Genomic DNA, 115,343 nt, shown 5'->3' with positions numbered 1-115,343 from the left:
GCCACACGCCGTGCAGCAGCGGCACCAGATCCGCCTCACGCGGCAGGCACACACCCACCACGCTCTCCGGACCGACACCCGCCGCCCGCAACAGGGCACCGAACCGCGCCGCCCGCTCCGCCACCTGCCCGTACGTCAGCTCCACATCACCGACCACCACCGCGACCGCGTCCGGCGACTCCACGACCCGGGCCGCGAACGCCTCCGGCGCACTGGCCGTCGACCACACCACCTCACGCCCCGGCGCGGACAACACCGCCACCTCGGCCCCGGACAACGCCACCACACGCGCGTCACCCTCCGGATCCGCCGCCATCGACTCCAACACCGACCGGTACAACCCACCCAACCGCTCCAGGCTCGCCTCGCTGAGCACCCCGGCCGAGACGTGGAAGTTCACGCTGCCGCGGGTCGGGATGACGTTGAGCGCGAACTCGTTGATGCCGTCGCTGACTCCGCCGTCCACGTCGACCGCTTCGGTGTCGACCTGGTGGAAGTCGAGGAACTCGAACAGCACCGTGAGCAGGTCGCGGGTGTTCCCGGCGGCGCGCTGGATGGCGGGCAGCGGGTAGCGGCGGTGGGACCAGATGGCGGTCTCCGTCGCGTACGTCCGCTCGACCAGCTCACGCCAGGTCCTCGCACCCCGAGTGGCCGGGAACGGCAGGGTGTTGAGGTGCATACCGAGCACCCGGTCGGCGCCCGGCGCCTCCAGACGGCCGTGGTAGACCACGCCGGTGTGGAAGGCCTCGTCCGGGGTGAGGGCGGACAGCACCTTGAGGTGCGCCGCGAGCAGCACGCTCTTGAGCGAGGTCTTCGCCCGGGCGGCCAGCGCCCGCAGGCCGTCCTCCAGGTCCGCGAACGGCACCTGGAGGTGCCGGCGGGTCGCCTCGCCCGCCTCGGCGGCCCAGCCGGCCGGGAGCGCCAGCGGCGTGTGCTCCTCGACAATCTGCTGCCAGAAGGCCTGGGTCGCCGGGTCGGCCAGCGCGGTCTGCTCGGCGGCGATGAAGTCCGCGTACCGCACCGCCGGCTGCTCGTAGGCGTCCGGCGCGCCCGCGGCGCGCAGCGCGCGGTAGCAGTCGAGCACCTCCATCAGCAGCGAGTTGTAGCTCCAGCCCTCCGAAATGGCGTGGCTGTAGGTGAAGTTGAGCCGCCAGGAGTCCTCGGACTCGACGAGCGCCGAGACCCGCAGCAGCGGCGCGACGGTGAGGTCGAAGGTCCGGGACTGCTCCCGCGTCAGGAACTCGCCCTTGAGCCGCGCCCGTTCGGCCTGGTCGAGGCCGCGCAGGTCCTCCAGGACCACCGGGTAGTCGGCGGTGGCGTGCACGATCTGCAGCGGCTCGTCGAAGCCCTCCAGGTGCATCGAGGTGCGCAGGATGTCGTGGCGGGCCGCCACGGTGTCCACGGCGCCCTGCAGCGACTCCAGCGAGAAGGGCTGCCCGTCCCGGATGAGGAAGGAGTTGACGTTGTGGTACAGGCTGCGCTGCTTCCCGGGGGCGGCGGTGGTGGCGAGCAGCTCGACGAGCATGCCGGTCTGGACCTGGGAGAGCGGGTAGGCGTCGACGGCGTCGGTGGGCAGCAGCGCCCGGTCACCGTCGCCGATCAGCGCGAACGGCCGGACGGCGGTGATCAGCGACTCGCCGCCGGTCCCGACCGTGGCGGCCAGCGCGGCGACGGTGCGGTGCTCGAAGACCGCGGGGACGGTGATGTCGAAGCCCGCCGCGCGCAGCGCGCCGACCAGCCGGACGACCCGCATCGAGTCACCGCCGAGGTCGAAGAAGCTGCTCCGCACGCCCACCTGCGACAGGCCGAGGACGTCGGCCCAGATGGCGGTGATCCGCTCCTCGGCGGGGGTGCGCGGGCCGACGTACTCCGAGGCGTCGAAGGCTTCGGCGTCGGGGGCGGGCAGCGCACGCACGTCGACCTTGCTGCTGCTGGTCAGCGGGATCCGGTCGAGCAGGACGTACCCGGCCGGGACCATGTACTCCGGCAGGCTCTCGCCGAGCCGGGCGCGCAGCCCGGTCAGGTCGAGCGGCTCGGCGGCCACCAGGTAGGCGATCAGGCGCTTGACCCCCGGGGCCGGCTCGTGGACGGTCACCACGGCGTCGCGGATGTCCGGGTGGGCGGTCAGCGCGGACTCGATCTCGCCGAGCTCGACGCGGTGGCCGCGGATCTTGACCTGGCTGTCGATCCGGCCGAGGGAGTCGAGGCTGCCGTCGGGCAGGCGACGGGCGAGGTCGCCGGTGGCGTAGAGGCGGGTTCCGGGCGCGCCGAACGGGTCGGGGACGAAGCGCTCGGCGGTGAGGGCGGGGCGGTCGAGGTAGCCGCGGGCCACGCCGGGGCCGCCGACGTGGATCTCGCCGGGAACGCCGGTGGGCACCAGGCGGCCGGCCGCGTCCAGCAGGTGGATGGTGAGGTCGCCGACCGGGCGCCCGATGACGCTGCGGCGCGGGTCGGCGAGGTCCTCGGCGCCGACCCGGTGGTAGGCGCAGTGCATGGTGGTCTCGGTCGGGCCGTACAGGTTGACCGGCTCGGGGTGGTCCAGGCCCATCCGGGCGATCCAGGGCTGGAGTTCGGCGGCCTCCAGCCGCTCACCGCCGAAGGCGACCAGGCGCAGGGCCAGCCGGTCGAGCCGCGGGTCGCCGTCCTTGGCGGCCGCCGCGAGCGCGGAGAACGCGGAGGGCGTCTGCAGCAGGACGGTGACCTGCTGCTCGACCATGAGGTCCAGGAAGTCGTGCGGCGAGCGGGCGATCGCCGAGGGGACGACGACGAGCCGGCCGCCGTGCAGCAGGGCGGCCCACATCTCCCAGACGGAGACGTCGAAGCTGTAGGCATGCGACTGGGTGACCACGTCGCCCGGCCGGAAGCCGAACTGCTTCCGGGTGGCCGCGAAGTGGCGGGCGACGTTGGCGTGGGTGAGGCTGACGCCCTTGGGCAGGCCGGTGGAGCCCGAGGTGTAGATGACGTAGATCAGGTTGTCCGGACGCACATCCGTGACCGGCGCGGTGGCCGGGCGGCCCGCGATCTCCGCCTCGTGGGTGTCGACGAACACACGGGTGCCCGTGAACTCCAGCTCTTCGAGGGCGGAGTGGGTGACGAGCAGGTCGGCCTTGGCGTCGGTGAGCATGTAGGCGAGGCGGTCGGCGGGGTTGGCCGGGTCGAGCGGGAGGTAGGCGGCGCCGGACTTCAGGATGCCCAGCAGGGCCGGGACGAGGTCCGGGCCGCGCTCCAGCGAGAGGCCGACGATCCGCTCGGGGCCGGCGCCCAGGGCGATCAGGTGGTGGGCGATGCGGTTGGCCCGCTCGTCCAGCTCCGCGTAGGTCAGGTGGGACGAGCCGCTGGTCATCGCGATGGCGTCCGGGGTGCGGGCGGCCTGGGCGGCGAACAGCTCGTGGACGCAGTCCTCGACCGGCTGCTCGACGGCGCTGTTCCAGGTGTCGAGCAGTCGGGAGAGTTCGTCGGCCGGCAGGTGGGCGCCGCGGGCGTCGCCGTCGGCGTCGGCGGCCATCGCCTCCAGTACCGACCGGTACATCGCGCCCAGCCGCTCCAGGTTGGCCGGGGTGAAGTACTCCGTCGAGCCGCTCAGGTTGAAGTACCCGTTCGAGGGGATCGCGTTGAGCGCGAACTCGGTGCCGCCGTCGTTGATCCCGCCGTCCACGTCGACGGTGTCGGTGTCGACCTGGTGGAAGTCGTGGTGGTCGAAGAGGACGGTGATCAGGTCACGGGTGTTGTCGGCGGCGCGCTGGATGGCGGGCAGCGGGTAGCGGCGGTGCGACCAGATGGCACTCTCGGTCGCGTACGTCCGCTCGACCAGCTCACGCCAGGTCTTCGCGCCCCGGGTGGCCGGGAACGGCAGGGTGTTGAGGTGCATGCCCAGCACCCGGTCGGAGCCGGGGGCCTCCAGGCGGCCGTGGTAGACCACGCCGGTGTGGAAGGCCTGCTCGGAGGTGAGGCTGCCCAGCACCTTGAGGTGCGCGGCCAGCAGCACGCTCTTGATCGACGTCCTCGCCTCGGCGGCCAGCGCCCGCAGGCCGTCCTCCAGGTCCGCGAACGGCACCTGGTGGCTCACCTGCCCGCCGCGCTCGCCGCCCCACCCGGCCGGCAGCGCGAGCGGGCTGTGCTCGTCGACGATCCGCTGCCAGAAGGCCTGGTCGGCCGGGTCGGCGAGGGAGGCCTGTTCGGCGGCGATGTAGTCGGCGTAACGGACGGCGGGCTCCTCGTGCACCGCCGGCTCACGGCCCTCGGACAGCGCCCGGTAGACGTCCAGGAGCTCCATCAGCAGCGAGTTGAGCGTCCAGCCGTCGGTCACGGTGTGGCTGTGGCTGAAGGTCAGGCGCCAGGCCCGGTCGGACTCGATGTGCGCGGCGAAGCGCAGCAGCGGGGCGGCCGTCAGGTCGAAGCCGGCCGCGCGCTCCTCCCGCAGGTAGGTGTCCGCCCGGTCCTGTGCCTGCTCCGCGGTGAGGCCGCGCAGGTCGTGCACGGCGAGCGGGAAGGTGACGGCGGCGTGCACCAGCTGGAGCGGCCGGGAGAAGTCCGCGAGGTGCAGCGAGGTGCGCAGGATCTCGTGCCGGGCGGCGACCAGGTCGAGCGCGCCGCGCAGCGCGACGGCGTCGAAGGGCACGGCGTCGGGGATCCGGAAGGAGTTGAGGTTGTGGTAGAGCCCGCGGTCGCCGGAGGTCATCAGCTCGACCAGCATGCCGGTCTGGATCTGCGAGAGCGGGTAGGCGTCGACGACATCGGCGGGCAGGGCCGCGCGGTCCTCCTCCGCGATCAGCGCGAACGGCTCGACGGCGGTGATCAGCGACGCGCCGCCGTCGCCGACCGTGGCGGCCAGGGCGGCGACGGTGCGGTGGTCGAAGACGTCGCGGATGCTCACGTCGTAGCCGGCCGCGCGCAGCGCGCCGACCAGGCGGACGGCGCGGATGGAGTCGCCGCCGAGGTCGAAGAAGCTGTCCTCGACGCCCACCTCGGACAGGCCGAGCACCTCCGCCCAGACCGCCGCGAGGCGCTCCTCGACGGGGGTGCGCGGGGCGGTGTAGCCGCCGGTGCTGAAGGCGTCCAGGTCCGGCGCGGGCAGCGCACGGCGGTCGAGCTTGCCGCTGTTGCTGAGCGGGAGGGCGTCCAGTGCGACGAACGCGGCCGGGACCATGTACTCGGGCAGGGTGACGGCCAGCGCCGCGCGCAGCGCCGCCGTGTCGACGCCCGCCCCGGCGGTCCCGGTGACGACGTAACCGACCAGGGACTTCTCCCCCGCCGCGTTCTCGCGCACGGTGACCACGGCCTGGCGCACCCCGGCGCAGGCGGCCAGTGCGGCCTCGATCTCGCCGAGCTCGACGCGGTAGCCGCGGATCTTGATCTGGCCGTCGATCCGGCCGAGGAAGTCGATGGCGCTGTCGGGCAGGCGGAGGACGAGGTCGCCGGTGCGGTAGAGGCGGGAGCCGGGCGCGCCGAAGGGGTCGGGGACGAACCGCTCGGCGGTCAGCCCGGGGCGGTCGAGGTAGCCGCGGGCCAGGCCCGGGCCGCCGATGTGCATCTCACCGGGCACGCCGACCGGCACCGGGTGGCCGGCGGTGTCCAGGAGGTGGATGCTCAGGTCCCCCAGCGCATGGCCGATGTTGCTGCGGTGGGAGGTGGCCACCTCGTCGGCGGTGATCACGTGGTGGGTCGCGTACACGGTGATCTCGGTGGGGCCGTACATGTTGACCAGGGCCGGGCGCTCGGTGCCCTTGCGGGCCGCCCAGGAGCGGAGTTCGGCCATGTCGAGACGCTCACCGGCGAAGATGACGGTGCGCAGGGCGAGTCGGTCCACCCGCGGGTCGTCCTGCTCGGCCAGGCCGGACAGCGCGCGGAAGGCGGACGGCGTCTGGCACAGCACGCTGACCCGCTCGCGGACCAGCAGGTCGATCAGGTCGTGCGGGGAGCGGCTCACGGTCGGCGGGACGACGACGAGGCGGGCGCCGTGCAGCAGGGCGCCCCACATCTCCCAGACGGAGACGTCGAAGGCGTAGGAGTGGAACAGCGCCCACACGTCGTCCGCCGAGAAGGCCAGCTGGTCGCGGGTGGTGGTGAACAGGCGCGCGACGCTGGCATGGGTGAGGCTGACGCCCTTGGGCAGGCCGGTGGAGCCCGAGGTGTAGATGACGTAGATCAGGTTGTCCGGACGCACATCCGTGACCGGCGCGGTGGCCGGACGGGCCGCGATCTCGGCGGCGTGGGCGTCGACGAACACACGGGTGCCGGTGAACTCCAGCTCGTCCAGGGCGGAGTGGGTGACGAGCAGGTCGGCCTTGGCGTCGGCCAGCATGTAGGCGAGGCGGTCGGCCGGGTTGGAGGGGTCCAGCGGCAGGTAGGCGGCGCCGGACTTCAGGACGCCGAGCAGAGTCGGGACGAGGTCGGGGCCGCGCTCCAGGCTGACGCCGACCACGGTGTCGGGACGGGCGCCGAGGGCGGTGAGGTGGTGGGCGATGCGGTTGGCGCGCTCGTCCAGCTCGGCGTAGGTGAGGTGGGCCGAGCCGCTGGTCAGGGCGACGGCGTCGGGGGTGCGGGCGGCCCGGGCGGCGAACAGCTCGTGGAGGCAGTCGGCCACGGGCAGTTCGGTGCGCCGCTGCCAGTCGGCGAGCAGCCGGCGGTCGGTCTCGGGCAGCGGGACGGCGAGGGCGTCACCGTCCGGATCGGCGGCCATCGACTCCAGGACCAGCCGGTAGAGGGCGGCCAGCCGCTCCAGGTTCGCGCTGCCGAGGGCGCCGGCTCCGGCGGCGAGGCTGAGTCGTCCGTTGCCGGCGATGGCCATCAGGGCGAACTCGTTGCCGCCCCCGTCCAGGCCGCCGTCGATGCCGATGCCGCCGCCGGCCTTCCCGCTGTCGACCTGGTGGAAGTCCTGGTAGTCGAAGAGGGTCGACAGCAGGCCGACGCCGCCCGCGGCGCGCTGGACGGCGGGCAGCGGGTAGCGGCGGTGGGACCAGATGGCGGTCTCGGTGGCGTAGGTCCGCTCGACCAGCTCGCGCCAGGTGCGGGCACCGCGGGTGGTCGGGAAGGGCAGGGTGTTGAGGTGCATGCCGAGCACCCGGTCGGCGCCCGGCGCCTCCAGACGGCCGTGGTAGACCACGCCGGTGTGGAAGGCCTCGTCCGGGGTGAGGGCGGACAGCACCTTGAGGTGCGCGGCCAGCAGCACGCTCTTGAGCGAGGTCTTCGCCCGGCCGGCGAGGACGCGCAGCCCGTCCTCCAGGTCGGTGTAGTCGACGGTCCGGTCGACCGGGGCCCGCCCCGCCTGGTCCGCCCAGCTGCCGGGCAGCACCAGCGGGCTGTGCTCGTCGACGACCTGCTGCCAGAAGGCCTGGTCGGCCGGGTCGGCGAGGGAGGCCTGTTCGGCGGCGATGTAGTCGGCGTAGCGGACGGCGGGAGCCTCGTGGACCGCCGGTTCGCGGCCCTCGCAGAGCGCCTGGTAGACGCCCAGGAGCTCCATCAGCAGCGAGTTGAGCGTCCAGCCGTCGGTCACGGTGTGGCTGTGGCTGAAGGTCAGGTGCCACGCCCGGTCGGACTCGATGTGCGCGGCGATCCGCAGCAGCGGGGCGGCGGTCAGGTCGAAGCCGGCCGCGCGCTCCTGCCGCACGTACTCGCGTGCCCGGTCCCGCGCCTGGTCGGCGGTGAGGCCGCGCAGGTCGACGGTGGTGAGCGGGATCCGCGCCGAGGCGTGCACGAGCTGCAGCGGCTGCGCGTACCCGGACAGCGCGATCGAGGTGCGCAGGATCTCGTGACGCTCCGTCAGGATGTCGACGGCGCGGCGCAGCTCCTCCGCCGCGTAGCCGATGCTCTCGGCGATCCGGAAGGAGTTGAGGTTGTGGTAGAGCGTCGAGTCCTGGGCCGCCGCCAGTTCGACGAGCATGCCGGTCTGCGCCTGGGAGAGCGGGTAGGCGTCGACGATGTCGGCCGGGAGGGCCTTGCGGTCGTCGTCGCCGATGAGGGCGAAGGGCTGGACGGCGGTGATCAGGGAGTGGCCGGTGCCGTCACCGATCCGGGCCGCGAGGGCGGCGATGGTGCGCTGCTGGAAGACGTCGGGGATGGTGACGTCGTAGCCGGCGGCGCGCAGGGCGCCGACGAGGCGGACGGCGCGGATGGAGTCGCCGCCGAGGTCGAAGAAGCTGTCCTCGACACCGACCTGGGGAAGACCCAGGACCTCGGCCCAGACCGCGGCCAGGCGCTCCTCGACCGGAGTACGCGGGGCGGTGTAGCCGCCGGTGGCGAACGCGTCCAGGTCGGGCGCGGGGAGGGCGCGGTGGTCGACCTTGCCGCTGTTGCTCAGCGGGACGGCGTCGATCGCCACGAACGCGCCCGGGACCATGTACTCGGGCAGGGTTTCGGCGAGGCGGGCCCGCAGCTCCCCCGCGTCCACCCGGCCGCCGGCGGGCACGACGTACGCGACGAGGGCCTCGTCGTGGACGGTCACGACGGCCTGGCGGACCTGCTCCAACCCGCTCAGGACCGTCTCGATCTCACCCAGCTCGATACGGTAACCGCGGATCTTGACCTGGCTGTCGATCCGGCCCAGGCACTCCAGGCTGCCGTCCGCCAGGAACCGGGCCAGGTCACCCGTCGCGTACAGCCGCGAACCCGCCGCCCCGTACGGGTTCGGCAGGAACTTCTCCGCCGTGAGGTCCGTCCGGCCGTGGTAGCCCCGGGCCACCCCGTCACCGTCGATGAACAGCTGGCCGGTCACTCCGGGGGGCAGCTGCCGCAGTCGCTCGTCCAGCACGTACAGGCCGGTGTTGGCCAGCGGGTGGCCGACGGCGATGGTCTCCGGCTCCTCGGGGACGTCCCAGAAGCTCGACCAGATGGTGGTCTCGGTCGGACCGTAGACGTTGACCACCCGCTGCGTGGTCTCGATCAGCCGGGTCGCGAGGTGCGCCGGGAGGGGCTCGCCGCCGGTCAGGGCGGTGACCGTCCAGTCGTCGAAGCCGGCCTCCAGCAGCAGTCGCCACGCCGACGGCGTCGCCTGCACATGGGTCACCCGGTGGGCCCCGATCAGGGCGATCAGCGCCGCCGGGTCCTTCGCCTCGTGGTCCCGTGCCAGCACCACCCGGCCACCCGTGACCAGCGGCAGGTGCAGCTCCAGACCCGAGATGTCGAAGGACACCGAGGTCGAGGCCAGCCACACCGTACGGCCCTGGGCCCCCAGGTCGTCCCGGATCGAGGCGAGCAGGTTGTGCAGCGCACCGTGCCCGATCATCACGCCCTTCGGACGCCCCGTCGAACCACTCGTGTACAGCACGTATGCCAACTGCTCCGGATCCGTCACCGCGCCCGAAGCGGGTACCGGCGGGACCTCGTCGAGCACCACCGTGTCCAGGTCGATCCTGGTCCCGGCGAAGTCCACCGACCGGCCGCTCACGGTGACCAGCACCGCCGCGCCCGAGTCCGCCAGCATGTAGTCGATCCGCTCACCCGGCAGGGCCGGATCGATCGGCAGATACGCGCCACCGGCCAGCCACACGCCGTGCAGCAGCGGCACCAGATCCGCCTCACGCGGCAGGCACACACCCACCACGCTCTCCGGACCGACACCCGCCGCCCGCAACAGCGCACCGAACCGCGCCGCCCGCTCCGCCACCTGCCCGTACGTCAGCTCCACATCACCGACCACCACCGCGACCGCGGTCGGAGTGGCCGCCGCCTGGGCTGCGAACAGCTCGCCGGTCAGTACGGGGTTGCTCGCATCGATCCGCGATCCTGACACTTCGACTTGCTCCACTTCGGGCGGGTAGCTGGCGGTGACATCACCGTCCGGGGCGGCCGGCGTCGCCCCCAGCGGGCGTGCGGCCTCCCCGGACGAGTCGGTGGTGGGTCAGTTGGCGGCGGCCTGGGCGGCCATCCGGGTGCGCAGGCTCAGCGGGCGCATGTCGGTCCACACCTCGCCGATGCGGGTGAGGCACTCCTGCTTGGTGCCGCCGGTGCCCTCGGCCCGCCAGCCGTCCGGCAGGGCGCGGTCCGCCCACCAGATCGAGTACTGCTCCTCGTCGTTGAGCACCACCAGGTAGGTCTGCTCGTCGACAATCTGCTCAGCCATGACGCTCCCGAGTTCACGGTGGGATGGGATTCCCGGCCAGTCTGCGCAGCCTCGCTATAACGCCCCTATACGCCGCCGGGCCGGCCGCTCCGGCACCGCCTCCGGAAACCGAAAGTGCCGGGAACTCCCGTGGAGTTCCCGGCACTTGGAGCCGCTGGCGGGGTGGTCAGGCCGAACCGGCGGCCCCGCGCAGGATGCCCTGGCCGTCCCGGTCGCGCAGCGCGAGCGCGGCCGGCAGTACCGCCGAGACGAGCGCGATGGCCGCGCAGCAGGCGGCGAGCACGCCCATCGTGCCCCAGGGCACCACCGCGGGCGTCGGGCCGACCAGGTTGGTCAGGGCCGCCCAGGAGCCGCCGATGCTGATCGCGGTACCGAGCAGGCCGAGGAACGTCCCGGCCGCCACGCACAGCATCGTCTCGACGGCGACGGTGCGCAGCACCTGGGCCTTGGTGGCGCCGGCCAGGCGCAGCAGCGACAGCTCCTTCCTGCGGTCGGCGACGGTCATCACCAGCGAGTTGGCCAGCGCGATGGCCGCGTAGCAGATCGCCAGGCCGAGGATCATCAGCAGGGCGTTCCAGGAGGCCTCCTCGTTGCTGTCGGTGGCCGCCGACCAGGTCTCCTCCGAGGTCGCGAGCTTGGCGCCCAGCCCCTGCACGGCCGTCCGCAGGGCGTCGGCGGCCTGCTGCCGGTCGGTGCCGGGCAGCACCCGCAGGTGGATCTGGCTCGCCAGGGCCTGGCCGCCGACCCCGCCCGTGACGGCGTTGTGCCCGGTCACCCAGGCCTGGACCGTCTCGGCGCCGGTGCCGAGGACGGCGGCGACCCGCAGGGTCCGGGGGGTGCCGTCGGCCAGCCAGACCGGGACCTGCTGCCCGGTCCGCGGCGAGCCGGGCCAGGTGCGGCTGAGCACGATCGAGTCGGGGCCGAGGTCGGCCAGCGAGCCCTCGACGACCGGGAGCCGGTCGACCTCGGCCAGCGCGGCGGCGTCCGCCGTCGCGGCGGGGAAGGCGACCAGGGCCTGGCCGTCCTGGTCGGCCATCACCAGGGTCGGGGTGATGACCAGGCTCCGCACGCCGGGGACGGCGCGCACGCGGTCCACCACGGTCCGGCTCAGCCCGGGCGTGCCGGCCGGTGCGACGACGAAGTCGGTGGCGGCCAGCTGGCCGCGGACCTCGGTGACCTTCGAGCGGTTGATGGTGTCGACGCTGCCGAGCAGGCAGCCGGCGAAGGCGACGACCAGCACCACCGGGGTGGTGGTGGCGGCGGTGCGCCGGAAGGCCGTCAGCGCGCTCTGCCGGGCGGTGGCCCAGACGATGCCGCCGCCGTCCTCGGCGGGGCGGCCGCGCAGCCGGGCCGAGAGCGTGGGCAGCACCGTCAGCAGCCGGATCACCGGGGTGGCCAGCACGCCCGCGAGCAGGACGCAGCCGCCGACGACGGCCAGCAGCAGTCCGAGCGAGTCGGCGGCGCTGGCCGCGGCGTCGGGCCAGGTCCGGGCCACCACCACGAGCGCCGCGATGCCGCCGCCGAGCACGAGCAGGCCGCTGATCCAGCGGACCGCCAGGGCGACCCGCGAGCGCCGCTCCACGTCGGCCTCCATCAGCGCCTCGCCGGGGCTGACCAGTCCGGCCTTGAACGAGGAGAGCACCACGCCGGTCATCGCGGTCAGCAGTCCGATCAGGGCCGCGACGAGCAGCCCCCACCAGCTGATCGGGACGGTGAAGTCGGCCGGCACCATGTCGTGGTCGATCAGCCAGCGGCCGGCCAGCGGCGCCCCGACCGCACCGAGCACGCAGCCCGTGACGGAGGCCAGCAGGCCGACCAGCAGGGCCTCCCGGTTGACCAGGGTGCGCAGCTGCTTGCGGGTGGCGCCGATCAGGCGGAGGAGGGCGAGCTCACGGCGGCGCTGGGCGATCGACAGCGCGAAGGTGCCCGCGACCACGAACACGGCGGTGCCGCCGGAGACCGCGGCGGAGAGCCCGAGCGGGGTCTGCACGTTGTCCAGCTGACCGGCGACGTCGATGTGGTGCGGGTCCAGCTGGCTGCGCTCGGCACCGGTCAGCACCCGGGCGGTGGTCGCGCCGCCGGCGCCGGCCACCGCCTGGCGGACCGCGTCGACGGGGCCGAAGGCGGCCAGCACGCCGACGGCGGGGCAGAAGCGGGCGGCCTGCGCGTCGGTGAAGAAGACGGCGTGCTCGAACGGCTCCGCCTCGGTGACGCCGGAGACGGTCGCGCTGTGCAGGCCGTCGGCGGTGACGTACTGGACGCGCCGGCCGACCTGGTCGGGGCTGCCGCCGCCGATGACGATCTGCTCGTCGGTGGTCGGCGCCGAGCCGGCGGTCAGCCGGTAGCCGCCGAGCTCCGCACTGGACCAGGCGCGTCCGACCTGGTCGTGCGGGCCGTCCGCGAGCTGGGCGTAGAAGGTGCGGTCCTCGACCGTCCGGCCGGTGGCGGCCACCGCGGCGATCAGCTCGGCCGGCAGGCCCTGCTGCTTGGCCACCGGGGTCGGGGAGACGTCGCCGTCGTCCCGCCTGAAGTCCAGGGTGTGGAAGGCGGACACCAGGACGGGGGCCTGCGAGAAGCGCTGGCGTTCCTGGTCGGGGATGTCCGAGGTGGCGGCCATGACCAGGATCGAGGTCGCCATCAGGGCGACACCGCAGGCCAGGGCGACGAAGCTGCCGACGAACGAGGCCCAGCGCAGCTTGATGGTGGCGAGGGCGAGGCTCAGCATGCCACGGCCTCCAGCGCGGTCATCCGGGCGGCGACCTGCTCGGCGGTGGGCCGCTCCAGCGAGCCGGCCAACCGGCCGTCGCGGAGGAAGACCACGCGGTCGGCGTAGGAGGCGGCGACCGGGTCGTGGGTGACCATGACCACGGCGCGGCTGGGCTCGTCGGCCATGGAGCGCAGCAGGGCCAGGACCTCGCGGCCGCTCTTGGTGTCCAGGGCGCCGGTCGGCTCGTCGGCCAGCAGCACCGCGGGGCGGGTGATCAGCGCGCGGGCGATGGCCACCCGCTGCTGCTGGCCGCCGGAGAGCTCGCCCGGCCGGTGTCCGGCCCGCTCGGCGAGGCCGACGACGGCCAGCGCGGCGGTCACCTCGGACGGCGCGGGGTGCCGGCCGGCCAGCTTGGCCGGGAGCGCCACGTTCTGCGCCGCGGTCAGGGCGGGCAGCAGGTTGAAGGACTGGAAGACGAAGCCGATCTTCTCCCGGCGCAGCACGGTCAGGTCGTTGTCGCGCAGGCCGCCCAGGGCGGTGCCGTCGACCCGTACCTCCCCCTGGTCGATCGGCTCCAGGCCCGCGGCGGACCGCAGCAGGGTCGACTTGCCGGAGCCGGAGGGGCCCATGACGGCGGTGAAGGTCCCGAAGGGGAATCCGACACTCACGTCGTCCAGGCCGACGACCGGCTCGGGTCCGCGTCGGTAGGTCCGGCAGACCGATCGGAGTTCAACGGCAAAGTCCGTGGCGTTCATAGTCTCAGCCCATCAGTCGGGGTGGGTGCGGCTCAATGGCCTGGGATTCAGTCCCGGGGTATGGCTGGCTACACCCCCGGTGGCACGGGGCGGCCGGCCCGGCCCGCGAGGACGGGGATGCGGCGGGTTGGGTTCCCCCGGGGCGCGGCACCGGCGTTCCCGCCCCGGCCGGCCGCCGACGCTCCCGACCGGGCCGAGCGCCGCCGGCCCCGGGTCCGGGTCCGGCGGCGGCCGGTGTCAGGAGAGCAGGGCGGGATCGACCCAGCCGTGCTGGAGCGCCATCATCCCGGCCTGGAACTTCGTCTTGGCGCCCAGCTGGGCGGCCAGCTCGGCGGTGCCGCGCCGTACGGTGCGGACCGAGACGCCGAGCCTGCGGGCGATCATCTCGTCGGTGGCGCCCTTGGCCAGCAGGACCAGGATGGCCTGCGATCGCGGGGACAGTTCGGGCTGTTCCCGGCCGACCGGAGCCTCCGGCTCGGAGGCGACCGGCAGGGAGCTCTGCCAGACCCGCTCGAACAGTTCGCACAGCGCGCCGACCACTCCGTGGCCGCGCAGCACGAGGGCGCCCCTGCGGGTCTCCTCGGGGTCCACCGGAACAATAGCGGTGGACCGGTCATAGATCACCATGCGCGGCGGAAGCGTCGGCGCGACGCGCACCTGGGCGCCCTGCTCCGTCAGCCAATGAGCATACGCAATGGTGTTGTTGTCGTTCTTGATGCTCTCCAGGTAGATCGAGCGCAGCCGGACCCCGCCGCGCAGCACCCGCAGGTCCAGCGGACGGCTGGCCTCGATGTTCGCCTCGGACATCACCCCCGAGGTGACGAAGCCCAGCACCTCCTCGGTACAGCCGGTCGCCAGCGACTCGATCCGCAGCCGGATCGAGTCGATCCCCTCCAGCACCTCGACGTCCGCGCTCGTGCGGGAGGACCGGGTCAGGTTGGCGTACTCGGCGACCACCTCGACGAGGTCGCGGCGGCCCTGCTCGATCTCCAGCAGGCGCCGCTGGAGCTCGGCCTCCCGGCGGTCGAGCAGATAGCGCAGCCCGACCTCCGGCTCCACCGGCTTCAGCACGCCCGGGTCCTGCCAGGACGGTCTCAGCAGCGCGAGGCGGGCGAGCTCGTCCAGGGACGACCGCACCCGGGCCTCGGTCCAGCCGAGCCGGCCGGCGATGTCGGCGGGTCCGCTCTGCGGATCCTTGAGCATTTCTTTGTAGACCGAACCGGCCTCGGCACCGAGGCCCAGCTTCTCCAGCATTGCCGTGAATCCAATTGTCCAGGGAGGGTGGTCTGATGGCCCGTCAAGAATCAGTCGACATTGGACAGTCGGAATGCGAAGAGGCTGGACACAGACGCGGTCTGATCACACGAAGCAGGTCTGACATGGTGAAACGTCCCCCGAGGAATCTCTGAACTTCTTCACACGGGGGCCTTGAATATGGCTGCCCCCCGGCTGGGCCGAGCCACGGAAATGTCACTCCCTGCACGCCCCCGGTCGAGTTTCTGTCATCGAATGACATGAAGTCAAGTAATGGACACCCAGGGTGGCGGAAGGGCATTTTTCGGCCACCGCAAACCCCTCGATATAAGCAATCGTGATTTCCACCACGCCCCGGACCGCCCCGATCCGGGGCCCGCGCACCCCTCGTGACCTGCGCCGGAAGGCACGCCGGCGGCCGGATCCGGCGGTATAGAGCGTCTATAGCGGGCCACCGCAGACTTCCCGGGCAGTCGGACGAGTGTGCGGGCAGCCGGCCCGCCCAACAGCTCGGCCGTCCCGTGCATCCAGCCGCCCATGGCGGCACCGGCCTCAACCGACCTGGGAGCGTCATGGCTGAGCAGATTGTCGACGAGCAGACCTACCTCGTGGTGCTCAACGACGAGGAGCAGTACTCGATCTGGTGGGCGGACCGCGCCCTGCCGGACGGCTGGCGGGCCGAGGGCACCGGCGGCACCAAGCAGGAGTGCCTCACCCGCATCGGCGAGGTGTGGACCGACATGCGCCCGCTGAGCCTGCGCACCCGGATGGCCGCCCAGGCCGCCGCCAACTGAACGACCCCGCTCTCCCGCGGCGGCCCCCACCGGCCGCCGCGGGAGAGCGCGCGTCGTCGTACCGCCCCCCCACCGTGACACCGAGCGAGGAGCTCTCGTGACCCCGCGGCCTTCCCTGCACGACCTGATTGCGAGCTCGACCCGCCGGGCTCCCGACGCCGTCGCCGTGTCCGACCACCAGGACCGCGCCGACTACCGCCGGCTCGACGAGCACGCCGGCCGGCTGGCGCACTTCCTCGCCGAGGCGGGCATCGCGCCCGGCGGCGTCGTCGGCGTGCGCCTCTCCCCCGGGGCGGCGTTCGCGCGGACCGCCCTCGGCATCTGGCGCGCCGGCGCGGCCGTCCTGCCCCTGCCCGCCGACCTCCCGCTCGGCTCCCTGCCCGCCCAGGTGGAGCTCGTCCTCACCCTGGACGAGGACGCGCCCGAGCGGCACGGCGCCGCCCGGGTCGTCGGCCCCCGCGCGCTGGCGCGGGACCTCGCCGACCGGCCCGCCGACCACCCCGGCCGACCCGCCGGGCCGACCGACGCCGCCTGGCTGCGCCACGACCCGGCCACCGGCCGCACCCTGGTCCTCGACCAGGCCGCCGTACTGCACCAGATCGACTGGCTGGTCGAGGAGTTCGGCCTGGAGCCGGGCGACCGGGTGCTCTGCGCCGGCGGCACCGACGGCTGGTTCGCCCCGCTGTTCGCCGCGCTGGCCGCCGGGGCCACCGCCGTCCCGGTGACCGACCCCGCCGGCCTCGCCGCCGTCGCCGCCGAGCAGCGGGCCACCGTACTGGCCGGCGCGCCCGCGCTGCTCGCCGCCGCCGACCTGCGGCCCGGCACCGCCCCCCGCCTGGTGCTCGCCGCCGGCGCCGGGCTGACCGCCGGCACCGCGCGCGCCCTGACCGCCGCCGGCGCCGAGGAAGTGTGCAGCGTCCACCTGCTCGACGGCGCCCTCGCGGTGACCGCCCACACCGTCGACCCGGACCGCACCGGCCCGAACACCCTGCTCGGCCGCCCGATCGACCGGATCCCGCTGCTCGTCCTCGACGAGTACGGCGACCTCGTCCCGCCGGGCGTCCCCGGCCGGCTGAACGCGGCCGGCCTCGGCGCCGGCGCCGGCTACCTCGACGACCCGCGCACCACCGCCGAGCGGCTGCGCCCCGCCGTCTACGGCACCGCCGGCAGCCGCATGCACGCCACCGGCGACCTGGTCCGCTGGCAGGGCGACGGCGTCCTGGAGCTGCTCGACGAGGCCGACCGCCCGCAGGCCGCGCCCGCCGACACCGCGCCCGGCCGCCCCGCCCACGTCGCCCCCGTGACCGCCGTCGAGCGGACCGTGGCCCGGATCTGGTCCGAGCTGCTGGAGGTGGCGCAGGTCGGCCTGGACGACAACTTCTTCCAGCTCGGCGGCTACTCGCTGATCATGACCGAGCTGGCCAAGCGCCTCCACGCGGCCACCGGCACCCCGATCGTGCTCGCCGACCTGTTCGGCGCGGTCACCGTCCGCGAGCAGGTCGCCCTGCTCGCGGACGCCCGGCCGACCGCCGCCGGCATCACCCCGGTGCCGCGCGACCGGCCGCTGCCGCTCTCGTACGGCCAGCGCCGGATCTGGCTGCTCGACACCATGGAGCCCAGCCCGGAGTGGACCGCCCCGCTGTTCCTGCGGCTGCCCGGGGACGTCGAGGCCGACACCGTCCGCCTGGTGCTCGACACCCTCGCCGACCGCCACGAGGCGCTGCGCACCCGCTACACCGTCGTCGACGGCGAACCGCTCCAGGAGATCGGCGAAACCCTGCCGATCGAGCTGCGGTGCGCCGAAGGCAGCCGCGAGCGGATCGTCGAGCTCTTCCGCGAGCAGTTCGAGACCGGCTTCGACCTCGCCTCCGGCCGGCTCTGGCGCGCCACCCTGGCCCGCACCCCCGCCGACGGCGACGAGCAGCTGCTGCTCGTCACCATCCACCACATCGCCTGCGACGGCTGGTCGGCCGCCGTCCTGGAGGAGGAGTTCCACCAGCTGTGCGCCGCCCTGCGGGCCGGCGTCACCCCGCGGCTGCCCGCCGTCCCGGTGCAGTACGCCGACTACGCCGGCTGGCAGCAGGAGTGGCACTCCAAGGAGCGGCTGGCCGACGAGCTCGACTACTGGCGCACCGCGCTCGACGGGCTCGTCCCGCTGGAGCTGCCCGCCGACCACCCGCGCCCCGCCAAGCGCGACCCGCACGGCGACGTCGTCACCTTCGACATCCCGCAGCGCCTGATGGCCGCGGTCACCGACCTCGGCCAGAGCCGCGAGGCCACGCCGTTCATGACGCTGCTGACCGCCTTCGGCACCGTGCTCGCCCGGCTCAGCGGCCAGTGGGACGTGGTGATCGGCACCCCGGTCGCCGGCCGCACCCGGCCCGAGGTCGACCGCACCGTCGGCTTCTTCCTCAACTCGCTGGTGCTGCGCTGCCGGCTGGCGGAGGGCCTGACCTTCACCGAGGCCCTGGAGAAGGTCAGGGTGGTCTGCCGCGAGGCCTTCGCCCACCAGAACCTCTCCTTCGAGCACATCGTGGACGAGCTGCGCCCCGAGCGCGACCAGTCCCGCACCCCGCTCTACCAGGTCGCCTTCAACCTGCACGACGGCCAGCTGATCGGCGGCATGCCCGACCGCGCCGACATCGACTACCTCCACCCGGCCCGCCAGGTCGCCAAGACCGACCTCACCCTCTACGTCCGCAGTGAGGCCGACGGCACCTGGAGCGGCGCCTTCGAGTACACCGACGCGCTGTTCGAGCGGACCACCGTCGAGCGGCTGGCCGACCACTTCCTGCGCCTGCTGGAGTCCGTCACCGCCGAGCCCGCCGTCACCCTCGCGGCCGCCGGGATCATGGCCGAGCGGGACCGCGAGCAGCTCACCGGCTGGGGCACCGGCGAGCACGCCGACTGGCCGGCCGGCACCACCCTCGACCTGTTCGAGGAGCAGGCCCGGACCACCCCCGACGCCGTCGCCGTGATCGCCGGCGAGACCCGGCTGACCTACGCCGAGGTGGACGAGCGGGCCAACCGCATCGCCCACCACCTGATCGCCCTGGGCGCCGGCCCCGACACCGTCGTCGGCCTCTGCCTGGCCCGCGGACCGGAGCTCGTCCCCGCCCTGCTCGGCATCTGGAAGGCCGACGCCGCCTACCTGCCGCTGGACCCGTCGCTGCCCGCCGAGCGGCTGCGCCACGTCCTCTCCGACTGCCGCTCGCCGCTGCTCGTCACCACCTCCGACCAGGCCTCCGCCACGGCGGGCCACCAGGGCGCCCTCGTCCTGCTGGACGCCGACCGCGCCGCCGTCGAGGCCCGCCCGGCCGAGCGGCCCGCCCGCTCCGGGGACCCGGAGCTGCTCGCCTACGCGATCTACACCTCCGGCTCCACCGGCCGCCCCAAGGGCGTCATGGTGCACCACCGCGGCCTGGCCAACCACCTGCGCTGGGCGGCCCGCGACCTGACCGGCGCCGAGGGCGGCGCCCCGCTGTTCAGCTCCATCGCCTTCGACCTGCCGGCCACCAACCTGTACGTGCCGCTGATCACCGGCCGCGCGGTGCACGTCCTGCCCGCCGACCTGGATCTCGCCACCCTCGGCGAGACGCTGCTGGCCGGTGCGCCGTACGCCTTCGTGAAGCTCACCCCCGGGCACCTCGAACTGCTCACCGACCAGCTGACCGACGACCGGATGTCGACACTGGCCCGGCTGGTGCTGGTGGCCGGCGAGGAACTGCCCGCCCGCCTCGCCAACCGCTGGCTCACGGCCCTCGGCCCCGGCCGGCTGATCAACGAGTACGGACCGACCGAGGCCTCGATCGGCTCCACCGTGCACCCCGTCGACCGGCCGCAGGCCGCCGCCGTACCGCTGGGCGGCCCGCTGCCCAACACCACCACCCTGGTGCTGGACCGGTCCGGCCGGCCCGTCCCGGTCGGCGTCGCCGGCGAACTCCACGTCGGCGGCGAGGGCCTGGCCCGCGGCTACCACGGCCGGCCCGAGCTGACCGCCGAGAAGTTCGTCCCGAACCCCTACGGCGCGCCCGGCTCCCGCCTCTACCGCACCGGCGACCTGACCCGGGTGCTGTCCGACGGCAGCATCTCCTTCCTCGGCCGCATCGACACCCAGGTCAAGCTGCGCGGATACCGCATAGAACTCGGAGAGATCGAGGCCGTACTGTCGGAGCTGGCACCGGTCCGCGACGCCGTGGTGATCGTCCGGGAGAGCACCACCGGTGAGAAGTCGCTGGTCGGCTACCTGGTCACGGACGGCACCGGGCCCGTCGACCTCGCACCGGTCAGGGCCGCGCTCGCCGAGCGCCTCCCCGACTACATGGTCCCGTCGGCCCTCACGGTGATCGACCGGATCCCGCTCACCGCCAACGGGAAGGTCGACCGCCGGGCCCTGCCCGACATCGACGCCGGGGACGACGGCTTCCAGCCGCCCACCACCCCCACCGAGGAGCGGATCGCCCAGATCTGGGGCGAGCTGCTCGGACTGCCCAGGGTCGGCGTGCAGGACAGCTTCTTCACGCTCGGCGGCCACTCGATCCTGGCCATCCGCATGACCTCCCAGCTCCAGGACGAGTTCGACATCGACCTCTCCATCGGCACCGTCTTCGCCCAGCCCACCGTCGGCCGTCTGGCCGCGGCGATCGAGGACCAGATCAGGGCCGAGATCGAGCAGCTGAGCGACTCCGAGATCGCGGAGTCGGACCTCTTCGCCCCCAGCACCGCCACGGCCGGCGCCGCCGCCACGAACTCCAAGGAGAACTAGGAATGAACACCGGCGACATGAAGTCGACCAAGCAGGACGTGGCAGCGCAGCGCGAGGAGCTGCTGCGGCGCCGGCTGGCCGGCAAGCGGGGCGGTCGCCGGTCCCTGATCACCACGGTTGATCGGGACCAGCCGCTGCCCGTCACGTTCGGTCAGCAGCAGATGTGGTTCCTCAACCGCCTGGAGCCCGACAGCGCCGAGTACCTGGTACCGCTGGCGCTGCGGCTCGACGGGACGCTGGATCGCGCCGCCCTGCGCGCGGCGTGGACGGAGATCGTCGCACGCCACGAGATCCTGCGGACCCGCTACCTGCTGGCCGGCGAGGAGCCGGTCCAGATCGTCGACGCTCCCGCGGCCCCGCCGTTCCCCGTCGTGGACCTGGCGGACGTCCCCGTCCAGGACCGCGAAGCGCGGGCCCGCGAGCTCGCCGAGCAGGAGATCGTCACCCCGTTCGACCTGGAGCGCGACTGGCCGGTCCGCGCCCGGCTGCTCGCCCTCGCCGAGGACCGGCACATCCTGGTCGTCACCTTCCACCACATCGCGTGCGACGCCTGGTCGATGGGCGTCTTCGCGGAGGAACTCGGCGCCCTGTACACCGCGTTCACCACCGGCGCGCCCTCCCCGCTCGCCCCGCTGCCGGTCCAGTTCGCCGACTTCGCCGCCTGGCAGCGCAAGGAGCTGAGCGGTGACGTGCTCGACCGCCAGCTCGACTACTGGCGCGGCCGGCTGTCCGACGTCCCGGTCATCGACCTGCCCACCGACCGCCCCCGCCCCGCCCGCCGCGAGTCCGCCGGCGACGCCGTCACCTTCACGATCCCGGCGGAACTCGCCGAGCGGGCCCAGCGGGTGGCTGCCGAGAACGACGTCACCCGGTTCGTCGTCCTGCTCACCGCCTTCCAGTCGCTGGTCTCCCGCTACACCCGCACCACCGACATCCCCGTCGGCGTCACCGTCTCCGGCCGCGCCCGCCCCGAGCTCCAGCGGCTGATCGGCTACGGCATCAACGTCGTGGTCAACCGCCTCGACTGGCAGGGCGACCCGACCTTCCGCGAGCTGCTCGCGACCGGCCGCCACACCATGCTGGACGCCTACGAGCACCAGTCCGTGCCGTTCGCCCGCCTCGTCGACGAGCTGCAGCCGAAGCGCGACCTCTCGCGCACGCCGCTGTACCAGGTCGACTTCATCCTCCGCGAGCACCAGGCGCCCGCCTTCGAGCTGCCCGGCCTGACCGTGCGTCCCGAGTCCGCCGACCGGATCGCCAAGGTCGACCTCACCCTGGACATCACCGACGGCGTGAACGGGCCGCTGGAGGCCCGGCTCTGCTTCGCCACCGCCCTCTTCGACCGCGGCACGATCGAGCGGATGGCCGCGCACTACCTGAACCTGCTGGCCGGCCTCACCGCGACGCCGGACGCCCGGCTCTCCGCGATCGACTTCCTGCCGGCCGCGGAGCGTGAGCTGCTGCTCGACACCTGGAACAGCGCCGTCGAGCAGCCGGTGGACGACTGCGTCCACGAGCTGTTCGCCGCCCAGGCCGCCCGCACCCCCGACGCCATCGCCCTGACCAGCGGCTCGTCCCACCTCACCTACGCGGAACTGGACGAGCGGGCCAACCGCATCGCCCACCACCTGATCGCCCTCGGTGCCGGCCCCGAGCGGATCGTCGGCCTCTCCCTGGAACGCGGCCCGGACCTCGTCCCCGCCCTCCTCGGCATCCTGAAGTCCGGCGCCGCCTACCTCCCGCTCGACCCGGCCAACCCCGCCGACCGCCTCGCCTACATGCTCACCGACGCCAAGGCCGACCTGCTCGTCACCCACTCCGCCCTCGACGAGCTGGAGTTCACCGGCACCCGCGTCCTCGTCGACACCCACGCGGCCGAGATCGCGGCCCGCCCGGCCACCGCACCCGTCACCGGCGTGCGTCCGGACAACCAGATCTACGTCATCTACACCTCCGGCTCCACCGGCCGGCCCAAGGGCGTCAGCCTCACCCACGCCAACGTCGCCCGCCTGTTCACCGCCACCCGCGACCAGCTGGCCCTCTCGGCGAACGACGTGTGGGCCCTGTTCCACTCCTACGCCTTCGACGTCTCCGTCTTCGAGATGTGGGGCGCCCTCCTCCACGGCGGCCGACTCGTCGTCGTCCCCGCCATGGTCGCCCGTTCCCCCCAGGACATGGCCGACCTGCTCACCACCGAGCAGATCACCATGCTCTGCCAGACCCCCTCCGCGTTCCGCACCCTCGCCACCACCCTCACCACCAGCACTGACACCGGTACCGGTACCGCCCTGCGCACCGTCGTGTTCGCCGGCGAACGCCTCGACGTCACCGAACTCACCGACTGGACCCACACGTTCGGCTGGAACAACCCGGCCCTCGTCAACATGTACGGCCCCACCGAGACCACCGTCTACGCCACGTTCCACCAGGTCACCCCCGCCGAACTCACCGGCCCCCGCCGCAGCGTCATCGGCACCCGCCTCACCGACCTCACCATCCACCTCCTCGACCGAGCCGGCCACCACGTCCCCATCGGCATCCCCGGCCAGCTCCACGTCGGCGGCCCCGCCGTCGCCCGCGGCTACCTCAACCGCCCCGAACTCACCGCCGACACCTTCCTCCCCAACCCCCACGGCCCCGCCGGCACCCGCCTCTACGCCACCGGCGACCTCGCCCGCTACCTCCCCGACGGCACCATCGACTACCTCGGCCGCATCGACAACCAGATCAAACTGCGCGGCTACCGCATCGAACTCGGCGAAATCGAAACCGCCCTCACCGCCCTGGACCACATCCACCAGGCCGTCGCCATCGTCCGCGACGACACCCTCCTCGCCTACCTCGTCACCGACAACACCGGGTTCGACCTCACCACCGTGCGCCGCGAACTCGCCACCACCCTCCCCGAATACATGATCCCCGCGGCGTTCGTCACCCTCGACGCCATCCCCCTCAACAGCAGCGGCAAGACCGACCGCCGCGCCCTCCCCACCCCCGACCTGGACGCGTTCGCCACCACCGGCTACACCGCCCCCCGCACCCCCGTCGAGGAACGCCTCGCCGCCGTCTGGGCCGACGTCCTCGGCCTCCCCCAGGTCGGCGTCGAGGACAGCTTCTTCGACCTCGGCGGCGACTCCATCCGCGCCGTCCGCCTCACCGGAGCCCTCCGCGCCGCCGGCTACGACATCACGGTCCGCGACGTCTTCGAACAGCGCACCATCGCCGCCATGGCCATCGCGGTCGGCGACGGCACCGGCGAGTCCCTGATCACCGCCGTCCAGCCCTTCGCCCTGATCGGCGAGGACGACCGGGCGCTGCTGCCCGCCGATGCCGTGGACGCCTACCCCCTCTCCCAGGTCCAGACCGGCATGCTCGTCGAGATGCTGGCAGCGACCCACGGGCGGAACGTCTACCAGAACATCACCTCCTTCCGCCTTCCGGACCGCCAGGCGTTCTCGCCGGACGCCCTGCGCGGCGCCGTCGAGCTGATCACCGCGCGCCACGAGACGCTCCGCAGCTCGATGCACCTGGACGGGTTCTCGCAGCCGCTCCAGCTGGTGCACGCGACCGCCGGGATCCCGGTCACCGTCCATGACCTGCGCGGCTCGACCGCCGAGCAGCAGGCCGAGCACGGCCGTGCCTTCGCCGCCGCCGAGCACGCCGCCGCGTTCGAGCTCACGGCCGCTCCGCTGATGCGCGTCGCCGCACACCTGGAGTCCGACGAGTCCTGGTACCTGACCCTCACCTACCCGCACGCCATCACCGACGGCTGGTCCGTCAACTCGATGCTGGTGGAGCTCCTGGGCGACTACCAGGCGCTGCGGGACGGCCGCGAGCCCGCCGCCCCGGCGCCGCTCCCGGTGCGCTACGCGGACTTCGTCGCCGCCGAGCAGACCGCGCTGGCCGACCCGGCGACCCAGGCCTTCTGGCAGCAGGTCGTCGACACCCACAGCCCGCTGGTCCTGCCCGCCACCTGGGGCGGTGACGCGGGCGGCCGGACCGGTCTGCAGGTGCCGTTCGCGGACCTGGAGGAGGGGCTGCGCAAGCTCGCGGCCGAAGCGAAGACCTCGCTCAAGAGCGTCATGCTGGCCGCGCACCTCAAGGTGATGGGCAGCCTGACGGCCGAGGACGCCTTCCACACCGGCGTGGTCTACCACGGCCGTCTGGAGGCGCCGGGCGCCGACCGGGTGCTCGGCATGCACCTCAACACCCTGCCGTTCCCGACCAGTCGGGGTGCGAGGACCTGGCGTGAGCTGGTCGAGCGGACCTACGCGACGGAGACCGCCATCTGGTCCCACCGCCGCTACCCGCTGCCCGCCATCCAGCGCGCCGCCGGCAGCAGCGGCGAGCTGGTCTCCGTGATGTTCGACTTCCACGACTTCCACCAACTGGACGCCGATGAGGTCGACACCTCCGCCGAACTGCGGGAGAGCGCCAACGAGTTCGGGCTGACCGTCATCACCCGTGACGGGCGCTTCCACCTCAGCAGCACGACCGAGGCCTTCGGTGCCGAGGGCCTGGAGCGGTTGGGTGGGTTGTACCGGTCGGTGTTGGAGGCGATGGCGGCGGATCCGGAGGGTGACGCGCGTGTGGTGCCGTTGTCCGGAGCCGAGGTGGCGGTGTTGTCCGCGCCGGGGCGTGAGGTGGTGTGGTCGACGGCCAGTGCGCCGGAGGCGTTCGCGGCCCGGGTCGTGGAGTCGCCGGACGCGGTCGCGGTGGTGGTCGGTGATGTGGAGCTGACGTACGGGCAGGTGGCGGAGCGGGCGGCGCGGTTCGGTGCCCTGTTGCGGGCGGCGGGTGTCGGTCCGGAGAGCGTGGTGGGTGTGTGCCTGCCGCGTGAGGCGGATCTGGTGCCGCTGCTGCACGGCGTGTGGCTGGCCGGTGGGGCGTATCTGCCGATCGATCCGGCGCTGCCGGGTGAGCGGATCGACTACATGCTGGCGGACTCGGGCGCGGCGGTGCTGGTCACCGTGAGCGGCCGGTCGGTGGACTTCGCCGGGACCAGGATCGACCTGGACACGGTGGTGTTCGACGAGACGCCGACTCTTGCGGTGCCGGGTGTGGTGGTTCCGGAGCGGTTGGCGTACGTGCTGTATACGAGTGGTTCGACGGGGCGTCCGAAGGGCGTGATGATCGGGCACGGTGCGCTGCACAACCTGCTGGCTTCGGTGCGGGACGACCTGGGTGTGCCGGATGGTTCGGTGTGGCTGGCCTCGACGTCGGTGTCGTTCGACATCTCGGGTCTGGAGCTGCACCTGCCGCTGGTCACGGGTGGTCGGGTGGTGCTGGCGCGCGACCACGAGGTGAAGGATCCGGCGGCGCTGATCGCTCTGGTCGGGGCGCAGGGGGTGAGTCATGTGCAGGCGACGCCGTCGGCGTGGCGGCTGCTGCTGGAGGCGGGTTTCGAGGAGCGTTCGGTCACCGCGCTGACGGGTGGCGAGCCGTTGCCCGGACACCTCGCGTCCGCCTTGTCGGCGGTCACGCGGCGGGTGGTCAACGTCTACGGTCCGACGGAGACGACCATCTGGTCGAGCTTCTGGGACGTCCCCGAGGAGCCGGAGACCATCGCCGTCGGCCACCCGTTGGCCAACACCGGCGTCTATGTCCTGGACGAGGGGCTGCGGCTGCTTCCGTCGGGGGTGACGGGTCAGTTGTTCATCGACGGTGACGGGGTGGCCCGGGGCTACCACGGGCGGGCGGACCTCACGGCGGAGAGGTTCTTGCCGAACCCGTACGGGGCGGTGGGTTCGCGGCTGTACGCGACGGGTGACCTGGCGCGGTTCCTGGCGGACGGCAGTCTGGAGTGCCTGGGCCGGATCGACAGCCAGGTCAAGGTCCGTGGTTACCGTATCGAGCTGGGTGAGATCGAGACGGTCCTGAGCGGGTTGGAGCAGGTCCGCCAGGCCGTCGTGACCGTCCACGACGAGGCCCTCGTCGCGTACCTGGTGACCGAGGACGGCAGCGCGCCGGACATCGCCGCCGTACGGCGCGAACTGGGCCGGCAGCTGCCGGAGTACATGGTCCCGGGCGCGTTCGTGACGATCGACGCCGTCCCGCTGAGCAACAGCGGCAAGGTCGACCACCGCGCCCTCCCCGCCCCCGACCTGGACGCGTTCGCCACCGGCGGCTACACCGCCCCCCGCACCCCCGTCGAGGAGCGCCTGGCCGCGGTCTGGGCCGAGGTGCTGGGTCTTCCCCAGGTCGGTGTCGAGGACAGCTTCTTCGACCTCGGCGGCGACTCCATCCGCGCCGTCCGCCTCGTCGGAGCCCTCCGCGCCGCCGGCTACGACGTCACCATCCCCGACGTCTTCCAGCAGCGCACCATCACCGCCCTCGCGACCCGGATCGGTGACGGCACCGGCCACTCCCTGATCACCGCCGTCCAGCCCTTCGCCCTCATCGGCGACGACGACCGCAAGGCCCTCCCGGCCGACGTCGTCGACGCCTACCCGCTCTCCCAGGTCCAGACCGGCATGCTCGTCGAGATGCTCGCGGCACAGGGCGGCAACACGTACCACAACCTGAACTCCTTCCTCGTCCCCGACGAAGTCCCCTTCGACGCAACGACGTTCCGCCGCGCCCTCGACACCGTGGTGGCCCGGCACGACATCCTGCGCACCTCCATGCACCTGGACGGCTACAGCCAGCCCCTCCAGCTCGTCCACGCCACCGCCGAGGTCCCGGTCGCGATCCACGACCTGCGTGCGCTCGCCGCCGAGGAGATCGCGGCGCGCAAGCAGGAGTACATGACCTCCGAGCGCGCCCTGGGCTTCGAGCTGGCCGAGGCGCCGCTGGTCCGCATCGCTGTCCACCTGGAGTCGCACCAGGCCTGGCGCCTGACGTTCAGTCACATCCACGCCGTCACCGAGGGGTGGAGCTACCACACCCTGGTGATGGAAATCCTCGCCTGCTACCGCAGCCTGCGGAACGGCGAGCAGCCGGCCGTCTACGAGGTGCCGTCGGTCCGCTACGCGGACTTCGTCGCCGCCGAGCAGACCGCGCTCTCCGACCCGACGACCCAGGCCTTCTGGCAGCAGCTCGTCGACACCCACAGCCCGCTGGTCCTGCCGACCTCCTTCGGCACCCCGGACGCCGGCATCGAGCAGCTGCATGCCCGGGTGCCCTACACCGACATCGAGGACGGTCTGCGTCGGCTCGCCACCGAGGCGAAGACGTCGCTGAAGAGCGTGCTGCTTGCCGCGCACCTCAAGGTGATGGGCAGCCTGACGGCCGAGGACGCCTTCCACACCGGCGTGGTCTACCACGGCCGCCTGGAGGCGCCGGGCGCCGACCGGGTGCTCGGCATGCACCTCAACACCCTGCCGTTCCCCACCGCTCAGGGTGCGAAGACCTGGCGTGAGCTGGTCGAGCAGACCTACGCGACGGAGACCGCCATCTGGTCCCACCGCCGCTACCCGATGCCCGCCGTCCAGCGCGCCGCCGGCAACTCCGGCGAGCTGGTCTCCGTCCTCTTCGAGTACCTGGACTTCCACGTCGTCGACGAGAACTCCGTCGACCTGGACGGGTCGATGGGCGACGGCTCCAACTCGTTCGCCCTCAACGTGATCGTGCGTGGCGGCCGAATCAACCTCGACAGCATGAGCACCGCGATCGACCGGGCGAACCTGAACGCCCTGGGTGAGCGCTACCGGCTGGTGCTGGAGGCGATGGCCGCCGACGCCGACGGCGACGCGACCCTCTCCCACCTGCCGGAGGCGGAGCGCACCCAGCTCACGACCTGGGCCGCAGGCGGCTCGGTCGAGTGGCCGCAGGGCCTGACCGTCGACCTGATCGAAGCCCAGGCCGCCGCGACGCCGGACGCGGTCGCCGTCATCGCCGGCGAGACCCGGCTGACCTACGCCGAGTTGGACCAGCGCGCCAACCGCATCGCCCACCACCTGCTCGCGCTCGGCGCGGGACCGGATGTCCTCGTCGGTGTCTGCCTGGAGCGCGGCCCCGACCTCGTCCCCACTCTCCTCGGCGTCTGGAAGGCCGGCGCGGCCTACCTGCCGCTGGACCCGTCCTGGCCCGCCGAGCGCCTCGCCTACGTCCTCACCGACACCGCCACCCCGGTGATCGTCACCTCCGCCGCCCTGGCCGACACCGTCGGCGCCCAGTACGACGGCACCCTCGTCGTCGTCGAGCGCGAGCAGGCGACCATCGGCCAGTACCCGGTGACCGCGCCCCAGCGCGCCCTGGACGGCCAGAACCTCGCCTACGCCATCTACACCTCAGGCTCCACCGGCCGCCCCAAGGGCGTCCTCGTCCACCACCACGGCCTGGTCAACTACCTGAACCACACCGCCGGCCTCTACGCCGGTGCCGGAACCGGCGGCGCACCCCTCTTCTCCTCCATCGCCTTCGACCTCGGCATCCCCAACCTCTTCACCCCCCTCCTCACCGGCCAGCCCCTCACCCTCCTCCCCGACAACCTCGACACCGCGAGCCTGGGCACGGCACTGGTCGAAGCCGGACCGTTCTCCTTCGTCAAGCTCACCCCCGGCCACCTCGACCTCCTCACCCACCAACTCACCCCCACCCAGGCCCGCGACCTCGCCGGCATCGTCATCGCCGCGGGCGACAACTTCCCCCTCACCCTCGCCCAGCGCTGGCAGGACCTCGCCGGCCCCCACGGCACCCGCCTCGCCACCGAGTACGGACCCACCGAGATCACCATCGGCAACTCCGGCTGCCCCGTCGACACCACCCTCACCCTCGAAGCCGTCCCCCTCGGCACCCCCTTCCCCAACACCGGCATGCACGTCCTCGACGAGCACCTCCACCCCGTCCCCGTCGGCGTCCCCGGCGAGATCCACATCGACGGCACCGGCATCTCCCGCGGCTACCACCACCGCCCCGACCTCACCGCAGAGAAGTACCTCCCCAACCCCCACGGCCCCGCCGGTACCCGCCTCTACCGCACCGGTGACCTCGCCCGCTTCCTCCCCGACGGCACCCTCGAAACCCTCGGCCGCATCGACAACCAGGTCAAGATCCGCGGCTACCGCATCGAACTCGGCGAAATCGAAGCCCGCCTGCGCGAACACCCCCACATCACCGACACCGTCGTCACCGTCCGCGAGAGCACCAACGGCGAGAAGACCCTCGTCGCCTACCTCGTCACCGACACCGTGCTCGATGCTCCGGCACTGCGCGCCGAACTCGGCGACAAGCTCCCCGAGTACATGATCCCGACCGCCTACCTGACGATCGACGCCATCCCCCTCACCGCCAACGGCAAGATCGACACCCGCGCCCTCCCCACGCCGGACCTGGACGCGTTCGCCACCACCGGCTACACCGCCCCCCGCACCCCCCTCGAGGAACGCCTGGCAGCGGTGTGGGCCGAGGTCCTCGGCCTGCCCCAGGTCGGTGTCGAGGACAGCTTCTTCGACCTCGGCGGCGACTCCATCCGCGCCGTCCGCCTCGTCGGCGCCCTGCGCGCCGCCGGCTACGACGTCACCATCCGCGACGTCTTCCAGCAGCGCACCATCACCGCCATGGCCGCAGCCCTCCCCGGCAACGGCACCGGCGAGTCCCTCATCACCGCCGTCCAGCCCTTCGCCCAGATCTCGGACGAGGACCGCAAGGCCCTCCCGGCCGACATCGTCGACGCCTACCCGCTCTCCCAGATCCAGACCGGCATGCTCGTCGAGCTGATGTCCACGGAGAACGAGCACGTCTACCGGAACATCAACTCCTCGCGCATCCCGGACCCCCACCCCTTCGATGCCGAGGCCTTCCGCCGCGCCGCCGACCTCGTGGTCGCCCGGCACGACATCCTGCGCACCTCCATGCACCTGGACGGCTACAGCCAGCCGCTTCAGCTCGTCCACGCCGACGTCGAGATCCCGGTCGCCATCCACGACCTGCGCGGCCTGAGCCAGGCCGCGATCGCCGAGCAGGCCCGCGCCTACGTCGAGCAGGAGAACCGCACGGGCTTCGAGCTGACCACGGCCCCGCTGATGCGGTTCGCGGCGCACGTCGAGTCCGACCAGGCCTGGCGCCTGACGGTCAGTCACCTGCACGTGATCACCGACGGCTGGACCATCAACTCGCTGCTGATGGAGTTCCTCAGCACCTACCAGGCGCTGCGGGACGGCCTTGAGCCGGCGGCACACGAGGTGCCGTCGGTCCGCTACGCCGACTACATCGCCGCCGAACAGGACGCGCTCTCCGACCCGCAGACCCAGGAGTTCTGGCAGCAGGTCGTCGACACCCACAGCCCGCTGGCCCTGCCCGCCACCTGGGGCGGCGAGCCGGGCGAGTCCGTCACGGCCCGGGTGCCGTTCGCGGACCTGGAGGACGGCCTGCGCAAGCTCGCGACCGAGGCGAAGACCTCGCTCAAGAGCGTCATGCTGGCCGCGCACCTCAAGGTGCTCGGCAGCCTCACCGCCGAGGACGCCTTCCACACCGGCGTCGTCTACCACGGCCGCCTGGAGGCACCGGGCGCCGACCGGGTCTTCGGCATGCACCTCAACACCCTGCCGTTCCCGACCACTCGGGGCGCGAAGACGTGGCGCGAACTGGTCGAGCGGACCCATGCGACCGAGACCGCCATCTGGTCCCACCGCCGCTACCCGCTGCCCGCCGTCCAGCGCGCCGCCGGGAACAGCGACCTGATCAACGTCATGTTCGAGTTCCAGGACTTCCACCAGGTGGACACCGACGCGGTGGATGTCGAGGCCTCACTCAACCAGGGCACCACGGAGTTCGCCCTCAACGCGATCGCCAGCGGTGGTGCCGTTCAGCTGGGCGGCTCCTCGGAGTTCCTCACGGCGGCGAACCTGGAGCGGCTGGGCGCGATGTACCGGTCGGTCCTGGAGGCGATGGCCGCCGACGTTGACGGTGACGCCCGCGCCGCCCACCTCCCGGCCGACGAACTCTCCCGACTGCTCGACACCTGGAACACCGCCGTCGAGCAGCCGGTGGACGACTGCGTCCACGAGCTGTTCGCCGCCCAGGCCGCCCGCACCCCGGACGCCATCGCCCTGACCAGCGGCTCGTCCCACCTCACCTACGCCGAGCTGGACGAGCGCGCCAACCGCATCGCCCACCACCTGATCGCCCTGGGCGCCGGCCCCGAGCGGATCGTCGGCCTCTCCCTGGAACGCGGACCCGACCTCGTCCCCGCCCTGCTGGGCATCCTGAAGTCCGGCGCCGCCTACCTCCCCCTCGACCCGGCCAACCCCGCCGACCGCCTCGCCTACATGCTCACCGACGCCAAGGCCGACCTGCTCGTCACCCACTCCGCCCTCGACGAGCTGGAGTTCACCGGCACCCGCGTCCTCGTCGACACCCACGCGGCCGAGATCGCGACCCGCCCGGCCACCGCACCCGTGACCGGCGTGCGTCCGGACAACCAGATCTACGTCATCTACACCTCAGGCTCCACCGGCCGGCCCAAGGGCGTCAGCCTCACCCACGCCAACGTCGCCCGCCTGTTCACCGCGGCCTGCGAACGCATCGACTTCACCGCCGACGACGTGTGGGCCCTGTTCCACTCCTACGCCTTCGACGTCTCCGTCTTCGAGATGTGGGGCGCCCTCCTCCACGGCGGCCGACTCGTCGTCGTCCCCACCGCGATCGCCCGCTCCCCCCAGGACATGGCCGACCTGCTCACCATCGAGCAGATCACCATGCTCTGCCAGACCCCCTCCGCGTTCCGCACCCTCGCCACCACCCTCACCACCAGCACCGACACCGGTACCGGTACCGCCCTGCGCACCGTCGTGTTCGCCGGCGAACGCCTCGACGTCACCGAACTCACCGACTGGACCCACACGTTCGGCTGGAACAACCCGGCCCTCGTCAACATGTACGGCCCCACCGAGACCACCGTCTACGCCACGTTCCACCAGGTCACCCCCGCCGAACTCACCGGCCCCCGCCGCAGCGTCATCGGCACCCGCCTCACCGACCTCACCATCCACCTCCTCGACCGAGCCGGCCACCACGTCCCCATCGGCGTCCCCGGCCAGCTCCACGTCGGCGGCCCCGCCGTCGCCCGCGGCTACCTCAACCGCCCCGAACTCACCGCCGAGCAGTTCGTGCCGGACCCCTACGGCCCCGCCGGCACCCGCCTCTACGCCACCGGCGACCTCGCCCGCTACCTCCCCGACGGCACCATCGACTACCTCGGCCGCATCGACAACCAGATCAAACTGCGCGGCTACCGCATCGAACTCGGCGAGATCGAAACCGCCCTCACCGCCCTGGACCACATCCACCAGGCCGTCGCCATCGTCCGCGACGACACCCTCCTCGCCTACCTCGTCACCGACAACACCGGGTTCGACCTCACCACCGTGCGCCGCGAACTCGCCACCACCCTCCCCGAATACATGATCCCCGCGGCGTTCGTCACCCTCGACGCCATCCCCCTCAACAGCAGCGGCAAGACCGACCGCCGCGCCCTCCCCACCCCCGACCTCAACGCCTTCACCACCACCGGCTACACCGCCCCCCGCACCCCCGTCGAAGAACGCCTGGCAGCGGTGTGGGCCGAGGTCCTCGGCCTCCCCCAGGTCGGCGTCGAGGACAGCTTCTTCGACCTCGGCGGCGACTCCATCCGCGCCGTCCGCCTCACCGGCGCCCTCCGCGCCGCCGGCTACGACATCACCATCCCCGACGTCTTCCAGCAGCGCACCATCGCCGCCCTCGCGACCCGGATCGGTGACGGCACCGGCGAGTCCCTGATCACCGCCGTCCAGCCCTTCGCCCTCATCTGCGACGACGACCGCACGGCCCTCCCGGCCGACGTCGTCGACGCCTACCCCCTCTCCCAGGCGCAGACCGGCATCCTGGTGGAGGTCATGTCCGCGGTCGACCGTGCGGTCTACCACAACATCGACTCCTTCCGGCTGCCCGACCCGCAGCCGTTCGACGCCGAGGCCTTCCGCCGCGCCGTCGACACGGTGGTGGCCCGGCACGACATCCTGCGCACCTCCATGCACCTGGACGGCTACAGCCAGCCCCTCCAGCTCGTCCACGCCGCCACCGAAGCCCCGGTGGCCGTGTACGACCTGCGCGGTCTGGCCGAGGCCGAGATCACGGAGCGTGCGCTCGCCTACGCCGAGGAGGAGCGGGCCCACGGGTTCGAGCTCACGACGGCTCCGCTGCTGCGGTTCGCCGCACACGTGGAGTCCGACCGGGCGTGGCGCCTGACGATCAGCCACAACCACGCGGTCAGCGACGGCTGGACGCTCAACTCGCTGCTGATGGAGCTCCACGGCGCCTACCGGGCACTGCGGGACGGCCTTGAGCCGGCGGCCCACGAGCCGGTTCCGGTGCGCTATGCCGACTTCGTCGCCGCCGAGCAGACCGCGCTCTCCGACCCGGCGACCCAGGCCTTCTGGCAGCGCGTCGTCGACACCCACAGCCCGCTGGTCCTGCCCGCCACCTGGGGCAGTGAGCCGGGCGAGCGCCTCGGGGTCCGGGTGCCGTTCGCGGACCTGGAGGACGGCTTGCGCAAGCTCGCGGCCGAAGCGAAGACCTCGCTCAAGAGCGTCATGCTGGCCGCCCACCTCAAGGTGATGGGCAGCCTCACCGCCGAGGACGCCTTCCACACCGGCGTGGTCTACCACGGCCGCCTGGAGGCGCCGGGCTCCGACCGGGTGCTGGGCATGCACCTCAACACGCTGCCCTTCCCGACCGACCGGGGCGCGAAGACCTGGCGCGAACTGATCGAGCGGACCTACGCGACGGAGACCGCCATCTGGTCCCACCGCCGCTACCCGCTGCCCGCCATCCAGCGCGCCGCCGGCAGCTCCCGCGACCTGCTCACCGTCCTCTTCGACCACCACGACTTCCACCAGGTCGACACCGACTCCGTCGATGTCGAGGCCACCATGGCGGGCGGTGCGAACGAGTTCGCGCTGATGGCGATCCCGCAGGGCGGGCACGTCAACCTGAGCAGCTCGACGGAGTTCTTCACCGCGGCGAACCTGGAGCGGCTGGGTGCCATGTACCGGTCGGTGCTGGAGGCCATGGCCGCCGACGCCGACGGCGACGCCCGCGCCGCCCACCTCCCGGCCGACGAACTCTCCCGACTGCTCGACGCCTGGAACACCACCGTCGAGCAGCCGGTCGAGGACTGTGTCCACGAGCTGTTCGCCGCCCAGGCCGCCCGCACCCCCGACGCCATCGCGCTGACCAGTGGCGATCAGAGCCTCACCTACGCCGAGCTGGACGAGCGGGCCAACCGCATCGCCCACCACCTCATCGCCCTCGGCGCCGGCCCCGAGCGGATCGTCGGCCTCTCCCTGGAACGCGGACCCGACCTCATCCCCGCCCTGCTGGGCATCCTGAAGTCCGGCGCCGCCTACCTGCCACTCGACCCGGCCAACCCCGCCGACCGCCTCGCCTACATGCTCACCGACGCCAAGGCCGACCTGCTCGTCACCCACTCCGCCCTGGACGAGCTGGAGTTCACCGGGACCCGTGTGTTCGTCGACGTCCACGCGGCGGAGATCAACGCGTGCCCGGCGACCCCGCCGGTCACGGACGTGCGTCCGGACAACCAGATCTACGTCATCTACACCTCGGGCTCCACCGGCCTGCCCAAGGGCGTCAGCCTCACCCACGCCAACGTCGCCCGCCTGTTCACCGCCACCCGCGAGAACTACCACTTCGGCCCCACCGACGTCTGGCCGCTCTTCCACTCCTACGCCTTCGACGTCTCCGTCTGGGAGATGTGGGGTGCCCTCCTCCACGGCGGCCGACTCGTCGTCGTTCCCTCCGCGATCGCCCGCTCCCCGCATGACCTGCTCGACCTGCTCACCACCGAACAGGCCACCATCCTCTGCCAGACCCCGTCGGCGTTCCGCACCCTCACCCAGCTCGCCGCCGACAACGACCCCCGGATCGACCAACTCGCCCTGCGTGCCATCGTCTTCGCCGGCGAACGCCTCGAAATGACCGAACTGCGCCCCTGGACCGACCGCGTCGGCACCCAGCACACCGCACTCGTCAACATGTACGGCATCACCGAGACCACCGTGCACTCCACCTACCACCGCATCACCGGCACCGACGTCACCCGGACCGCGCACAGCCCCGTCGGCTCCCCGATGGACGACACCGCCATCCACCTCCTCGACGCCCGGGGACACCTCGTCCCCACCGGCGTCCCCGGCGAGATCCACGTCACCGGCCCCGCCGTTGCCCGCGGCTACCTCAACCGCCCCGCACTCACCGCCGAACGTTTCCTCCCCAACCCCCACGGCCCCGCCGGCTCCCGGCTCTACCGCTCCGGCGACCTCGCCCTGCGCCTGCCCGACGGCACCCTCGAATCCCTCGGCCGGATCGACAAGCAGGTCAAGATCCGCGGCTACCGCATCGAACTCGGCGAGATCGAAGCCGCACTCACCCAACACCCCACCGTCCGCCAGAGCGTCGTCACCGTTCGCGACAGCCACACCAACGGCGAGAAGATGCTCGTCGCCTACGTCGTCCCGGCCACCGATACCGTCCTCGACACGACCGCGCTCCGCACCCACCTCGGGACCTCACTGCCCGAGTACATGGTCCCGGCCGCGTTCGTCACCCTGGACACGATTCCGCTGACCACCAACGGCAAGGCCGACACCCGCGCCCTCCCCGCGCCCGACCTGGACGCCTTCAGCACCACCGGCTACACCGCCCCGCGTACTCCGGTCGAGGAGCGCCTGGCAGCGGTGTGGGCCGAGGTGCTGGGTCTGCCGCAGGTCGGTGTGGAGGACAGCTTCTTCGACCTCGGCGGCGACTCCATCCGCGCCGTCCGCCTCGTCGGAGCCCTGCGCGCCGCCGGCTACGACATCACCATCCCGGACGTCTTCCAGCAGCGCACCATCGCCGCCATGGCCATCGCGGTCGGTGACGGCACCGGCGAGTCCCTGATCACCGCCGTCCAGCCCTTCGCCCTGATCGGCGAGGACGACCGCGCGGCCCTCCCGGCCGACGTCGTCGACGCCTACCCGCTCTCCCAGATCCAGACCGGCATGCTCGTCGAGATGCTCGCGGCACAGGGCGGCAGCACCTACCGGAACATCAACTCGTTCCGCCTGCCGGACGCGTTGTCGTTCTCGCCGGACGTCCTGCGCCAGGCCGTCGACACGGTGGTCGCCCGGCACGACATCCTGCGCACCTCGATGCACCTGGACGGCTACAGCCAGCCCCTCCAGCTCGTCCACGCCACGGCCGAGGTCCCGATCACCACGCACGACCTGCGCGGACTGGCCGAGGCCGAGATCACGGAGCGCACGACCGCCTACGTCGAGCAGGAGCGGGCGACGGGCTTCGACCTGACCGCCGCCCCGCTGCTGCGCATCGCCGCACACGTCGAGTCGGACCAGAGCTGGCGCCTGACGTTCAGCCACATTCACGCCGTCACCGAGGGGTGGAGCTACCACACCCTGGCGATGGAGATCGTGACCCTCTACCGCAGCCTGCGGAACGGCGAGGAGCCGACCGCTTACGAGGTGCCGGCGGTCCGCTACGCGGACTTCATCGCCGCCGAGCAGACCGCGCTGGCCGACCCGGCCACCCAGGCCTTCTGGCAGCAGCTCGTCGATGCCCACAGCCCGCTGGTCCTGCCCGGTTCCTGGGGTGAGGGCGAGCGCCACGGGAACGAGCGCCACGGTGTCCCGGTCCCGTTCCTGGACCTCAAGGACGGACTGACCCGACTGGCCACCGCCGCCAAGACCTCGCTCAAGAGCGTGCTGCTGGCCGCGCACCTCAAGGTGATGGGCAGCCTGACGGCCGAGGACGCCTTCCACACCGGTGTGGTCTACCACGGCCGGATGGAGGCACCGGGCGCCGACCGGGTGCTCGGTATGCACCTCAACACCCTGCCGTTCCCGACCACTCGGGGCGCGAAGACCTGGCGCGAACTGGTCGAGCGGACCTACGCCACCGAGACCGAGATCTGGTCCCACCGCCGCTACCCGCTGCCCGCCGTCCAGCGCGCCGCCGGCAGCTCCGGCGATCTGGTCTCGATCCTCTTCGAGTACCTGGACTTCCACCTCGTCGACGACGGCCCCATCGACACCGATGGCTCGCTGGGCGACGGCGCCAACGAGTTCGCCCTCAACGTGCTGGCCCGCCCGGACCGGGTGAACCTCAGTGCCCCGACCGCCGTGGTGGGTCGCGAGTGGCTGGGCCTGCTGGGTGAGCGTTACCGGCTGGTGCTGGAGGCGATGGCCGCCGACCCCAACGGCGACGCGACCCTCTCCCACCTGCCGGAGGCGGAGCGCACCCAGCTCACGACCTGGGCCGCGGGTGGCTCGGTCGACTGGCCTGCGGGTCTGACCGTCGACCTGATCGAAGCCCAGGCCGCCGCGACGCCGGACGCGGTTGCCGTCATCGCCGGGGACGTCCGCCTCACCTTCCGCGAGGTCGACGAGCGGGCCAACCGCATCGCCCATCACCTGCTCGCGCTCGGCGCCGGACCGGACGTCCTCGTCGGCGTCTGCCTGGAGCGCGGCCCCGACCTCGTCCCCACCCTCCTCGGCGTCTGGAAGGCCGGAGCCGCCTACCTCCCCCTCGACCCGTCCTGGCCCGCCGACCGCCTCGCCTACGTCCTCACCGACACCGCCACCCCGATCGTGGTCACCTCCGGCGCCCTCACCGCCACCCTCACCCCCGTCTTCGACGCCACCCTCGTCGTCCTCGAACGCGACCACCGCCGCATCGACCGCCACCCCACCACCACACCCCAGCGCACCCTCGACGGCCAGAACCTCGCCTACGCCATCTACACCTCAGGCTCCACCGGCCGCCCCAAGGGCGTCCTCGTCCACCACCACGGCCTGGTCAACTACCTCAACCACACCACCCACCTCTACGCCAGTGCCGGAACCGGCGGCGCACCGCTGTTCTCCTCCATCGCGTTCGACCTCGGCATCCCCAACCTGTTCACCCCCCTCCTCACCGGCCAGCCCCTCACCCTCCTCCCGGACGGCCTGGACACGGCGAGCCTGGGCACGGCACTGGTCGAAGCCGGACCGTTCTCCTTCGTCAAGCTCACCCCCGGCCACCTCGACCTCCTCACCCACCAACTCACCCCCACCCAGGCCCGCGACCTCGCCGGCATCGTCATCGCCGCGGGCGACAACTTCCCCCTCACCCTCGCCCAGCGCTGGCAGGACCTCGCCGGCCCCCACGGCACCCGCCTCGCCACCGAGTACGGACCCACCGAGATCACCATCGGCAACTCCGGCTGCCCCGTCGACACCACCCTCACCCTCGAAGCCGTCCCCCTCGGCACACCCTTCCCCAACACCGGCATGCACGTCCTCGACGAGCACCTCCACCCCGTCCCCGTCGGCGTCCCCGGCGAGATCCACATCGACGGCACCGGCATCTCCCGCGGCTACCACCACCGCCCCGACCTCACCGCAGAGAAGTACCTGCCCAACCCCCACGGCCCCGCCGGCACCCGCCTCTACCGCACCGGCGACCTCGCCCGCTACCTCCCCGACGGCACCCTCGAAACCCTCGGCCGCATCGACAACCAGGTCAAGATCCGCGGCTACCGCATCGAACTCGGCGAAATCGAAGCCCGCCTGCGCGAACACCCCCACATCACCGACACCGTCGTCACCGTCCGCGAACCCAGCCCCGGCAACAAGCGCCTCACCGCCTACCTCATCACCCACACCACCATCGACACCCACGCACTACGCGCCCAACTCGCCGACACACTCCCCGACTACATGGTCCCGACCACCTACCTCACCATCGACACCATCCCCCTCACCCCCAACGGCAAGATCGACCACCGCGCCCTCCCCACCCCCGACCTCGACACCCTCACCACCACCCACTACACCGCCCCCCGCACCCCCCTCGAAGAACGCCTCGCCACCATCTGGGCCGAGACCCTCGACCTCCCCCGCATCGGCATCCACGACAGCTTCTTCGACCTCGGCGGCGACTCCATCCGCGCCGTCCGCCTCGTCGGCGCCCTGCGCGCCGCCGGCTACGACGTCACCATCCGCGACGTCTTCCAGCAGCGCACCATCACCGCCATGGCCACTGCGGTCGGCGACGGCACCGGCGAATCCCTCATCACCGCCGTCCAGCCCTTCGCCCTCATCGGCGACGAGGACCGCAAGGCCCTCCCGGCCGACATCGTCGACGCCTACCCGCTCTCCCAGATCCAGACCGGCATGCTCGTCGAGATGCTCACGGCGGACGGCGGAAACAGCTACCACAACATCAACTCCTTCCGTCTGCCGGACGCGAAGGCCTTCGACGCCGCAGCGATGAGCGAGGCCATCGGCCTGGTCACCGCCCGGCACGAGATCCTTCGGACCTCGGTCGACCTGACCGGCTACAGCCGGCCGCTCCAGCTCGTCCACGCCGACGTCGAGATCCCGTTCGTCGTCGAGGACCTGCGCGGCCTGACCGAGTCCGAGCAGGAAGCCCACGGCCGCGCGTTCGTCGCCGCGGCCCGGACGGCCGGGTTCGACCTGGTGAACGGCCCGCTGCTGCACCTGGCGGTCCACATCGAGTCTGCCGAGGCCTGGCGCCTGACGGTCAGCCACCTGCACGCGGTGACCGACGGCTGGACGATCAACTCCTTCCTGATGGAGCTGGTCGGCTGCTACCAGGCGCTGCGGGACGGCCGCGAGCCGGCCGCCCACGTGGCCCCGGCGGTCCGCTACGCCGACTACGTCGCCGCCGAGGAGGCCGCCCTGGCGAGCACCGAGGAGCAGGTCTTCTGGCAGGACGTCGTGGACGGGTACACCCCGCTGCGGATCCCGGCCACCTGGGCCGGCGCCGAGGACTCGGAGCAGCGCCACTCGATCGGCGTGCCGTTCGCCGACCTGGAGGAGGGCCTGCACAGGCTCGCGACCGAGGCGAAGACCTCGCTCAAGAGCGTCATGCTGGCCGCCCACCTCAAGGTGATGGGCAGCCTGACGGCCGAGGACGCCTTCCACACCGGCGTGGTCTACCACGGCCGCCTGGAGGCGCCGGGCGCCGACCGGGTGCTCGGCATGCACCTCAACACCCTGCCCTTCCCGACCACCCGGGGCGCGAAGACCTGGCGCGAACTGGTCGAGCGGACCTACGCGACGGAGACCGAGATCTGGTCGCACCGCCGCTACCCCCTGCCCGCCGTCCAGCGCGCCGCCGGGAACACCCGCGACCTGCTCACCGTGCTCTTCGACCACCAGGACTTCCACCAGGTCGACACCGGCACGGTGGACACCGGTGGTGGTCTGAACGACGGCCGCAACGAGTTCGGCCTGATGGCGATCGCCGGGGTCGGCCGGCTCAGCCTCGGGGCCGCGGTCTCGACGATGAGCCGGGAGAACCTGGAGCGGCTGGGCGCGATGTACCGGTCGGTGCTGGAGGCGATGGCCGCCGACGCCGACGGTGACGCCCTGCCCGTCCCGCTGGCCGAGGCCGACCGCCGGCTCGTCCCGGTGCTCCGGGCACCGGTCGAGCAGCAGGCCGCCGGCTGCCTGCACGAGCTGTTCGCGGCCCAGGCCGCCCGCACCCCGGACGCCGTCGCGCTGACCAGTGGCGATCAGAGCCTGACCTACGCCGAGCTGGACGAGCGGGCCAACCGCATCGCCCACCACCTGGTCGCTCTGGGCGCCGGGCCGGAGCGGGTCGTCGGCCTGTCGCTGGAGCGCGGCCCGGACCTCGTCCCCGCCCTGCTGGGCATCCTGAAGTCCGGCGCCGCCTACCTGCCACTCGACCCGGCCAACCCCGCCGACCGCCTCGCCTACATGCTGGCCGACGCCAAGGCGCCGATCCTGGTGACCCATTCCGCCCTGGAGCCGATCGAGTTCGCGGGCGCCCGGGTGCTGATGGACGCCGACCGGGCCGCGATCGACGCCCGCCCGGCCACCGCCCCGGCCACCGGGGTGCGCCCGGACAACCTGGCGTACGTCATCTACACCTCCGGTTCGACCGGCCTGCCGAAGGGCGTCGGCACCGCGCACGCCAACGTGCCGCGCCTGTTCGGCGCGACCCGTGCGGACTTCCCGTTCGCCGCGGACGACGTGTGGGCGCTGTTCCACTCCTACGCCTTCGACTTCTCGGTCAAGGAGATCTGGGCCCCGCTGCTGCACGGCGGCCGCCTGGTGGTCGTCCCCGCGATGGTCGCCCGGTCGCCGCAGGAGCTGGTCGAGCTGCTGGTGGCCGAGCGGGTCACCGTGCTCTGCCAGACCCCGTCCGCGTTCCGCTCGCTGACCGGGCTGGTGCAGGAGGGCGACCCGCGCGTCGACCGGCTGGGGCTGCGTGCGGTCGTGTTCGGCGGTGAGCGCCTGGACATGTCGCAACTGGCGCCCTGGACGGCGAAGTTCGGCGTGCGGACGGCCCTGGTCAACATCTACGGGCCAACCGAGACCACCGTGCACTCGATCTACCACCGGGTGACGGAGTCGGACCTGCCCCGGGCGGCGTCCCCGATCGGCCTGCCGGTCGCCGACACCGTGATCCACCTGCTGGACGCCAACGGGCACCTGGTGCCGGACGGCGTGCCGGGCGAGATCCACGTGGGCGGCCCGGGCGTGGCCCGCGGCTACCTGAACCGCCCCGGGCTGACCGCCGAGCGGTTCGTGCCGGACCCGTACGGCCCGGCCGGCTCCCGCCTGTACCGCACCGGCGACCTCGCCTGGCGCCTGCCCGACGGCCGCTACGAGTCGCTGGGCCGGATCGACGGCCAGGTGAAGGTCCGCGGCTTCCGGATCGAGCTGGGCGAGATCGAGGCCCGGTTGCGCGAGCACCCGCTGGTGGACGAGGCGACCGTGATCGTGCACCGGAACGAGGCCGGCGAGAAGTCGCTGGTCGCCTACCTGGTGCCGGCCGGCTCCGCCGCCCCGGACCTCGCGGCGGTGCGGTCGGACCTGGCGGCGGCGCTGCCCGGGTACATGGTGCCGGCGGCGTTCGTCACCCTGGCGCGGATCCCGCTGACCACCAACGGCAAGGTGAACCGCCGGGCGCTCCCCGCGCCGGAGCAGGCGGTGAGCGTCGTGGGCGAGCACCACCTCGCACCGCGCACCGAGCTGGAGGCCGCCCTGGCGGCGGTCTGGGCCGAGGTGCTGGGCCTGGCGCAGGTCGGTGTCGAGGACAGCTTCTTCGACCTCGGCGGCGACTCGATCCGGGCCGTCCGCCTGGTCGGCGCGCTGCGCGAGGCCGGCCACGACCTGACCATCCGCGACGTGTTCGAGCGGCGGACCGTCGCCGCCCTGGCCGCGGCCCTGCCCGGCGGCGACGGCCGCTCGCTGATCACCGCCGTCGAGCCGTTCGCGCTGGTCGACGAGGAGGACCGGGCGGCCCTGCCCGCCGACGTCGTCGACGCCTACCCGCTCTCCCAGATCCAGACCGGCATGCTCGTCGAGCTGATGGCGGGCGAGGGCGGCACGGCCTACCACCACATCAACTCCTTCCGGATCCCGGACACCCGGCCGTTCGCCGAAGCGGCGCTGCGGCGGGCCCTGGCACTGCTGGCGGACCGCCACGAGCTGCTGCGCACCTCGGTGCACCTGACCGGGTTCGGCCGGCCGCTCCAGCTGGTGCACGCCACCGCCGAGGTCCCCGTCACCGTGCACGACCTGCGCGGCCTGACCGAGGACGAGCGGGCCGAGCGGGCGCGCGGCTACGTGGCCGAGGAGCGGGCCCGCGGGTTCGAGCTGACGGCCGCGCCGCTGCTGCGGATCGCCGTGCACGTCGAGTCGGACGAGGCCTGGCGGGTCACCGCGAGCCACATCCACGCCGTCACCGACGGCTGGACGCTCAACTCGCTGCTGATGGAGCTGCTCGACACCTACCGGACGCTGCGCGACGGCGGGACGCCGGCCGCCTACCAGGCCCCCGCGGTCCGGTACGCGGACTACGTCGCCGCCGAGCTGACCGCCCTGTCCGACCCGGCCGACCAGGCCTTCTGGCAGGACGTGGTCGACCGGCACAGCCCGCTGGAGCTGCCCGCCACCTGGCGGGACCGGAGCGCCGGGTCGCTGCTACTCAACGTCGAGTACGCGGACCTGGAGGAGCGGCTGCGGGCGCTCGCCGTCGGCGCGAACACCTCGCTCAAGACGGTGCTGCTCGCCGCGCACCTCACGGTGATGGGCTCGCTCAGCACGGCCCCGGCCTTCCACACGGGCGTGGTCTACCACGGCCGCCTGGAGGCGCCGGGCGCGGAGCGGGTGCTCGGCATGCACCTCAACACCCTGCCCTTCCCGGCCGCCCGGGGCGCGAAGACCTGGCGCGAGCTGGTGGCGCGGGTCTTCGGCACCGAGACCGAGCTCTGGTCGCACCGCCGCTACCCGCTGCCCGCCATCCAGCGGGCGGCCGGCCCCGGCCGGGCGGCGCTGAGCGTGATGTTCGAGTTCCTCGACTTCCACCAGGTCGACCGCGGCGCGGTGGACGTCCGGGCCTCGATGAACGACGGCTCCAACGAGTTCGCCCTGACCGTGATCGCCACCGGCGGCCGGATCGGGCTCAGCACCGGGGCCGGCGCGCTCGGCCGAGCGCAGCTGGCGCAGCTCGTCGCGATGTACCGGCTGGTGCTGGAGGCGATGGCCGCCGACCCGGACGGGGACGCGACCGCCGGCTACCTGCCGGCCCCCACGGCGTCGGCGGGTACGCCCGCGGCCGAGCTGGAGCAGCCGTTGCCGGTCGGGCTGATCGCCGAGCAGGCGGCCCGCACGCCGAAGGCGGTGGCCGTGGTCGCGTCCGGGCGCACGCTGAGCTACCGCGAGGTGGACGAGTACGCCAACCGGATCGCGCACCACCTGACGGCGCTCGCGGTCGGCCCGGGCGCGGTGGTCGGGGTGGCGCTGGCCCGCCGGGCCGAGCTGGTCCCGGTGCTCCAGGGCGTCTGGCGCGCCGGCGCCGCGTACCAGCTGATCGACCCGGCCGCCGCGGCGGAGCAGGTCGACCCGCGGGTCACCTTCCTGATCACCGATCGGGCGGTGGCCGGGGGCTTCACCGGCGGGGTGCTGCGGCTGGACGACGAGGCGGCGCCGCTCGCCGCCCGGCCGACCGGGGCGCTGCCGCTCGCGGCCTCGCCGGAGGGGGCGGCCTGCCTGCTGGACGGCGTGCTGGTCGACCACCGTGAGCTGGGCCGGCTGCTGGAGAAGGTCCGGGCCGAACTCGGCGGGATTCGGCGCGGCGCCTGGCTGGCGGCCGCTCCGGGGGCCGGCCTGCGGGCGGCGGCGGAGCTGCACCTGCCGCTCACCGGCGGCGCCCGGGTGGTGCTGGCGTCCGAGGCCGAGGCCGCGGACCCGGCGGCGCTGGTCGCCCTGATGGACACGCAGCGCGTCACCCACGTGCAGGCCACGCCGGAGGACTGGCGGCTGCTGCTGGCGGCGGGCTTCGACAGCCACGCGGTGACCGCCCTGGTGTCCGGCGGGTCCGCGCCGGACTCCGAGGACGTGCTCGACGAGCTGCGGACCCGCGCCCAGCGGGTGGTGACCGGCGTCGGCACCGTCCACTAGCGGCGGAACGCCCGAGGGCCCCGCGGTCGGTACGACCGCGGGGCCCTCGGGGCGGAACGGGTCAGGGCGGGCCGGACGGCGCGGCCGCCCTGACCCGGGCCGGACCGCGCGGCCCGACCGGACCCGGACCGGACCTCGCGGCCCGACCAGGCCCGATCGGGCTCGGGGACCCAGCCGGTCAGCGCCCTTCCAGGAAGCGCAGCACGGCGCGGACCCGGCGGTGGCCGCCGGCGTCCTCGCGGGGCAGGTCGAGCTTGGTGAGGATGCTGTTGATGTGCTTGCCGACGGCGCTGTCGCTGATCACCAGCGCGGCGGCGATGGAGGAGTTCGACTGGCCCTCGGCCATCAGCGCGAGCACCTCCCGCTCCCGCTCGGTCAGCCGGTCGAGCGGGCCGCTCTGCCGGCGCAGCAGGAGCTGCGAGACGACCTCGGGGTCGAGCGCGGTGCCGCCGGCGGCGACCTTGCGCAGCGCGTCCACGAACTCCTCGACGTGCGCGACGCGTTCCTTCAGGAGGTAGCCGATGCCGCTGGGGTTGGTGGCGACCAGGTCGGCCGCGTAGCGCTCCTCGACGTACTGGGAGAGCAGCAGCAGGGCGGTCTCCGGCCAGCGACGGCGGATCACCAGCGCGGCCCGCACGCCCTCGTCGGTGTGCGAGGGCGGCATCCGGACGTCGAGGATGGCGACGTCCGGCCGGTGCTTCTCGACGGCGAGGAGCACCTCCTCCGCGTCGCCGACGGCGGCGGCGACCTCGAAGCCCATCGTCTCCAGGACGTTGGTCAGGCCGACTCGCAGGAGGACGGAGTCCTCGGCGATCACGACGCGCACGGCAGCTCCACGGTGATGGTGGTCGGGCCCCCGACGGGGCTGGATATCCGGAAGGTGCCGTCCACCGAGCGGGCGCGACGGCTGAGGCCGGCGATGCCGGTGCCCCGGCTCTGGTCGGCGCCGCCGACACCGTCGTCGGTGACGACGACGCGCAGCAGGTCGGCGACGCGGTCCACCCGCACGGCGGCGCGCTCGGCGCGGGCGTGCTTGGCGACGTTGTTGAGCGCCTCGGCGACGACGAAGTAGGCGACGGACTCGATGGCCGTCGCGGGGCGGCGGTCCACCGTGACCGCCAGGTCGACGGGCAGCGGGGCGCGGGCGGCGACCCCGGACAGCGCGGCGTCCAGCCCGCGGTCGTCCAGGACCGCCGGGTGCAGGCCGCGGACGACGTGCTTCAGCTCGGCGATGGCCTCCAGCGCCTCCCGGTGCGCCTTGTCGATGACGCCCTTCGCGTTCGGCCCGGCGTCGGTCAGGGTGGCCCGGGCCAGGCCGAGGGTCATCGCCAGGGCGACCAGGCGCTGCTGGGTGCCGTCGTGCAGGTCGCGCTCGATCCGGCGCCGTTCGGCGTCGGCGGCGGCCACCAGGCCGTTCCGGCCCTCGGTCAGGTCGTCGACGCGTTCGGCGAGCCGCTCGGCCCGGCTGGGCCCGAGCAGCCGGCGGGCCAGGTAGCCGTCCGCGCCGACCACCAGCGCCGTCACCCAGGGCATCACGAGGACGAGCAGCAGGCCGCCGGCGGTGAACACGGCGGCGCGCTGGCGGACCTGCTCGGGCAGGGCCCAGATCCAGCCGTACGCGCCGGCCAGGGCGATGGCGTAGAGCCAGCCGGCCAGCACGGCGAGCCCGGCGAGCCCGAGCACCGGCCCGACCAGGACGTGGTAGCCGAGCTGGCGCCAGGCGGCCTGCGAGCGGACCGAGGTGGCGAGCCCGCGCCAGCTGAGCCGGATCGTGCTGTGGGCGGCACGCGGGATCGACTCGCCGAGCAGGTAGCGGAACCGGCGGTGCTGCGCCTCGTTCAGGGCGGTGACCGAGAGCAGCAGGAAGGCGAGCGGTCCGACCACGGTCAGCATCAGCTGGGTGGTCTCCAGCGGCCAGTAGAGCCAGTCGTCGGCGGGTTCGACGAACAGCAGCCAGGGCACCGCCACCAGGGAGAAGGAGGCCAGCTGGAGCGGGACGCCCAGGCAGAGGAACACGATGTCCCGCCAGACCCGCACCGACCACGGCGCGCGGCGGAGCGCGAGGGTGAGCAGCCGCCGCGGGGCTGTGCCGGTTGTCATGCGCCCACCGTAGTTGGCAGGCCGAAGGAGTGTCATGTCGCGCCCGTTCCGGGGAAAAGGGAAGGTGGCACCCCTTGTCGAGAAGGAGTGCCACCGGTGTGGAGCCCTGTGGTGATCAGGTGATCGGGACCACCTGGGGGCGGGCCAGCCGCAGGTAGTCGGCCGACTTGATCGCGACCGACCGGTCCAGCCGGGCGGCGTTGAAGTACAGCTCCGGCTGGTCGAAGAGGGCCGGGTCGGCGAGGACCTGGAGGTCCGGGTGGAAGGAGAACGGGGTGATCGTCCCGCTCACCGTCGCGCCGAGCGCCTCGGCGACGCCCTGGTCGGCGAACCGCGCCTTGCCGCCGCCGGCCACCCGGGCGACCTGCTTGAGGTCGACCCGGCAGTCGCCGGGTATCACGGCCAGCACGTGGCGGGCGGGCCGGCCGCCCTTGGTGACGGTGACCACCATGCACTTGGCGGCGGCGGAGAGCTCGTGGCCCCGCAGCTCGCTGGCGAGCGTGGTCTGCCCCTCCGGCGGGTGGTCCATCAGCCGGTAGGCGATGTCACCCCGGTGGAACAGGTCGAGGAGTCGTCGGTAGGTGGACGGCGGGGCGAGGTCGCCCGGGTCGGGGCGTTCCAGCAGGCCCACCGCCGCGGACTGTTCGGACGTGTCGACGAGCATTGGTCCTCCACGCTTGGTTGGCTGGGTCAGACGACGAACCGGTCCAGCGAAGGATCGACGATGATCTTCGCGTGGCGGTCCGGTTCGCCCAGTTCTGCGATCGCCCCGGCCAGTCCGTCCAGGCCGGTCACCCCGGTGATCACGGCGCCGGCGTCGATCCGGCCCTCCGCGATGTCGCGCAGGGTCTGGCGGTACTCGGTCGGGCTGCCGCCGAAGGAGCCGCGGATGTCCAGCTCCTTGCCGACGGCCACGCCGGGGTCGAAGGTGTCCGGGCGCAGGCAGACGCCGACGAGCACGATGCGGGCGCCGGCCGGTGCCCCGTCCACGACCCGGGCGAGCATGCCGGGCGTGCCGACGCACTCGAAGATGACGGCGTCCTTGATCCGCACGCCCCGGTACTCGGCGGCCATCCGGTCCATCATTCCGGGGATCACCCCGAGCGAGGTCCAGCGGTCGTACGGGGACTCGACGGCCGGGTCGATCAGGATGTCGGCGCCGAGTCGCTCGGCGAGGGCCCGGCGGCGCGGCGAGAAGTCCACCGCGACGACCGGGCCGAGGCCCCTGGCCTTGAGCACCGCGACGATGCCCAGGCCCACCGGGCCGAGGCCGATCACCACGGCGACCGAGCCGGGGGCCGCCTCGGCCCGCCGGACGGCCCGGGCGGCGATCGAGAACGGCTCGGTGAGCGCGGCGGTCTTCGGGTCGAGCCCGTTGGGCACCGGCATGGTGAAGGCCTCGGAGAGCAGCATGTACTCGCCGAAGCCGCCGGGGAAGGCCGGCGTGTAGCCGATGATCCCGCTGCCCTGCGGTCCGAAGCCGATCGGCGGGCCGCACACCACGGTGCCGGGCGGCAGGGCCCGGACGGTGCCCGGGCCGTAGTCGACGATCTCGGCGGCGAACTCGTGGCCGAGCACGAGTCCCTCGCGGATGTCGTGGGTGCTCCCGCCCGTGCGGCGCATGACGTCGCCGAACGCTTCGGGGTCGTCGAGGGCGTGCAGGTCCGAGCCGCAGATGCCGCAGGCCAGGGTGCGGACCAGCACCTGTCCGGCCTGCGGCACCGGGTCCGGGACCTCCTCGACGACGAGTGCGCCCCCACGGGTGATGGCGGCACGCATGGTCGTCCTCCTCTCTGCCGGTGCGGGGTCAGGCCCGCTCGGCGATCTTCTCCGCGAGCAGTCCGGAGAGGGCGTCGATGGTGGGGTAGTCCCAGGCCAGGGTGGGCTCCAGCTCGACCTCGAACTCGTCCTCCGCGTCGCCGCACAGGGCGAGGGCGTAGACCGACTCCAGGCCGTACTCGACGAGCTTGACGTCGGGCCGGATCTGCTCGACCGGGATCTCCAGGTAGAAGGCCACCCGCTCGGTGAGCCAGGCGCGCAGCTCGGTGAGGTCGTGGGTCTGCTCGATGGACGTGGTCATGGTGATAACTCCTCGGGAGGGTCGGAAATCGTGGGGGTGGTGACGGGGCGCCGGTCAGTCCAGCGAGGCGGCGAACTCGGCCAGCGCGGCGGTGACTTCGGCGGGACGCTCCTGCTGGGTCCAGTGGCCGCAGCCGGGCAGCAGCACGCTGCGGTGCAGCCGGGGCGCCCAGCGCCGCAGCTCGTCCGCCAGCCGGTCGGGGTCCTGGCCGCGGACCACGAAGTCGTCCGTACCGGCCAGGTAGAGCGCCGGGACCTGGATCGCGGCCTTGTTGAGCGGCGCGGTGAGCTCCCAGTTGCGGTGCAGGTTCCGGTACCAGTTCAGGCCGCCGGTGAAGCCGGTGGCGCCGAGCGCCTCGGCGTAGACGGCGAGGTCCGGCTCGGTCAGCCAGCCGGGCAGCCGGTCGGGCTCCGGGTACAGGTCGAGGAAGCCGCCGCCGTCCGGCACGACCGGGTCGAAGGGCGGCGCGCCGCCGCTGGTGCCGGCCAGCAGCCGGCGCAGTGCGGCGGGCACGTCGCGTTCCAGCTCCCGCTCGGCCGCGCCGGGTTCCTGGAAGTACAGCATGTAGAAGCGTTCGCCCATGGCGCGTCGCATCGCGGGCAGCGGCGGCAGGCCGGCCCGCGGCCGGTAGGGGATGCTCAGCCCGGCCACGCCGCGGACCAGGTCCGGGCGCATCAGCGCGGTGTGCCAGGCGACCTGGGCGCCCCAGTCGTGCCCGGCCACCACCGCCCGGTCCGCGCCGAGCGCGCCGATCAGCGCGACGACGTCGCCGACCAGGTGGTGGATGGTGTACTGGTCGGCCTCGGCGGGGCCCTCGCTGAGGCCGTAGCCGCGCATGTCGGGGGCGACCACCCGGTAGCCGGCCTCGGCCAGCCCGGTGAGCTGGTGGCGCCAGGAGTACCAGAGTTCGGGGAAGCCGTGCACCAGCACGATCAGCGGCCCCTCGCCGGCCTCGGCGACGTGCATCCGCCGGCCGGCCACCCGCAGGGTCCGGTGGACGATCTCAGCCAACGCGCCGCCCTCCCCCGCCGGTGGCGAAGCCGAACATCCGGTCCATCGCGGCCGCGTCCACCAGGGTGAGGCGCGCGACGGCGGCGTCCGGGTCGGCCAGGGCCGCGTCGACGGCCCGGACGAAGTAGCCGGCGAACCGCTCGACGGTGGCCTCGTCGAACAGGTCGACGTCGTAGCGGAAGTCGACGGCCAGCGAGTCCACGCTCTGCCGCACATTCACCGCGAGGTCCAACTGGCCTTCTGCCTGAGGGAGTTCGAACGGCGCGATGCGCAGTCCGGCGAACTCGGCCGGTGCGCCGTCGGCGGCGTCCAGGAGCAGCCTCAGCAGCGGGTCCGGGCTGCTGGTGCCGATCATGTTGAAGGTGATCCGGCAGAGCGCGGAGCCGGCGCCGGTCCGCGGCCGGTTGACCGTCCGGGTGAGCAGCTCGAACGGGTAACCGACCCGGCCGAGGCCCGCCTTGACCTGCGCGTCGGCGGCCCGGGCCGCGTCGCGGAAGCTCGCCCCCGGCGCCAGGTCGGCCCGGAACAGCAGGGTGTTGATGAAGTTCCCGACCACCTCGCGGGTCGCCGGGCTCAGCCGGGTGGTGGTCGGCGCGCCGACCAGGAAGGCGTTCTGCCGGGTGTAGCGGTGCAGCAGCCCCTGGAGGATCCCGAGCAGGAGGGAGAACAGCGAGACCCCGTCGGCCAGCGCCAGCTCGCGCAGCCCGGCCACCCGCGGGCCGCTCAGGTCCAGGTGGTGGGTGCTGCCGCGGTAGCCCGGACTCGTCGGCCGGGGGCGGTCGGTGGGGATCTCGGCCGGGATCGCCCCGGCACAGAAATCGTGCCAGTACTGCTCCATCCGGGCGCCGCGCGGCGAGCCGAGCAGGTCGCGTTCCCGGGCCGTGTAGTCGTCGTAGTCCGCGGTGAGGGGTGCGAGGTCGGGCTCCCGGCCGTCGACCAGCCGCCGGTAGCTCTGCAGCAGGTCGCGCAGGATCAGCCAGTTGGAGGTGGCGTCGGTGCCGATGTGGTGGCCGGCCATCAGCAGGACGGCGTCCTCGGCACCGCGGCGCAGCAGGACGAAGCGGAACGCGCCGTCGCGCTCCAGCCGGAACGGCTCGCGCAGCGCGTCCCGCACCGCGGTGCGGAACCGCTCGTCGGTCAGCCCCGGCAGCTCGCGCAGTTCCAGGCCCAGCGGGTGCCGGTCGGCGACGGTGCGGGCGGCCCGGCCGTCGTGCTCGGCGAAGAGCGAGCGGAGCATGTCGTGCCGCTCGGCGGTCGCCTCGATCGCCCGCTCCAGGGCGGGCAGGTCGACGGCGGAGCGGACGGTGAGGGCCACCCCGGTGTTGTAGACCGCGGCGTCCGGCGCCAGCCGGTAGAGGAACCAGAGCGACTGCTGCGCGTGGGAGAGGGGGTGCGGGCTGGACATCGACGTCCTTCGTTGCGGTGGGTGGGCGGGTCAGTGGCCGATGAACCGCGGGGGTTCCCCGGCGAGGTGTGCCCGCAGGCCCTCCCGCTGGTCGGCGGTGGCGAACAGGGCGGCGAACCGGTGCCGTTCGAGGTCCAGTCCCTCGGCCAGCGGCCGGCCGAGGCCCTCGTCGACGGCCCGCTTGGCGGCGCCCAGGGCGGCTGTCGGCCCGTCGGCGAACCGCTCCGCCAGCCGCTGGGCCGAGGCGTGCACCTCGGTGTCCGGGACGACCTCGTCGACCAGGCCGAGCTCCAGCGCCTCGGCCGCGTCCACCTGCCGTCCGGTCATGATCAGCCGCTTGGCCCGTGCCGGGCCGATCAGCCGGGGCAGCCGCTGGGTGCCGCCGGTGCCGGGGATGATCCCCAACCGGATCTCCGGCAGACCGAGCACGGCCCCGGACCCGGCCACCCGGAAGTCGGCGCAGAGGGCGAGTTCGAGCCCGCCGCCCAGGGCGAAGCCCACGATCGCGGCCACCACCGGCTTGGGGATCGCGGCGATCGCGGCGAACCCGGCGTGCAGCCGGGCGGTGTACGCGTCCACCTCGGCGGGGGTGCATTCGGCCATCGCCGCGAGGTCCGCGCCGGAGCCGAAGACGCGCCGGCCCCCGGTGAGGATCACGGCCCGGACGGCCGGGTCCGATCCGACCCGCTCGGCGGCCTCGGCCAGCTCCGCGGGCAGCACCGGGTCGGCGCCGCTGATGGTCGGGCGCAGCAGCCGGACGGTCGCCACCGGCCCGGCCTCCTCGACCCGTACGTACTTTCCCATGCTCTCTTCCTGTCACTGGGCGTCATCGGCGGCTCCCGCCGGGAGCCACCGGTCCGCGTGCGCGAGGTGCCGGCCGGTCAGGCGAGGTGCCGGCCGATGAGGTCGAATCCGGCGCCGCTCTCGTAGCGGTCGAGCAGCTCGCGCAAGACCGCCGGACGGACGGCCTCCGCCCCAGGCACCGGCGGGCAGCCGAGCCGGGCGGTGAGCCGGGCCAGCGCCGCGACGACCCACTCGGGCCGGCGCGCGTACGCGCCCGGGTGGTCCGGGTTGTTCAGCCACACGCCCAGGCAGCAGGCGGCGGCCAGCAGCACCGCGTAGCGGTGGGTGAGTTCGAAGCTCACCGGGCCGGCCAGCGGGGTGCGGTCCCGGGGCGCGAGCTCCTGGCAGGCCTGTTTGAGCGCGGTCAGCTCGTCCACCAGCTGGGCGGTGAGCCGGCCCAGGACCGGTTCGTCGCGCACCCGGGCGGCCGCGTCCACCAGGCTCCCCAGCAGCGGGTCGTACCGCCCGGCGGTGGTGCTCAGCCGGTCGAAGTCCAGCTCGGGCAGGTCCCCCGCCAGGTGGAAGACGCCGGCCGGGGCCGGTTCGCCGACCAGCCAGGCGGCGCGGGCCAGCCGGGGCAGCTGCGGGATGACGGTGGCCTGGCAGACCGTGCCGCCGGCGTGCACCAGCGAGGCGACCGGCAGGTCCCGGGCGTGCTTCTGGAACACCGCGTGCGGCCCCTCGCGCAGGAACGAGCGGGCGCCCAGCACCTGGCCCAGGGCGTCGACGGTGTCCTTGAAGAGCAGCGGCACCAGGTACTTGACGGCCGCCGCGTAGACGCTGGTCTGCCCGGGCAGCAGGTGCAGCGCGCGGCAGACCGTGGTGGCGAAGGCGTCGGCCGCCTGGAGGTCCACGAAGGCGTCGGTGAGCACCGAGCGGGCGTGCGGCAGGTCGGCCACCGTGCGGTGGTACAGCCGCCGGCCCAGCGCGAAGCCGGTGACCGTGCGCAGCTGCTGGTCCACCGCGCCGAGCGCGGCGGCGGGCAGCACCGCCCGGGTGACCTGGAAGGACCGCAGGATGGTCTCCATGGCCGCGCCGACCTCGCCGGCCACCGCGGTCACCGGCACCGGGCAGTGGTCGAACTGCAGCCCGCCCAGGTACATCGCGCGCACCCCGACGGTGCGGTAGCGCGGCAGGAAGCGCAGCCGGTCGCGCGGCGCGGTGGCCATGTCGACCAGCACCATCGAGTGGCTGCGGCTGCCGGGCTCCGGGCTGGTGCGGGCCAGCACGGTGACGGCCTCGGCACGGGCCAGGTTGTTGATGATCTCCTTGTGGCCGTCGAGGACGAGGTGGTCCTGCCGCAGGGTGCCGCGGAAGGCGGTGTTCGAGACGTCGTTGCCGGTGGACATGTCGGTGTAGGCGGCGGCGATCCGGCCGTTGCGGCACAGGACGTCCGCGAGCCACCGCTGCTGCTGGTCACCGCCCTGGGCCCACACGTTGACCGCGCCGACCAGGTTGCTGGCGCCGTGGCCGAGGCCGAGCGCCGCGTCGCGGCGGAACAGCGGGCGCAGCACCCGGGCCAGCCGGTCGGCCCGGTCGAGCCGGCCGCCGAGCCGCCGCGGCACGAACTCGGCGCCGAGCCCGTAGGCGTCCAGGACGCGCTCACCGGCCGGGAGCAGGTCGCCGCGCTCGTCGGCGGCCACGAAGGCGGCGAAGCCCAGCGGGTTGTCCTGGTACTCGGGGTCGCCGAACAGGGCCTCCAGCGGTGCCGGGTTGCCGAGGTCGGCGTAGCAGTCGGGGGTGGTGGCCGTGGTCATCGGCTGCTTCCCTTCACCAGGGGGTAGGACAGCAGGGACGGGAGGAGGCCGCTGCGTTGCTGCTCCTCCAGGAAGGGCACCAGGCGCTCCAGCAGGTCGTCGCCGGCCACCGGGCGCCGCGGGCCGAGGCCGAGCCGGGTCAGCACCCGGGCCAGCGCCGCCTCCAGCCAGAGCCCGTCGGCCCACAGGCCGCCCTGGTGCTCGGGTGCCTCGTGGTTGCGCAGCCAGAGCTGGACGGCGGCCGCGGCCGCGTACAGCAGGGCGTACCGCTCGGCCAGGTCGAAGGCCGCGCGCGGCGCCTCGACCGGGACCGGCCGGTGGGCGGCCAGTTCGACCGCCAGGCCGTCGACCGCGGCCAGCAGTGCCTCGGCCCGCCGGCCGAGCGAGGCCGGGACGGCGCCGTGCGCGGCCAGCCGGCCGAGTTCGGCCACCGCGGCGGGCAGCGCCTGCAGCACGCTGGAGCCGCCGCGCGGGAGCAGGCTGAGCCGCTCGCGGTCGAGCGGGGCCTGCGGCGCGGCCAGGTCGGTGGCCTCGGCCAGCCCGGCGGCGTCCACCGTCCGCTTGCGCAACTGGCGGGCCAGCAGGGGGAAGTGGTTGATCAGCGCGTGCAGGTTGACCAGCGCGTTGCCGTCGAAGATGCCGACGATCCGGTGGTCGCGCTGGACCTTCTGGAAGCGGCCGTGCTGGTAGGTCTCGCCGACCAGCAGCGAGCGCGATCCGAGCACGGTCCCGAGCCGGTCGATCACCTGGTCGACCAGGGTCGGTACCAGGTACTTGGTGACGGCCGAGGAGACGGCCAGCTCGCCGGGCAGCGCGTGGATGCTGCGGACGGCCACCGTGCTCACCGCCTCGGCGAGCAGCACGTCCGCGTACGACTGCGCCAGCAGCCTGCGGGTCTGCGGGAGTTCGGCCAGCAGCCGGCCGTAGGCCCGCCGCTCCAGGGCGTAGCCGGCGGCCAGCGTGAGCGCGTTGTCGGCGGCGCCGAGCGACAGCGCGGCGCACATCGTGCGGGTCAGCTGGAGGCTCTTGAGGACGATCTCGGCGCCGTCGCCCTCGCCGCCGACCAGCGCGTCGGCCGGCACCCGGGCGTCGGTGAAGGCCACCCCGCTGATGTCGGCGCCGCGGATGCCGTGCAGCTTCACGGCCGGCAGCGGCCGGTAGCCGGGCGGCGCGACGGCGGACTTGTCGATCATCAGCAGGCTGAAGCCGCGCGCGTCGCCGGCCTCGCCGGTACGGGCCAGCAGGCAGACCGCCCGGCCGCGGTTGGCGTTGTTGATGAGCCACTTCTCGCCGCTCACCCGGTAACCGTCCCCGGTCGGCACGGCGACGACCTCGCCGGCCAGCAGGTCGCTGCCGTGGTCGCGCTCGGTCAGGCCCCAGGAGACCACCGTCCCGTCGAGCACCTGGGCGGCCAGCCGCTCGGCCTGCTCCCGGCTGCCGCCGACCCAGACCGACACCGCGCCCAGGAAGGTCTTGCCGTGCGCGATGGCGACGGTGAGGTCCCGGCGGGCGACCGCGCGCATCAGCTGCAGGACGTGCTCGTAACTCTCCAGCGCCCCGCCGTACTCGGCCGGGACGTAGTGCCGGGGCAGCCCCAGCAGGTCCAGCTCCCGGCAGATCTCGACCGGGAACTCCTCCCGGTCGTCCAGCGCGCCGCAGCGCGCGTAGGAGAACAGCCGTCCGCCGTCCTCGGGGTCGCCGAGGGCGCGGTCCAGCTCGCCGGCGATCCGGCGGGAGGGGTGGGTGGCGGCGTGGGTCATCGCGCACCGGCCGCGCTGCGGTAGCGGGCGGCGGTGGCCGGGTCGAGGTCCTCGACCACCGGCTCCAGCGCTCCGGTCATGAACAGCTCGCGCATGAGCGAGCGCTGCACCTTGCCGCTGGTGGTCTTGCGGACCTGGCCGGGCCGCAGCAGCACCAGGTTGGGGATCCGCACGCCGACCCGCTCGGCGAGCCGGCCGCGCAGCTGCCGGGCGAACTCGGCCAGCTCCTCGGGGGCGCCGGGGCGGCGGCGGACCTCGTGCATCACCACGATCTGCTCACCGGTGCCCGGCACCGTGCAGACGCTGCCGCTGAGCCCGTTGAACGCCTCGTCCAGTTCGGCGAGTTCGCGCTCGATGTCGTGCGGGTAGAGGTTGCGGCCGTTGACGATCAGGACTTCCTTGATCCGCCCGGTGACGTACAGCCGGCCCTCGTGCAGGGCGCCGGTGTCGCCGGTGCGCAGGTAGCCCGCCGCGCCCTCCGCCGTGACGGCGCGGAAGGTCGTCGCGGTGGCCTCGGGGTTGCGCCAGTAGCCGGCGGCCACGCTGTCGCCGCGGATCCAGATCTCACCGATCCCGCCGTCCGGGAGGGTGGCGGCGGTGGCCGGGTCGACGATCCGCACGTCGAGGTCGTGGACGGTGCCGCTGCTCACCAGCAGCGGGCCGTCGCCGCCCGGGGCGACCGGACGCAGCTCGTTGGCGGCGAGCGCCTCGGCGTCGACGGCCGTCAGGGCCGGGGTCTCGCCGCGCGGCGTGCCGGAGACCAGCAGAGTGGTCTCGGCCATGCCGTAGCAGGGGTTGAACTGGTCGAGCCGGAAGCCCGCCGGGGCGAACCGCTCGACGAACCGGCGCAGGGTGGCGGCGCTGACCGGCTCCGCGCCGTTGCCCGCGCTGACCAGGCTGCCCAGGTCCAGTCCGGCCAGCTGGGCGTCGGTCACCCGGCGGGCGCACAGGTCGTAGGCGAAGTTCGGGGCCGACGTGTGGGTGGCGCGCCGGCTGCTGATCAGCTCCAGCCACAGGTGCGGGCGGCGCAGGAAGGCCATCGGGGCGAGCTGGTAGCCGAGGGCGCCGACGTACAGCGGTGCGATCAGGGCGCCGATCAGGCCCATGTCGTGGTGCTGGGGCAGCCAGCAGGCGCCGCGGCTGTCGTACTCCAGCGCGAAGGCCCGCGCGATCAGGCCGATGTTGTGGCGCAGCGAGCGCTGGGTGACCATCACGCCCTTGGGCGCGCTGGTCGAGCCCGACGTGTACTGGATGAACACCAGGTCGTCGTCGGCGGTCGGCGGCACCTGCCAGTCGGGGGCGGGCGCCAGGTCCAGCAGGTCGGTGGCCACGCAGGGCAGCTCGGTGACACCGGCCTGCTCCAGCATGGCGACGGCCGTGCCGTGGTTGGCCGAGTCGGTCAGCACCAGGCGGATGTCGGCGTCCCGCACGATGCCGTCGACGCGGGAGCTGTGGCCGCGCTGGGTGCTGGGCTGGGGCGCCGGAACGGCCACCACGCCCGCGTACAGGCAGCCGGCCAGCGCGGTCACGAACTCGGGTCCGGCCCCGTACAGCAGCATCACGCGCTCGCCGACGGCGCACCGCTCGCGCAGCCAGGAGGCGACCGAGCGGGCCGCGCGGTCGAGGTCACCGAAGCTCAGCGGCTGCTCCGACCAGCCGTCGGAGGCGGCCTCGACGAAGACCAGGGCGGTGCGGTCGGGGGTTTCGCGGCCGTGCCGCTCCAGTCGGGTCACCAGGTGATCGGCCATCAGCACGGCCTCTTTTCGGTCAGGGGTGGACGGTGGCGGGGCGGGACGCCGGCGCCCGCGGGGACGGCGACGGGCGGGCGCGGCGCGGGCGGGGCGGGGCGGGGCGGGGTTCAGGCGCGACCGGTGCCGAGCACCTGGCGCAGCCGCAGGTCGGACTGCAGGTGCCCGGCGATGTGGGCGAGCAGCTGCTTCTCCTGGGCCTGGAGGTAGAAGTGGTCGCCGGGGAAGATCCGCAGCTCGAAGCCGGCGCTGGTGGTGTCCGACCAGGCGGCGACGTTGTCGGGCGCGCACTCGGCGTCCCGGGCCCCCACGTAGGCGACGACCGGCACCCGGTGGCGTCCGGCCGCGGGGTCGGGCCGGTAGGCGGCCGACAGCCGGTAGTCGGCCCGGATGCTGGGGAGCACCAGCTCCAGGAGGCCCGGGTCCATGTCGGCCAGCGAGCTGTGGCCGAGCTGGCGCAGCTCGGCCAGGAAGTCGGCGTCGTCCGCGGCCGCCGACTCCTCGCGCTCACGGCGGTGCGGGGCCTCGGAGCCGGAGACGAACAGCCGCACCGGGCGCACGCCGTGCTCGGCGCCGAGCCGCAGCGTCACCTCGTGCGCGACCACGGAGCCCATGCTGTGGCCGAACAGGGCCAGCGGCACTCCGTCGGCGGTCAGAACGGCCAGGGCGGCGGCGATCTCGTCCGCCATCGCGTGGACGGAGGGCGCGTAGGGGTCGCCGAGGCGGTCCTGCCGGCCCGGGTAGCAGGCCGACAGCACCTCGATGTCCTCGGGCAGTTCGCGGGCCCAGGACCAGTAGGCGGTGGGTGCTCCGCCGGCGTGCGGGAAGCAGACCAGCCGCAGCCGCGGGGCCGGAGCCGTGTGGTAGGTGCGGAACCACAGCGCCACGGAGTCGGTCATGAGCGTCCTTCGGGGGAGGGGTGCGGCCATGGAGATGCCGATCTATCAGCACCGCCACGGTGCCGCCCGCTCCTATACCGCGCCCATATCGGGCGGTCGGCCGCGCAAGTCCGCCGCCCCCGCCCGGTCCGCTACAGCAGCGCGTAGAGGGCCGAGGCGTCGTCGTGCGCCTTGCCGCGCGGCCACCGCTCGCAGGCCGCGTCCGACCGCTCGACCGCCCGCACCTGGGCGATCAGCTCGCCCGGCCCCGACTCGGCGAGCAGTCGCAGGGCGTCCGCCCAGCTGCCCAGTCCGAAGCGCTCGGTGTAGCGCGAGGCGCCGTCGCTCAGCGCGGCCACCGCGTGCAGCCGCTCCAGCTCGACGAAGCCGGTCTCGGCGTGCTGCGCGGCCTTGGGGCTGGCGGCGGCGATCCACGGGCCGGTGCCGGAGTTCCGGGCGGCCCGGACGGCCAGCGCGTACTCCAGGTGCAGCGCGGCGCGCTCGGTGGAGCCGGGCACCGTCGACCAGACCTGGCGGCGCACCTCCTCACCGGCGGGGAAGCGCTGGTTGTCGCCGATCACCTTGAGCGGCCCGTCCTTGTACTGCAGCACCAGCAGCGAGTCCCCGAGCACCAGGTACTCCAGCGCACTGCCGTGCCGCCGGGCGGCGACCACCATGGCGGCGGGCGTGTTGGGGTGGGCGAGGTCGCAGCGGCCCCCGTGCAGCGCCGCCGTCTCCACGATGGCGTCGGCCAGGCACTCGGCGATCGAGCGGTCCGCCCGGTCGGTCAGCCGGGCCAGCAGGTGCACCCCCAACCGCCGTACGTACCAGGGGGTGCCGTGCCGGCACCCCGACTCCAGCCCGGTCGGCGAGCTCGCGCCGTCGAGCAGTACGAGCGCCTCCGGCGAGGCCGCCGCGAAGTCCTCACTCTCGCGGTCCGGCCGCCGTGCTTCCCCTGCCAGCTGTACCTGCATCCCGACAGTGTGGACGCCGGGTGGGGCGCGCGCCCAGACCCGTGCACGCGGTGCGCGCCGCCGGCGCCGGACCGTCCGGTGGCAGCGGGGGTAATTCGGCCATACCGTCGGATATCGAGTGGACAATTCGGCCAATCAGGGCCTGTCAGGTTTCGCGGTCTCCTTCGAGGGGCCGGGCCGCACGGGACTGACGAGGACGAGGAGCGACGGATGTTCTGGCAGTTCATCGTGCTGGTGGCCGCGTCGATCGGCTTTCCGACCGCGGCCCTGCTGTTCCTGATCGGCGGCCCCCGCTTCCCCGACGAGGAGCGCGACCGGCGCTGACCCCGCCCGCCGCGCCGCTCAGCGGGCCGGGCCGCCCAGGGCCCGCTCCAGCGGCGCGGCCAGGGCCAGCAGCGACTCGTCCGCACCGGCCGCGCCGACCACCTGGAGCCCGAGCGGCAGGCCGTCCGCGCTCACCCCGGCGGGCAGGCTGACGGCGGGCAGCCCGGCGTAACTCCACGGCAGGGACATCACCGCGTCCCCGGTGCTGCCCAGCCCGGACGGGGCCGGCCCGGTGGCGGAGGGCGCGACCACCAGGTCCACCCCCGCGGCCGCCCAGGCCTCGGCGAGCCGGGCGCGGACGTGCTCGCGGACGCCGAGCGCCGTCTCGTGGTCCTCCGGCCGGACGGCCTGGCCGTGCCGGATGCCGGCCGCCGTCTCCGGCCGGTAGAGGCCGCCGAACCGGGCGAACCAGTCGGCGTGGCCGCGGGCCTGCTCGAAGCGGTTGATCGTCCGCACCTGCCGCACCAGCCACGCGAAGTCGGGCAGCAACTCGATCTCGCGCACCGTCGACCCCGCGGCGGCCAGCCGGTCCAGCTGCGCCCGGAAGGCCGCCAGCGCCGCCGGTCCGGCCTGCTCCAGGTACGGCCCGGCGGGCACCCCGAGGACGGGCGGGCCGAGGACGGGCGGGCCGTCGCCGGGCGGACCGCCCTGCCGCTCGCCCCGCCAGTCGTCGCAGAGCAGCGGCGCCGCCAGGGCCGCCCCGGCGAGGTCGGCGGTGAACAGGCCGACGGTGTCGAAGCTCGGCGCGTTGGGGATCACCCCGTCGAGCGGGATCCGCCCGTACGTCGGCCGGAAGCCCACCACTCCGCAGTAGGCGGCGGGCCGGACCACCGAGCCGATCGTCTGGGTGCCGATCGCCAGCGGCACCAGCCCGGCCGCGACCGCCGCCGCCGAGCCGCTGCTGGAGCCGCCCGGCGTGTGCCCGGGGTGGTGCGGGTTCCGGGTCGGGCCCGGAGCGCTGCCGGCGAACTCGGCAGTCACCGTCTTGCCCGCCACCAGCGCGCCCGCGGCCCGCAGCCGGTCCACCACGGCGGCCTGCGGACCGGCCAGCACGCCCGGCGGCAGCGCCGATCCGGCGTGCGTGGGCAGGCCGTCGACGTGGACGATGTCCTTGATCCCGACCGCCACCCCGTACAGCGGCGGGGCGGTGGCCGGATCGGGGTGGCGGGCGGCCAGCGCGCGGGCCTCGGCGTGCAGCCGCTCCGGCCGGCCGGCCTCGGGCACGAAGGTGTGCAGCAGCGGGTCCAGCCGCTCGATCCGGCCGCAGAGCCGGTCGACCCGCCCGGCGAGGTCGGCGTCACCGCCCCGCGACCGCGCGACCTCGTCGGCCAGCGACCGCGGACGGACCAGGGACTTCTCCATGCCGACCACGCTAGGGCCCGCCCGGCGGTTCGCGCCGCATCAGCGCGCGGCCGGAGCCGCCGGACGCGCCACGGGCGGCCGCCGCCGGGCTACGGGTGTTCGGTCGCCAGGTACGGGGTCTCGCGCAGGAAGTACGCGCCGCAGGTGTGGCAGCAGAGTTCGGGCGTCTTGCCCCAGTCCGCCGGATCCCGCAGCTGCGCCCCCTCGTCCAGCTCCCGGCCGCACATGGCGACGGCTTCGGAGCCGCGGACCATGTGCCAGAGCCTCACCCCGGCGGACGGACCGCCGTCACCGTACTCGGCGCGCATCTGGTGCATCATTCCCCCATCGTCCGGCGGCCCTCCGGCCCCGGCAACCGGGGGCCGACGGCGCCGCCCGCCCCCGGCCGTACCCGGTCAGACCAGGCTGCCGTGCAGCCGCAGCCGGGCGATGCCGCCGTCGGGGAAGACGTCGAGCCGGACGTGGGTGGCGGGCCGGGGCGCGTCCAGCACCAGACGGTGGACGGCGTCGGGCTGGAGCCGGGTGCGGGGCACCAGCTCGAACCACTCCTGCGGGTCGGCGGCCCGCTCGTCCCGTCCGTGGAGCGCGGCCCAGCCGGCCGCGTTGCCGACGTAGTAGCCGGTGTCGATCTCCACCGCGCGGATCGCGCCGCGCCCGGCGAGGCGCAGCAGGACCCAGTCGTGGCCGGCGTCCCGGCGCCGGCGGTTCTCCCAGCCGTCGCCCATCGCCCGGGACCGGCCGGGCAGCGCGAGGTTGGCCGGGGGCGAGAAGAAGCGGTCGGAGGCGTCCTCGACCGCACCGCCGTGCTCGATCGCGGCCAGGTCGAAGGTGCCGAGCGCGGCCAGCCAGGCGGTGTCCGGCCGGGCCTCGCCGTGCACCCGCAGCCGGGCGATGCCGCCGTCGGGGTACTGGCTGAGCCGCAGGTGAGTGAAGCGGCGGCCGTCCTCGACGGCGAAGCCGTTGGCGGCGTGGCCGCGCACCGGCGAGGCGGGCACCAGCGGGTGCCAGACGGTGGAGTCGGCGAGCAGCTCCTCCGGGCCCGGGGTGCCGGGGAGTTCGGCGCCCTCCAGGGCGATCCGCTGCGGGTAGTTGCCGCGGAAGTGCGCGGTGTCGACGATCACGCCGTGCACGACCCCCGGCACTCCCAGGCGGATCAGCGCCCAGTCGTGGTCCTCGGCGGTCGGGTGCGGACGGTCGGTGCCGGCGCCGCGGCGGCGGCGGGTCTCCCAGCCGTCCATGATCTGGCCCTTGTTGCCGAAGGTGTGCGGGCGGAACTCGGCGGGCTCGGGCAGCAGCAGGTTCTCCCGCTCGGCGAAGAGCTCGTCGTTGGCGGCGATCACGGCGCCGCCGAGCCGGCGGTCGGCCAGGTCGGTGAGGGCGGTGAAGGCGAAGCTGCCGGAGCGGTAGTCGGCGTAGGGGTTGCCGCCCGCGTAGGGCAGCGCGTCGGCGGTCTCGGGGGCGGCGGTCTCGGGGGCGGTCGCGTCGGTGGTCATGCCTCCACGGTCACCCCGGCACACCCGTCAGGTCCATCACAAAGATCTGACCAGAACGTTCAGCCGGACTGAACGTCCCGGGCGGCCCCGGCCAGGGCGGCGAGCACCCGACGCAGCGGCGGCGTCCCCTCCGTCCCCGCGCGGACCGCGGCGACCACCCGGCGGGTCGGCAGGTCGGCGGGCAGCGCCCGGACCACCGCCCCGCCGACCCGCCCCGCCGAGGCCAGCCGGGGCACCAGCGCCACCCCGAGTCCGGCCGCGACCATCGCCAGGATCGCCGACCAGTCCGCGGCGGTGTGCGCGCGCTCGGGCACGAACCCGGCGTCCGCGCACGCCGTCAGGGTGATCTCCCGCCAGGGGCCGGCGGCGCCGTAGATCCACGGCTCGTCGGCGAGGTCCGCGAGCCGCAGGTCCGGGGCGTCGGCCCTCGGGTGCCCGGGCGGCAGCGCCACGTCCAGCGGGTCGCTGAGCAGGACGGACTCGACGAAGCGGGGATCGCCGCCGGCCGGCCGCACCGCGAGCGAGAGCGCCAGGTCGACGTCCCCCGCCGCCAGCAGCCCGTAGGCCCCGGCCGCCTCCGTCTCCACCACCCGCACCGCCAGCCGCGGCGCGTCCGCCCGCAGCCGGGCGATCGCCGGGACGAGCAGCCCGCCGATCGCGGTGGCGAAGGCGCCCACCCGCACCTCACCCGCCTCGCCGTGCAGGTACCCCGCCAGCTCCGCCTCGGCCCGCTCCAGCTGCCCGAACACCACCTCGGCGTGGCGCAGCACCAGCCGCGCCGCACTGGTCAGCCGGACCCGCCGCCCGTACGGCTCCAGCATCGGCGCGCCCACCTGCCTGGCCAGCGCCGACACCTGCTGCGAGACCGCCGACGGCGAGAGCCGCAGCCGCTCCGCCGCGGCCGTCACCGTCCCGCACTCACCGACCGCCCACAGCACCCGCAGCCGCCGCAGATCCCACTCACCCACCGCACCCATCGCGCCAGCGTAGTTCCGCCCCGGCCGCCCCGGAGGGCGCGCCCGGGCCGGCGCCGGGCGGGGTGTCCGCCGCGGTCAGCAGGCCCGCAGCAGGGCGTCGTCCTGCCACTTGAGGATCTTGTCGAAGCTGACGATCGCGCCGCGCAGGGGGTGGTTGCGGAGCTGGACGTGGTCGGTCAGGGCGTGGATCAGGAAGAGGCCGCGGCCGGACTCGGCGGTGAGGTCGGGGAGGGTGTCCAGGTCGACCGGGCGCAGGGTGGGGGCGGGGGCCCCGGCGTGGCAGGGGGGCAGCACGTGGGTGTCGTAGGGGCGGTCGTCGCGGCGGGGGCGGCGGGTGGTCAGGACCGGGCCGGGGACGCTGGCGCGGCCGCGCCGGGGGCGGCGGGCGCCCCGGCCGGTCGCGGCCGGACGGGCCGGCGGGGCGGCCGGCCGGCGCGGCGGGAACGGGGCGGGGGCGGCGGTCGCGGCGAGGCCGGGGCCGGAGTCCGTGACCTCGATCCGCAGGAGGTCCCCGCTGATCGACGCGGTGACCTGGAAGCCGTCGTCCGAGCGGCCGCAGGCGCCGTGCTCCACGGCGTTGGCGCAGGCCTCGCTGAGGGCGACCCCGAGGTCGTCGGCGATCTGCGGGTCGACGCCCGCCGTCGCCATGGCACCGAGCAGGATGCGCCGGGCCAGCGGAACGCTGGCCGGGTCGCGCTTGAGGTGCAGAGTCCACCAGATGTCCACGGGAGGTCCCTCCTGGCTGCGGCTCCACATACAACTAGGTATCTCCGGGCGATCATGCGGTGAACCGTGCAGGGGGTCGGCTACCGCCCGTTCGGCGGATGGACTGGGGCCGGGGTGTGTGCCGAGCGGCGCACACCGGGGTCCGCACGCCGGGCCGAACGGGGCATTCGTAGGGATTTCCCACCCTGCCCTCGGCGGCGCGGGGGGCGATGAGATGATGGCCCGGCCATGACTGCCCTCGCCGCCGCCCCGCACCCGGGCGCCCCCGCACCGGACGCACCGGTGGGGGCCGCCGCCTGGGACCTGCGGCTTGCGCGGGCCGTCCCGTTCGCCCTGGTCTGCGCGCTGATCGCGGCCGCCGGGCACGCCCTGGCCGGCGGCGGGAACGTGGCCCTGCCCGCGCTCGCGACCGGCTTCGCGGCCGTCCTGGTGCTCGCGGTGGCCTTCGGCGGGCGGGAGCGCTCGCTCGGTGCCATCGCCGGCGCGCTCGGTGCGGGCCAGCTCGGGCTGCACTGCCTGTTCCACGCCTTCGGCGGGCACGCCACCGCGGCGGCCGGCGCGATGGCCGGGATGCACCACGGCGGCTCCGGCCCGCTGACGCTGCCCCAGGTGGCCGGCCGGCTGATCTGCAACGAGGCCAGTCCGGGCACGCTGGCCGGCCTGCCCGGCAGCCCGTCGGCCGAGCAGCTGGTCGCCGGCGCGGGGCTGGACCCGCGGGCGTTCGCCGTCGCGCCCTGGTGGCAGGACGGCCTGTTCGGGATGACGCCGTCGATGCTCGCGGGCCACCTGGCCGCCGCCCTGGCGGCCGGCTGGTGGCTGCGGCGCGGCGAGGCGGCGCTCTGGCGGCTGGTCAGGATCACCGCCACGGCCGCCCGGGAGCACTGGACCACCCCGCTGCGGACGGCGTTCGCGCTGGCCGCGGCGCTGCTGCGGGGCCTGCTCGGCACGCCCGCCGGTCCCGCCCGCCGCTCCGGCGCGCGGGCCGGGGACAGCCGGCCGCCGGCCCGTGCCGCACTGCGGCACAGCGTGGTGCGGCGCGGTCCCCCGTTCGGGGCCCTCGCGTACTGACCCGCCCCGACGGAGTGCCGGCAAGGCCCCGTACCGGGTCCGGGTGTACGCGGCGACCGCGCCGTACCCGCCGCACCCCCGCGGCGTGCGGCTCCCACTCGTCCCCACGCCGCGCGGCCCCGCCGAGGCACGGATCACCGTGTCCGGGAGCGGTCCTGCCGCCGAGCCTCCGAACGGAGACCCGAATCATGCGTTCCTTCCCCACCCGCCGTATCGCCGCCGTCGCCCTCACCGCCGCCGCGTCGGTCGTGGCGCTGGCCGGCCCCGCCTTCGCGCACGTGACCGTGAACCCGGGCAACGCCCAGCAGGGCGGCTACACCGCCGTGGACTTCCGGGTGCCGAACGAGAACGACAACGCGTCCACGGTGAAGCTGGAGGTCAACCTCCCGCTGGACCACCCGCTGGCCTCCGTCCGCACCCTGCCGATGCCGGGCTGGACCACGACCGTCGAGAAGTCCAAGCTCGACAAGCCGATCAAGGTGCACGGCAACGACGTCAACGAGGCCGTCTCCAAGATCACCTGGACCGCCGACGCGGGCACCAAGATCGCCCCCGGCCAGTTCCAGGAGTTCCGCGTCTCGATCGGCCCGCTGCCGACCGACACCGACAAGCTGGTCTTCAAGGCGCTGCAGAGCTACGACAACGGCGACGTCGTGCGCTGGATCGACGAGGCCAAGGACGGCCAGCCCGAGCCGGCCAAGCCCGCCCCCGTGCTGGCCCTCGACAAGGCCGCGGCCGGCGGCGAGCACGGCGCGACCGCCGCCCCCACGGCCACCGCCGACGGCCACGGGCACGGCGACGCGACCACCCAGGCCGCCGCCTCCTCGGACAAGGGCAGCGACTCCACCGCCCGCGTCCTCGCCGTGGTCGGCATCGTCGTCGGCCTGGTCGGCGCGGCGTTCGGCGTGCTCGGCCTGCGCCGCAAGAACGGCGGCTCCGCCTCCTGACCCCCGCACCGGCGGGGCCGCGCCCGTACCGCACCCGGGCCCGGGCGCGGCCCCGCCGGTGATCCACCGCGCACGATCGGATCCCCCATGTCCCGCACCCTCCGCACCGCCCGGCTGGCCGGCGCCGCCGCCGTCGCGCTCGCCGCGGCCCTCACCCTGACCGCCTGCGGCTCCGACGGCTCCACCGGCCCCGCCAAGGTCACCCAGCAGAAGGCCGACTCCCCGTACCAGGGCACCGTGCTCGGCAAGCACTTCGACAAGCCCGACCTCCAGCTGACCGACACCGCCGGCCAGCCCTTCGACCTGCGGCAGAAGACCAACGGCCGGAGCACCCTGCTGTTCTTCGGCTACACCAGCTGCCCGGACGTCTGCCCGACCACGATGGGCGACATCGGCGTGGCGATGACCAAGCTCTCCCCCGAGGAGCGCCAGAAGGTCGACATCGTCTTCGTCTCCACCGACCCCCAGCGCGACACCCCGCAGGTGCTGCGCACCTGGCTGGACTCGATGGGCAAGGACTTCATAGGCCTCACCGGGGACCTGGCCAAGGTGAAGGCCGCGGCCAAGTCCCTCGGCATCCTGATCGAGGACCCGGTGGTCAACGCGGACGGCACGGTCACCTCCACCCACGGCGCGCAGGTGCTGGCGTTCCTGCCCTCGGACGACAAGGCGCACGTCCTCTACCTCAGCGGCACCGAGGAGAAGACCTACGAGCACGACCTCCCGCTGCTCGCCCAGGGGGTCGCGGCATGAACGGCGCCGGCGGTCCGCGCGGGTTCCGGCGGACCGCGCTCGCGGGGGCGGTGCTGGCGACGGCACTGGGCGCCGGCGCCATCCTGGTCGCCTGCGGCGCGGGCGACGGCGAGGCCCGGGCCGACGGTCCGGCCCTGCTGAGCGTCGCCGACTCCTACATCCCGCTGCCCCCGGCGGGTGGGATGGCGGCCGGCTACCTCACCGTGCGCAACGACGGCGGCGAGGACCAGCTGGTCAAGGTCTCCAGCCCGGCCGCGCAGTCGGTCACCATGCACCGCTCCACCGCCTCCACCATGGAGCAGGTCGAGCGGCTGGACGTCCCCGCGCACGGCGCGTTGGAGCTCGCCCGGGGCGGCAACCACCTCATGATCATGGGATGGCGGAAGGCCCCCGCCCTCGGTGACGAGCTCGAACTCGACCTGACCTTCGCCCGGACCGGCACCGTCTCGGTCAAGGTGCCGGTCCGGGAACTCACCTACCGCCCCGGCCAGCAGTAAGGGATCCAGGAGATGCTGACGGCCGCGTTGCCGAACCCCACCACCCGCCGCCGGACCGTCGGGCTGCTGGGCCTGCTCGGCGCGGTGCTCGCGCTGCTGCTCGCCGGCGCCGGCCCCGCCTCCGCGCACGCCACCCTGCAGTCCACCGACCCCGCGCAGAACTCGGTCGTCGCGACCGCGCCGCAGGCGGTCACGCTGACCTTCAGCGAGTCGGTGTCGCTCTCCGGGGACTCGGTCCGGGTCCTCGACCCGGCCGGCAAGGCGGTCGACGGCGGCAACCCCGCGCACGCGGACGGCAAGGACAACACCGCCCGGGTCGGGCTGAACAGCGGCCTGGCCAACGGCACCTACACGGTGGCCTGGCGCGCGGTCTCCGAGGACTCGCACCCGATCGGCGGGGCGTTCACCTTCTCGATCGGCGCGCCCTCGGACACCTCCGTCTCCACCACCGCGCTGAGCGGCGCCGAGGCCGACGGCGTGGTCGCCGCGCTGTACGGCACCGGCCGGACCGTCGCCTACGGGGCGTTCGCGCTGCTCGTCGGCGCGGCCGCGTTCGTGCTGGCCTGCTGGCCGGCCGGGGCGGCGCAGCGCGCCGTGCAGCGGCTGCTGATGACCGGATGGGTGGCGCTGCTGGTCTCCACCGTCGCGGTGCTGATGCTGCGCGGCCCGTACGAGCGGGGTTCGGGCGTCGGGCAGGCCTTCGACCTGTCGCTGGTGCGCGCCACCCTCGACGAGCGGATCGGCACCGCGCTGGCCGCCCGGCTGCTGCTGCTCGCGGCGAGCGGGGTCTTCCTGTCGTTGCTGGTCGGCCAGCTCGGACAGCCCGCGCCGGCCGCCCGCCCGGAGGAGGCGGACGACGCGCGGGCGAACGGCGACGCACGGACCGCCGAGGAGGCGGAGGAGGCCGAGCTGCGGCAGCTGGAGCGGCGCGCCGCCGAGCGCCCGCAGCACGAGACCCGGCTGGGCCTCGGGGTGGCCGGACTGGTGCTGGCCATCGCCCTCTCGGCGACCTGGGTGGGCGCCGACCACGCCTCGGTCGGCATCCAGGTCTGGCTGGCACTGCCGCTCGGCATGCTGCACCTGATCGCGATGGCGCTCTGGCTCGGCGGCCTGGCCGCGATGGCGGTCGGGCTGCGGCACGGGATCGGCGCGGCGGCCGCCGAGCGGTTCTCCAAGGTCGCCTTCGGCTCGGTGGCGGTGCTCACCGCCACCGGGATCTACCAGTCCTGGCGCGGCCTCGGCAGCTGGAGCGCGCTGACCGACACCGAGTACGGGCGGCTGCTGCTGGTGAAGACCGGCTGCGTGGTCGCGATGCTCGGCGTCGCCTGGATCTCCCGGGCCTGGCTGGCCCGGCTGCGGGCCGCTCCGGCGGAGGCCGAGGCGGCCCGGCCGGTCGAGGCACCGGAGCCGGTCGCCGTCGCGGCCCACTCCGACGACCCGGTCCGGCAGGCCCAGCTGGACCGCCAGCGGGCCGCCCGGGCGAGCGCCGGCCGCGACCGCGGACTCACCCCGACCCGGGCCGGGCTGCGCCGCTCGGTGCTGATCGAATCGGTGGCGGCGGTGGCCGTGCTGGTGGTCACCACGATGCTGACCAACTCCCCGCCCGGCCGGGTGGCGAGCGAGATCGCGGCGGCCGGCACCGCCAACGGCGCCACCGCGCCCGCGCCGGGCGTGCCCGCCCCGCAGACGGTGCCCGGCCAGACCATGGAGCTCAAGCTCCCGTACGACACCAAGGGCCGGACGCCGAACGCCAAGGGCACCGCGACCGTCACCCTCAACCCGGCCCGGACCGGCCCCAACGAAGTCCACCTGAGCCTGGACGGGGCGGACGGCAAGCCGGTCGAGGTCCCCGAGGTGGAGCTCGCCTTCACCCTGCCGGACCGCGACCTCGGCCCGCTGCCGGTGCCGCTGACCGCCGAGGGCCCGGGCCGCTGGAGCGGTACCGCGCAGCTCCCGCTGGCCGGGAACTGGGTGGTGTCGGTGCAGGTCCGCTCCTCGGAGATCGACCAGACCACCGAGATCAAGCAGCTGAAGATCGGGTGAGCGCGATGGGCAGCACCACGGACACCGGCCGGCCGCCCGGCGGCGCGGAGCCCGGCCCGCGCGCCGGCGTCACCCGGCGGGCCCTGCTGGGCACCGCCGGGGCCGGGCTGGTGGCCGGTGCGAGCGCGGGCGCGGCCGGGGCGGTCGCCCTGGACCGGGCGCCCGCGGCCGTACCCGCCGCCGGGCCGAGCGGCGCGCTCGGCGCCGGACGGGTGCCGTTCCACGGCGAGCACCAGGCCGGCATCCTCGAACCGCAGCAGGCCCGGGTCCAGCTGGCCGCCTTCGACCTGGCCGCCGGCGTCGGCCGGGACGGGCTGCGGACGCTGCTGCGCGACTGGTCCCGGACGGCCGCGCTGCTGGCCGCCGGCGAGCCGGCCGACGCGTTCGAGAACCAGGTGGCGCTGGACGCCGGCCCCTGCTCGCTGACCGTCACCTTCGGCTTCGGCGCCACCCTGTTCGACCGGGCCGGACTGACCGACCGCCGCCCGGCGGCGCTGGAGCCGCTGCCCGCCTTCCCGGCGGACGCGCTGGACCCGGCCCGCGGTGACGGCGACCTCTTCGTCCAGATCGGCGCCGACGACGCGCTGGTCGCCGTGCACGCCCTGCGGGTGCTCCAGCGCCGGGCGGCCGGCACCGCGGCGCTGCGCTGGCAGGCGGCCGGCTTCGCCCGGACGCCCGGTGCCACCGCGCGGCCGATGACCGGGCGCAACCTGATGGGCCAGATCGACGGCACCAACAACCCCCGGCCCGGTGAGGACGGCTTCGCCGACAAGGTGTTCTGCACCGCCGGTGACGAGCGGAGCGCCTGGCTGAACGGCGGCTCGTACCTGGTGTTCCGGCGGATCCGGATGCTGCTGGACTCCTGGGAGGCACTGCCGGTGGACCGCCAGGAGCGGGTGATCGGCCGCCGCAAGACGGACGGCGCGCCGCTCTCCGCGCCCGCCTCCGCCGGCGAGACCACACCGGTGGACCTGACGGCGCAGAGGGCGGACGGCACGCTGGCCGTCCCCGCCGACGCGCACATCCGGGTCGCCGCACCGGCCGCCAACGGCGGGGCGGCGATGCTGCGGCGGGGCTTCTCCTACCACGACGGCCTGCTGGCCGACGGCTCGCCGGACGCCGGGCTGCTCTTCCTCGCGTTCCAGGCCGACCCGGGCCGGGGCTTCACCCCGGTGCAGCGCAAGCTCTCCCGGGGCGACGGCCTCTCCCGCTTCCTGCGGCACGAGGCGAGCGGGCTGTACGCCGTGCCGCCCGGCGCGCCGGAGGGCGGCTACGTGGGGCAGTCGCTGCTGGAGTAGCGGCCGGCCGGCGGCCGGGGCACCTCCCCGCGCCCGGCCCGGCCCCCCGCCCGGGATTCCCACGGACCGGAACGCGGCGGTGGGAGGCGGGCGAAGTGACTAAGGTGATCTGCTCGGTAACCCTTTCGCATGGAGGCGGCATGTCGGCCACCCGCTACACCTACCTCGGCCCGGCGGGCACCTTCACGGAGGCGGCCCTGCGCACCCTGCCGGAGGCGGCGACCCGGGAGCTGGTGCCGCTGGCCTCGGTGCCGCTGGTGCTGGACGCGGTGCGCGCGGGCGAGGCCTCGGGCGCGTTCGTGCCGATCGAGAACTCCGTCGAGGGCGCCGTCACCGCGACCAACGACGAACTGGCCGCCGGCACCCCGCTGATGATCTACCGGGAGGTGCTGCTGCCGATCTCCTTCGCGCTGCTGGTGCGGCCCGGCACCGAACTGGGCGACATCAAGACCGTCACCAGCCACCCCGTCGCCCAGCCGCAGGTGCGCCGCTGGCTGGCCGCCAACCTGCCGGACGCCCGCTGGGAGTCCTCGGCCTCCAACGCCGACGGCGCCCGGCTGGTCGCCGAGGAGCGGTTCGACGGCGCCTTCGCGGGCGAGTTCGCGGCGCCGATCTACGGCCTGGACCCGCTGGTCAAGGACATCGCCGACGCGCAGAACGCGACCACCCGCTTCATCCTGGTGGGCCGGCCGGGTCGGGTCTCCTCGCCGACCGGGGCGGACAAGACCTCGATGGTGGTCTGGCTGCCGGACGACCACCCGGGCGCGCTGCTGGAGCTGCTCCAGGAGTTCGCGGTGCGCGGGGTCAACCTGATGCGGATCGAGTCCCGCCCGACCGGTGAGGGGCTCGGCAGCTACTGCTTCCTGATCGACTGCGAGGGCCACCTCGCCGACCGCCGGGTGAGCGAGGCGCTGATGGGCCTCAAGCGGATCTGCCCGCAGGTGCGCTTCCTCGGCTCCTATCCGCGCGCCGACCGGCAGGTCACCAAGCACCGGCGGCCGGGCACCTCGGACGCCGACTTCGGCGCGGCGGCCGACTGGCTCTCCCGCTGCCTCGACGGGCGCGGCGACATCTGAGGCGCGCGGGGCCGCCGGGGCGGACGGGGCGACCGGGGTACCCGGCTCCGGGTGTCCCGGGCCTGCGGGGCGGCGCGGCCGGCTGCGGCATCCGGGTGACCCCGGCCGCCCGGACATTTGATCGCCGACTTTCGTTTTCCTGTTCTTTCTTGACTGTTTTCGACTGAACTCAGCCACCGGGGCAGGTGACCGCACCCGTCGTCCACAGGCTCCGCAGCGGCGGAACCGGCTGTCCACAGGCCCGGCGGCTGTCCACAGCCGAAAGTTATCCACAGACCTGGGGACGAGTCGACAAACCGGTATAGCCATCGGCCGTTTCGGTCGGAACACCGGTTAGCGGCGCAGAGATGACTAATCGGACCAGAGTCACCCGTGTGCCAGCAAATCACCCGTCTGAGTGCTTCAATTCCCTCACCCGGGAAGGTCAAATGAGGTTTGAAGCCTCAATTCCTAGGTTGCGGCCTCTCTCCCCACCCGTATCCCGGCCATCCACAGCCCACCCGATCCACCTGTGGATAACTCACCCCCCGGCGCTTGCCCACAGGAGTTATCCACAGGATGGGGCGAGTTATCCCCAGGGGAAATCCGCTACCGGTGGACGGGCCCCCGCCCGGTAGGCTTGGCTCCGTGATTGACCTTCGCCTGCTCCGTGAGGACCCTGACCGAGTGCGCGCCTCGCAGCGCGTCCGTGGCGAGGACGTCGACCTGGTCGACGCCCTCCTCTCCGCCGACGAACGGCGGCGGTCCTCGGGCAGTCGCTTCGACGAGCTCCGCAACGAGCAGAAGACGCTCGGCAAGCAGGTCGCCAAGGCCCAGGGCGAGGAGAAGACCGCCCTGCTGCAGCGCACCAAGGCGCTCGCCGAGGAGGTCAAGGCCGCCGACGCCGAACAGGGCGTGGCCAAGGAGGAGGCCGAGCGCCTGCTCCGCTCGCTGGCGAACCTCATCGACCCGGCCGCCCCGGTCGGCGGTGAGGAGGACTTCGTCACGCTGGAGGAGATCGGCACTCCGCGCGACTTCGCCGCCGAGGGCTTCGAGCCCCGTGACCACGTCGAGCTGGGGCAGATCCTCGGCGCGATCGACACCGAGCGCGGCGCCAAGGTCGCCGGCGCTCGGTCCTACTACCTGACCGGTGTCGGCGCGCTGCTGGAGCTCGCCCTGGTCAACATGGCGATCACCCAGGCCACCGCGGCCGGCTTCACCCCGATGATCACCCCGGCCCTGGTCCGCCCGGCCGCCATGGACGGCACCGGCTTCCTCGGCCAGGCCGCCGAGAACGTGTACTTCCTCGAAGAGGAGGAGCGCTACCTCGTCGGCACCAGCGAGGTCCCGCTCGCGGCGTACCACATGGACGAGATCATCGACGCGGACAAGCTGCCGCTGCGCTACGCCGGCTACTCGTCCTGCTTCCGCCGCGAGGCCGGCACCTACGGCAAGGACACCCGCGGCATCATCCGCGTCCACCAGTTCGAGAAGGTGGAGATGTTCGTCTTCACCACGCCCGAGGACGCCGAGCAGGAGCACCGCCGGCTGCTGCAGTGGGAGAAGGACTTCCTGAACGCCCTGGAGCTGCCCTACCGGGTGATCGACGTCGCCTCCGGCGACCTCGGCTCCTCGGCCGCGCGCAAGTTCGACATCGAGGCGTGGATCCCGACCCAGGGCAAGTACCGCGAGGTCACCTCGACCTCCAACACGACCGAGTACCAGTCGCGCCGGCTCTCCATCCGGATGCGCGAGGAGGGCAAGGTCCGCCCGCTGGCCACGCTGAACGGCACCCTGGTCGCCGTTCCGCGCACCATCGTGGCGATCCTGGAGAACCACCAGCAGGCCGACGGCTCGGTGGTGGTCCCGCAGGCGCTGCGGCCGTTCCTCGGCGGGCGTTCCGTCCTGCCCCCGGTCAAGTAACGCCCACCGCACCACCGCCCGAATGCAACTCCCGGGAGACGCACGGCCCATGAGCAGTACCAGCCCCAGCCCCGTCTCCCCCGGCGCCGGTGGCGACCTGCCCTTCCGGCTGGTCGCCACCGACCTCGACGGCACCCTGCTCACCAGCGAGGAGACCGTCTCCGCGCGCACCCGCACCGCGCTGGCCGCCGCCACCGGCGCCGGAGCGGTGCACATCGTCGTCACCGGCCGCTCGGCCGCCTGGGCCCGGCCGGTCTTCGACGAGATCGGCTACCGGGGCATAGCGGTCTGCGGCCAGGGCGCGCAGGTCTACGACGCGGGGGCGCACAAGCTGCTCACCTCGCTCACCCTGGACCGCAGGCTGGCCGCGCTGGCGATCGCCAAGATAGAGGCGGAGACCGGCCCGCTGGCCGTCGCCGCCAACCAGGACGGCCTGGAGGGCGAGGTCCTGGCCGGTCCCGGCTACGAACTCCTGATCGGCTCCGACCTGCCGGTGGTCCGGGTCGACAAGGGCGAGCTGCTCGCCGCCCCGCTCAGCAAGCTCTACATCCAGTGCCGCGGGCTCACCGACGACGCGCTCGCCGAGACCGCCCGCCGGGTCGCCGGCGACCTGGTCGGCGTGGTGATGTCCGGCGCCGGCATCGTCGAACTGCTCCCGCTGGGCCTCTCCAAGGCCACCGGCCTGGCCGTCGCCGCCCGCCGCCTGGGCCTGCGGGCCGCCGACACCATCGCCTTCGGCGACATGCCCAATGACGTGCCGATGTTCGGCTGGGCCGCGCACGGCGTCGCGATGGCCAACGCGCACCCGGAGCTGCTGGCGGTCGCCGACGAGGTCACCGTCGGCAACGACGAGGACGGCGTCGCCGTCGTCCTGGAGCGGCTCTACCCGCGGCACTGAGCACCGGCCGGGCCGCCCGACGGCACCCGGATGCTGACCGTGAAAGAAAGAGTTTGTATGCTCCGCTGAAGCTCCGCGTCTCCCGGTGCGGTGCTCCTGTGCGGTTGTCCCGGCCCACCCGGGCCGTGCCCGCCGGACACGTACAGGATTGCTGCTTCCGCCGCTGAGAGGTACGCGCATGTCAGGCCAGTGGGACGAGAGCACGTCGGGGGCGGAAGGCCGGCGGCGCGCCGCGAACGGCCCCCGCGGCACCGGCGCCGCACGCGCGGCCGGCACCCCGCGGACCGGCGGTTCACGCGGCGGCGCCGGCACCGACGGACCGGCGGACGACGCCCGGGTGCCCGCGCCCCGGCCCGGCGGCCGGGCGGAGGCCCGGCGGGCCGCCCAGGGCAAGGGCGGCGGCCGCGGCAAGGGCGACGGCGGGCGGTCCGAGGACGGGAAGGCCGACGGCACCGCGACGGGCGGCCGCGCGGCCGCGCGCAACAGCCGCAAGCCGAAACGGAACACCAAGAAGATCGTGGCCTGGTCGGTGGCCGGCGTCCTGGTGGCGCTGGCGGGTACCGGCGGCGCGATCTACTACAAGCTGAACGGCAACATCAAGTCCTTCGACGCGGACGCGATCGCCACCGACCGCCCGCCCGAGGCGGTCGCCGACGCCAACGGCAACAAGCCCGTCAACATCCTGCTGATCGGCTCCGACTCGCGGGCCGGCAAGAACAGCGACCTCGGCGGCGGCAACGAGGACGGTGCCCGCTCGGACACCACGATCCTGTTGCACGTCTACGCGGACCACAAGCACGCGGTGGGCATCTCGATCCCGCGCGACGCGCTGGTGACCATCCCGGCCTGCAAGCTGCCGAACGGCAAGTGGACCAAGGAGTCGCCGGGGCAGATGTTCAACTCGGCGTTCTCGGTGGGCAACAGCGAGGCCGGCAACCCGGCCTGCACCCAGAACACCGTGGAGAAGCTCACCGGCATCCGGGTCGACCACACCATCGAGGTGAACTTCGAGGGCTTCGCGGCGATGACCGAGGCCGTCGGCGGCGTCGACGTCTGCCTGCCGAACGACATCTACGAGGGGCACCTCAACCCCAACCTGGGCAAGAAGGGCAAGGTCGTCCTGCCCAAGGGGAAGCAGAAGCTCTCCGGCCAGAAGGCGCTGGACTACGTCCGGCTGCGGCACGGCATCGGCGACGAGTCCGACGTCGGCCGGATGAAGCGCCAGCAGGCCTTCCTGTCCTCGCTGATGGCCAAGGTCAAGGGCGAGGGCCTGAACCCGACCACGCTGCTGCCGCTGGCCGACGCGGCCACCAAGTCGATGACGGTCGACCCCGGGCTGGACTCGGCCAAGAAGCTGATGGACTTCGCGCTGTCGATGAAGAACATCGACCTGCACGACGTCAAGTTCCTGACCACGCCGTGGCGCTACAACGGCCCCCGGATCGACCTGGTCCACCCGGCCGTCGACAACCTCTGGAAGACCCTCCAGGCCGACCGCACCATCGACGGCGAGGACGCCACCGGCAAGCAGGAGGACGCGCCGCAGACCCCGGCCCCCGCCGAGACCACGCCGGCCGCGCCCTCGCCGACCGCCGTGGACGGCCCGCCGGTGAAGGTCGCGGTCTACAACGGCACCACCGTCACCGGGCTGGCCGCCAAGGCGGCCGAGACGCTCAAGACCAACAAGGTCACGGTCACCGGCACCACCACCGCCAAGAACACCAACAAGGCGACCACCACGGTGGAGTACGGCTCCGGGCAGAAGGCCAACGCGGAGCGGATCGCGGCGATGTTCCCGGGCGCCCAGCTGACGCCCACCTCGGCGGCCGGCATCAGCCTCGTCCTCGGCAAGGACTACGCCGCGGCCAACCCGGCCGCGACCGGCGCCACGCCCAACGTGCCGGCCCCGCTGCCCACCGAGGTGGTCAACGAGGCCCGCTCGGCCGACGACGACATCTGCAGCAACGTCTCCTACGGCTAGCCGCCGCGGACCCGCCGCCGGCCCCCGGACGCCCCAGGGCCGGCGGCGCGGCCGTCAGAGCGCGGCCCGGACCCAGCCGTCGACCAGCGCGGTGAGGTCCTGGTCGGCCTGGCCGTGCTCGACCACGTGGGTGCGGATGACGTCGCCGCCGCCGTGGCCGAAGAGGCCGCCGCGCTTGTCCGCCTCCAGCACCACCTCGACCCGCTGCGCGGTGGTGACGAAGCTGACCTCCAGCGAGTTGCAGACGTGCGCGTACTGCGGCGCGGCGGAGAACTCGATCTCCTGGTAGAACGGCAGCGTCTGGCCGGTGCCCCGGATGTGGCCGGCCTCCAGGTCGGCCGAGCGGAACCGGAAGCCGAGCTGCAGCAGCGAGTCCAGGATCCGGCGCTGCACCGCCAGCGGCTCGATCTCCAGCGGGTCGGAGTCGCCCTTGTCGAGCGCGCCCGCGATGTCGACCTCCGTCCGCACGCCGAGCTGCATGCCGTGCAGGTGCTGCCCGGCGACGACGGTGACCGGGGCCTCGAACGGCACCTGGACGGCGAACGGGATCGACCGGTTCTCGCCGGGCGCCAGCACCAGCGGCGCGGTGACGGAGAACCGCGCGAACGGGTAGAGGCCGGTGCTCTCCCCCTCCTCGTGCTCGATCTCCACCCGGGCGACCAGGGTCAGCGTGATCCCCCGGATGTCCGCCTCGACCGTCCCGCCGGTCAGCTCGACCGTTCCGTGCAGGGTGCCGCCGGGCTGCACGACCGGCGTGGTCAGGACGGTGTCGACGCCGGGACCGCCGACGCCCAGGGCACCGAGCAGCTTCTTGAACACCATGCGGGCGCTCTCCTCGAAATAGGGGTGGACCGAAGTCGTCGGGAGGAACGCCAGGACGGCCCGGACGGTTCCCCCGCGCAGGTGCGAGCCAGTTGTAGGATGACCGGGCAAGCGATTGTAGGATGACCGATGACCGCAGATCGACGCGCAGAGGGGAGCTCCGCCATGACCGCATCCGGCCACAGCGAGGACACCTTGCAGGCCGCCGGCCGGCGCTCCCTGGTGGACACCGCCATCGACCAGCTGCGCGAGCAGCTCGCCGCCGGCAGCTGGCCGGTCGGCTCGCGGATCCCCACCGAGCACGAGCTGGCCGAGCGGCTTCAGGTCGGACGGAACACCGTGCGGGAGGCCATCCGGGTGCTGGTGCACGCCGGGATGCTGGCCACCCGGCAGGGTGAGGGCACCTTCGTGCGCAGCACCAGCGACCCGGCCTCCGTCCTGCGGGGCGTGCAGCGCTCCGGCGTCCGGGACGTCCTGGAGGTCCGGGCGGCGCTGGAGGCCGAGGGCGCCCGGCTGGCGGCGCTGCGGCACACGCCCGAGGACATCGTCCGGATGCGGGCCGCGCTGGCCCGCGAGGCGGAGGTGATCGCGGCGCACCCGGAGCGGGCCGGCCGCGAGGCGACCGTCGAGCACGACCTGGAGTTCCACACCGCCGTGGTCGAGGCCGCGCACAACCCCGCGCTGACCGAGGTGTACCGCTACTTCGGCGCCTCGGTGCGGGAGTCGATGCGGACGGCCTTCGGGGACCACGAGATGCCCGAGGTGGTCGTGGCCACCCACGCGGCGCTGGTGGACGCGATCGAGAGCGGTGACCCGGACCGCGCCGAGGCCGCGTGTCGGACGCTGCTCGCCGAGCCGACCGCGGCCGTCGAGCAGCTCCTCGCCGCCATCGCGGCCCGGAAGTAGGCGGCACCCGCCGCCGCCCTCCCGCGTCCGTCCCCCGTTTTCACGAAAGAGCAGCACGTCCCATGGCCGTCACCCGTGCCCAGCAGCCGGTCCTCGTTCCCGCCCCGCTCCCCGTCCGCACCCGGCTGGCCCACCCCGCCCTGCTGCTGACCGGCATCGTGCTGGTCGCCCTCAACATGCGGGCCTGCCTGGCGGCGATCTCGCCGATGGTCGGCGAGATCCAGCACACCTTCGGGCTCTCCGCGACGGCGAGCGGTCTGATCACCACCGTCCCGGTGCTCTTCCAGGGCGCCGGCGCCCCGCTCACCCCTCGGCTGACCAGGCGGTTCGGCACCGAGCGGGTGGTGCTGGGCGCGGTGCTGGTGCTCGGCGCGGGCGTGCTGCTGCGGGTGCTGCCCTCGGTGGCCGCGCTGTACGCCGGCTGCGTGGTGATCGGGGTCGCGATCGCGGTGCTGAACGTCTCGATGCCGGGCCTGGTCAAGCGCGAGTTCCCGGGCCGGGCGGCGACCATGACCGGCGTCTACTCGACCACCATGCTGGTCGGCGCCACCCTCGCGGCGGGCACCTCGGTGCCCCTGGAGCACGCCCTCGGCGGCGGCTGGCGGGCCTCGCTGGGCGCCTGGTCGCTGCTGGCCCTGATCGCCGCCGTCGCCTGGCTGCCGCAGGTGCTGCGCTCGCGCCAGGAGAAGGCGGCGGTGGCGGCAGCCCCCGCCGGCCGGCCGATCGAGGGGGTCTGGCGCTCGCCGCTGGCGTGGCAGATCAGCCTCTTCATGGGCATCTCGTCGCTGCTGGTCTACACCCTGGTGGCCTGGATGCCGACCATCCTGGCCGACCACGGGATGGACCGGAGCGAGGCCGGTCTGGTCTTCGCCTTCTCCAACCTGGTCCAGGTGGCCGGGGCCTTCCTGGTGCCGCTGATGGCCGGCCGGATGACCCGGCAGCGGACGCTGGCCGTGGTGATGGCCGTGCTGAACGCGGTCGGCATCACGGTCCTGCTGGTCTCGCCGGTGTCCGGGGCCTGGGTGTCGGCCACCATCCTGGGCATCGCCCAGGGCGGCTCGCTCGGCCTCGCCCTCGCCTTCATCGTGCTGCGCACCGACAGCGCGGCCGGTGCCGCCCAGCTGGGCGGCATGTCGCAGGCGGTCGGCTACCTGGTGGCCGCGGCCGGACCGGTCGGCGCCGGGGCCCTGCACCAGCTGACCGGCGGCTGGAACGTCCCGCTGCTGCTGATGCTGGTGCTGGCGGCGGTCGCCGCCGTGGCCGGCTGGGGCGCGGGCCGCGACCGGACGCTCTGAGGCCCGGTGCCGGCCGCGGGCCCGGTGCCGGCCGCGGGCCCGCCCCGCGGCCGGCCGGGCCCGCTACTCCTCGGCGGCCAGGGTCAGACCGGCCAGCTTCACCGAGGCGAGCAGCGTCGCCGCCACGGTGAGGACCAGCAGCAACGGGACGGCCACCCCGAGCGCGACGTCCGCGGTGATCGCGCCCTCGCCGGCCACCGCCTCGGCCACCGACAGCCCCCACTGCTGGACGCTGAGCGTCTTGGCGCCCTTCACGAAGTTGCCGATCAGGGACTCCCAGATCAGCGCGTAGACCAGCCCGGCCACCACGGCGTGCCGGGTGACGACGCCGAGCAGCAGGAACAGCGCGCTGTACGCGGCACCGGCCACCAGCGCGGCGACGGTGTAACCGAGCGCCAGGCCGTCCTCGGTGCCGTACAGCAGCAGGCCGGCCAGCAGGATCGGGACCGCAGAGAACACCCAGGTGGTGCCGACCGCCACCGCCAGCTTGGTGGTGATGATCTTCCAGCGGGGCAGCGGCTTGGCCAGCAGGTAGACGATCGAGCCGTCGTCGATCTCGGTGGCGATGGCGCCGGTGCCGACGACCAGGCCGAGGATCGGCAGCAGCGTGCCGAGGCCCAGCTGCCCGAGGATCTTGACGGTCAGGTCGTGCTTGTCCCCGCTGGAGCCGCTGGCGATCGCCGAGACGAGCAGCAGCAGGGCGGGGACCACCAGCAGCAGGATGCCGCGGCGGCGGCCCAGCAGGCCGCGCAGCGTCAGCCTGGCGACGGTCGGGTTCATGGTTGGTCGGCCTTCCTGGGGTCCGGTTCCGGGGGTGGGGCTACGCGGAGACGAGGTAGGAGAAGACGCTCTCCAGCGACTCGTCGGCCGGGGCGACGGTGTACAGCCGGACGCCGGCCTGCTGGGCGACCTTGGGCAGCAGGGTGGTGAAGCCCTGGAAGTTGACCGCCTGGATCCGCAGCCCGCCCGCCTCGCCCGCCGCCGCCCTGGTGTCCGGGCCCGGCACGTCCAGCTCGATGCCGGCCGTCGACGGGTCCGCGATCAGCGCGGCGGCCAGCCGGCGGTCGTCGCTGGAGCGGACCAGGTAGCGGTGCGGCCGGTCGGTCATCAGCCGGCGGATCCGGCGGAAGTCCCCGGAGGCGGCGTGCCGGCCGGCCACCACGACCTCGATGTGCCGGGCCAGCTGCTCGACCTCCTCCAGGATGTGCGAGGAGAAGAGCACCGTGCGGCCGTCGGCGCCGAACCGGCGGAGCAGCTCCATCAGCTGCAGCCGCTGGCGCGGGTCCATGCCGTTGAACGGCTCGTCGAGCAGCAGCACGGCGGGGTCGTGGACCAGCGCCGAGGCCATCTTGACGCGCTGCTTCATGCCCTTGGAGTACGTCCCGGTCTTCCGGTCCTGGGCGTACTCCATCTCCACCAGGGACAGCGCCCGCCGGGCCGCCGCGGCCGGGTCGGCGAGGCCGTGCAGCTCGGCATTGGCCAGCACGAACTCCCAACCGGTCAGGTAGTCGTACATCGACTCCCGCTCGGGGACCAGCCCGATCTGCCGGTACACCTGCTGGTTGCGCCAGATCGGCGCGCCGTCCAGGGTGACCGCTCCGGTGGAGGGGGCGAGGAAGCCGCTCATCATGTGGATGAGGGTCGACTTGCCCGCGCCGTTGGGCCCCAGCAGGCCGGTGACGCCGGGACCGATCGCCATGCTGACGTCGTTGACGGCGACCACGTTGCCGAACCAGCGGGAGACCTTGTCGATGGTGATGGTGGCCATGACGCCCTCTCAGATCCTGCGTTGTCAGATGTTGCGGTAGCGGCGCAGCAGCAGCGCGTACGAGCCGGCCACCATCGCGGCGGCGGTGGCGGCGAAGACCACCACGCCGAGGGCGCCGGGCGCGTGCAGCCGGTCCGGCCCGCTGCCGAGGTCGAAGAGCTGGTTCACCAGGCTCTCCACCAGCTCGTTCGGCGCGAGCAGGGCCGTCCACTGCGCGGAGTCCGGCAGGCCGGCCCGGCCTTCCGAGCTGATGCCGCTGACGACGCCGACCACGGCGGTGCTGATCGCCAGGTAGCCCATGATCGCGGCCACCCCGAAGCCGCGGCGCGGCGTGGTGGCGGCGATCACCAGCGCGACCGAGGTGGGCACCAGGGCGTACAGCACGGCGGTGACCAGGCCGTAGAGGACGTGCGCGGTGTTGTGCCCGAAGTCCAGCCCGCCGAGCAGCGCGCCGACGTAGAGCACCAGCAGCGGGGCCGTCATCAGCAGCAGCTGGGCGCAGGCCATCGCGGCGTACTTGGCCCGGACGTAGTCGGCCCGGGTGATCGGGCGGGAGAAGTACAGCGGGACGGTGTGGTGGCGGAGGTCCCGGGAGAGCAGCACGGGCGTCTGCGAGGCCAGGAAGATCGAGACCAGCAGGCCCACGATCCCCAGGTACTCCGGGTAGTCGACCGGCAGTTCGTCCTGGCGCTGGACGAGGGCGATCGCCACCATGATCGCGGCCGGCGCGGTGACCAGACCGAGCAGCAGCATCGGCAGCACCTTGGACCGGCCCGAGCGCCCGAGGCCGTACGCGGCGCGCAGGCTCTGGGTGAACAGCGAACGGGTGGCGTAGGCCCGGCCGAGCCGGGGGCCGGCGTAGCCGCGGTACCCGATGTCGTGGATGACGCCGGTGTCGAGCGACCTGGCCTCAGAGGGCAGTGCCATCTGCGGGACCTCCCTTGCTCTGCTGACCGCTGGTCTCCGTGAACAGCTCGGCGACCCGGTGGCGGCGCTGCTCCAGCCGGACCAGCCCGAGGCCGAGGTCCGCGACCGCGTCGCGGATGGTGTCGTAGGTGTCGTCGCCGGCCAGGCGCACCAGCAGGAGCCGCGCGCCCTCCGGCTCGACCGCGAGCCCGGCGGCGGTCAGCCGCTCGCGCACGGCGGCGCTCGCGTCGCGGGTGTGGTCGTCGGGGAAGTCCGTCACCTCGACCGCGAGGGTGGCCGTCACTCCGGTGAACGACGCGGTCGACGAGGAGCGCAGCAGCTTGCCCCCGTCGATGATGACCAGGTGGTCGCAGGTCCGCTCCAGCTCGCCGAGCAGGTGGGTGGTGACCAGCACCGAGATGCCGAAGTCGGTGTGCACCCGGCGGATCAGCGCCAGCATGTCGTCCCGGCCGACCGGGTCCAGCCCGTTGGTGGGCTCGTCCAGCAGCACCAGCTTCGGGTCGTGGACCAGCGCCTGGGCCAGCTTGACCCGCTGCTTCATGCCCGTCGAGTACCCGCCCATCGGCCGGTACCGCTCCTCGTACAGCCCGACGTGCCGCAGCGTGTCGGCCGTCCGCTCGCGGGCCGCGGCGGCCGGGAGCCCGGCCATCCGCGCCATGTGCACCACGAACTCCGTCGCCGAGACGTCCGGCGGCAGGCAGTCGTGCTCGGGCATGTAGCCGACCTGCTCACGGATCTGCCAGCCCTGGGTGGCGATGTCGAGGCCGAGGACCCGCCCCGTACCGGAGGTCGCCGGGGCCAGCCCGAGCAGGATCTTGATGAGTGTGGACTTGCCCGCGCCATTCGCCCCCACCAGGCCGACCACCCCGGGCTCCACCTCTACGGTGAGCTGATCGAGGGCGGTGACCCGGGGGAACCTCTTGGTGAGGCCGTCCGTCTTGATGACAGTGGACACGTCCCTCACCGTAGTGCGGCCGGACCGTCCGGGCCATGAGCTGGAATGACGACGCCCCGTGCTGCTGCGGTATGACATCCGCCCGATGATCCCCTAGGGGTTCCGGCCCGCCACCGCCCTTGTATTCTTTGCGAATTCCTAACACGGGGGCCGCCGGGGAGAGTGCCCGGCAGGGAGGGACGAGAGCACCATGTCGGATCGCGCGACCGCATTTGACCGGATGATGAACCCCTGGGCGTACGACGCCGACGGGAACCTGACCACCGCGGCCAGGCAGCAGGAGGGTGCCCGCACCCGGATCAACTCGGCGAACGCCCCCGGCGACGGCGGCACCGTCGGGGTCGACCCCGCGGCGCTGGACTCCGCCGCCAACTCGTCGGACCAGATCCACGGCCGGCTCAACGGGGACGGCCGGGCCGCCGACGACGAGACCGCCCAGGTGGCCACCTCGCTGGCCAACTGGAGCACCGGCAAGGCGGCCGCGCAGACCGCCGCCACCTGGGACCAGCAGATCGCCGCCCTGAACAGCACCATCGGCGAGCTCACCCAGGCCCTGCGGGACAGCGCCACGAACTACCGGAACAACGAAACCGCCGTCAAGCACGACATGAAGGGCTGAGGGGGCGGACGACATGGTCGACTTCCACGAACTGAGCACCGCCAAGCTGGACGTCCTCGGCACCGCCGCCACCGCCTGGGAGGACGTCGCCAAGAAGCTGAAGGCGATGGACGAGGACTGGGACAACACGGTCATCGCCAAGGTCAACTCCGCCAACTGGAGCGGCCCCACCGCCGACCAGGCCCGGCCCAAGCTCCAGCGGGCCAACGAGCAGCTGACCGCCGCCGTCACCGAGGCCACCGCGATCGGCTCGATCCTCAAGGACGCCGGGAACGACTTCCAGGCGGCCAAGGCCAAGCTGGACAAGGCCGTCGCGGACGCCCGCGGAGCCGGGCTGACCGTCACCGACGACGGCACCGTGAGCTGGCCGCCGGCCGACAACGCCACCCGGCACGACCCGGACGCCAGCCGCGCCTACAACGACGAGAACCGCACCAAGGCCGAAGCGGCCCGCAAGGCGATCGACGCGGCCGTCCAGGAGGCCACCGCCGCCGACGAGCGCGCCGCCTGGGCGCTGCGCTCGGACGCCTCCGCCGACGAGGTGAAGTCCTTCAACGCCAAGGCCGTCGGCGGCGGACCGGAGGCGGACGGCATCCGGGCCGCCCAGCTCGCCGGCAAGGGCGGGAAGATCTCGGACACCGAACTCACCGAGCTCAACTCGCTGCTGGCCGCCAACGCGAACGACCCGAAGTTCTCCACCCGCTTCTACCAGGACCTCGGCCCGAAGGGGACGCTGCAGGCCTGGAACAGCATGGTCGGCGACGAGCAGCAGTTCAACGGCGCCAGCGACGCCCGGTGGAAGCAGTACCAGGAGCTGCAGAAGAACCTCGGCCTCAACCTGGCCACCGCCACCCGCACCACCAACGAGCCCCACCTGTCCGACCAGTGGGCCGCCGACCTGCGCAAGGCCGGCTCCGAGACGATGTGGGACAAGCCGTACCGCCAGAGCGGCCTGGACTACTCGCCCTACGGCTACCAGGTGCTCTCCGGCATCCTGCGGACCGGCGACTACGACCCGCACTTCCTCAACCCGATCGCCGAGCACATCACCCAGCTGGACACCGACGACAAGTACTGGCCGGCCCCGGTGATGGGCCCGCGCAGCGACCGGCGCGGCTACAACCTCCTCGGCCAGGAGGGCGGTTCGGGCTGGGAGCCGACCACCGCCGTACTGGAGGCGCTCGGCCACAGCCCGGAGGCGGCCACCAAGTTCTTCCACGACCAGCCGACCGCGTACAACACCGACGGCTCGGTCAACCCGAACGGCAAGGTCAAGCCCTCGGACTACCTGACGTACTTCACGCACGACAAGGAGTACACGCCGGACACCGTCTCGCAGAAGAACGAACTGCGTCAGCAGGGCATGCGCAGCGGTCCGGACGCCCTCGGCCACGCCCTGGAGGCGGCCACCACCGGCCGGCCGTACGACGACCACTCGGGGGTCGCGCCCAAGCACACCGCCGACCAGGCCGAGGTCATGAACCGGGTCGTGCAGACCTTCGGCACCCACGGCAACGGCGGCGTGCTCGACGACCTCAAGGGCGAGGACGCCAAGTTCGCGCCGCTGCGGGACAGCCTCGGGCACATGACCGCCGACTACATGGGCGACACCCAGCGCGCGCTCTCCCCGCACAAGGACGACCTGCCGGTCAACGGCGCCCCGGCCGGGCTCAAGGAGGCGCCGGTCCGCGGCCTGCTCGACGCGCTCGGCCGCGACCCGGACGCGTACGGCGCCGTGGTCAACGCCAACCAGGCGTACTCGACCGCGGTGGTGCGCGGCCACATCGACAGCGGGCAGACCGACTTCGCCCGGCTGGAGTCGGAGATCGACTCCACCTCCCGGGCCGGCGGCGTCATCAGCGGCATCCTCAACGAGGCCCGGATCGACGAGGTCCACCAGGAGCACGCGTCCTCCGACAAGGAGTACAACGAGGCCCTGGAGAAGAACGCCGGGTACGCGCAGACGGCGTTCAGCACCACCATCGGCCTGGCCACCGAGCGGGTCCCGCTGGCGGGCGAGGCGGCCGACTTCCTCGTCGAGCAGATCACCGACAGCGTGGTGAAGGCCAACGAGCGCGACACCACCGAGGACGGCAACCAGGAGGGGCGCGACTTCGTCGCCGAGGGGCGCGAGGGCGCGGCGGTCGGGGCGAAGCAGGCCGTCATCGACGCCGCCAACGGCACCAAGCTCAGCCCGGAGGACATCCAGCGGCTGGCCGACAGCGCCGGGGACCGGGCCCTCGACGGCTACACCGACGGCTCCTCCGGCAGCCAGAGCTCCGGCGGCTGAGGGCCACCCCGCGCCGCGGCGGTCGCCGCGGCGGCGCGGGGCGACCGGTGGGCGGCGTGCCAGGCACGCCGCCCACCGGGTGGCGCCGGATCAGGCCAGCAGGTCGGACTGGAGCGTGACGACCTGCCGGAACGCGGGCGGCTGGACGCCCCGGGCGTTGGTCATCGTGATGACGCCGATGATGTCGCCGGCGCTCAGGTAGGCCAGGTACCCCGTAGTCCGGCCCTCCCCGGCCAGCGTCGTGCTCTCGCGGGTGGCGAGGTCGACGCCGGAGACGCTGTCCCAGCCGATGACGGAGGCGGGCCGCAGACCCGGCAGGTCCTTCGGCTCGCCGTCGCCGCGCAGGTCGGCGAAGACGTCCCAGGCCTCGACGGAGGAGCCGAAGCGGAGCAGCCGGATCTGGGTGCGGGTGCCGTCGGAGGCGGTCCACTCCCGGACGGTGGCGGCGCGGCAGACGTCGCGCAGCAGCAGGGCCCGCAGCTTCGCCGGCTCCTTCTGCTCGGCGGCCATCGCGTCACAGGCGACCCAGTCCGCCGGAGCCGTGCCGGCGGCCGGGGTCGGGGCGGCCGACCCGCCGGTGGCCGCCGGGGCGCTCGCGGTGGCACCGTCGGGCGCGGCGGGCGACGACCCGGCCGGGCTCGCGGTCGGTGCCGCGGTGGGGGTCGCGGTCGGGGTCGGGAAGACCGCCGGGGCCGACGAACCGCCGGCTTCCTTCGGGGCCGGCAGGAGCAGGTACCGCAGGTCGGCGGCGTGCCGGCTCTTGTTCTCACCGGGCGCCGCCTGGCCGGACGGCAGCGGCGGCAGGGCCAGCGCGGGGAAGGTGTAGCGGCCGTCGCCCCGGGTGGCCAGGCCCGGGATGTCGGTGCGCTCGGGCGCGGTGACGGCCAGCGCGGCGCCGGTACCGGCCAGCACGCAGACCAGGGCGGCCGCGCCCCAGCGCAGCGCCGCGTTGCGCCGGCGGGTGCGGCGGGCCGCGAGCTCCTCGGGGCTCGGCGGCGGGAGCGACGGCAGGGTCCCGGCCCCGGGGGCGACGGCCCAGGGGTCGGCCCCCGGGACCGCCTCGGCGGGCGGGCCGGCCGGAGCGGCGGGGGGCGCGAACGGTGCGGGGGGCGCCGGGGGCGCGTCGGCCCCGGCAGGGGCCGCGCTGTCGTGCGGGGTGGCGTGGTCGGTCATGCGGACGCTCCCGGGCTGGCGAGGCGGTCGAGCTGCTGGCTGAAGAGGGTGACGATCTTGTCCTTGGGCAGCGGTGCCGCACCCTCGGCGCTCATGATCACCAGGAGGTCGCCCTCGGCGGCCGAGCACTCCAGGTAGTCGATCGGCGCGGACGGCGGAGCGGGCATCAGGTAGCAGTGCGCCTCGGGGTGCCCGGGGATCCCGGGGCCGATCCGGAAGAGCCCGGTGTCGCCGGTGAAGACGGCCGTGTACTCGTTGGCCTTCTGCACCTCCTGCTGGTTGAACTGCCGCAGCCTCAGACCGATCACCAGGTCGTCCGTACCGGTCTTGTAGGTGCGCACCCCGGTGGCCTTGACGTGCAGGCCCTCCCAGTACTGGCGGAGCTTGTCCCGCTTCTCCTTGGGGATCTGCTGGAGGTCGCTGTCCATCTCGGCGGAGAGCTGGTCCGCCGACAGCTCGACGTCGTTGCCGTAGCCGCCGTCGTCCGGGCCGAGCGCATAGCCGGCCGGGACGGGCAGCAGCAGGTCGCGCAGCGAACCGAAGTGGTTGCCGTTGGCCTTGGCGCCGAAGGGGGTGGGCGTGGCGGTCGGGGCGGGCGCCGCCGCCGTCGGTGCGGCGGCGGCGCTGGCGGGCGCGGGGTCGTCGTACCGGGTCTCGATGACGCCGACGCCGATGACCACGCCGACCAGCGCGGCCGCCACGGTCGCGCCGGTGGCCCGGAGGAGCCGGCGACCGGTGGGCCCGGGCCGCTCCGGGCCGGCGGCGGCCGGCCCGGGCACGGGGGCCTGCTCGACCGGCCCGGGCGGCCCGAACGGCTCGAACGGCTCGACGGGGACCGGCGCGGGGTTCGCGGCCTCGGTCACGGTCACGGTGCTGTCGCTCATACCAGCCGCTCCCACTGCTGCTTGGCGATGTCCTTCACGACATCGGGGTTCACCGGCCGCGTGCCGAAGGCCTCGACCTTCATCACCAGCGTGCCGCGCTGCGCCAGCGCGGTGCCCAGGTAGTACTGCTCGGTGGACTCCGCCCAGTGCGAGGGCTCGCTGTCGACGTGGAAGCCGCCGTTCGCGTCGTCCGCGAACGGCTGGAGCCGGTAGGCGGCGGCGGCGTACTTCGCCGAGGCGGCGTGGTCGGGGGCGTACTGGATCAGCGAGACCCGGACCTTCAGGTCGTCCTTCTTCCAGTCCACCTCGACGGCGCGGCGGAACTCCGCGACGTTCAGGGCGCGGAAGACCTCCGCCGACCGGCCGGTGTGCTCGGCGAGCTCGCCGATGGTGATCCAGCTGGGCGTGTCGGGGAAGTCGGCCCAGGCCGTGCTGCCGGCCGGCGCCGTCACCAGCAGCTTCCGCAGGTCGCCGTCGACGGCCGGCGGCCTGGGCGCCGCTGCGGCGACGGCCGCCGGGTCCACCACCTCGGCCGGGTAGGACGGCCGGGCGACCTGGATCGGCGGCAACGGGGTCGGCGGACGGTTCGCCTGCACGGCGTAGCCGACGGCGCCGCCGAGCAGGGTGCCCAGCAGCAGTCCGCAGGTCAGCAGCAGCACCGGCCGGGGCCGGCGCGGACGGTGCGGCGGCAGGACGGCGGCGGTGGGCGCGAACCCGTCGGCGAAGACCACGGCGGGCGGCGCGGCGGGGGCGTCGAGCGCGGGTCCGTCGGCGGGGGCGACCGGTTCGGCGGGCGGCGCGGCGGGGGCGTCGGGCGCGGGTCCATCGGCCGGGGCAACCGGTTCGGCGGGCGGAGCGGCGGGGGCGGCCGGTTCGGCGGGCGCCTCGGGCGCGGGTCCGTCGGCGGGCGACGGCTCCACGGGACGGGTGGTCACGGAGTGGCTCCAGGAGGGGGAAAGGTGACGTCGGGCGTGGGCGGCGGAGCGGTTCAGCCGCCGGAGGAGAGCCGCTCGCGCTGGCGCTTCATCAGCTCGCTCAGCAGCGCCTTGTCCGGGGTCCCCTTCACCTCGACGTCGAGCGTGTACTGGACGTCGCCCTGGCTGGAGATGCCGGTCATCGAGCCGGTGTACGCCTGCTGCTTGGGCTTGCGGACGTAGCCGTGGGCGGCGGGATCGCCGTCGATCGCGATCGGGTCCAGCTTCATCGTGTAGCCCTGGACGAACTCGCTCGCCATCGCGGTCGAACCGAAGCGCATCAGGGTGACCGTCACCTCGGCCTTGCCGTCCGCCGTGCGGTACGTCCGGGCGGCGGCCTCCTTGTACCCGTAGGAGCCCAGGATGCGCATGATGCCGTCCTGGTTGTCGAAGAGGTCGGCCACCTCGTCGTCGGTCAGCTTCATCCCGTCCGGCGGCCCGTAGGACTCGCCGGCGTCGGGGATCGGGAGCAGGAAGTACCGCAGGTCGCCTTCGTGCCGGCCCCCGCTGACGGTGCCCTTGAGGGTGCTCACCGGCCGGGGGACGGGTGCGACGGTGGTCGGCGCGGCGGTGGTCGGCACCGCCGTGGGCGAGGCCGACGCGGTGGTGCTCGCACGCGCGCCGGCGGTCGCGGTCGGCGCGGCCTTGGCCGGGGCGGCCACGACGGCCGGCCGGTCGTCGGGCTTCCCGACGGCCACGGTGACGGCGGCGCTGGTCGCCGTCACGGCGAGCAGCCCGGCGGTGGCCAGGGCCACGCCGACGGCGCGCGGCAGCTTCCGCCCGGAGGCGGCCACCGGCGCGGCGGCCACGGGATCAGCGGCCGGTACGGCCGCGGGTGCGGCAGCGGCTTCGGCCGCGGGATCGGCAGGGGTTTCGGACGACGCACCGTTCGCCGGTTCGGCGGCGGACGGCACGTTTTCGGGCGCGGACAAGGAGCTCCCCCGGGGAATGTGGAATGTCGCGCACGGGCCCCTCGCGGGCCACCCCCCGTGGCTCTCCAGGCCGACCGTCACGCGTCTCACCAGGAATTATGAGAGTCGCCCGGGAGGTGTGCCAACAAAATCAATCACCGCACTCCCACCCAATGATCAATCAATCGGACATCCCGTGACCGAACCGCAATCGGCACCCGGAGACCGCGTTCGGCCCGCCCGGTGGGAGACCACCGGGCGGGCCGATCGGCGGGACGGATCAGGAGTGGGCGCGCTCGGTCAGCTCGACGACCTTGCCGGCGGAGTCGATCGCGACCTTGTAGTCCCCGGCGGAGCACGGGTAGAAGCCCTTGGTGCTGGTGGGATCGGTGAGGCACTCACCGATGTGCTTCACCAGATCGGCGACGTTGACGTCCTTGGACGGGGCCAGGACCGAGTTCAGGTGGCCCTTGGCGGCGGGCGCGAACGGCGCGCTCTTCTCGGCACCGACCGGCTCGAAGACCACGTCGTTGACCCCGCACGCGGTCTTGGTGTCCTTGTAGACCAGCGTGGTCGTGGTGGTCCCCTTGACCGGGTAGACCCACTTCTGCCCGGCGGGCAGCGGCGCGGCGTCGCAGAACCCCTCCGGCTCGTCACTCGCACCGGCCGACGGCTTGGCGCTCTTGCCGCCCGACGGCGCGGCACCCGTCGGCGCGGCGGCGGACGAGGTGGCGGGCGCGACGGCGGGCGAGGTGGCCACCGGGCCGCCGCCCGCCTGGTCCGACGCGTTGTCGGGCCCGCAGGCCGTGAGCCCCAGCGCGGCGACCGCGACCAGGCCGACGCCGCATACTCTCCGGAAAATGGGCATGCCGAAAGAACCCCCGTTTGACGCATGATCAGATTGTGAGGCGTGCGGCGGAAAGACTAGCCCCTCCCACGGACTACTCCGGGGAGCGGGTCGAGGGAGGTGCCGCCGCCTCGTCGGCGGGCCTCACACCGCGATGGCGGAAGATCTGGCGGCGGGCCGAGGACCTCGGGTTCCATGCCGCCTACACCTACGACCACCTGTCCTGGCGGTCGTTCCCGGGACGAGCCGTGGTTCGGGGCGGTGCCGACGCTGACGGCGGCCGCGACCGCGACCGCGACCGAGCGGATCCGGCTGGGCACCCTCGCCACCTCGGTCAATCCTCCTGCACCTATCACGGTCTGACCTGCGGGAAGCCAGTGGAACAGCCAGGCCCCGCTACGCCAGGCCTCAGACCGCGATGAGCCGGACGCGGTCGCCGCAGAGCCTCGCCATGTCGTCGACGTCCGAGGTAAGCATGGCCACCGGCCCCGGCTGCCGCAGCGCCATCTCGGCGACGGTCGCGTCGATCGCGTGCTTGTGGCCATGCAGGCCGGTGTGCTTGAGCAATGCTGCGGAGGCCCTGGCGGCCTGTTCAGTGACGGCCTCGATCTTGACCTGTGACAGCACCCAGTTCAGCCGAGCAGCATTCACTCGTGCGTGCGAGACCTCCGCGATGGTGTTGGCGCCGACCACCAGGCTTGCCGTCATGGAGTGAAAAGATTTGATCATCGCAAGCACGTCGCGGTCTTGTGAAATCCAGGCAGACACTCCCTGGGAGTCCAGCACGACGGTCTCAATGCGCTCGCTCACGCGGCGTTCGCCGCACTGCCGGGCTCGGACGAACCGAAGATCCTCGCGTGCGCGGCAGCGAGTTCCTCTTCCGTGAACGCACCGTGCGCCTCTTCGTACCGGCGGAGCTCTTCGCCGAGCAACTGGTGCCTGATCTGTCGGGCGACCGCTTCGGCGACGTAGCCGGAGACGTTGTCCGTAAGCTTCTTCAACTCGGCCACCTGCTCAGTGGGCAGGGTGACCGTGATGCGCGTGGTGGCTGCCATGGGGCAAGCATACTCCTGGTATGCGTCGGCTTGGTCAGGTTTCGCCACATAGGGTCGGCAGCATGCGACTGAGCACGGTGATCCTCCCCATCCACCGGTGGAGCGAGGGGCAGAAGATCTGGCGGCGGGCCGAGGACCTCGGGTTCCATGCCGCCTACACCTACGACCACCTGAGCTGGCGCTCGTTCCGGGACGAGCCGTGGTTCGGGGCGGTGCCGACGCTGACGGCGGCCGCGACGGCGACCGAACGCCTGCGGCTGGGCACGCTGGTGACCTCGCCCAACTTCCGGCACCCGGTCACGCTGGCGAAGGAGATCGTGTCGCTGGACGACGTGTCCGGCGGGCGCCTCACGCTCGGGATCGGGGCCGGCGGGACGGGGTTCGACGCGACGGCGATGGGCCAGGAGGCGTGGTCGCCGAAGGAGCGGGCGGACCGGTTCGGGGAGTTCCTGCCGCTGCTGGACGAGCTGCTGCGCGAGGACGCCACGACCCGCGAGGGCACGTACTACTCCGCCGTCGAGGCGCGGAACATCCCCGGCTGCGTGCAGCGGCCGCGGGTGCCGTTCTACGTCGCCGCGACCGGACCGCGCGGACTGCGGCTGGCGGCGGAGCACGGGCAGGGCTGGGTGACGTACGGGGACCCGAAGGGGCCGGCGGACGTGCCGGTGGCGCAGGCGCCCGCCGTGATCGCCGCGCAGATCGCGAAGCTGACCGCCGCCTGCGAGGCGCGCGGCCGGGACGCGGCGGAGCTGGAGAAGGTGCTGCTCCAGGGCTCGACGGCGGAGAAGCCGCTCGCCTCGCTGGACGCGTTCGTGGACTGGGCGGGCACCTACCGGGAGCTGGGGATCACCGAGCTGGTGATCCACTGGCCGGTGCCGGGCTCGATCTTCGAGAACGACCTGGCCGTCTTCGAGAAGATCGCCACCGAGGGCCTCGCCCAGCTGGGGTGAACCGGAGCCGGCCACCGCGGGTGCGGTGGCCGGCCGGTAACCGTCACGGGTGCGGGCGGGTGCGCTGGGTGGGGACGTGCGGGGTCGCGTCCGGGGTGGTGTGCCGGGCCAGCTCGGCGAGGGTGTCGAAGATGAAGTCGCCGATCAGGACCGGGTCGCGCGTCTCGCGCGGGGCGTCCGGCGGGGTGGTCGGTGGGCGCTCGTCTCGGGCGTGGCGAGTTCGCATGGCTCTTCCTGCCGACGGGGTGGCCGGGATCAGTCATGCCCGGGAAGAGGAAGCAGGACACCCGGCACGGTGGGGGAACGGCCGGAAAGAACGGCTCGGGGGCCGAAATACGGTGCGGCGGCGGGCGCTTACGCCGATCGGATACCGGCCGGGGGTATCGTCTCGCCCGTGGCGGCGGGCGAACAGCGCAGCGGGGGACGCGGCCGGGCGGCGGCCCGGCCCTGTCTTCCCCGCCGAACCGCCGGCCAGCGGGGACCGGCGGGGACTGGCGGCTCTTCCTCCCGTTCATGACCGGCGGCACGCTGCACACCGCCGCGCTGACCCTGCGGGTCGGCTAGCGGGCCGCGCCGTCAGGAGGTCGCCGTCGCGGCGGTGACCTCCCGACGGCGGTAGGCGAAGATGGAGCGGTGACCACTCCCCGCACCGCCCCCCGCCTGATCGCCACCGACCTGGACGGCACGCTGCTGTGCGCCGGCGGCACCGTCTCCGAGCGGACCGCCGCCGCACTGGCCGCCGCCGAGGCGGCCGGGGTCCAGGTGGTCTTCGTGACCGGTCGGCCGCCGCGCTGGATGCAGCAGGTCAGCAGCCACATCGGCGGCCACGGCGTGGCGATCTGCTCCAACGGCGGCGCGGTGGTCGACGTGCGGCGCGGCGAGCTGCTGGAGTCGTTCCCGCTCGGCGCGGAGGCCGCGCTGGCAGTGGTGGCGGCGCTGCGGGCGAAGCTGCCCGGCACCGCCTTCGCCTTCGAGTACCCGGCCGGGTTCGCCCGCGAGCCCGGCTACGAGGTGCGGATGTGGGGCCAGGACGAGAACCACCCGATCGGCCCGGCCGAGGAGCTGCTCGGCGCCGGGGGGCCGGTCACGGGCCTGTTCAAGCTGCTGGCGAAGCACCCGGACCTCGACCCCGACAAGCTGCTCTCGGTGGCCCGCGAGGCGGCCGGGCACCTCGCCGAGATCACCCGGTCCGCGCCGATCCCGCTGCTGGAGATCAGCGCGCCCGGCGTCACCAAGGCGAGCACGCTGGCCCGCTGGTGCGCCGGGCGCGGGATCGACCGGAGCGAGGTGGTGGCCTTCGGCGACATGCCGAACGACCTGGAGATGCTGGCCTGGGCCGGTACCGCGTACGCCGTGGCCAACGCGCACCCGCAGGTGCTGGCGGCGGTGCCGCTGCACACGGTGAGCAATGAGCTGGACGGCGTCGCGGCGGTGCTGGAGCGGCTGCTCGGCCACTGAGCCGAAAACGCGAAGGCGCCGCGAAGGGAACGCGAGGAGGCCGGGAACGCGAGGAGGCCGGGCCGGACCGGCATCCTGCCGCTCCGACCCGGCCGGGCCCGGCCGGGCGGTCCGGCTACCCGAAGCGGCCGTTGACGTAGTCCGCGGTCCGCTGGTCCCGCGGATCAGTGAACAGCTGCTCGGTCGGTCCGGCCTCGACGATCCGCCCCGGGGTGTCGTGGGTGGCCAGGAAGAACGCGCAGGACTGCGAAACGCGCTGCGCCTGCTGCATGTTGTGGGTCACGATCACGATGGTGAGCCGCCCCCGCAGCTCCGCGATGGTCTCCTCCACCCGGCGGGTCGAGGTGGGGTCGAGCGCCGAGCACGGCTCGTCCATCAGCAGGATGTCCGGCGAGACGGCCAACGACCGGGCGATGCACAGGCGTTGCTGCTGCCCACCGGAGAGCGCGCCGCCCGGGGTGTGCAGCCGGGTGGCGACCTCGTCCCAGAGGCCGGCCCGCCGCAGGCTGCTCTCCACCAGGTGCTCGCGCTCCTCCTTGGAGACCTTGATGCCGGCCAGCTTCAGCCCGCTGGAGACGTTGTCCTGGATGGACATCGCCGGGAACGGGTTGGGCCGCTGGAACACCATCCCGATCCGCCGCCGGACCTCGGCGGGGCGCCGGCCGGGCCGGTACACGTCGTCGCCGTCCAGCAGCACCTCCCCGGCGAGCTGCGCGCCGCGGACCATCTCGTGCATCCGGTTGAGGATCCGCAGGTAGGTGGACTTGCCGCAGCCGGAGGGGCCGATCAGCGCGGTGACCTCCCCGGCGGGCATGCCGAGCGAGACCCGCTCCAGCACCTTGTGCGAGCCGAACCAGGCGGAGACGTCCCTGGTCTCCAGGCCGGCCAGCGGGGCGCCGGCGGCGTCCGCCGGGTGGACGGGCGGCAGGGTCAGCGTGGTCTCGCTCGCGGAGCCGCCCCGGTCGAGCGGGGCGAACGGGTCGAGCGGCGGTACGTCGGTCATCGGTGCATCCGTCATCGGTACGGTCCTCCGGGCGCGCTTCAGTAGAGGTTGGGCAGCAGGGCGGCGGCGTTCTCGTAGACGGCCCAGAGGATCGCGGCGATCACCGGCGCGATGCCGAGCCAGGCGGCCGAGCGGCGCCAGATCCGGGCCAGCAGGATCGCGGCGACCACCGCGCCCAGCAGCCCGAGCGACCACAGCTGCAGCGTGGCCAGCGCGCCCTTGTCGGCGGCCAGCGCCTTGTCGTACGGCACGGTGGCGGGGCGCCCGCCGGGGTTGACCTCCGGGTCGCCGTCCAGCCGGGCGCCGATCATCACCGTCGAGCCGGGGATCCAGTCGGAGTCCCCGGTGACCAGCACCAGCCGGTTGCGGACCGGGTCGCTGATCGGGTGGTCGCCGTCCCCGTAGACGTTGACGGTGTAGGTGAACCTGCCCTGCCCGGTGGTCGCCTCGATCCGGTCGCCGACCCTGAGCCTGGACAGCTCGGCGAACGGCGCGCCGAAGGTCGCCCCGCGGCCGAACACCACCGCGACCCCGCTCTGCCCGGGCAGCGCGGTGTCCCGGCGGTGGCCGGGCCCGCGCATCAGGTCCCGGCCGGTGGTGCCCTCCACCACGACGGCCCCGTGCAGACCGATCGCCGGAATGTCGAGCAGCGCGACCGGGTCCCCGTCGGCGGCGCCGCCGGTCGGCGCGACCGCCTTGGCCAGCTGGTCCCGGAAGGTCTTGTACGCGGTCGACTGGTAGTGCCGCTGCTGGAGGTGCGAGAGCGTGAAGAGGTACCCGACGAATCCCACCGTGAGTGCCGCCAGCAGGCTGACCGCCCAGGCCCCCTGGAGGAACCGCCGCCGGGCCGGCCGGGCGGCGCCGGGGCCCGCCCCGGCCGCCCGCGGGTCCGGGACGGGCGTCGCGGCGGCCGGCGCGGCCGGGGTGCCGGGGGCGGGGGGCGCCGGCTTCTCCAGCGCCGGGGCGGTCACGACCGGCCGCCGGCGGAGTTGCGGCGCCGCATCAGACGGCGGCCGAGCAGCGGCGGGACGAGCACGACGGCGAGCAGTTCGAGCGCGGTCAGGGTGGACAGCATCCAGTCGTCCGGCCGCCCGTCGACGGCGACCACGTTGGCCGTGACCTCGCCGGCGGTGGCGGCGCGGCCGCGCGCGACCACCTGGCCGGTCTGCGGGTCGACGACGTCCTCGGCCGCGGCCTGGTCGCCCTCGGTGCCGGTGCCCGCGGCCGGGTCGACCGCGCCGGGCTGGTCGGCCGCGCCGCCGGTGCCGCCGCCGGTGGTCCCGCCGGCTCCCGCCGCGCCACTTGTGCCCCCGGTTCCGGACGATCCGCTGCCGGTGCCGCTCGCCGAGGGGGTCTTCCCCGCCCCGCCGCTCGCGCTGCCGCCCGTCCCGCCGGTGGCGGAGCCGGCGCCCCCGGTGGCGGAGCCGCCGGTGCCGGAGCCCGAGCCGGACCCGGACTTGACCGCCTGGCCGCCCTGCACGGTGCAGTCCAGCGGGGCGCCCTTGGCGTCGCACGGGCTGGGCTGCGGGGCGTTGTCCAGCACGGTCAGCCGGCCGGCCGAGTTGAAGGTCGGGTTGGCGCAGTTGGAGAGGGTGTTGGCGTCGACCGGGCTGGCGTTGCCGGGGATGTGCTGGGTCTGCAGCAGCCCGCCGCGGACCAGGTTGCGCGGGATCGGGGAGTAGCCGAGGCCGTCCGCCTCGCCCTGGCCCTCGCAGAGCACGTAGGCGAGGAAGCGGCTGAGGGCGCTGCCCTTGTCGTTGGTGAAGCGCGGCGGCGGCGGGAGCGCCGCCCCGGCCCGCGGCACGATGAGGTAGCTGTAGCTGGAGAGCGGGTACGACCTCGGGTCGTTCATCGAGTAGACGCCGTCGAGGTTCTGCTGGAGGTAGTCCGGGTCGTCGGCGGCGGTGCTGTCGTCCACGCCGCGGATCTTGGCGGCGGTGAGCGCGACGGCGACGTTGGAGGCGGTCGGCAGGGTGTAGTAGCCGGCCGGGTTGAGCACCTTCACGACCGGCCAGTTGCTGCGCTTGGCGAAGGCGTACTCGTCGTAGCCGATGGTGCCGAGGCCGGACGGGGCCTTGATGTAGCCGGCCACGACGTCGGAGCCGTTCTGCGCGGTCATCCGGCCCGACGGCGGGAAGAACTCGGTGTAGTCACCGCAGCTGACGCCGTTGACGCTCTTGCAGTACTCCTCCCACTGCGCGCCGTGGGTGTGGCTCATCCAGCGGGTGAACTGGGCGGTCGCGCCGGAGCCGTCGGAGCGGACCACCGGGGTGATCGGGAGGCTCGGCAGGGCCTTGCCGTAGTCCGCGGTGATCTTCGGGTCGTTCCAGTTGGTGATCTTGTTGGTGAAGATGTCGACCACGGTCTGCGGGGAGAGCCGCAGGTCGCGGACCTGCTTGCCGGCGACGACCAGGTTGTACATGAAGGTCGTCCCACCGGCGGTGATCGGCACGTAGGAGAAGCCGTACCGGGGGTTCTCGGCCTTGCCGGAGCCGCCGGCCTGGCCGGCCTGGCCGAGGCCGGTGTCGGTCTGCGAGCGGAACGGCACGTCGGAGGCGGTGAAGTCGTCCTGGCCGATGCTCCACTGGTTGCGGCCGGCCGCCGAACCGATCGGGTTGAAGTTGATCTGGATGCCCTGCGGAGCGACGTCCTGGCGCCACTGGTCGATGGCCGGGCCGGCCCAGCTGGAGCCGTCGGCGTTGAGCGCGGTGGCCGCGAAGGCGGGGGTGCTCTGCCCCAGCAGGAGGGAGCCCGCGGCGAGGATCAGGGACAGCAGCACGGCGAACGTGCGTGCCACGGGGCGGCTTGGGGCCTCCCACGACATGGGAACTCCTCTGGTGCTGAAGGCGTTTGGGCGGGACATCAGTGCTCCCCGAGGGCGGTGGCCACGCCGGCGGGCCGGGCGGCGGTACGGGCGGCGGCCGCGGTCGAGGGCCGGGCGGAGCCCCGGTGGCCGCCCCGGGCGGAGGCCTCGGCGACGGCGGCGGCGCGGTCGATCCGACGCTTCTGGCGGCGCGTCAGCTGACCCGGCTTGCGGCCGCCGACGACGCGGGCGGTGACGAACAGGACGAGCACCACGATCATCAGGGTCAGCGCGGCGGCGAAGGCGCGCGCGATCATGTCGGGGTAGGGCTGCTTGACGTAGTTCCAGATGTACAGCGGCAGCGAGACCTGGTGCTCGCTGAACGGATTGCCGTTGAACTGCGAGGTGAACCCCGAGGTCAGCAGCACCGGGGAGGTCTCGCCGACGCCGCGCGCCATGCCGAGCACCACGGCCGTCACCAGTCCGGGGCGGGCGGTCGGCAGCACCACGTTCCAGACCGTGCGCCACTGGCTGCCGCCGAGTGCGTACGAGGCCTCCCGCAGCGTGCCGGGCACCAGCCGGATGACCACCTCGGCGGCCCTGGTGACGATCGGCATCATCATCACGGTGAGGGCCAGCGAGGCCGCGAAGCCGCTCTTCTCGAAGCCGAAGGTGATGATCACGACGCCGAGGATGAACAGGCCCGCGACGATCGACGGCAGCGCGGTCATCGCCTCGACCAGGGTCCGCACCGGCCGGGCCATCCGGCCGCCGACCTCGGACATGAAGACCGCCGCCGCGATGCCCAGCGGGACCGCGAACAGCGTGGCCAGGCCGAGCTGTTCGAGCGAGCCGACCAGCGCGTTGAGCGCGCCGCCCGAGGTGATCGGGGAGAGCGGGGCGGTGTGGTCCATCGACTCGGTGAAGAAGTTGAGGTGCCGGGCCGCGTCGTAGCCGCGCACCAGCACGTAGCCGATCTGGTCGGCGATCAGGCCGACGACCAGCAGGCCGGAGCTCCAGGCGACGACCGAGACCAGCCGGTCCCGGACCATCAGCGGGTTCCACTGGAGGCGGCCGATGGCGAAGTAGCCCACCAGGAACAGGGCGTACCAGCAGAGCAGGAAGCCCTGCGCACCGCTGAACGGCAGGATCCGCTCGTAGAGCATCCAGTCCAGGGCGAGCGAGCCGACCAGCGCACCGACCAGGGTCAGCACGTCCTCGCGGGTGAAGCCGCCGAGCCGGACCCGCTTCTCGGGGCGCGGGGCGGCGGCGGCCGCGGGTGGGTCGGCCGGCGCGGCCACGGTGGCCGGGGGCAGGTCGAGGGTGGTCATCGGGCGGTCCCTTCACGGCGGAGCGGCAACGGGCGGCGCGACAAGGGGCCGCGCGGTGACGGGCGGCCCGGCAACGGGCGGCGGGTGGCGGGGTGGGCCATGGTCAGTCCGCCGTCGAAGCGCCGGAGCGGGACCGGTTGATCACGAACCCGGCGCCCAGGTTGACCAGCAGGGTGAGCGCGAAGAGCACCAGCCCGGCCGCCATCAGCGCGGAGAGCGAGAGCTCGTCCGACTCGCCGAAGCGCAGCGCGATCAGCGCCGAGATGGAGTTGGCGCCGTTCTCCAGGATGTGGCTGATGGCCTTGAAGTTCGGCGAGATGATGAGCGCGACGGCGATCGTCTCGCCCATCGCCCGGCCGAAGCCCAGCATCACCGCACCGATCACACCGCCGCGGCCGAACGGCAGCACCACCGCGCGGACCATCCCCCACCGGGTCGAGCCCAGCGCGTACGCGCCCTCCCGCTCGCCCTGCGGGGCCTGCGAGAACACCTCCCGGCTGAGCGAGGCGACGATCGGGATGATCATCAGCGAGACGACCACCCCGGCGATGAAGGTGGAGGAGGTGTAGGACGTCCCGATGTCGCCGGTGCGCACCTTGAGGAAGGGGATCGCGTCGCCCAGGTGGTTGGTCAGCCAGCGGACGAAGCCGATGATGCGCGGCTGGAGGAAGAACAGCCCCCAGAGGCCGTAGACGATGCTGGGGATCGCGGCCATCAGGTCGATGAGCGAGACCAGCGTCGCCCGCAGCCTGGTCGGCGCGTACTCGGAGATGAAGATCGCCGTGGTCAGCGCCACCGGCACGGCGATCACCAGGGCGATCACCGCGATCAGCAGGCCGTTCGGCAGGACGGCGGCGATCCCGAAGTTGTGGGCCTGGGTCTGCCACTTCTGCTCGGTGAGGAAGGACCAGCCCACCTCGCCCAGCGCGTTCGCGCCGCGCAGGATCAGGAAGAACGCGATCAGTCCCATGATCGCGAAGACGGAGAGGCCCGCCACCCTCAGCGCTCCCCGGAACACCCGGTCTCCGGGCGTGGCGGGGGCGGTGATGACGCGGGGGACATCGGGTTCTGGTGGACGTGGAGCCCCGGCGTACGGTGCCGCGGGCTCGGCGGCGGCTGTCATGGTCTGCTCTCCGGCGCGCTCGGTACGGAAGTACTCGGTACAGGGGAGGCCCCGGGCCGTGGCGCCCGGGGCGGAGGACCCGGCGGGGCCGTGACGGCGGCCCCGCCGAGCCGGTGCGACCGCTGGATCAGGGCCGGCGGCGCACCCGCGCCCAGGTCCGGCCCACGGCGGAGACGGCGCGTTCGCCGGCGGGCGTGCCGCCGAGGAAGAGCGCGGCGGGGCCGCCGATCAGCAGCACCAGGCCTGCGATCACCGCGATCGGCAGCAGCAGCCGGGCGGTGCCGGCGCGGTCGGCCGCCGGGGAGCCGGCGGCGACCGGAGCGGCCGCGAGCGGGCCCGCCGAAGCGCCCGGCGTGGCGGTGGCCTTGGCCCCGCCGGCCGCGGCGGCCGGAGCCCCCGCGCCGCCGGTGGCCGCGCCACCGGCGGCGCCCGCGCTCGCGGTGCCCCCGGTGCCGAGCCCGCCGGCACCGCCGACGGCGCCGTCGCCGAGCCCGCCGGTGCCGGAGCCGGCACTGGTGGACGAGCCGCCGGTGCCGGTGCCGTCGCCGGTGCCGGTGACCGGGGTGGTGGTGACGCCGGTGCCGCCCGACTCGCCGCCGGTGGCGCCGCCGGCCCCGCCGGTCGTCCCGCCGTCACCGCCGGACGGGGTGGTCGGCGGCGGGGCGACCTGGTTGCCCGGCCACTTGTTGTCCTGCGTCTCCACATGCTTCGCCGCGTCGAGCGTCTGCTGGCGCTGGGCACCGGTGAGGCTGAGGAAGCCCGGGGCGAGCTTGCCCGGCTCCACGCCGTAGACCTGGCCGCCGTTGGCGACGGTGGTCAGGAACCGGGTGATCGCGGGCGCCTTGTCCGCCGCCCCGCCGGTGGGCACCATCGCGTACTGGACGGTGGTCAGCGGGTAGGCCTGGGTGTCCCGGGCGAAGGCCGTGCCCGCGACGCCGTAGGGCAGCAGCTGGGTCCCGGTGGCGGCGTCGGTCGGCATGTCGCCGACCGCGGACTGGAACCCGTTGGTGGTCGGCGAGACGAAGCCGCCGGCCGGGTTGCGCAGGGTGGCCTCGGGTAGCGAGAAGGCCTTGGCCTGGGCGCTGTCCATGATCGCGAACAGCTTCCGCTCGCCGCGGGCCATCGGGTCGCACTTGAGGTGGTTGCCGGTGGCCGGGTCCGCCATCCAGAGCTGGCAGGTGGACCGGTTCTCCAGGATGGTCCGCAGCACCTGGGTGAGACCGCCGAGGACGGGGTTCCACTCGTACTGCCGCATCCGCTTGGCGGCCTCGCTGACGTCGGTCGGCCCGGTGAAGTCCTGCGGCTGGAGGGTGTCGGCCGGGTACCCGGAGTAGGCGCCCCGCTGGTAGAAGGTGTTCACCCGCATCCCCCACGGGTCGTCCTCGCCGTCCAGGAAGCGGACGGCCTCCGGGTCGGCGGCGATCCACGCGGTCAGCTGGTAGACGAGGTCCGTGGTGCCGCCGACGATGGTCGGCTCGAACTCCGCGGGCGTGCACGAGCGGGGCCAGTGCAGCCCGCTGCTCTCCGGGAACCGGTTGTACTGGAGGAAGTCCTCGTCCAGGAAGACGCAGCTGGGGTTGCCGCTCACCGACGCGACCGGGCTTCCCAGCGGCGCGTAGGACTGGGTGAGCAGTTTGGCCATCAGGCGCGGGGTCAGCTTCATGTCCCGGAGCTGGCGGCCGGTGTCCGGGTCGTCGACGAGGAAGACCGCCGAGATCCCGGTGGTGGCCAGCGGCGCGTAGACGTACGGCCGGGCCGGGGTCGCGGTGTCGGGGTACGCGGTCAGCGCGACGTCCACGCCGGCCGACCCGCCCAGGAACGCCGCCCTGGCCTGCGGCTCGCCGCCGGAGGAGGAGTACTGGAAGGCGAGCGGGGAGGACGCCAGGCAGAGGCCGGTCCGCCACTGCTGGACGGCCCGGTTGGCCATCTCCAGGCCGGCCGCCTTGAAGTCGGCGGCGCGGTTGTCGCAGTCGGCGGCGGTGGGCGAGAAGTGCAGCGGGACGACGGTCCGCTTCTCCCAGGCGCACTGCTCGCCGACCTGGTACCCGGCGTACTGGTTGCCGTCCCACGCCCCGGCGTAGGCCTCCAGGCCGCCGTCGCTCGCGGTGTTGAAGAAGCCGTCCACGTCGCTGAGGTGGTCGGTGCAGTCGACCGCGCCGTTCCGTGCCTTGTACGGGTCCTGGGTGTCGCCGCCGTAGTTGGGCTCGACCACCAGGGAGCACGGGTGCGCGGCGTCACAGCCGAGCGAGGGGCTCTGGGTGGCGGTCCAGATCTCGATGGAGGTCTCGCCCGAGCCGTCGGCGCCCGTCGGCGCGATCGCCATGTTCGAGGGGAAGTCCGGCGTCGTGGTGCCCTCCGCCGGGGCCTTCTGGTTGAACCCCTTGCCGCCGTCGGCGTTGTACAGCTTGCTGCCGTAGCAGTCGGTGATCTTGGGGTCGAGACCGCGGCACTGGTAGACCCGGACGGCGTAGAGCGCCTGCTTGGATCCCTTGGTGACGATGGTCAGCGGGGTGCCCGAGGTGTCGACGGTCGGGGTGAATCCGCTCCAGGAGACCTGCAGCACCTGGTTGGACAGGTTCTGGGTCTGCGCGACCGTCACGCTCCCCTCGGCGCCCTCCTCCCAGGTGTTCGGGTCCCACACCTTGGGGCCGGGCTTGGTCACGGCGGATGAGGTCGCCGCCGCGGCCTGCGACGACGTGCCGAGGCCGATGGGGGCCACGCCGAGCGCCACCACCACCGACCAGACGAGGGCGACCGCCGGCAACCTCCGGCACCACCCCCCGCGTCTCGTACCGGGTAGTAGTCGGAGTCTCATGACGGGCACCTCCGTGCGAACGCGCACCGCCGTGACGCGGCGCGAGAGTGGATCAGGCGGCGAGCAGGCCGGCGGTTCCGGTTCGCATCCATTCGGCCAGCCCTACATGGCCGGATCCGGTCGTACCGATGTACGAGACCACAACGCGACGACTCTGTAGCGGAGTTGCGAACTCCACCTGCGAACAGCGGGCCCGTGCCGTCGCACGGGCCCGCCGTCCCACCGAGCCGGTCGCAGGTGTCGGCTGCCGGTGGTGAAGCTCAGCTGCCGGTGGTGAAGCTCAGCGAGAAGTTGCCGATCGACTGGCCGGCCTTGAAGAAGGTGGTGTTCAGCTTGGTGTCCACGTACTGCGCGCCCTCGGCGTCGACCTTCAGGTCCGCGGCGGTCACCGTCTGGGTGGCGCCGGTGCGGGTGATGTCGGTCGTGCCGGCCGGGTCGAGCAGCGCCACCGGGGCGGTGCCGCCGACCGGGACCCCGGTGATCGCCCAGCTGTCGGCGCTGAACGCCAGCTGCTTGAAGACCGCGGTCTTGCCGGTGAACAGGTTGACGAAGAGCAGGCTGCCGCCCAGCTGGACGTTGCCGTAGTAACCCTGGAGGTTGACGTCGCCGCCCGTCACCGGGAACGACGTGGAGAAGCCCGTGGTGGAGTCGTAGGACGGGGTGGCGGTGGGCAGCGGGATGACCACCAGGCCGTTCAGGGCGGAGTCCTTCAGGAAGGCGGTGCTCTCGTGCACCACCGCGCTGCCGGTCGGGGCCGCGGGGGCGGCGTCGGCGGCAGCCGCACCGCTCATACCGGTCACGGCGAGGACGACTGCGGCACCGGTGGCGGCAAAGCGGGCGCTGGTACGGGTCATGCTGAACTCCTTGGGAGAGGTGATGTGCTGGGTGGTGCGGGCGGTCCTTCGACCGCCCCGACGGCCTTCCTCCTCCGCACTGCCCGGCGGGCGGAGGAGGCCGAAGTCGATGGGCGCCCGGCCGGCTCCGACGGGCACGAAGGGGTGCCCGGGTGTGGCCGGCGGCCACGGGCACGAAGCCCGTGGCCGCCGGATGGTGCGGGGTGTGATCAGCGGGTGTGATCAGCTGTGGGTGGTGCTGCCGCAGGCCGCCGCCGGGAGGGGCAGGAAGCCGTAGCTCTTGATGTCGTTGGTGCCGTTGGCGCAGATCCAGCCCGAGGGGCCGAAGATCGCGCGCAGCGCGGTGCCGTGGGCGTTGGTGGCGGTCCACTCGGCGTCACGGACGACGTTGTAGACCACGCGGCCGAACGCCGAGGCGGCGAACGGGGCGTTGATGGTGTTGGTGGTGGTGTTGACCGGCACCAGGGTGCCGACGTTGCGCAGGGTCAGGCTGCCCGGGGCGGAGGTCGGGGTGGAGTGGCCGCCCACGGTCTGGGACAGGTACGAGGCCACCGAGTACGGGAAGACGGTGTCGGCGCCGGCCAGGCGGGTGTCGACGCCCTCGTTCTCCTCCGGGCCGTCCTGGACGCAGCTGCCCACGGTCGGGTTGCCGATCGCGGTCAGGAAGAAGGCGCGGGTGCCGGAGCTCGCCTGCGGCAGCCAGGGCTTGATCGTGGCGTTGGTCAGCGAGGCGTTGATCTGCGTCCAGTTGGTGATGGAGCAGTCGTAGATGCCCTTGAGCTGGGCGGCGGTCAGGCTCGCCGGGGCGTGGCCGCCGGAGTTGGCGGACCAGGTCACCGCGTCCTTGGCGAACGCGACGAAGATGTCCGACGCCGGGTCGGTGGACTTCGGGGCGCGCGAGGAGCGGGCCACGTCCAGCGCGGAGCCGGAGGTGTTCAGCTCGGTGATGCCGGCGCCGGAGCCGTTCGGGCGGACGATCGAGGAGGCGCCCGACTTCAGCGTGATGTTCGTCGAGCCCGTGGCGTCCCAGCTGTAGTAGCGCGGCGAGGTGGTGTCGCCGATGCTCGTCAGGTAGGCGTTGTAGTCGGTCGAGAGCCGGGTCGACACGGCCTGCGTGGTGTCGGAGCCCGCGCTCACGATGTCCTGGGCGGCCGGCGTCACGCTCGGGTCCGCGCTGGCGGTGCCGGCGGCGACGGTGGCGAGCGAGGTGGCGATGGCGGCGACGGCGAGCAGCTTGGCAGCGGTCTTGCGCATGTTCCTGTTCCTCCGGTGGGAGAGAGGTGCATCGCTTGCCCGGGCCCTGGTTGGGGGTCCGGGGCCGGTGGCCACATCCGCGGTGGCCGCTCCGGCAGAGCTGATCCTGTCGGGACGGGCTGTTCCCCCGGAAGGGCCGTCAGCGGCGGCCGGCGATTGTCGACTCATCGGTTAGGACAGGTTTAGTGACTGGTCAGCCCGGCCGCAGCGGAGTGGAAAGCCGCAGGTCGGAGGCCGATGACGTTCTTCTCCAGGTGGCGGCTCGGGGGGTTGCCGGAAACCTGCGCTTCACCGGACCGGGGGGAACGGGCGCGGACGGGGCCAGAGCCGGGGCCGGGCTCGCCGGGCGCGGACGGCGGGACGCACGGCATCCCGGCCGGCCGGAACGGGGGTCTGACGAGGCGCCATCCGCGGGGGCCGTCAGGGCGCCGCGCACCGGGCGAGGGTACTACCAGGGCCGGCGGGCGTCCCGGCCGGTTCTGCGGAGCTCCCGGCCGATCCACTGGAGCCCGGCCAGGAAGCCGTCGACGCCCGCCTGGCACTGGTCGCGCCGGAGGTAGCCGCGGGCGCTGCGGGCGATCGGGCCGGCCTCGACCACGCCGGGCCGGGTGCTGCGCACCGGCAGCTGGGCGGTCCAGACCCAGAGCCGGGCCTCGGACTGCCCGACGGTACACCGCAGGGCGGCCCGCTCGATGATCAACTCTCTGACCGAGTCGGCGAGTTCGTCCTCGCTGCGATAGGTGCGGACGCCGACGCCGAGCTGTCTCCCGTTGGCGGCGCGCAGCGACCAGCCGAGGCACCGGTCGGCGGCGGGCACGATCAGCAGGCGCGGACCGCGCCGCTCAGCGGCGGGCATCGGAGCGTCTCAACGGTGCCGCGCGTTCCGGGAGTTCGAGGGCGGGCTGCTTGGCGAGCAGCACCACGAACCGGCGGAAGGCGTTCTGGCAGGTCGCGTACCGCTCGTAGGCGCGGCTGGAGCGCACCTCGGGGAGCAGGCGCGAACCGGGGACGACCCAGACCCAGCCGATGCCGTCGCGGACGTGGGTGATCCGGGCGACCAGGGCGTCGGCGCCGGCGCGTAGCCCGTCGAAGCCGCGCTCGGCGTCCGCGGCCGTCTCGTATCCGGCCGCGGTGACCGCGACGACCCGGCCGTTGGGGGCCTTCAGCTGCCAGCGGTAACGCCCGTCCGGTGCCCGTTCGACCCGGAATCCCCCACGCCCTGCACCTGCTGCGGTGTGACCGCGGTTCGACGCGTCCACTGCTCCCCCAGTCCGGTTCCCTCCGAGACGGGAGTAAAGCTATGTGTGCACACGAGCACGCCGGAAGGGAAGGAAATGCACAACTTGCTCCGTTGGCCGCGAAGTTCTCCCTCGTTAAACATTCACCGACTGCACACCAACCACACGCCCGGCCCCCTCACCGAACTCCCTTGACCGGCACAGACCGTTCGATCGCGTGAAGACTCAGAGCCGCGCGGTCCAGCGCACCCGCGTCCCCTTTCCGTACGGACCGGGCTCGTGCCAGGCGTCCCCGCCGAGCACCTCGGCCCGTCGGGTGAGGTTGCGCAGACCGCTGCGGCGGCCGCCGGCGGGGATGCCGACGCCGTCGTCCGTCACGGTCAGCAGCACCCCGGGACGCCCGGCCCGGTCGAGTGACTCCGGGTCACCGCTCACCGGGCGTCCCTCGTCGTCCAGGTGCACGGTGGCGTCGACCTCCACGCCGACCCGCGAGGCCCGTGCGTGCCGGGCCGTGTTGGAGAGCATCTCGCGCAACGCGGCCAGCAGTTGACGGCCGGTCTTCTCACCGACCAGGCTCTCCACCGGGCCCGTGAAGGTCACCGAGGGCTTGAAGCCGAGCGCCGCGGCGGCCTGGCTGCCCTCCCGCAGCACCCGCGTCCGCAGGGTGTCCGGCGCGTCGCCGTGGTTGTCGTGCTGGAGCGCGTAGATGGTGGTGCGGACCTCCTGGATGGTGGCGTCCAGCTCGTCCACCGCGTTCCCGATGCCGACCTTCACCTCGGGCACGACCGCGCGCCGGGCGGCGCTCTCCAGCATCATCCCGGTGGCGAACAGCCGCTGGATCACCAGGTCGTGCAGGTCGCGGGCGATCCGGTCGCGGTCCTGGAAGACGGCGAGGCGCTGCTGGTCCCGCTGTCCCTCGGCGAGCCGCAGGGCCAGCGCGGCCTGCGAGGCGAAGGTCTCGGCGAGCTGCTTCTCGGTGTCGGTGAACGGCACCGCGCCGCGCGGGCGCCAGACGCAGAGCCCGCCGAGCACCCGGCCGGCGGCGACCATCGGCACCGCCATCGACGGGCCGAAGCTGCGCGCCAGGCGGATCACCACGGTCGGGTCGCTGGACATGTCGTCGAGGTAGACGCTGTCGCCCTGGAGGAGCCGGGCCCCGAAGCTCTCCTTCGGCAGCAGCTCGCCCTGGACGAACTCCGCGGCCTCGCCGGAGGCGTGCGCCACCCGCATCTGGCCGTCGCCCTCGCCGTCCACGGTCGGCAGCAGGATCATGCCGAGCGCCGCGTCCGCCAGCTCGCGCACCTGCTCGGCCGCGACGGTCAGCGCGACCTCGGCCTCGTCGGCGGAGAGCAGCGCCGTGGTGACGGCGGCCGCGCCCGCGATCCACCGCTCGCGCCGCCGCCCCTCCTCGTACAGCCGGGAGTTCTCGATCGCGACGCCGGCGGCCGCGGCGAGCGCGTGCACCACCTGCTCGTCCTCGGGGGTGAAGGCGCCGCCGCCCTGCTTCTCGGTGAGGTAGAGGTTGCCGAACACCTCGTCACGGATCCGGATCGGCTCGCCGAGGAAGGTCTTCATCGCCGGGTGCTCCGGCGGGAACCCGGAGGAGCGCGGGTCGGTGGCCAGGTCGGTCAGGCGCAGCGGCTCGGGCCGGTCGATCAGGGCGCCGAGGATGCCCCGGCCGGCCGGCAGCTCGCCGATCGCGGCGGCGGTCTCGTCGTCCACGCCGACGTGGATGAAGTCCGCCAGGCCGTGGCCGCCCGGTGCGATCACGCCGAGCGCCGCGTACCGGGCGTCCACCAGCTCGGCGGCGCCGGTGGCGATCCGGTGCAGCGTCGCGTGCAGGTCCAGCCCGGCGCCGACCGACACGACGGCCTCCAGCAGCCGCTGCATCCGGTCGGTGACGGCGGCCGCCGACTGCAGCCGCTCCGCCACCTCGGTGACCAGCGTGTCCAGCCCGAGCGAGGAGATCTCGGGCACCCGGTGGGGCGCCGGGTCGGGAGCGGCGGCGGGTGGCAGGTCTGGCGTGGGGTCCATGGTGTCGAGCGTAGTTTGTACGGTTTTCAGCCGAAGGTCGGCGCGACCACCGGCGGGCGACCGGCTGCGGCGGTGCCCACCGCCACCGGGCCGTCCGCCGCGCGCTCGCGCTCCCACATCGCCCGCAGCCGGCCGCCCGGCTCCGCGACCAGCTCCGACCAGGTGCCGCGTTCGACCACCCGGCCGCCGTCCAGGACCAGGACCTCGTCGACGGAGCCGTCGTCGAGGCCGGCCAGTCGGTGGGTGATCAGCACGGTGCTCCGGCCGGCCGTGGCGGCGAGCAGGTCGGCGGTGAGCGCGTCGGCGGTGGGCAGGTCGAGGTGCTCGGCGGGCTCGTCCAACACGAGCACCGGGAAGTCGGCCAGTAGCGCCCGGGCGAGCGCGAGCCGCTGGCGCTGGCCGCCCGAGAGCCGGGCGCCGTGCTCCCCGACCATGGTGTCGAGGCCCGCCGGGAGGGTGTCCGTCCAGTCCAGCAGCCGGGCGGCGGCGAGCGCGGCGCGCAGCTCCCGCTCGTCGGCCGAGGGCCGGGCCAGCCGCAGGTTCTCCCGCAGCGAGCTGTCGAAGACGTACGCGTCCTGGGCGCAGAGCCCGATCACCCGGCGGACGTCGTCCCCGGCCAGCTCCCGACTGTCCACAGCCTGTGGACGGCCGTCGGCGAACGTGATCCGGCCCGCGGCCGGCTCCAGGAAGCGCAGCAGCGCCTGGGCGAGCGTGGTCTTGCCGGAGCCGGACGGGCCGACCACGGCGATCCGGCGGCCGGCGGCGAGGTCCAGGTCGAGGCCGACCAGCGCGTCCGCCTCCTGTCCGGTGTGGCGGACGGTCAGCCCGCGGACGGTGATCGGCAGCGGCTGCCCGGGCAGGGCCGCCGGGGCGGCGGGCTCGGTGACCGGGGCGGGCGCGTCCAGCACCTCGGCCAGCCGGGCCGAGGCGGTCCGGCTGCGCCGGCGGGCCTGGACGGCGAGCGGCATCCCGGTGACGGCCTCGAAGGCGGCCAGCGGGGTCAGCACGACCACCGCCAGGCAGACCGGCGCCAGCGCACCGCTCTGCACACCCCGGATGCCGACGGCCGCGGCGGCGGCCACCGTCAGCCCGGTGAGCAGCGCGATCAGCCCGGTGCCGAGCGCGGTGGTGGCGGCCGAGCGGGCGGCCAGCCCGGTCAGCGCGGCGTCGGCGGACCGGACGGCGGCCAGCCGGCCCGGCAGCGCCCCGGCCACCGTGAGTTCGGCCGTTCCGGTGAGGGTGTCGACGACGGCGGTGGCCAGCCGGCCGCGGGCCGGGGCCTGCCGCCGCTCGGCACCGGCCGACCAGCGGGCGGCCAGCGCGGGCACCACCGCCCCGGCCAGCAGCAGCCCCAGCCCGAGGACCAGGCCGGCCGCGGGCAGGAAGGCGGCCATCGCCGCCGTCGCGGCCGAAGACACCACCGCGGCCACCGCCGCCGGCAGCCGCCAGCGCAGGTGGTGGTCCTGGACGGCGTCGACGTCGGCGACCAGCCGGGAGAGCAGGTCCCCGCGCCGGAAGGCCGGCAGCCCGGCCGGGGCCAGCACGGTCAGCCGGCGGTACACGGCGGCCCGCAGGGTGCCGAGGGTGCGCAGCACGGCGTCGTGCGAGACCAGCCGCTCGGCGTAGCGGAACACGCTGCGCCCGATGCCGAAGGCCCGCACCGAGGTGACGGCCATCATCAGGTAGAGCACCGGCGGCATCTCGGAGGCGTAGGAGATGAGGTAGCCGGAGGTGGCCATCAGCGCCACCGCGCAGCCGAGCGCGAGCGCGCCGAGCAGGACGGAGAGCGCCAGCCGGGGCCGTACGGTCGCCGCTCCGGCGGGCTCCTCCGGCAGGGTGTCGGCGGCCGGAACCGGCCGCCCGTCGTGCGCGGGCCGGGGTGGCGCGGCGGCGGCCGCGGGCACCGGCGGCCCCTCCAGCCGGACCAGCCGGTCGGCCACCGCCAGCAGCGCCGGCCGGTGCGCGACCAGCAGCACGGTGCGCGCCGGATCGGCGGTCAGCACCCGGACGGCGTCCACCACGGCCGCCTCCGAGGCGCCGTCCAGGCCGGCGGTCGGCTCGTCCAGCAGCACCAGCGGCCGGTCGTCGGCGAGCAGTACCCGGGCGAGCGCCAGCCGCTGGCGCTGGCCCGCCGACAGGCCGGCGCCGTCCTCCCCGAGCACGGTGGCGAGCCCGTGCGGCAGCCGCCGCACGAAGTCCCGCGCGTGCGCGGACTCCAGCGCCGCCCACAGCTCGTCCTCGCCGGCGCCGGGCCGGTAGAGCCGCAGGTTCTCGGCGACGGTGCCGGCGAACAGGTGCGGGTGCTGCGGCACCCAGGCGATCTGCCGGTGCCAGCTCGCCGGCTCCAGCTCGTCCAGCCGGTACGTCCGCCCGTCGGCGGCGGTGATCCGGACGCTGCCCGCGTCCGGCACGGTGAGGCCGAGCAGGACGGCGAGCAGGGTGGACTTCCCGGCCCCGCTCGGGCCGGTGAGCGCGGTGGTGGTGCCCGGCCGCAGGGTCAGCCCGGCGGCGTCCAGCGCCGGTGCGCTCCGGCCGGTGTGCAGCACCGTGAGGCCCTCGGCCTCGACGACGGCGCCGGCGAGCGCGGGGGCGGGGACGGTCCCGGCCGGCGGCAGCGGGGTCTCCAGCACCGCGAAGAGCTCGTCGGCCGCGGTCAGCCCCTCCACGCTCGAGTGGTACAGCGCGCCGACCTGGCGGATCGGGAAGTAGACCTCGGGCGCCAGGATCAGGATCAGCAGCCCGGTCTCCAGGTCGAGCGTGCCGTCCACCAGCCGGAAGCCGATCGAGACCGCGACCAGCGCCACCGACAGGGTGGAGAGCAGCTCCAGGGCGAACGAGGAGATGAAGGCGATCCGCAGGGTGCGCAGGGTGGCCCGGCGGTAGTCGGCGGTGATCCTGGCGACGGTGGCGGCCTGGGTACGGGCCCGGTTGAACACCTTGAGCGTGGGCAGGCCGGCGACCACGTCCAGGAAGTGGTGCGAGAGCCGCGAGAGGGTCTCCCACTGCCGGTCCATCCGGCTCTGGGTGGCCATCCCGATCAGCGCCATGAAGAGCGGGATCAGCGGCAGCGTCCCGGCGATGATCGCGGCCGAGGTGAGGTCGGCGCCGACGACCCGCAGCAGCACGATCACCGGGACGACCACGGCGAGCGCCAGTTGCGGCAGGTAGCGGGCGAAGTAGTCGTCGAGCGCGTCGACGCCCCGGGTGGCGAGGGTGGTGAGTCCGCCGGTGCGCCGGCCCGCCAGGTGGGCCGGGCCGAGCGCGGTGGCGTGGTCGAGCAGCCGGCGCCGCAGGGTGGACTTCACCCGGGCCACCGAGCGGTGCGCGGTGAGTTCGGTGAGCCAGCCGACCAGCCCGCGGCCGACCGCCGTCAGCGCCAGCCAGAGCAGCGGCGCGGTCAGCTCGTCGAGGCCGGCCCGCTGCTGGAAGCCGCGGACGACGATCTCGGCGATCAGGCTCGCCTGGGCGACCACCAGGGCCGCCCCCGCCCCGCCGAGCAGGACCGATCCGGCGAGGAAGGCGCGGGTGGTGCGGGCGTACCCGAGCAGTCGGGGGTCGACGGGCTTCACGGCTCAGCCCTGGTCGAGCGCGGCGGCCGGGTCGTGCCCGGGGATGTGCTGGACGCCGATCCGCTTGCGGAAGACCCAGTACGTCCAGCCCTGGTAGAGCAGCACGAGCGGGGTGAACACGGCCGCGACGATCGTCATCAGCTTCAGCGTGTACGGCGAGGAGGCGGCGTTGGTGACGGTCAGGCTCCACTCCGGGTTCAGGGTGGACGGCATCACGTCCGGGAACAGCGAGAGGAAGAGCATCGCGACCGCGGCCACGATGGTCGCCCCGGAGAGGACGAACGCCCAGCCCTCCCGGGCCAGTTGGTTGGCCACCAGGGCGCCGACCAGGGCCAGCACCGCGACGGCCAGGACCGCGAGGCTCCAGCCGTTGCCGTGGTCGGCCTGGGTCCAGAGCAGGAAGGCCAGTGCCAGCACCGCCGTCACCAGGCCGAGTCGCAGCGCCAGGGCACGGGCCCGGTCGCGGATCTCCCCGACCGTCTTCAGTGCGGCGAACACCGCGCCGTGGAAGGTGAAGAGGGTGAGCGTGACCAGTCCGCCGAGCAGCGCGTACGGGTTGAGCAGGTCCCAGAAGCCGCCGACGACGTTCTTCTGCGCGTCGATGTCGACGCCGCGGACGATGTTGGCGAAGGCCACGCCCCAGAGGAAGGCCGGGAGCAGTGACGTCCAGAAGATGGCCTCCTCCCAGTTCCGCTGCCAGCGCGCGTCGGAGCGCTTGGCCCGGTACTCGAAGGCGACCCCGCGCACGATCAGGCAGACCAGGATCACCAGCAGCGGGATGTAGAAGCCGCTGAACAGCGTCGCGTACCAGTCCGGGAAGGCCGCGAAGGTGGCGCCGCCGGCGGTGAGCAGCCAGACCTCGTTGCCGTCCCAGACCGGGCCGATGGTGTTGATCAGCACCCGCCGCTCGGCGGTGGAGCGGGCCAGCGGCTTGGTGAGGATGCCGATGCCGAAGTCGAAGCCCTCAAGGAAGAAGTAGCCGATCCACAGGACGGCGATCAGGACGAACCAGACGTCGTGGAGTTGCATGTCGGATCCTCAGTAGTCCTCGGTAGTCCGCGGTGGGGCTCGGTGAACCGGGCGGGCCCGGTGGCTCGGGTGGGGGCCCGGGCTCAGTAGGCGAAGGCGAGCGGCTTGTCCGCGTCCTCGTCCGGGGACGGGCCGCGCAGCGTCGGGTCCTCGGTGGGCGGCCGCTCGGAGGTGACCGGCCCGGCCTTGGCGTACTTGACCAGCAGCCGCACCTCGATGACGGCGAGGATCGCGTACAGCACGGTGAAGGTGGTCAGGGCCCCGATCTGGGTCCCGATGCCGACGTTGGGCGACACCGCGCTCGCGGTGGTCATCAGCCCGAAGACGGCCCACGGCTGGCGGCCCATCTCGGTGAAGATCCAGCCGAAGCTGTTGGCGATCAGCGGGAACCCCATGGTGAGGATGCCGATCCGCCAGCTCCACTTGGTGAGGGCCGGGCCGAGTTCGCGCTTCGGCAGCAGCATCAGTCTCGGCACCTCGGTGTCGCCGGTGCGGAACTCCGGTGCCAGCAGCCACTTCCGCCGGGTGGTCCAGAGCCCGACCACCCCCGCCACGAAGGAGGTCATCCCGAAGCCGATCATGAGGCGGAAGCCCCAGTAGGTGACGAAGATGCTCGGGATGTAGTCCTTCGGATCCCCGCCGTACTGGGCGGCCTCGGCGTTGGCGGTGTCGTTGATGCCGGGGACGGAGGAGCTGAAGTCGCTGTTGGCGAGGAAGGAGAGTATCCCGGGGATCTCCAGCTCGACCGAGTTGTGGCCCTTGCCGACGTCGCCGACCGCGAAGACCGAGAACGGCGCCGGGGCCTGGCTGTCCCAGAGCGCCTCGGCGGCGGCCATCTTCATCGGCTGCTGGCGGAACATCACCTTGGCGAGCGAGTCGCCGCTGAGCGCGGTGCCGAGACCGAAGACCACCGCGAGGACCAGGCCGAGGCGCAGCGAGGTCCGCATCACCGCGACCCGCTTGGGGTCGGCGGCCTCCGGCCGGCGCTTGGCCTTCCAGAGGTGGAAGGAGGCGATGCCGACCATGAAGGCCGCGCCGGTGAGGAAGGCGGCGGTCAGGGTGTGCAGGACGACGGTGACGGTGGTGTCCTGGAACAGCACCCGGGCGATGTCGGTGAGCTGCGCCTTCCCGGTGACCGGGTCGACCGAGTAGCCGACCGGGTGCTGCATCCAGGAGTTGGCCGCCAGGATGAAGTAGGCGGAGAGCACGGTTCCGAGCGAGACCATCCACATGCAGGCGCAGTGCAGCTTCCTCGGCAGCTTGTCCCAGCCGAAGATCCAGAGCCCGATGAAGGTCGACTCGAAGAAGAAGGCGATCAGCGCCTCCATCGCGAGCGGGGCGCCGAAGACGTCACCGACGAAGCGGGAGTAGTCCGACCAGTTCATCCCGAACTGGAACTCCTGGACGATGCCGGTGACCACGCCCATCGCGATGTTGATCAGGAAGAGCTTCCCCCAGAACTTCGTGGCGTGGAAGTACTTCTCCTTGTCCGTCCTGACCCAGGCGGTCTCCAGTCCGGCCACGATGGCGGCCAGGCTGATGGTGAGCGGTACGAAGAGGAAGTGGTAGACGGTGGTGATGCCGAATTGCCAACGCGCGATGGTTTCGTGAGCGATTGCCAGTTCCACGTCGCCCTCTCTCCGACCCGACCTCGAAGGTCACTTTCCGGACAAACTTCATCTATGGCTGCAGACCGCTGCGTACCCGTGCAAGCTTGTCCGCTTGTGAACGTGAACACGTTCACAAGGGCCAGTATCCATCATGCTTACGAGTGGTTTGCAGGCGG

General features: G+C 73.6%; 69 protein-coding genes and 1 pseudogene (1 of these 70 cut by a window edge). 20 read left to right on the top strand and 50 right to left on the bottom strand.

Annotated features, from left to right (window positions below; all coding sequences use genetic code 11):
• From ACIF6L_RS05065 to ACIF6L_RS05045, 5 genes are all read right to left on the bottom strand, one after another.
• Positions 1–9,742, bottom strand: the 5' portion of a protein-coding gene (locus ACIF6L_RS05065; RefSeq protein ID WP_396492467.1) for an amino acid adenylation domain-containing protein. The gene continues 7,106 nt to the left of window position 1, outside the view; only the first 9,742 of its 16,848 coding nucleotides appear in the window; the start codon lies at positions 9,740–9,742; its stop codon lies beyond the left edge, outside the window.
• A 93-nt stretch (positions 9,743–9,835) separates the two neighbouring features.
• Positions 9,836–10,057: an MbtH family NRPS accessory protein gene (locus ACIF6L_RS05060; protein ID WP_329488969.1), complete on the bottom strand. Its 222-nt coding sequence runs from the start codon at positions 10,055–10,057 to the stop codon at positions 9,836–9,838.
• Between the two features lie 166 nt (positions 10,058–10,223).
• Positions 10,224–12,782 carry an FtsX-like permease family protein gene (locus ACIF6L_RS05055; RefSeq protein WP_396491871.1) on the bottom strand — a complete coding sequence of 853 codons (2,559 nt, stop codon included), beginning with the start codon at positions 12,780–12,782 and terminating at the stop codon, positions 10,224–10,226.
• A complete protein-coding gene (locus ACIF6L_RS05050) occupies positions 12,776–13,519 on the bottom strand; it encodes an ABC transporter ATP-binding protein (RefSeq protein ID WP_329488967.1) in 744 nt (247 codons plus the stop codon). Before ACIF6L_RS05050 ends, ACIF6L_RS05055 begins: the two co-directional genes overlap by 7 nt.
• A 237-nt stretch (positions 13,520–13,756) precedes the next feature.
• Positions 13,757–14,773 carry a LuxR C-terminal-related transcriptional regulator gene (locus tag ACIF6L_RS05045; RefSeq protein ID WP_396491870.1) on the bottom strand — a complete coding sequence of 339 codons (1,017 nt, stop codon included), beginning with the start codon at positions 14,771–14,773 and terminating at the stop codon, positions 13,757–13,759.
• Between the two features lie 572 nt (positions 14,774–15,345).
• On the opposite strand from ACIF6L_RS05045, the gene ACIF6L_RS05040 reads away from it, so the two are divergent.
• The 3 genes from ACIF6L_RS05040 to ACIF6L_RS05030 all read left to right on the top strand — a co-directional run bounded on the left by ACIF6L_RS05040 (position 15,346) and on the right by ACIF6L_RS05030 (position 44,769).
• On the top strand, positions 15,346–15,567 hold the full coding sequence (locus tag ACIF6L_RS05040) for an MbtH family NRPS accessory protein (RefSeq protein ID WP_329488969.1): 222 nt from the start codon (positions 15,346–15,348) through the stop codon (positions 15,565–15,567).
• Positions 15,568–15,664: 97 nt separating this feature from the next.
• Positions 15,665–20,332: an amino acid adenylation domain-containing protein gene (locus tag ACIF6L_RS05035; RefSeq protein WP_396491869.1), complete on the top strand. Its 4,668-nt coding sequence runs from the start codon at positions 15,665–15,667 to the stop codon at positions 20,330–20,332.
• A 2-nt stretch (positions 20,333–20,334) separates the two neighbouring features.
• Positions 20,335–44,769 (top strand): non-ribosomal peptide synthase/polyketide synthase, encoded by a 24,435-nt coding sequence (locus ACIF6L_RS05030; RefSeq protein WP_396492465.1) that lies wholly within the window; start codon positions 20,335–20,337, stop codon positions 44,767–44,769.
• Positions 44,770–44,947: 178 nt separating this feature from the next.
• On the opposite strand, the gene ACIF6L_RS05025 is transcribed toward ACIF6L_RS05030, so the two are convergent.
• The 18 genes from ACIF6L_RS05025 to ACIF6L_RS04940 form a co-directional block, all read right to left on the bottom strand.
• Positions 44,948–45,595 (bottom strand): response regulator transcription factor, encoded by a 648-nt coding sequence (locus ACIF6L_RS05025; protein WP_352296467.1) that lies wholly within the window; start codon positions 45,593–45,595, stop codon positions 44,948–44,950.
• The gene (locus ACIF6L_RS05020) at positions 45,583–46,869 is read right to left on the bottom strand and encodes a sensor histidine kinase (RefSeq protein ID WP_396486168.1); all 1,287 of its coding nucleotides are present in this window, start codon (positions 46,867–46,869) and stop codon (positions 45,583–45,585) included. Before ACIF6L_RS05020 ends, ACIF6L_RS05025 begins: the two co-directional genes overlap by 13 nt.
• A 115-nt stretch (positions 46,870–46,984) precedes the next feature.
• On the bottom strand, positions 46,985–47,533 hold the full coding sequence (locus tag ACIF6L_RS05015) for a YbaK/EbsC family protein (protein ID WP_329488961.1): 549 nt from the start codon (positions 47,531–47,533) through the stop codon (positions 46,985–46,987).
• A 26-nt stretch (positions 47,534–47,559) separates the two neighbouring features.
• Positions 47,560–48,648: a zinc-binding dehydrogenase gene (locus tag ACIF6L_RS05010; RefSeq protein ID WP_396486167.1), complete on the bottom strand. Its 1,089-nt coding sequence runs from the start codon at positions 48,646–48,648 to the stop codon at positions 47,560–47,562.
• A 28-nt stretch (positions 48,649–48,676) separates the two neighbouring features.
• Positions 48,677–48,949, bottom strand: a complete 273-nt coding sequence (locus ACIF6L_RS05005; RefSeq protein ID WP_329488959.1) for an acyl carrier protein — start codon at positions 48,947–48,949, stop codon at positions 48,677–48,679.
• Positions 48,950–49,003: 54 nt separating this feature from the next.
• Positions 49,004–49,915: an alpha/beta fold hydrolase gene (locus ACIF6L_RS05000; protein ID WP_396486189.1), complete on the bottom strand. Its 912-nt coding sequence runs from the start codon at positions 49,913–49,915 to the stop codon at positions 49,004–49,006.
• Positions 49,916–49,952: 37 nt separating this feature from the next.
• Positions 49,953–51,365, bottom strand: coding sequence for a condensation domain-containing protein (locus ACIF6L_RS04995; RefSeq protein WP_396486166.1), 1,413 nt, complete (start codon positions 51,363–51,365; stop codon positions 49,953–49,955).
• A gap of 30 nt (positions 51,366–51,395) precedes the next feature.
• Complete coding sequence (locus ACIF6L_RS04990; protein ID WP_396486165.1) at positions 51,396–52,169, bottom strand: enoyl-CoA hydratase/isomerase family protein; 774 nt, start codon at positions 52,167–52,169, stop codon at positions 51,396–51,398.
• 77 nt (positions 52,170–52,246) lie between these two features.
• Complete coding sequence (locus ACIF6L_RS04985) at positions 52,247–53,965, bottom strand: acyl-CoA dehydrogenase (protein ID WP_396486164.1); 1,719 nt, start codon at positions 53,963–53,965, stop codon at positions 52,247–52,249.
• Positions 53,962–55,725, bottom strand: coding sequence for an acyl-CoA dehydrogenase family protein (locus ACIF6L_RS04980; protein ID WP_359838540.1), 1,764 nt, complete (start codon positions 55,723–55,725; stop codon positions 53,962–53,964). The genes ACIF6L_RS04985 and ACIF6L_RS04980 overlap by 4 nt, the downstream gene beginning before the upstream one ends.
• Positions 55,722–57,473: a fatty acyl-AMP ligase gene (locus ACIF6L_RS04975; RefSeq protein WP_396486163.1), complete on the bottom strand. Its 1,752-nt coding sequence runs from the start codon at positions 57,471–57,473 to the stop codon at positions 55,722–55,724. Before ACIF6L_RS04975 ends, ACIF6L_RS04980 begins: the two co-directional genes overlap by 4 nt.
• A 110-nt stretch (positions 57,474–57,583) precedes the next feature.
• Positions 57,584–58,372 (bottom strand): thioesterase II family protein, encoded by a 789-nt coding sequence (locus ACIF6L_RS04970; RefSeq protein ID WP_396486162.1) that lies wholly within the window; start codon positions 58,370–58,372, stop codon positions 57,584–57,586.
• Positions 58,373–58,503: 131 nt separating this feature from the next.
• Positions 58,504–59,325 carry an integrase gene (locus ACIF6L_RS04965; RefSeq protein WP_352296438.1) on the bottom strand — a complete coding sequence of 274 codons (822 nt, stop codon included), beginning with the start codon at positions 59,323–59,325 and terminating at the stop codon, positions 58,504–58,506.
• A gap of 342 nt (positions 59,326–59,667) precedes the next feature.
• Entirely contained in the window at positions 59,668–61,011 is a 1,344-nt protein-coding gene (locus tag ACIF6L_RS04960) for an amidase (RefSeq protein WP_359838544.1), read from the bottom strand.
• Between the two features lie 89 nt (positions 61,012–61,100).
• Positions 61,101–61,331, bottom strand: a complete 231-nt coding sequence (locus tag ACIF6L_RS04955; RefSeq protein ID WP_329488950.1) for a hypothetical protein — start codon at positions 61,329–61,331, stop codon at positions 61,101–61,103.
• Positions 61,332–61,406: 75 nt separating this feature from the next.
• Complete coding sequence (gene alc / locus ACIF6L_RS04950; RefSeq protein ID WP_396486161.1) at positions 61,407–62,504, bottom strand: allantoicase; 1,098 nt, start codon at positions 62,502–62,504, stop codon at positions 61,407–61,409.
• Positions 62,505–62,563: 59 nt separating this feature from the next.
• Positions 62,564–63,472, bottom strand: a complete 909-nt coding sequence (locus ACIF6L_RS04945; protein ID WP_396486188.1) for a LysR family transcriptional regulator — start codon at positions 63,470–63,472, stop codon at positions 62,564–62,566.
• Positions 63,473–63,556: 84 nt separating this feature from the next.
• The gene (locus tag ACIF6L_RS04940) at positions 63,557–64,207 is read right to left on the bottom strand and encodes an ATP-binding protein (RefSeq protein WP_396486160.1); all 651 of its coding nucleotides are present in this window, start codon (positions 64,205–64,207) and stop codon (positions 63,557–63,559) included.
• 228 nt (positions 64,208–64,435) lie between these two features.
• Here ACIF6L_RS04940 and ACIF6L_RS04935 point away from each other — a divergent pair, with 228 nt between their 5' ends.
• The 10 genes from ACIF6L_RS04935 to ACIF6L_RS04890 all read left to right on the top strand — a co-directional run bounded on the left by ACIF6L_RS04935 (position 64,436) and on the right by ACIF6L_RS04890 (position 76,670).
• On the top strand, positions 64,436–65,275 hold the full coding sequence (locus ACIF6L_RS04935) for a hypothetical protein (protein ID WP_359808247.1): 840 nt from the start codon (positions 64,436–64,438) through the stop codon (positions 65,273–65,275).
• Between the two features lie 188 nt (positions 65,276–65,463).
• Positions 65,464–66,222 carry a YcnI family protein gene (locus ACIF6L_RS04930; protein ID WP_396486159.1) on the top strand — a complete coding sequence of 253 codons (759 nt, stop codon included), beginning with the start codon at positions 65,464–65,466 and terminating at the stop codon, positions 66,220–66,222.
• Positions 66,223–66,309: 87 nt separating this feature from the next.
• Positions 66,310–66,975, top strand: a complete 666-nt coding sequence (locus ACIF6L_RS04925; RefSeq protein WP_329488945.1) for an SCO family protein — start codon at positions 66,310–66,312, stop codon at positions 66,973–66,975.
• On the top strand, positions 66,972–67,472 hold the full coding sequence (locus ACIF6L_RS04920; protein ID WP_329488944.1) for a copper chaperone PCu(A)C: 501 nt from the start codon (positions 66,972–66,974) through the stop codon (positions 67,470–67,472). The genes ACIF6L_RS04925 and ACIF6L_RS04920 overlap by 4 nt, the downstream gene beginning before the upstream one ends.
• A 12-nt stretch (positions 67,473–67,484) precedes the next feature.
• Entirely contained in the window at positions 67,485–69,515 is a 2,031-nt protein-coding gene (locus ACIF6L_RS04915; RefSeq protein WP_396486158.1) for a FixH family protein, read from the top strand.
• Positions 69,516–69,520: 5 nt separating this feature from the next.
• Positions 69,521–70,813 carry an iron uptake transporter deferrochelatase/peroxidase subunit gene (efeB, locus tag ACIF6L_RS04910; RefSeq protein WP_396486157.1) on the top strand — a complete coding sequence of 431 codons (1,293 nt, stop codon included), beginning with the start codon at positions 69,521–69,523 and terminating at the stop codon, positions 70,811–70,813.
• Between the two features lie 140 nt (positions 70,814–70,953).
• Positions 70,954–71,889, top strand: coding sequence for a prephenate dehydratase (pheA, locus tag ACIF6L_RS04905; protein WP_329488941.1), 936 nt, complete (start codon positions 70,954–70,956; stop codon positions 71,887–71,889).
• Positions 71,890–72,516: 627 nt separating this feature from the next.
• A complete protein-coding gene (serS, locus tag ACIF6L_RS04900) occupies positions 72,517–73,791 on the top strand; it encodes a serine--tRNA ligase (RefSeq protein ID WP_396486156.1) in 1,275 nt (424 codons plus the stop codon).
• A 49-nt stretch (positions 73,792–73,840) separates the two neighbouring features.
• Complete coding sequence (locus tag ACIF6L_RS04895; protein WP_396486155.1) at positions 73,841–74,689, top strand: HAD family hydrolase; 849 nt, start codon at positions 73,841–73,843, stop codon at positions 74,687–74,689.
• Between the two features lie 178 nt (positions 74,690–74,867).
• The gene (locus tag ACIF6L_RS04890) at positions 74,868–76,670 is read left to right on the top strand and encodes an LCP family protein (RefSeq protein ID WP_380392041.1); all 1,803 of its coding nucleotides are present in this window, start codon (positions 74,868–74,870) and stop codon (positions 76,668–76,670) included.
• Positions 76,671–76,724: 54 nt separating this feature from the next.
• On the opposite strand, the gene ACIF6L_RS04885 is transcribed toward ACIF6L_RS04890, so the two are convergent.
• Positions 76,725–77,492, bottom strand: a complete 768-nt coding sequence (locus ACIF6L_RS04885) for a sporulation protein (protein ID WP_396486154.1) — start codon at positions 77,490–77,492, stop codon at positions 76,725–76,727.
• Positions 77,493–77,657: 165 nt separating this feature from the next.
• Between ACIF6L_RS04885 and ACIF6L_RS04880 the strand changes: the two genes are divergently transcribed.
• Both ACIF6L_RS04880 and ACIF6L_RS04875 read left to right on the top strand, forming a co-directional pair.
• The gene (locus ACIF6L_RS04880) at positions 77,658–78,398 is read left to right on the top strand and encodes a FadR/GntR family transcriptional regulator (protein ID WP_329488936.1); all 741 of its coding nucleotides are present in this window, start codon (positions 77,658–77,660) and stop codon (positions 78,396–78,398) included.
• A 62-nt stretch (positions 78,399–78,460) separates the two neighbouring features.
• Entirely contained in the window at positions 78,461–79,693 is a 1,233-nt protein-coding gene (locus ACIF6L_RS04875; RefSeq protein ID WP_396486153.1) for a CynX/NimT family MFS transporter, read from the top strand.
• A gap of 63 nt (positions 79,694–79,756) precedes the next feature.
• Here the strand turns inward: ACIF6L_RS04875 and ACIF6L_RS04870 are convergent, their stop codons facing one another.
• From ACIF6L_RS04870 to ACIF6L_RS04855, 4 genes are read right to left on the bottom strand one after another with little or no spacing between them, the layout of a single operon-like run.
• On the bottom strand, positions 79,757–80,473 hold the full coding sequence (locus ACIF6L_RS04870; RefSeq protein WP_329488934.1) for an ABC transporter permease subunit: 717 nt from the start codon (positions 80,471–80,473) through the stop codon (positions 79,757–79,759).
• Between the two features lie 40 nt (positions 80,474–80,513).
• Complete coding sequence (locus ACIF6L_RS04865) at positions 80,514–81,461, bottom strand: ABC transporter ATP-binding protein (RefSeq protein WP_329488933.1); 948 nt, start codon at positions 81,459–81,461, stop codon at positions 80,514–80,516.
• A gap of 24 nt (positions 81,462–81,485) precedes the next feature.
• Positions 81,486–82,388 carry an ABC-2 transporter permease gene (locus tag ACIF6L_RS04860; RefSeq protein ID WP_329488932.1) on the bottom strand — a complete coding sequence of 301 codons (903 nt, stop codon included), beginning with the start codon at positions 82,386–82,388 and terminating at the stop codon, positions 81,486–81,488.
• Complete coding sequence (locus ACIF6L_RS04855) at positions 82,372–83,343, bottom strand: ABC transporter ATP-binding protein (RefSeq protein ID WP_329488931.1); 972 nt, start codon at positions 83,341–83,343, stop codon at positions 82,372–82,374. Before ACIF6L_RS04855 ends, ACIF6L_RS04860 begins: the two co-directional genes overlap by 17 nt.
• A gap of 190 nt (positions 83,344–83,533) precedes the next feature.
• Between ACIF6L_RS04855 and ACIF6L_RS04850 the strand changes: the two genes are divergently transcribed.
• Entirely contained in the window at positions 83,534–83,962 is a 429-nt protein-coding gene (locus ACIF6L_RS04850) for a WXG100 family type VII secretion target (protein ID WP_396486152.1), read from the top strand.
• Positions 83,963–83,975: 13 nt separating this feature from the next.
• Positions 83,976–86,252, top strand: a complete 2,277-nt coding sequence (locus ACIF6L_RS04845; protein WP_329488928.1) for a hypothetical protein — start codon at positions 83,976–83,978, stop codon at positions 86,250–86,252.
• Positions 86,253–86,342: 90 nt separating this feature from the next.
• Here the strand turns inward: ACIF6L_RS04845 and ACIF6L_RS04840 are convergent, their stop codons facing one another.
• The 5 genes from ACIF6L_RS04840 to ACIF6L_RS04820 form a co-directional block, all read right to left on the bottom strand.
• Positions 86,343–87,425 (bottom strand): hypothetical protein, encoded by a 1,083-nt coding sequence (locus ACIF6L_RS04840; protein WP_396486151.1) that lies wholly within the window; start codon positions 87,423–87,425, stop codon positions 86,343–86,345.
• Positions 87,422–88,309 (bottom strand): hypothetical protein, encoded by an 888-nt coding sequence (locus ACIF6L_RS04835; protein ID WP_396486150.1) that lies wholly within the window; start codon positions 88,307–88,309, stop codon positions 87,422–87,424. Before ACIF6L_RS04835 ends, ACIF6L_RS04840 begins: the two co-directional genes overlap by 4 nt.
• A complete protein-coding gene (locus tag ACIF6L_RS04830; RefSeq protein ID WP_396486149.1) occupies positions 88,306–89,244 on the bottom strand; it encodes a hypothetical protein in 939 nt (312 codons plus the stop codon). The genes ACIF6L_RS04835 and ACIF6L_RS04830 overlap by 4 nt, the downstream gene beginning before the upstream one ends.
• A 53-nt stretch (positions 89,245–89,297) precedes the next feature.
• Complete coding sequence (locus ACIF6L_RS04825; protein ID WP_396486148.1) at positions 89,298–90,092, bottom strand: hypothetical protein; 795 nt, start codon at positions 90,090–90,092, stop codon at positions 89,298–89,300.
• 382 nt (positions 90,093–90,474) lie between these two features.
• On the bottom strand, positions 90,475–91,062 hold the full coding sequence (locus ACIF6L_RS04820) for a hypothetical protein (RefSeq protein WP_396486147.1): 588 nt from the start codon (positions 91,060–91,062) through the stop codon (positions 90,475–90,477).
• Positions 91,063–91,205: 143 nt separating this feature from the next.
• On the opposite strand from ACIF6L_RS04820, the pseudogene ACIF6L_RS04815 reads away from it, so the two are divergent.
• Positions 91,206–91,401: pseudogene (locus tag ACIF6L_RS04815) on the top strand (LLM class flavin-dependent oxidoreductase); the annotation flags it as partial.
• A gap of 48 nt (positions 91,402–91,449) precedes the next feature.
• On the opposite strand, the gene ACIF6L_RS04810 reads toward ACIF6L_RS04815, so the two are convergent.
• Positions 91,450–91,851, bottom strand: coding sequence for a DNA-binding protein (locus tag ACIF6L_RS04810; protein ID WP_396486146.1), 402 nt, complete (start codon positions 91,849–91,851; stop codon positions 91,450–91,452).
• The gene (locus tag ACIF6L_RS04805; protein WP_359808268.1) at positions 91,848–92,096 is read right to left on the bottom strand and encodes a hypothetical protein; all 249 of its coding nucleotides are present in this window, start codon (positions 92,094–92,096) and stop codon (positions 91,848–91,850) included. The genes ACIF6L_RS04810 and ACIF6L_RS04805 overlap by 4 nt, the downstream gene beginning before the upstream one ends.
• A gap of 20 nt (positions 92,097–92,116) precedes the next feature.
• Between ACIF6L_RS04805 and ACIF6L_RS04800 the strand changes: the two genes are divergently transcribed.
• Positions 92,117–93,046: an LLM class flavin-dependent oxidoreductase gene (locus tag ACIF6L_RS04800; protein ID WP_396486145.1), complete on the top strand. Its 930-nt coding sequence runs from the start codon at positions 92,117–92,119 to the stop codon at positions 93,044–93,046.
• Between the two features lie 43 nt (positions 93,047–93,089).
• On the opposite strand, the gene ACIF6L_RS04795 is transcribed toward ACIF6L_RS04800, so the two are convergent.
• Positions 93,090–93,272 (bottom strand): hypothetical protein, encoded by a 183-nt coding sequence (locus tag ACIF6L_RS04795; protein WP_396486144.1) that lies wholly within the window; start codon positions 93,270–93,272, stop codon positions 93,090–93,092.
• 407 nt (positions 93,273–93,679) lie between these two features.
• Between ACIF6L_RS04795 and ACIF6L_RS04790 the strand changes: the two genes are divergently transcribed.
• A complete protein-coding gene (locus ACIF6L_RS04790) occupies positions 93,680–94,504 on the top strand; it encodes an HAD family hydrolase (protein ID WP_359808272.1) in 825 nt (274 codons plus the stop codon).
• A gap of 115 nt (positions 94,505–94,619) precedes the next feature.
• Here the strand turns inward: ACIF6L_RS04790 and ACIF6L_RS04785 are convergent, their stop codons facing one another.
• From ACIF6L_RS04785 to ACIF6L_RS04720, 14 genes are all read right to left on the bottom strand, one after another.
• A complete protein-coding gene (locus ACIF6L_RS04785) occupies positions 94,620–95,522 on the bottom strand; it encodes a phosphate ABC transporter ATP-binding protein (protein WP_396486143.1) in 903 nt (300 codons plus the stop codon).
• A gap of 23 nt (positions 95,523–95,545) precedes the next feature.
• Positions 95,546–96,478: a class E sortase gene (locus tag ACIF6L_RS04780; RefSeq protein ID WP_396486142.1), complete on the bottom strand. Its 933-nt coding sequence runs from the start codon at positions 96,476–96,478 to the stop codon at positions 95,546–95,548.
• On the bottom strand, positions 96,475–98,304 hold the full coding sequence (locus tag ACIF6L_RS04775; RefSeq protein WP_396486141.1) for a substrate-binding domain-containing protein: 1,830 nt from the start codon (positions 98,302–98,304) through the stop codon (positions 96,475–96,477). Before ACIF6L_RS04775 ends, ACIF6L_RS04780 begins: the two co-directional genes overlap by 4 nt.
• Positions 98,305–98,369: 65 nt before the next feature.
• Entirely contained in the window at positions 98,370–99,641 is a 1,272-nt protein-coding gene (gene pstA, locus ACIF6L_RS04770) for a phosphate ABC transporter permease PstA (protein ID WP_329488912.1), read from the bottom strand.
• Positions 99,642–99,744: 103 nt separating this feature from the next.
• Positions 99,745–100,764, bottom strand: coding sequence for a phosphate ABC transporter permease subunit PstC (gene pstC / locus ACIF6L_RS04765; protein ID WP_359839322.1), 1,020 nt, complete (start codon positions 100,762–100,764; stop codon positions 99,745–99,747).
• Positions 100,765–100,891: 127 nt separating this feature from the next.
• On the bottom strand, positions 100,892–103,528 hold the full coding sequence (locus ACIF6L_RS04760) for a hypothetical protein (protein WP_396486140.1): 2,637 nt from the start codon (positions 103,526–103,528) through the stop codon (positions 100,892–100,894).
• 311 nt (positions 103,529–103,839) lie between these two features.
• Entirely contained in the window at positions 103,840–104,433 is a 594-nt protein-coding gene (locus tag ACIF6L_RS04755) for a hypothetical protein (protein ID WP_396486139.1), read from the bottom strand.
• Positions 104,434–104,655: 222 nt separating this feature from the next.
• Positions 104,656–105,687 carry a PstS family phosphate ABC transporter substrate-binding protein gene (locus tag ACIF6L_RS04750; RefSeq protein WP_396486138.1) on the bottom strand — a complete coding sequence of 344 codons (1,032 nt, stop codon included), beginning with the start codon at positions 105,685–105,687 and terminating at the stop codon, positions 104,656–104,658.
• Between the two features lie 448 nt (positions 105,688–106,135).
• Entirely contained in the window at positions 106,136–106,543 is a 408-nt protein-coding gene (locus tag ACIF6L_RS04745; protein WP_396486137.1) for a hypothetical protein, read from the bottom strand.
• Positions 106,530–106,946: a YegP family protein gene (locus ACIF6L_RS04740; protein WP_396486136.1), complete on the bottom strand. Its 417-nt coding sequence runs from the start codon at positions 106,944–106,946 to the stop codon at positions 106,530–106,532. Before ACIF6L_RS04740 ends, ACIF6L_RS04745 begins: the two co-directional genes overlap by 14 nt.
• A 204-nt stretch (positions 106,947–107,150) precedes the next feature.
• Positions 107,151–108,959 carry a GAF domain-containing protein gene (locus tag ACIF6L_RS04735; protein ID WP_396486135.1) on the bottom strand — a complete coding sequence of 603 codons (1,809 nt, stop codon included), beginning with the start codon at positions 108,957–108,959 and terminating at the stop codon, positions 107,151–107,153.
• A gap of 26 nt (positions 108,960–108,985) precedes the next feature.
• A complete protein-coding gene (gene cydD, locus ACIF6L_RS04730; protein WP_396486134.1) occupies positions 108,986–112,528 on the bottom strand; it encodes a thiol reductant ABC exporter subunit CydD in 3,543 nt (1,180 codons plus the stop codon).
• A gap of 3 nt (positions 112,529–112,531) precedes the next feature.
• Positions 112,532–113,557: a cytochrome d ubiquinol oxidase subunit II gene (cydB, locus tag ACIF6L_RS04725; protein ID WP_359839314.1), complete on the bottom strand. Its 1,026-nt coding sequence runs from the start codon at positions 113,555–113,557 to the stop codon at positions 112,532–112,534.
• A gap of 83 nt (positions 113,558–113,640) precedes the next feature.
• Positions 113,641–115,185 carry a cytochrome ubiquinol oxidase subunit I gene (locus tag ACIF6L_RS04720; protein WP_396486133.1) on the bottom strand — a complete coding sequence of 515 codons (1,545 nt, stop codon included), beginning with the start codon at positions 115,183–115,185 and terminating at the stop codon, positions 113,641–113,643.
• Positions 115,186–115,343: the final 158 nt, after the last annotated feature.

Origin of the sequence: Kitasatospora sp. NPDC086009, assembly GCF_044540385.1 — a bacterium.
Lineage (GTDB): Bacteria > Actinomycetota > Actinomycetes > Streptomycetales > Streptomycetaceae > Kitasatospora.
This window is presented reverse-complemented; position numbering and strand designations above follow the sequence as displayed.

Coding starts and splice junctions, on each gene's coding strand:
- ACIF6L_RS05060 (WP_329488969.1), bottom strand. CDS start 10,057: ATGGCTGAGCAGATTGTCGACGAGCAGACCTACCTGGTGGTGCTCAAC.
- ACIF6L_RS05055 (WP_396491871.1), bottom strand. CDS start 12,782: ATGCTGAGCCTCGCCCTCGCCACCATCAAGCTGCGCTGGGCCTCGTTC.
- ACIF6L_RS05050 (WP_329488967.1), bottom strand. CDS start 13,519: ATGAACGCCACGGACTTTGCCGTTGAACTCCGATCGGTCTGCCGGACC.
- ACIF6L_RS05045 (WP_396491870.1), bottom strand. CDS start 14,773: ATGCTGGAGAAGCTGGGCCTCGGTGCCGAGGCCGGTTCGGTCTACAAA.
- ACIF6L_RS05040 (WP_329488969.1), top strand. CDS start 15,346: ATGGCTGAGCAGATTGTCGACGAGCAGACCTACCTCGTGGTGCTCAAC.
- ACIF6L_RS05030 (WP_396492465.1), top strand. CDS start 20,335: ATGAACACCGGCGACATGAAGTCGACCAAGCAGGACGTGGCAGCGCAG.
- ACIF6L_RS05020 (WP_396486168.1), bottom strand. CDS start 46,869: ATGACAACCGGCACAGCCCCGCGGCGGCTGCTCACCCTCGCGCTCCGC.
- ACIF6L_RS05015 (WP_329488961.1), bottom strand. CDS start 47,533: ATGCTCGTCGACACGTCCGAACAGTCCGCGGCGGTGGGCCTGCTGGAA.
- ACIF6L_RS05010 (WP_396486167.1), bottom strand. CDS start 48,648: ATGCGTGCCGCCATCACCCGTGGGGGCGCACTCGTCGTCGAGGAGGTC.
- ACIF6L_RS05005 (WP_329488959.1), bottom strand. CDS start 48,949: ATGACCACGTCCATCGAGCAGACCCACGACCTCACCGAGCTGCGCGCC.
- ACIF6L_RS05000 (WP_396486189.1), bottom strand. CDS start 49,915: ATGCACGTCGCCGAGGCCGGCGAGGGGCCGCTGATCGTGCTGGTGCAC.
- ACIF6L_RS04995 (WP_396486166.1), bottom strand. CDS start 51,365: ATGTCCAGCCCGCACCCCCTCTCCCACGCGCAGCAGTCGCTCTGGTTC.
- ACIF6L_RS04990 (WP_396486165.1), bottom strand. CDS start 52,169: ATGGGAAAGTACGTACGGGTCGAGGAGGCCGGGCCGGTGGCGACCGTC.
- ACIF6L_RS04985 (WP_396486164.1), bottom strand. CDS start 53,965: ATGACCACGGCCACCACCCCCGACTGCTACGCCGACCTCGGCAACCCG.
- ACIF6L_RS04980 (WP_359838540.1), bottom strand. CDS start 55,725: ATGACCCACGCCGCCACCCACCCCTCCCGCCGGATCGCCGGCGAGCTG.
- ACIF6L_RS04975 (WP_396486163.1), bottom strand. CDS start 57,473: ATGGCCGATCACCTGGTGACCCGACTGGAGCGGCACGGCCGCGAAACC.
- ACIF6L_RS04970 (WP_396486162.1), bottom strand. CDS start 58,372: ATGACCGACTCCGTGGCGCTGTGGTTCCGCACCTACCACACGGCTCCG.
- ACIF6L_RS04965 (WP_352296438.1), bottom strand. CDS start 59,325: ATGCAGGTACAGCTGGCAGGGGAAGCACGGCGGCCGGACCGCGAGAGT.
- ACIF6L_RS04960 (WP_359838544.1), bottom strand. CDS start 61,011: ATGGAGAAGTCCCTGGTCCGTCCGCGGTCGCTGGCCGACGAGGTCGCG.
- ACIF6L_RS04955 (WP_329488950.1), bottom strand. CDS start 61,331: ATGATGCACCAGATGCGCGCCGAGTACGGTGACGGCGGTCCGTCCGCC.
- alc (WP_396486161.1), bottom strand. CDS start 62,504: ATGACCACCGACGCGACCGCCCCCGAGACCGCCGCCCCCGAGACCGCC.
- ACIF6L_RS04935 (WP_359808247.1), top strand. CDS start 64,436: ATGACTGCCCTCGCCGCCGCCCCGCACCCGGGCGCCCCCGCACCGGAC.
- ACIF6L_RS04930 (WP_396486159.1), top strand. CDS start 65,464: ATGCGTTCCTTCCCCACCCGCCGTATCGCCGCCGTCGCCCTCACCGCC.
- ACIF6L_RS04925 (WP_329488945.1), top strand. CDS start 66,310: ATGTCCCGCACCCTCCGCACCGCCCGGCTGGCCGGCGCCGCCGCCGTC.
- ACIF6L_RS04920 (WP_329488944.1), top strand. CDS start 66,972: ATGAACGGCGCCGGCGGTCCGCGCGGGTTCCGGCGGACCGCGCTCGCG.
- ACIF6L_RS04915 (WP_396486158.1), top strand. CDS start 67,485: ATGCTGACGGCCGCGTTGCCGAACCCCACCACCCGCCGCCGGACCGTC.
- efeB (WP_396486157.1), top strand. CDS start 69,521: ATGGGCAGCACCACGGACACCGGCCGGCCGCCCGGCGGCGCGGAGCCC.
- pheA (WP_329488941.1), top strand. CDS start 70,954: ATGTCGGCCACCCGCTACACCTACCTCGGCCCGGCGGGCACCTTCACG.
- ACIF6L_RS04895 (WP_396486155.1), top strand. CDS start 73,841: ATGAGCAGTACCAGCCCCAGCCCCGTCTCCCCCGGCGCCGGTGGCGAC.
- ACIF6L_RS04890 (WP_380392041.1), top strand. CDS start 74,868: ATGTCAGGCCAGTGGGACGAGAGCACGTCGGGGGCGGAAGGCCGGCGG.
- ACIF6L_RS04885 (WP_396486154.1), bottom strand. CDS start 77,492: ATGGTGTTCAAGAAGCTGCTCGGTGCCCTGGGCGTCGGCGGTCCCGGC.
- ACIF6L_RS04880 (WP_329488936.1), top strand. CDS start 77,658: ATGACCGCATCCGGCCACAGCGAGGACACCTTGCAGGCCGCCGGCCGG.
- ACIF6L_RS04875 (WP_396486153.1), top strand. CDS start 78,461: ATGGCCGTCACCCGTGCCCAGCAGCCGGTCCTCGTTCCCGCCCCGCTC.
- ACIF6L_RS04870 (WP_329488934.1), bottom strand. CDS start 80,473: ATGAACCCGACCGTCGCCAGGCTGACGCTGCGCGGCCTGCTGGGCCGC.
- ACIF6L_RS04865 (WP_329488933.1), bottom strand. CDS start 81,461: ATGGCCACCATCACCATCGACAAGGTCTCCCGCTGGTTCGGCAACGTG.
- ACIF6L_RS04860 (WP_329488932.1), bottom strand. CDS start 82,388: ATGGCACTGCCCTCTGAGGCCAGGTCGCTCGACACCGGCGTCATCCAC.
- ACIF6L_RS04850 (WP_396486152.1), top strand. CDS start 83,534: ATGTCGGATCGCGCGACCGCATTTGACCGGATGATGAACCCCTGGGCG.
- ACIF6L_RS04845 (WP_329488928.1), top strand. CDS start 83,976: ATGGTCGACTTCCACGAACTGAGCACCGCCAAGCTGGACGTCCTCGGC.
- ACIF6L_RS04840 (WP_396486151.1), bottom strand. CDS start 87,425: ATGACCGACCACGCCACCCCGCACGACAGCGCGGCCCCTGCCGGGGCC.
- ACIF6L_RS04835 (WP_396486150.1), bottom strand. CDS start 88,309: ATGAGCGACAGCACCGTGACCGTGACCGAGGCCGCGAACCCCGCGCCG.
- ACIF6L_RS04820 (WP_396486147.1), bottom strand. CDS start 91,062: ATGCCCATTTTCCGGAGAGTATGCGGCGTCGGCCTGGTCGCGGTCGCC.
- ACIF6L_RS04805 (WP_359808268.1), bottom strand. CDS start 92,096: ATGGCAGCCACCACGCGCATCACGGTCACCCTGCCCACTGAGCAGGTG.
- ACIF6L_RS04800 (WP_396486145.1), top strand. CDS start 92,117: ATGCGTCGGCTTGGTCAGGTTTCGCCACATAGGGTCGGCAGCATGCGA.
- ACIF6L_RS04795 (WP_396486144.1), bottom strand. CDS start 93,272: ATGCGAACTCGCCACGCCCGAGACGAGCGCCCACCGACCACCCCGCCG.
- ACIF6L_RS04785 (WP_396486143.1), bottom strand. CDS start 95,522: ATGACGGATGCACCGATGACCGACGTACCGCCGCTCGACCCGTTCGCC.
- pstA (WP_329488912.1), bottom strand. CDS start 99,641: ATGACCACCCTCGACCTGCCCCCGGCCACCGTGGCCGCGCCGGCCGAC.
- pstC (WP_359839322.1), bottom strand. CDS start 100,764: ATGACAGCCGCCGCCGAGCCCGCGGCACCGTACGCCGGGGCTCCACGT.
- ACIF6L_RS04755 (WP_396486139.1), bottom strand. CDS start 104,433: ATGACCCGTACCAGCGCCCGCTTTGCCGCCACCGGTGCCGCAGTCGTC.
- ACIF6L_RS04750 (WP_396486138.1), bottom strand. CDS start 105,687: ATGCGCAAGACCGCTGCCAAGCTGCTCGCCGTCGCCGCCATCGCCACC.
- ACIF6L_RS04745 (WP_396486137.1), bottom strand. CDS start 106,543: ATGCCCGCCGCTGAGCGGCGCGGTCCGCGCCTGCTGATCGTGCCCGCC.
- ACIF6L_RS04735 (WP_396486135.1), bottom strand. CDS start 108,959: ATGGACCCCACGCCAGACCTGCCACCCGCCGCCGCTCCCGACCCGGCG.
- cydB (WP_359839314.1), bottom strand. CDS start 113,557: ATGCAACTCCACGACGTCTGGTTCGTCCTGATCGCCGTCCTGTGGATC.